Source organism: Polaromonas sp. LjRoot131 (assembly GCF_964252805.1).
GTDB lineage: Bacteria > Pseudomonadota > Gammaproteobacteria > Burkholderiales > Burkholderiaceae_C > Polaromonas.
In genome coordinates, this window is sequence record NZ_CAXUPF020000001.1 from 2,073,373 (window position 1) to 2,186,084 (window position 112,712).

Below are 112,712 nucleotides of genomic sequence, written 5' to 3' on the forward strand. Positions count from 1 at the left end.
TTGCTTGCGCCGCCACAGCACCGAGGGATGTTCGGGCAGCGACTCATCGGGCGCTACCCAGTCAAAACCGGCGAGCACGTCCATCGCCTGCGGCTTCTTCGCCGATGACAAGGCCTTGGCCTGCGCCTTCAGGCCACACAGCACAAAACGCACCGTGCCCAGCTTGCGCCCCACAAGATGGTCGGGCGGCTTGCGTGTCGCGCGCAGCGCCAGGTCGGCGTCGCGCCGGCTCAGGCTGGCGAGTTCGTTGCCGGTTCGCAGGTCCAGCTGCAGCAAGGGGTGCTGCGCCAGCAGCGGCTTGAGCGAGGGCAGCACCAGGCCGCGCAGCACGGCATCGGTGGTCGTGAGGCGCACCCGGCCCGCCACACCTTCATGCGGCCGCTGCGCGCTGGCGCGCGCGGCTTCCAGCTCGGCCTCTATGCGCTCGGCGTGCTGCACCAGGCCCAGCATGGGCTCGGTCGGCAGGTAGCCGAGGCGGGAGCGCTCAAACAGGCGCTGGCCCAGGCTTTTCTCGATGCGCTGCACCGAGCGGAACACCGTGGAAGCATCGGCCCCCAACCGCCGCGCGGCTTCGGCCAGCGTGGCGCCGCGCACCAGCGCCAGCAGGGTCTGCAGGTCGTAGGCGCTGAGCGCGTATTGCGGTTTTGCAATGAATGCTTTCATGATCGCCAATTTACATTGCTTTTTTGCAATCGTAAAGTGGCGGCTCCTTTCACTCCAGCCCTTGACCGGGCATTGCCATCATGACGACTTTCGCCTCCCAAAACCCCACCGCCGGCCATGGCGCCGCGCTGCTGCGCATTGCGCTGGGCACCATGTGGATCACCCACGCGCTGCTGAAAATTTTCGTCTTCACGCTGCCCGGTACGGCGCAGTTCTTCGAGTCGGTCGGCCTGCCCGGCTTCATGGCCTACGCAGTGGTGGCGGCCGAATTGGCCGGCGGCGCCGCCCTGCTGCTGGGCTTTTACGGCCGCCAGGCCTCGCTGCTGCTGGCGCCTGTGCTGGCGGTGGTCGTCTGGGTGCACTGGCCCAACGGCTGGGTGTTCACCAGCCCCAAGGGCGGCTGGGAATACCCGCTCTTCCTGCTGGTCGCCTCGCTGGCCCAGTGGCTGCTCGGCGACGGCGCCTGGGCGGCACGCCGCAGCCAGTGGCTGGTGCTCCGTTGAACAAACAAGGGAGCAAGCCATGAAACTGACCCTCATCAGCCACACGCTGTGCCCTTACGTCCAGCGCGCGGCCATCGTGCTCGCCGAAAAAGGCGTGGCCTTTGAGCGCCGCGACGTGGACCTCGCGGACAAACCGGACTGGTTCAAGGCCGTGTCGCCCCTGGGCAAGACACCGGTGCTGCTGGCGGGCGACGACGCGATTTTTGAGTCTGCCGTGATCTGCGAATACCTGGACGACACGCTGCTGCCGCGCCTGCACCCAGGCGACGCCCTCCAGCGTGCACGGCACCGGGCGTGGATGGAGTTCGGCTCCAGTGTGCTGAACACCATAGGCGCTTTTTACAACGCATCCGATGCCGCCGCGCTGCAAAGCCGCCGCGAAGAGTTGGCCGGCAAGTTCGCCCAACTGGAGGCGGTGCTGCCAGTGCAGGGGCCGTATTTTTCGGGTGAAGCCTTCAGCATCGTCGACGCGGTCTTCGGTCCGGTGTTCCGCTATTTCGATGTCTTCGAAGCACTCGGTGAATGCGGCTTTTTTGAAGCGACGCCCAAAGTGCTGGCCTGGCGCGCAGCACTGGCGCAGCGGCCTTCCGTGCGGCAAGCCGTGCGCGACGACTATGCGGCCGAGCTCACGCGCTTTCTGCAGCGGCGCGGCTCTGAGCTCTCGCGGCGCATGGACGGCATCACCGCCACGGCCTAAGCCTGGCGGAAATTCGCCAGGATCTTGAGCAGGTTGCGCGTGGCGCCGTCCAGCGCTTCCGGCGGCCGGTGCACCATGGCCGTGTGGCGCACCAGCGCGGGCTTGAGCGGCAGCAACTGCACGTCATGCCGCACGTGGGACTCCTCCTGCGACTCCTCCCGGGGCAGCACGGCGGCGCCGTAGCCGGCCGCGACCAGGCTCTTGATGGCCTCGGAGTAGTTGAGCTCGATGCGCGCGCGCGGCGTGAAACCCGCATCGGCGAACCAGGCCATGGTCATGCGGTACATATGGGTCGGCGTCTCGTTGAAGATCAGCGGCTTGCCGGCCAGCCAGGCCGGCGTGGCGTGCTTGGGCGCCTTCCAGCGTTTGGGCACAAAAGCCATCATCGGGTCACTGCGCCAGTGCGTGATCACCATGCCGCGCTGCGCGGGCGGCGGCGTGGCGACCAGGCCCACGTCCAGCGTGCCCTGCAGCAGGCGCTCAAGGGTGTCGGCCGACCCCAGGATGCTGACCTCGACGTCGATGTCGGGATGGGCCAACTCCATGGCCTTGAGCACCTGCGGCAAAAAATACACCAGCACGCCGGTGGTGCTGCCCAGGCGCACGCGGCCGGCGCGGCCCTCAACGTGGCGCTTGACCGCGTCGACCGCATCGTCGGCGTCGCGCAGCAGGCGGCGCGCCCGCTCGACCAGCACGGCGCCCGCCGGCGTGGGCTCGACCTTGCGGCCGCCGCGCACCACCAGCGGCGTGCCGAGGCGGCTTTCCAGTTCGCTCACGTGCAGGCTGACGGTGGGCTGCGCCAGGTGCAGGCCCTGCGCCGCGGCCGAGAAAGTGCCCAGGTCGGTGATGGCCACTAGGGTGCGCAGCTGGTCCAGGTTCAATTCACGCATGGAAGATGCTTCATAAGGTGTCTCATCAGGAATGCTGATAGTTTTGATCAGAAAACTCAACTTCCACAATACCAGAATAAATTGCACCATGGGCGCCTGGCTTCACTCACACCGTCATCAGTCCACAAGGAGCACCCCATGCCTTCCGCCGCCATTCCCACCGTCACACCGGTCTTCAGCCTCAGCGCCGGGCTGCACCGCCTTGCGGGCCTGGCGGCGGCGCTGTGCAGGTTCGGCGGCACCTGGTTCAGGCCTTCGTACGGCGATGCATCGGGTGAGCCGCCGCCCACCCGCCTGCAGCGGGACGAGCTGATGGCCATGAGCAGCCATGAGCTGAGCGACCTGGGCATAGGCCGCAGCGAGATTCCGGCCCTGTTCGGCGAGCCCTCGTCCTGGCAATCCAGCCGCTATTGAGGGCCGGGCACCAAGCCCTGGCTTGCTGCGAGAATCGGGGCCATGGCCGCCCTCCAAACCTCCAGCAGCTCCCGGCTCGGCGACGCCATCGTCCGGCTGCCCAGGCGCAGCTTGCTGCTGGCCGGCGCCGCGCTGACCGGATGGGGCGCCGCCCCAGGCCCGGCGCAGGCCCTGCCCGTCAAAGCATTGGTGTTCCCGCGCGACCGCGGCGCGCATCCCGCGTTTCGCACCGAGTGGTGGTACATCACGGGCCAGGCCAGCGCCGAAGCAGGCAAACGCGTGTTCGGCTTCCAGCTGACCTTCTTCCGTTCGCGCGTGGACGCCACTCAGGGCATGGCTTCGAAATTCGCCGCCAAACAACTGGTCTTCGCCCATGCCGCCCTGACCGACGTGCAGGGCAAAAAACTCTGGCACGACCAGCGCATCGCGCGCGACGGTTTTGGCGTGGCTGCCGCGGCTGAAAGCGACATGGACCTCACGCTGCGCGACTGGTCGCTCAAAGCCGAAGGCAGCAAATACCTCGCCGAACTTCCGTCCACCGACTTCGGGCTCAAGCTCGCGTTTGAAGAAACGCAGGAGGTGCTGCTGCAAGGCAAGCAAGGCCTGTCGCGCAAAGGCCCCGAAGAAAAGCAGGCCAGCTATTACTACAGCCAGCCCCAGATCGCGGCACGCGGTAGCCTGCGGCTCAAGGGGCAGAGCTTTGCCGTGAGCGGCAAGGCCTGGCTGGACCACGAATGGAGCGAGGAAATCCTGCACCCCGACGCGGCAGGCTGGGACTGGATAGGCATGAACCTCACCGACGGCAGCGCCCTCACCGCCTTCCGGCTGCGCGGCAAGGACGGCGGCACGCTGTGGGACGGCGGCTCCTTCCGTTCACCCAAGGGCGGGCTCTACACCTTCAGCCGCGGCGAAGTGATCTTCAAACCGGTGCGCCACTGGAAAAGCCCCCTGACGCAAACCAGCTACCCGGTGGAATGGATAGTGCGCACCCCCGCTGACTTTTATACCGTGCGCGCCGTCATCGACAACCAGGAACTCGACAGCCGCCAGTCCACAGGCGCGATCTACTGGGAAGGGTTAAGCGAGTTGATCGACAGCAATGGCAAGGTGGTCGGTATGGGCTATCTGGAAATGACGGGGTATGCGCAGCCGTTGCGGATGTGAGTCTTCCTTCTTTCTACATATTCAACAGGAGAAAGTCCATGCGATGGGTGGCCATCTTTGACGACAAGCCTTCCATGCTCGCGGTTCGCCAGGAGCGTGAACCGCTGCATCTGGCTTACCTACGCGCGCACGAAAGCGAGATTCTGATCGCGGGCGGTTTGCGTGAAGCGCCCGGTGGGGGTTTTGTTGGTGGGCTTTGGGTGCTGGAGGTTGAATCTCGGAAACGTGCTGTTGAGCTGGTGGAGAACGATCCTTACTTTGTGGCTGAGCATCGGGATTATCGGTTGCTGACTTGGGGGAAGGCGTTGGCTGATAAGCAGGTTGTTCTTTGACGGCTTGCACCGAGGGCTCTGCTTAGTCGATTGGTGGTGTTCTCTGCTGAGGGTGGCTGGCCGGGGTCGCCCGGCGGCGACTCACTTTTCTTTGCTTCGCCAAAGAAAAGTAAGCAAAAGAAAGGCGACCCGCAGTCTGGGCCCCTACGCTTCGCTACGGGCAACCTGCGGTGCTCGACTACGGCGGGGTCTCGCTAAACTCGCTGCGCTGCGCTTCGCTCAAACAACGCGATCCCTGATCCGCCTACGTCTGCGCTCCTCGGCCCAGCCAGGACGGGGCAATCGGGAACGGGAGCGGGGACAAACACCAAAGAACAAACCAAGACCACAAGGACTCGCCATGGCGAGTCCTTGTTTCTTCTGTATTGGTATTCCTTCCCCACCCCTTGTGGATGCGCCGAGGAGCGCAGGTTCAGGCGGATAAGGGATCGCGTTGTCTGAGCCGAAGGCGAGTTTAGCGAGACCCCGCCTGAACCGAGCACCGCAGGTTGCCCGCAGCGCAGCGGAGGGACGCAGCAACCAGGGTCGCCTTTTCTTTTGCTTACTTTTGGTGTTTGCGTAACTTCGCTTCGCGAAGTGAGCAAACCCCGCGCGCGTAGCGCGCCTTTTGGCGAACAAAAGAAAACCCGCTTTGCGGGTTTCGCTAAAAGTGAGTAGCCGCCGGGCTACCCCCGGCCAGCAAGCCTCAGCAAAGGACACACCATAAGAACAAGCCTAGACCCACAGAGTGACTACACTGACACCTCCCCCACAGCCCCACCCCAATCCCAAAAATGGAATTCTTAACTTTGGTGACCTGCGTCGCCATAGCCATCTACATCCTCAAACTGTCGGAAGAACGCCGCCGCATCGCCCTGCTGGGCAGCCACCTCGGCCAGTACCAGATTGAAAAACTGATGGAGACCCTGACCGACGGCTATCTGCGGGCGCTGGGCGAGAAGGAACCGGAACGGCGCGAGCAAGTCTGGAACCAGCTGGCCAGCTCGGAACTGAAGCTGTGCGAACAGTTCACCCGTTTTGCCGCGGGCTTTTCAAAAGTCGACGAGGTGGATGCGCGCGCAAGCAAACTGCCGATTGCCGTTCCCTTCGTTGCCAAACTCTTTCCAGGCTTGACATTCGACATGCGAAAAGCACTGGCGATTCACGCCCAGGGCATCCTGCAGACTGCGGAAAACAGCGCCCAGCGCACGCCCAAGGACAAGGCCTTCACAATGTCGGCCGAGCTGTTTCTGATGCAGCACAGCTGCCACTGGTTCTGCAAATCGAAAGCCGTGGCCTCGGCGCGCATGCTGGTGCGGCACAAGACCTCGCAGGAGCAACTGGTGGCGTCGGTATCGCCTGAGACGCGCGCGGCCTACCTGGCCTTGACGGGTCGGTAACGCCTGCGTCCCAGGCAGCGGATCTTTCCAGCCGCCGGGCTGTCGCCCGCGCTACAGCCAACCGCCATCGCCGGTCCTATATTTCCAGCCATGACGGAACCCACAATCCTGAACACCCTGCAGGCAGTGAACCAGACCGCCTCCTTCAACCGCTGGGCCGGTTTTGAGGTCGTGCGCGCAGCGGCCGGCGAGGCCGAGATCCGCATGGCCTGGCGGGAGGACGACATGGGCCAGTACGCCGGCTACCTGCACGCGGGCCTGATAGGCGCCATGCTGGACACGGCCTGCGGTTATGCCGCAGCTACTGTGGCCGGGCGTGTGCTAGCTTCGCATTTTTCAGTGAATTGCCTGGCGCCGGCCGTGGGCCGCGGCTTTGTGGCGCGGGGGCGTGTAGTGAAGGCCGGTCGCAAGCAGGTGTTCGCGGGTGCGGAGCTGCTTGCCGAGCAGGACGGTGGCGAGTTGGTGCTGGTGGCTACCGGCAATGCGATCCTGGTGCCAGTGGATACGCCGGTCGCGGCCAAGGCTTAGGGCTCTCGCCGCCCTAGTGCGCTCCCGCAGCCGCATCCGCCCCACCCGCCCCCGCATGCGTAGGCCGCGTCAAAAACACCAGCGGGATCAGCAGCAGGAAGATCAGCGCCGACACATAGAACACGTCGTTGGCCGCGAGCATGTAAGCCTGCTGGTCGGCCAGGCGGTTGATGGTGCCCAGGGCCTGGTCGGGCGTGAGGCCGGCGCCGGCCAGGCCGGCCAGGGCGCTGTTGGTGGCGGTGCTGCCCTGGTTCACGTATTCGCTGATCTGCGCATGGTGCATGGCGGCACGGTCCTGCCAGATGGTGGTGGCGATGGAGGTGCCGAAGGAGCCGGCCGTGATGCGCACGAAGTTCGACAAACCCGAAGCGGCCGGGATCTTCTCGGGCGAGATGCCCGACAGCGTGATGGTGACCAGCGGGATGAAGAAGAAGGCCATGGCCACGCCCTGGATGATGGTCGGGATCATGATGGTCTGGAAGTCGGCCTGGGTGTTGAAGTGGGAGCGCATCCACAGCACCAGCGCGAACACCATGAAGGCAAAGGCGGCGAAGCGGCGCGGGTCGACCTTGGAAATGTTCTTGCCGACCACGGGCGACAGCAGCAAGGCGAAGGCCCCCACCGGCGCCAGCACCATGCCGGCCTGCGTGGCGGTGTAGCCCATGTACTGCTGCAGCCACAGGGGCAGCAGCACTACGTTGCCGAAGAAGAGGCCGTAGCCCACCGACAGCGCGAGCGCGCCGGCCCAGAAGTTGCGCTTCTTGAACAGGGTCAGGTCCACCACCGGGTGCTCTTCGGTGAGCTCCCAGATCACAAAGGCGGCCAGGCCGACGACCGCGATGATGCCTAGCGCAATGACCTCGCCGGAATGGAACCAGTCCAACTCCTGGCCTTTATCGAGCATGATCTGCAGCGAGCCGACCCACACCACCAGCAGCGCCAGCCCCACGGAATCGATGGGCAGCTTTTTGGTGGGACTTTCACGTTTTCGGAAGATGCTCCAGGTGATGAAGGCCGCGCCGAAGCCGACGGGGATGTTGATGTAAAAAATCCAGGGCCAGGAGATGTTGTCGGTGATCCAGCCGCCCAGCAGCGGCCCCATGACCGGCGCGATCAGCGTCGTCATGGACCATAGCGCCATGGCCAGCCCCGCGAGCGCCTTGGGGTAACTCGACAGCAGCAGCGCCTGCGACAAGGGGATCATGGGCCCGGCGACCAGGCCCTGCAGCACGCGCAAGAAAATCAGCGTGGTCATGTTGGGCGCCAGGCCGCACAGCCAGGAGGTGAGCACGAACAGCAGGACGCTGGCCGTGAACAGGCGCACCTGGCCGAAGCGCTGCGACAGCCAGCCGGTGAGCGGAACGGCGATCGCGTTGGCCACACCGAAGCTGGTGATGACCCAGGTGCCCTGGTTGGGGCTCACACCCAGGTCACCGGCGATGGCGGGCAGCGACACGTTGGCGATGGACGTGTCGAGCACGTTCATGAAGGTCGCGGCCGACAGGGCCAGCGTCCCCCACAGGCGCGCGGAGCCCGTCAGCGGCGGGGGTGGGACATAAGCGGAAGCAGGTGCGGAAGCCATGAAAGCCTTGCGAATAAGGGGCTGGTGGAAACCGCGGTGGGGGTTTGCCGCGGTTGCGCGTGCTGGGGCGGTGGTGGCTTAGCGCGCCGGACGGTTACCGGCCAGGGACAGCGTGTGGCTGAACGCCAGGGTCTGCGCTTCTGCGCCGGCCTGGGCGGGCGAAACCGCCCCTCCCGCCGGAAGTACTGGCTTCACCTTGGCGGCCTTGGCCGACTTCACCGCGGCCTTGCCGGTGTTGGCGGCGATCACGCGCTGCACGTCCCGGTCGGCGGCATCGTCCTGCGTGCCGTAGCTCTGGGTGTGCGCCACGGCGGCATCGCGCGGCGCGTCGGCCAGCGTCTTGCCATCCTTGTTGCTCACGTCGACTTCGGCGTCCATGGACAGGCCCACACGCAGCGGGTTTTCGGCGAGCTGTTTGGCGTCCAGCGCGATGCGCACGGGCACACGCTGCACCACCTTGATCCAGTTGCCGGTGGCGTTCTGCGCGGGCAGCAGCGAGAACGCCGCGCCGGTGCCTACACCCAGGCCGGCGACCGTGCCCTTGTATTCGACCTTCTTGCCATAGAGATCGGCCACCAGGGTGACGGGCTGGCCGATGCGGATGTTGCGCAGCTGCACTTCCTTGAAATTGGCGTCGACCCAGACCTGCTTGAGCGGGATGATGGACATCATGGGCGTGCCGGCGGCCACGCGCTGGCCGAGCTGCACGGTGCGCTTGGCGACGTAGCCGTCCACCGGCGCGAGCAGGCCCGCGCGCTGCGTGGCGAGGAAAGCTTCACGAACCCGGGCGGCAGCCACCTGCACGCTGGGGTGCTGCTCGATGCTGGTGCCTTCGGTCAGCGCCTGGTTGCTGGCGAGCTGCTCGCGCGCGGCGACCACGCCGGCCTGCGCGGCGGCCAGCGCGCTTTTGGCGGTGTCCAGCTGCGTGCGGGCGTGGTTGAGTTCTTCCTTGGACACGGCGCCGTTGCCGGTGAGCGATTGGCGGCGGTTGAGGTCGTCATTGGCGCGCGCGATGTCGCTTTGGGCCTTGGTCACATCGGCGTCGCGCAGCGCGATCTGCGCGGCCAGCGTGCCGTTGTTGGCGTAGAGCGTGCGCGCCTGGCGCACGGCCTGGGCCAGCGCGGCTTCGGCCTGCTCGAGCGCGACCTTGGCGTCGGCCGGGTCGAGTTGCACCAGTGCCTGGCCGGCTTTCACGAAATCGGTGTCGTCGGCCATGATGGCCATGACGGTGCCGCTGATCTGCGGCGTGATCTGGATCACATTGCCCTGCACATAGGCGTTGTCGGTGGACTCGTAATGGCTGGCGACCAAATATTCATAAGCGCCCCAGCCCAAGCTGGCAAGCACCACGACGGCGGCCAGCGCGGTCAGCGCCTTTTTGCGCTTGGGGTTGCCTGCGGGTGCCGGCACCGGTGCGGCGGCAGGTGTGGGCGTCGGGGAAGCGGATGGCGCTGGGGAATTGGAGGATTCAGGAGTGTTCATGATGCGTGTTATGGGTTGGGTTAACTTTTGATCGCGTATTGATCGCCTGTGATCGCTTTGATGCCTGTTGATCGCTGGTCTTGTTCAGAAAGCCGCATGGGCCTGGCGCCCCGCAGGCACGGCCTGGCCGGGGGTGTAACCGCCACCCAGCGCGCGTATCAGCGCCACCTGCGTGTCCAGCGCACGGGCCGACAGGTCCACCGCCTGCCGGCGCTGGGCCAGCACGCTGGTTTCCGCCGTGAGCACGTTGAGGTAGTTGCCCAGGCCGGCCTTGTAGCGCTGCACGGCGATTTCGTAGGCGCTTTCGGCGGCGTCCTGGGCGGCGCGCTGCTCGGTCTGCTGGCGGGTGATCGCCTGTGAAGACGCCACCTGGTCGGCGACGTCGCGCACCGCGTCGATCACGGCGGCGTTATAGCTTTCCACCGCGGCGTCGAGGTCGGCGGTCTTGCCGCGCAGGTTGGCACGCAGTCGGCCCGCGTCAAAAATCGGCAGGCGCAGCGCCGGGCCCACGCCCCACTGCCGGCTGCCCGAGTCCATCAGGTTGCCCAGGCCTATGCTGGAGAAACCGGCGAAGGCGACGAGGTTGATGTTGGGATAGAACTGGGTCTTGGCGTTGGCCACGTCCCTGGTCGAGGCCTCGACGCGCCAGCGCGCGGCGGCGACGTCGGCGCGGCGGCCCAACAGGTCGGCCGGCAGGGTAGCGGCGACGGCAACGTTTTTGATCGCGGCTTGCGCGGGTGGATTCAGCGCGGCGGCGGCCTCGGGCTGGCCGACCAGCGCGCCCAGCGCGTTGCGCGTGAGGGCCATCTGCTCCAGCACGGTTTCAAGCTGCAGGCGCGCTTCGGGCAGGCCGCCCTCGCTCTGGCGCAGTTCAAGGCGGGTGTCCAGGCCGGCGTTGACGCGGTCCTGCACCAGCTTCAAGGTTTCCTCGCGCTGGGCCAGCGTGCGGCGCGCCACATTGGCTTGTTCATTGAGGCGCACCAGCTGGAAATATGTGCGGGCGACATTGCTGGCCAGCAGCACGCGCGCGGCCTGGGCGTCGGCTTCGGCGGCGTTGGCGCTGCCCAGCGCGGCATCGAGCGCCGCGCGGTTTTTGCCGAAGAAATCAAGCTCCCAGCTGGCGTTGAGCTGTGCCGTGCCGCTTTCGCGGATGGAGCCGGCCAGCGGCGGCGGCACCGCGCCATTGGCGGTGTAGCGCTGGCGGGTCAGGTCAAGCTGGCCGGTGAGCTGCGGCAAGGTGGCGGCATCGGCCACTTCAATGACGGCTTGCGCGCGCGCCAGGCGGGCCTGGGCGAGCTTGAGGCTGGGGCTGGTCTGCAGGGCTTGCGCGACCAGGGTGTTGAGCTGCTCGTCGCCGAAGTCGCGCCACCACTCAGCGGCCAGCGGTGCCTGCGCCGAGGCCTGCCCACCGGCATCGGCTTTCAGGCCCAGCGACGGCGCGTCGCGCAGGCTGGACTGCGGCGCGATGCCGGACATATCGGCGCAGCCGGTGAGGCCGGTCGCCATCAGGCCCACGGCGACCACGCTGGCAGCGGCCACCAGGGCCATACGGAAGGAGGCGCGCCAGACCGGCAGGGTTTCGCCGGCATTCTGCTGCGCAGTGCCGGAAATGACGGAGTTGGCGGAGGTATTGGAATCCATGGGAAAGGAACAGGTGTTATTTGTCATGTTGTTCATTCGCTGCTTGGAGGGTGTGCGCGGTTTCGAGAATGCGGCGCAGATAGGCTTTGAGGTTTTGCCACTCTTCCACCGAAAATCCGGCCAGGTGGGCGTTCTGCACGCGGCTCAGCACGGCGGGGATTTCCTTGGCGGCGTCGCGACCTTCGGGGGTCAATTCGATGTTCACCACGCGCCTGTCGTCGACGGAGCGGATGCGGCGGCAAAAGCCCTTGGCTTCGAGCCGGTCCAGCAAGCGAGTCATGGAGCCGGCGTCGAGCTGGCATTCACGCGCGAGTTCGGCCACGGTGGAGGCTTTACGGAGGTAGAGCTTGAGCATGGGCACCCACTGGGCGTTCGTCAGGCCCTGGGGTTCGAGTTCGCGCGCGACTTGCTGGGAAACGCTGTTGATGATCTGGCGCATCAGGTAGCCGGTGCTTTGGCCGGCGTCGTAATCAGCCGCGCAATAGAAATCGGCCGGTAAACCGCAAAGTGCGGGACCGGGGGATTCCGGGCGGGTGGGTTTGGAAGTCATGGGCTCGAATAATACATGCCTAGGCAATTAATGTCAAGGCTGTGTTTGTTTCGGCAATTTATCGCCCTAATTTTGACTAAACTCCTCCCATGCCTACTCTCCCCTCCTCCATGAGCCCCAAAGGCTCCCCGCGTTCGCTCTCCGGCCTTTTGCCCTTTCTGCGGCCCTACCGGGGCCACATCCTGCTGGCAGCCGTCTTCCTGGTGCTGGCCGCGGTAGCGACGCTGGTGTTTCCGCTGGCCCTGCGCAGCCTGATCGACGGCGGACTCAGCGCGGCCGACAAGGGCCAGCAACTGATGGCCTTGCGCACGCACTTCTTCGAGCTGTTTGCTGTGGCCGCCGCGCTGGGGCTTTTTTCGGCGGGCCGCTTCTATATGGTGAGCTGGCTGGGCGAGCGCGTGACGGCCGACCTGCGCAACGCGGTGTATGCCCACGTGGTGCGGCAAAGCCCGGAATTCTTCGAGACCACGCAGACCGGCGAGGTGCTGTCGCGCCTGACCGGCGACACGACGCTGGTGCAGACCGTCGTCGGCTCGTCACTGAGCATGGGCCTGCGCAATGCCGTGATGGGCATAGGCGCGCTGGGCATGCTGGTCTACACCAACCCCTATTTGATGGTGCAGGTGCTGGGCGTGCTGGTGCTGATCGTCGCGCCTTCGGTGTGGTTCGGCCGGCGCGTGCGCAAGCTGTCACGCGCCAGCCAGGACCGCGTGGCCGACTCCAGCGCCATCGCCGCCGAGGTGCTCAATGCGATTCCGGTGGTGCAAAGCTATACCGCCGAAGCACGCGAGTCGGCGCGGTTCGACCAGTCGACCACCAATGCCTTCAACACCGCCGTGCGGCGCGCGCGGGCGCGCTCGGTGCTGGTGGCCTTCATCATCATCGCCACCTCGGCGGCGCTGCTGTGGGGCCTGTACCAGGGCACGCAGGCCGTGATGCGCGGCGACATCTCGGCCGGCCACCTGGGCCAGACCGTGGTCTACGTGATCATCCTGGCGAGCGCCGCGGCGGTGCTGGGCGAGGTCTACGGCGACCTGCTGCGCGCGGCGGGCGCCACGGAACGCCTGATGGAGCTGCTGGCTTCGCGCTCACCCGTCACCTCGCCGCCCAACCCTGTGCCGGCGCGGCTGACGCAAGCGGGCAGCGCCATCCAGTTTGAGGCCGTGAACTTTCACTATCCGTCGCGCCCGGCGCAGGCCGCGCTCAGCGATTTCAGCCTGAGCGTGGCGCCCGGCGAAACCGTGGCCATCGTCGGGCCCAGCGGCGCGGGCAAGAGCACGGTGTTCCAGCTGCTGCTGCGTTTTTACGACCCGGCTTCGGGCCGCATCGCACTCGACGGCGTGCGCACCGCCGACATGTCGCTGCAGGACCTGCGCGACCGCATCGGCATCGTGCCGCAGGACGCGGTGATCTTCTCCACCAGCGCGCTCGAGAACATCCGCTACGGCAAACCCGGCGCCAGCGACGAGGAAACCCGCGCCGCCGCCCAGGCCGCGTTCGCGCACGAGTTCATCAGCGCCTTGCCCGAGGGCTACGACACCTTCCTGGGCGAACGCGGCGTGCGGCTGTCGGGCGGTCAGCGCCAGCGCATCGCGATCGCGCGGGCCATGCTGAAGAACGCGCCGCTGCTGCTGCTCGACGAAGCCACCAGCGCGCTGGATGCCGAAAGCGAGCGCATGGTGCAGGCGGCGCTGGAGTCGGCCATGAAGGGCCGCACGACGCTGGTCATCGCCCATCGCCTGGCCACAGTGCAGCAGGCCGACCGCATCCTGGTGCTGGACCACGGCCGGCTGGTGGAGCAAGGCACGCACACCGAGCTGGTGAACCGCGGCGGCGTGTACGCACGGCTGGCGGCCCTGCAGTTCACGGTGTGATGCACCCGTCGATCCGGCCGCCTAGGCCTTGCTGCCAGGCTCAAGGCCGGCGATATGCATTATTTGCATAGATAGTGGTGCACAATGCCTTGGACTATTCGGGAACAGGCTTTTAAGCTCCGTGCATTGACTTTTCCTCTCAAGAAATCCCACAAGGAGTTTTTTCAATGTCACACCCCGCCACCTCCTCCGGCTCCACCCCCGCCGGCTCCCATCCCCTCCCCTCCTACCTCCAGGCCGACAACCTCGGCCCCTGGGGCAACTACCTGCAGCAGGTCGACCGCGTCATCCCGCACCTGGGCAGCCTGGCGCGCTGGGCCGAGACGCTCAAGCGCCCCAAGCGCGTGCTGATCGTCGACGTGCCCATCCACATGGATGACGGCACCGTGGCCCACTTCGAGGGCTACCGCGTGCAGCACAACGTCTCGCGCGGCCCAGGCAAGGGCGGCGTGCGCTTTCACCAGGACGTCACGCTGTCGGAAGTGATGGCCCTGTCGGCCTGGATGTCCGTCAAGAACGCGGCGGTGAACGTGCCTTACGGCGGCGCCAAGGGCGGCATACGCGTCGACCCCAAGAAGCTCTCGCGCGGCGAACTCGAGCGCATGACGCGCCGCTACACCAGTGAGATCGGCATCATCATCGGCCCCAACAAGGACATCCCGGCGCCCGACGTCAACACCAACGACCAGATCATGGCGTGGATGATGGACACCTATTCGATGAACACCGGCTCCACCTCGACCGGCGTGGTCACCGGCAAGCCGGTCGACCTGGGCGGCTCGCTGGGCCGCCGTGAAGCCACCGGCCGCGGCGTGTACACCGTGGGCGTTGAAGCGGCCAAACACATCGGCCTGGACATCGCGAGCTCGCGCATCGCGGTGCAGGGCTTCGGCAACGTGGGCGGCGTGGCGGGCAAGCTGTTTGCCGAAACCGGCGCGCGCGTGGTGGCGGTGCAGGACCACGGCGGCACGATTTACCGCGAGGCCGGCCTGGACGTGCCGGCCCTGCTCAGGCATGTGGAAGCCAACGGCAGCGTGGCCGGTTTTGCAGAAGCTGAAGTCATCGCCAACGACGCGTTCTGGGACGTCGAGTGCGACATCCTGATCCCCGCCGCGCTCGAGCAGCAGATCACCGCGGCCAATGCCGGACGCATCAAGGCGCGCATGATCATCGAAGGCGCGAACGGCCCGACCACGCCGGCCGCCGACGACATCCTGCACGACCGCAATATCCTGGTGCTGCCGGACGTGATCGCCAACGCCGGCGGCGTGACCGTCAGCTACTTTGAATGGGTGCAGGATTTCTCCAGCTTCTTCTGGGACGAGGAAGAAATCAACAAGCGCCTGGTCAAGATCATGAAGGACGCCTTCGCCGGCGTCTGGCACGTGGCGCAAGACCAGAAGGTCAGCCTGCGCACCGCGACCTTCATCGTGGCCTGCAAGCGCATCCTGCACACGCGCGAACTGCGCGGCCTCTACCCCTGATGGCCGACGCGCCCGACGGCCCTGGCGGGCGGCCTGCGATGGCCGCTTTTCGCGTGCCTGCGGCCGCGCTGTTTCTGGGCGCGCTGGTGGCGGCCCTGGCGGCGCTGCTGGGGCCTTTGCTCGACGGCCCGGCCATCGCGCGCTGGACCGTGCAAAGTTATGAAGAAGAAAACCTGCGGGCCGCCTTCGCGCTGGTCGGCATCCGCCACCTGCCGATGTTCCTGCTCGCGGTGGCCGCCGGCAATGCCGTCTACAGGCTGCTCAAAAGCACTTCGCCCGCCATGGTGGCGGTCAGCGCCCTGCCCTGGCTGCTCTACGTGGTCGTGACCGGCACGATGGAATCCATGGCCGTCGATGAAAGCCCGTTCAGCTGGATGAGCTACGAGCCGGCCTATTTCATCTGGCCGCATTTCGTTGCCATCCCCCTGGGCCTGTATGCGGCCAGCCGCATGGTGCGACGGCGCAGCGCAATGTCCGCGCCCGGCTGAGCGGCTACTGCAGCGTTTCCTTGAGCGCCGCCGGCAGCGGCAAGGGCATCACGTCAATGCCCTCCTCCAGCAACTCGGCGGCTTCGCGCACGCTGGTCTGGCCGCGAATGCTGCGCGCTTCCTGCTCGCCGTAGTGCATGCGGCGCGCTTCGTCGGCAAAACGCGTTCCCACATCCTCGGTATTGGCCAGCACATGGCGCACAGCCTGCAGGAATGCCGCCTGCTGCGCGTGGCTTGCGCCGGTGGACGTTCCGGCGACAGCCGTCATGTTGCGTGCCGCGGTGCTTTCATCCGCATCCACGGCTGCCGAAGATGACGGGAGATGTTTGCCGGATGCATCGGGCTCTTGCCGCCCGCTCAGGTTGAGCCGCGGCGCACTCGGGAGTTTTTGCACGCTTTTGTCGGCGCACATCGGGCATTCGACCAGGCCGCGCGACAGCTGGGCCTGGAAATCGTCTTCGGACGCAAACCAGCCTTCAAACGAATGCTGGTGCGAACATTGGAGATTCAGGACTTTCATGGGCGGATTATCGCCGCGTAAGCGCTAAACAGCAGCTTGCCAATCCAATGCCCACGCGCCCGACAGCACGTTCTGCAGCCACAGCGCGCCTGTCAAGGTTTTTGCATCTGTCACCCGGCCGTTGGCGCACCAGGCCAGCAGCTCGGCGGGCGTGGCGGTGAAGACGTCGAGAAATTCGCCGGCATCGAGCTTGCGCGGGCCGGGTACCAGCCCGCGCGCGAACCAGATGTCGATGAATTCGGTGGAATAGGAAATCACGGGGTGCAGCACACCGGCCCGGGCCCACTCACGCGCGGTGTAGCCGGTTTCCTCGAGCAGTTCGCGCTGCGCGCAGGCCAGCGAGTCTTCGCCGGGGTCGAGCTTGCCGGCGGGGAACTCGACCATGACGGCCCGCACAGGGTAGCGGTATTGGCGCTCCAGCACCAGGCGGCCGTCGTCGCCCTGGGCCACGATCATCACGGCGCCCGGATGGATGATGTATTCACGCGTCGCCTGGCTGCCGTCGGGGAGGCCGACGGTGTCGCGCATGGCATGCAGGAAGTGGCCCTTCAAAATCTCCGTGGAGGCCAACCGGGTCTCGACCAGATGCGCATCATCAACCGGCTTGCCGGCGTTCTCAGGGTCCGGCGTGGTTTTCATGGGCGGTGCTTGAAGAGGTAGCGCCAGGTGAAACCGGGAAACGCGAAGGTGATGAAGAGCGCACCGGTGATGGCGTAGAACTCCCAACCCTGCGGTGCGATCTGGCCGGTACGCTGCTCGAGGTACAAGCCCAGGCCGCCGACGAGAAGGTACCAGACCACCATTTCGCCCAGGCGGATGCCGAGGTTCTTGGGCTGATTCAGGGCGTAGACCGCGAACAGGCGGTTGCTGACAAACGGCAGGTTGGCCGCCAGCAGGGCCAGCAGCACGACCAGCCAGACCGAGGCCGTCTGCGTCATGAACCCAGGGACTTGACGATGCTGCTGATGGACTGCGAGCACAGCGTCATCAGGCCGCCGGGCAGCATGCCCAGGACCAGGATGAGCGCGCCGTTGATGGCCAGCACCACCTTGGCGTCCGTCGGGCCGGAGACCAGTTGTGCGTTGTGGGCCAGCGGCGCGTCGAAGTACATGACCTTGACCACGCGCAGGTAGTAAAACGCGCCGACCAGCGACATGAGCACCGCAAACACGGCCAATGCGATGTAGCTGCCCTGCTGCGATGAAATCAAGGCCTGCAGGACGGACAGCTTGGCATAAAAGCCCACCAGCGGCGGCAGGCCGGCCAGCGAGAACATGCTGATGGCCATGACACCCGCGTACAGGGGGCTGCGCTGGTTCAGGCCGGCCAGGTCGACGATGTCTTCTGACTCGTGGCCGGCACGCGCCAGCAGCATGATGATGCCGAAGGCACCCAGGGTGGTCAGCACATAGGTCAGCGCGTAGAACATCGCCGCGCTGTAGGCGGACTCGGTGTTGAGCTGGTTGCCGTTGACCACGCCGGCCAGCAGGCCGAGCAGCAGAAAGCCCATCTGGGAGATGGTGGAGAACGCCAGCATGCGCTTGAGGTTGGACTGGGCGATGGCGGCCAGGTTGCCGACCAGCAGCGAACCTATCGCCATCAGGGCCAGCATCTGCTGCCAGTCGATCGCCAGCGGCAGCAGGCCTTCGACCAGCAGGCGGATGCAAATCGCGAAGGCCGCGAGCTGCGGCGCGCCGCCGATCAGCAGGGTCACCGCGGTGGGCGCGCCCTGGTAAACGTCGGGCAGCCACATGTGGAAAGGCACGGCCCCGAGCTTGAAAGCCAGGCCGGCCACGATGAAGACCAGGCCGAAAATCAGCACCTGGTGTTTGACCTGGCGGCTCGCGATGGCGTTGAACACCTCGTTGAGGTCCAGGGAGCCGGTCGCGCCGTACAGCATCGACAGGCCGTAAAGCAGGAAGCCGGAAGCCAGCGCGCCCAGCACGAAATATTTCATGGCTGCTTCGGTGGCGACGGCGTTGTCGCGGCGCAGGGCCACCAGCGCATAGCTGGACAGCGTCAGCAACTCCAGGCCCATGTAGATCACCAGGAAGTTGTGGCCCGAGATCATCACGAACATGCCCAGCAACGCGAACAGGCTGAGCGTGAAAAATTCGCCGCCGCGCAGCATCTCGCGGTCAGCGGCATAAGGCCTGCCGTAGACCAGCGTGATCATCACGGTGATACAGGCAAAACACTTGAGCCAGCCGCCCATGGGATCGCTGACGATCATGTTGCCGAAACCGTAGAAAGTCTGCCCGCCCACCGCATAGGCGGCTTCCATGGCGGCCACCGCGGCCAGCGTCAGCAGGGTGAGCACATAGGTCAGCGTGCGCTGGGGCGTCTTGACGCCCAGGTCCACCAGCGCGATCACGCAGGCCATGGTCAGGAGGACGAGTTCGGGGTAAACCGCGATCCAGGAGAGTTTGTCTATCATCTGAATTCTTTGTAGTTTCAGTTCAGCTTGGACGTTGCCACGTGCTTGAGCAGGTCCGCCACTGAAGTGTTCATCACGTCCGTGAAGGGCTTGGGATAGATGCCCATGTACAGCACGGCAATGGCCAGCAGGGCCAGCATCAGGAACTCGCGGCTGTTGATGTCGGTGAGCGCCTTGACGTCTTCATTGGCCACGGGGCCGAGGTAGACGCGCTTGAACATCCACAGGGTGTAGGCCGCGCCGAAAATCAGCGCCGTCGCCGCCGCGCCGCCCATCCAGAAGTTGGCCTTGACGGCGCCCAGGATCACCATCCATTCGCCGACGAAGCCGGCAGTGCCCGGCAGGCCGCAATTGGCCATGGCGAACAGCAGCGCGAAGGCCGCGAACTTGGGCATGGTGTTGACCACACCGCCGTAGCTGGCGATCTCGCGCGAGTGGACGCGGTCATACAGCACGCCTATGCACAGGAACATCGCGCCCGACACAAAACCGTGGGCAATCATCTGCACGATGCCGCCGGAGACGCCGAGGTCGTTGAAGATGAAAAAGCCCAGCGTGACAAAACCCATGTGGGCGACCGAAGAATAAGCCACCAGCTTTTTCATGTCCTGCTGCACCAGGGCCACCAGGCCAACGTAGATGACGGCGATCAGCGACAGCGCGATCATCAGCCAGGCCCACTCGTGGGCGGCGTCCGGGGCGATGGGCATGGAGAAACGCAGGAAACCGTAGGCGCCCAGTTTCAGCATGATGGCCGCCAGCACGGCGGAGCCGCCCGTGGGCGCCTCAACGTGCACGTCGGGCAGCCAGGTGTGGACCGGCCACATCGGCACCTTGACGGCGAAGGCCGCGAAGAAGGCGAAGAACAGCAGCGTCTGTATCGTGCCGCCCAGCGGCAGCTTGTGCCAGGTCAGGATGTCGAAGCTGCCGCCCGACTTGTTGTACAGGAAGATCAGCGCCACCAGCATCAGCAGCGAGCCGAGCAAGGTGTAGAGGAAGAACTTGAAGGCCGCGTAGATCTTGTTGGGACCGCCCCAGATGCCGATGATGAGGTACATCGGGATCAGCGTGGCTTCGAAGAACACGTAGAACAGGATGCCGTCCAGTGCCGAGAACACGCCGATCATGAGCCCGCTCAGGATCAGGAAAGAGGCCATGTACTGGTTCACGCGCGTCGTGATGGCTTCCCAGCTGGCGATGATGACCACCACGTTGATGAAGGCCGTCAGCAGCACGAACCACAGCGAGATGCCGTCGACACCCACGTGGTAATAGACGTTGAAGCGCTGGATCCAGCCAGCCCTTTCGACAAACTGCATGGCCGAGGTGCCCAGTTCGAAACGGCTGTACAGCGGCAGCGTAACCAGGAAACTGACGACCGCGCCGATCAGCGCGATCCAGCGAACGCTGCGCGCCTGCTCGTCACGGCCCAGCGCCAGCAGAACCACACCGAAAACAATCGGTGTCCAGATCGCAAGACTCAACAAACCCATTCTTGTTCTTCCTTGATTTTGTTGAACTGATCAGCGATTGAGCCAGACGAAGTACGTCATCAACACAAACACGCCAATGATCATGCCGAAGGCATAGTGGTAGATGTAGCCGGACTGCAGCCGGCGGACCATGCCGGAAACCCAGCCGATCACCTTCCAGGAACCGTTGACCAGCGCGCCGTCGATCAACTTCTGGTCGCCGCCCTTCCAGAGCGCGGTGCCGAGGGCGCGCGTGCCGCGGGCCAGTACGTTTTCATTGAACCAGTCGAAGTAGTACTTGTTCTCGAGCAGCGTGAAGATGGGCATGAACATGCGCTTGATCGCGGCCGGCAAGGCGGGGTTGATCATGTACATATACCAGGCCGCCACCGCGCCTCCGAGGGCCAGCCAGAACGGCGGCGTCATCAGCCCATGCAAGGCCATCTGGGCCGGGCCGTGGAACAGTTGCTTGAGCTCTTCCATGGCGGGATGCTTTTCAAGGTTCACGAAGATCGCGCCCTTGAAGAACTCGCCGTACAGCATGGGCTCGATCGTCATGAAGCCGATGACCACGGAAGGAATCGCCAGCAGGATCAGCGGCACTGTCACCACCCAGGGGGATTCGTGCGGATCGTGGTGTTCGCCATGGTGGCCGTGGTCGTCGTGGCCGTGGTGGTGCGCATCGGGGTTCTGGTCATAGCGCTCCTTGCCATGGAACACCAGGAAATACAGGCGGAAGGAATAAAAGGCCGTCACGAAGACGCCCGCCAGCACCGCGAAGTACGCGAAGCCGGCGCCCGCCAGGTGGCTTTCATGCACGGCTTCAATGATGCTGTCCTTGGAGTAGAAACCCGCGAACAGGGGTGTGCCGATCAGGGCCAGCGTACCCAGCAGCGAGGTGATCCAGGTGATGGGCATGTACTTGCGCACGCCGCCCATCCAGCGGATGTCCTGGTTGTGGTGCATGCCGATGATGACCGAGCCCGCGGCCAGGAACAGCAGCGCCTTGAAGAAAGCGTGCGTCATCAGGTGAAACACCGCGACGGAATAGGCCGAAGCGCCCAGCGCCACCGTCATGTAGCCCAGTTGCGAAAGCGTGGAATACGCGACCACGCGCTTGATGTCGTTCTGAATGATGCCTAGAAAGCCCATGAACAAGGCCGTGATGGCACCTATCACCATGATGAAGCTGAGCGCGGTGTCGCTGAGTTCAAACAGCGGCGACATGCGCGCCACCATGAAGATGCCGGCCGTCACCATGGTTGCCGCGTGGATCAGCGCCGAGATCGGGGTCGGGCCTTCCATGGAGTCCGGCAGCCAGACGTGCAGCGGAAACTGCGCCGACTTGCCCATCGCGCCAATGAAGAGGCAGATGCAGATCACGGTCACCAGCATCCAGCCGGTGCCGGGAAACTTGATGCTCGAAAGTTCACCGGCCTTGGCAAAGGCCTCACCGTAATTGAGCGTGCCGGCGTAGGCGGCGATCAGGCCGATGCCGAGGATGAAACCGAAGTCGCCCACACGGTTGACCAGGAAGGCCTTCATGTTCGCGAAGATGGCGGTCGGCTTGTTGAACCAGAAACCGATCAGCAGATAGGACACCAGGCCCACGGCCTCCCAGCCGAAGAACAGCTGCAGCATGTTGTTGCTCATCACCAGCATCAGCATGGAGAAGGTGAACAGCGAGATGTAGGCGAAGAAGCGGTTGTAGCCCTCGTCTTCTTCCATATAGCCTATGGTGTAGATGTGCACCATGAGCGACACAAAAGTCACCACGCACATCATCATGGCGGTAAGGCCGTCGACCAGGAAGCCGATTTCCATCTTCAGGCCGCCGACGTTCATCCAGGTGTAGAGCGTCTCGTTGAAACGCGCGCCGTCGATGGCCACGCTCTTGAGCGTCATCGCCGAGATGATGAAGGCCACCAGCACGCCGAGGATGGTCAGGGTGTGCGACAGGCGGCGGCCTATCCAGTTGCCGCCGAAGGAGGTGCCGAGGATGCCGGCCGCCAGGGCGCCGGCCAGCGGCGCCAAGGGAACGGCCAGCAGGGCCGATGCTGAGAGGGTTTGGCTCATTTTATTTTTAGCCCTGGAGCGTATTGAGTTCGTCTACGTTGATGCTGGACTTGTTGCGGAACAGCAGCACCAGGATGGCCAGGCCTATGGCCGATTCGGCCGCGGCGACGGTCAGGATGAAGAACACGAACACCTGGCCGGCCATGTCGTTCAGGTAATAAGAGAAGGCCACAAAATTCATGTTGACCGCCAGCAGCATGAGCTCGATGGCCATCAGCAGCACGATCAGGTTTTTGCGATTCAGGAAGATGCCGATGACCGACAGCGCGAACAGCATCGCGCCCAGCGAAAGAAAATGTCCCAGGGTGAGCGTCATGCCTTCTTCTCCTCGGCGGCTGCGGGGGCCGCGGCAACCACCGGTGCGGCCACGACGGATTTCATCTTGACCAGGCTCACGCGGTCCGAGCGCTTGACCCGGATCTGCTCTGAAGGGTTCTGGTACTTGGAGTCTTTGCGCGCGCGCAGCGTCAGCGCGATGGCGGCAATGATGGCCACCAGCAGGATCACCGCGGCGACTTCCAGTGGGTAGAGGTATTCGGAGTAAAGCAGCTTGCCGAGCTCCTTGGTGTTGGAGACCTGCGCGCCTATCTGCCCCGCTGCCGTCGCCACCTTGGGCGGCTCACGGAAGCCGCCCATCAGCACATAGGACATTTCCAGAGCGATGATGGCGCCGACGGAGCCGGCCAGCGGGAAATGTTTCCAGAAGCCCTTGCGGACACTGTCGATGTTGATGTCCAGCATCATCACGACGAACAGGAAGAGCACCATCACGGCACCCACATAAACCAGCACCAGCGTGATGGCCAGGAACTCGGCCTTGAGCAGAATCCAGACGGCGGACGCCTGGAAAAACGCCAGCACGAGGTAAAGCGCCGCATGCACCGGGTTGCGCGCGGTAATCACCTTGAATGCCGCAAACAGCAGCACCGCGGCGAAAACATAAAAAAGACCTGTTTTAGCGTCCATGTTGTTGTGGATTCTTTCTTGAGCCAGCGGCCTGGGGTTCAGCGGTATTTGGCATCAGCCGCGCGGTTGGCGGCGATTTCGGATTCATACCGGTCGCCCACGGCCAGCAGCATCTCTTTGGTGAAATACAGGTCACCACGCTTTTCGCCGTGGTATTCAAAGATGTGGGTCTCGACGATGGAGTCGACCGGGCAGCTTTCTTCGCAGAAACCGCAGAAGATGCATTTGGTCAGGTCGATGTCGTAGCGCGAGGTGCGGCGGCTGCCGTCTTCACGCACGTCGGATTCGATGGTGATGGCCATCGCCGGGCACACCGCTTCACAAAGCTTGCAGGCGATGCAGCGCTCTTCGCCGTTTTCATAACGGCGCAGCGCATGCAGGCCGCGAAACCGCGGGCTCAGCGGGGTTTTCTCTTCGGGAAACTGGACCGTGATCTTGCGGCTGAACATGTATTTGCCGGTCAGGGCCATGCCCTTGAACAGCTCGGTGAGCATGAAGCTCGACGCAAAGTCTTTGATGGAGGCTACGGCGGACATAAGTCAGATTCCTGCAGAAATAAGGCGTGCACAAAGGCTCTTCAAGCCAGCAGGGGCCGCGGAACCGGCTTTGCCGGGCCGCAGGCGCAGCGGCCCCCCCGGGGGGCAGAGAGCTACACGAAGTGAGCGAACGTGGGGGCTCATGCTATTTCCAGATGTTGTACGGCGTCTGCATCCAGGCCCCGACGACCACCAGCCAGACCAGGGTCACGGGAATGAAAATCTTCCAGCCCAGGCGCATGATCTGGTCGTAACGAAAACGCGGGAAGGTGGCGCGCACCCACAGGAACATGGTGACCACGACAAAGGTCTTGGCGCCCAGCCAGATCCAGCCCGGGATGAAGCTCAGGGCTTCGACGGGAGGCAGCCAGCCGCCCAGGAACAGCAGCACGGCCAGGATGGCGACCAGCCACATGTTGGCGTATTCGGCGAGGAAGAACATCGCGAAGGCCATGCCCGAGTACTCGACCATGTGGCCGGCCACGATTTCGGACTCGCCTTCAACGACGTCGAACGGGTGGCGGTTGGTTTCGGCCAGGCCGGAGATGAAGTACACGACAAAGATCGGCAGCAGCGGCAGCCAGTTCCAGGACAGGAAAGTCCAGCCGTGGCTTGCAAGCATGCCCTTGCCCTGCCCCATCACGATGTCGGTCATGTTGAGGCTGCCGGACACCATGAGCACCACCACCAGGCAGAAGCCCATGGCGATTTCATAGCTGACCATTTGCGCCGAGGCGCGCATGGCGCCGAGGAAGGCGTATTTGGAGTTGGAAGCCCAGCCCGCGATGATCACGCCATAGACCTCCAGCGAGGTGATGGCCATCAGGAACAGCAGACCGGCATTGATGTTGGCCAGCGCGATTTCGGGCCCGAAGGGAATCACGGCCCAGGCGGCCAGGGCCGGCATGATGGTCATGATGGGGCCGAGCACGAACAGGCCTTTGCTGGCCGCCGTGGGGATGATGATTTCCTTGGTCAGCAGCTTGAGCGCATCGGCGATCGGCTGCAGCAAGCCGAATGGCCCGACGCGGTTGGGGCCGAGGCGGATCTGGGTGAAGCCGATGGCCTTGCGTTCCCACAAGGTCAGGTAGGCCACCAGGCCCATCAGCGGCAGCAGGACACAGACGATCTTGATGAGCGTCCACAGCACGGGCCATACCGTGGCCGGCCAGATGCCGCCCATCAACCCCTGGCCGAAGGTGAAGATTCCATCAATCATGCGGCCACTCCTTCGAGCTTCGCTTCGAGTCCGGCGGCCTGGCGGGCATCCGCCGTCAGCTGCAGCGATGTGGCGCGCCTGACCAGTCCGTCGAGCTGGTAAATGCTGGCCACGGCAGGCGCCTGGGCGGGAGCTGCCGACAGGTCGATGGCGGCCTGGGTGCCGTTGCCGAGCTTGTCCGCGGGAAGCTGCGCCGCATCGGCACCGGCGACCTGCTTGAGCACGTCCTGCGAGGATTCAAAATCAAAACCGGGCAAGTCCAGCAGGTTGGCGAGCACACGCAGCACCTTCCAGGCCGGACGGGTATCGCCCAGCGGTTTGACGACGGCATGGAAACCCTGCATGCGGCCTTCGGCGTTCACGAAGGTGCCGGGGGTTTCGGTGAAAGGCGCGATCGGCAGCAGCACGTCGCTAAAGCCCATGTTGGCCTTGAAGGGGCTCAGCGTCACAACCATTTGCGCGGCGTTGAGCGTGGACTTGGCCCTGGCGCCGGCAGCCGAGTCAAACTCGGGTTCGTTGTTGAGCAGGATCACGGCCTTGAGCTGGCCGTCCAGCATCTGGCCTGCGTTGAGGCCCTTGCCTGCCGGCAAGGCACCGGCCAGCTGGGCACCCACGGTGTTGGCGGCTTCCGTGAGGTAACCCACGGTGGCACCGGTCTGCGCGGCGATCCAGTTGGCAAGCGCCAGCAGGCTGGAAGCCTTGGCGTGGTGCGCCGCGGCATTGCCCAGCAGGATGGCTTTGCGCTCGCCGCCCAGCAGGGACTTGGCGATGGCCTTGGCGGCATCGGTGGCATTGCCGGCCGCGGGCGCGGCGACGCCCTTGTCGGCAGCAATCGCGGCGGCCACGTCGGCCAGGGCCTGGGCCCAGGCCTCAGGCGCTGCCAGCAGCGTGTTGGCGACGGGCATGGCCCAGGCCTCGGCGCTGGCCAGCTCAGCCGTGGAATTGATGGTGCTCAGCGCCCCGCCCTTGCGGACGGCCTGGCGAATGCGCTGCGCGAACAGCGGATGGTCCTTGCGCAGGTTGGAGCCAACCACCAGCACGCGCTGCAGCTGCGACAGCGAGGCGATCGAGGTGCCCAGCCAGCGGATGGCCGACGGCGTTGAGAATTCAGCGTTGCGCAGACGGTAATCGATGTTCTCGCTGCCCAGGCCGCGCATCAGGGAGGCGGCCAGGTAGAGTTCTTCGAGCGTGCTGTGCGGGCTGGCCAGCGTGCCCATGCTGCCGGCGCCGTGGTCGGCCTTGATCTGCTTGAGGCCGTTGGCCACGTATTCGAGCGCGGTCTGCCAGTCGACGGCTTTCCATTCGCCGCCCTGCTTGAGCATGGGGCTGGTCAGGCGCTCGTCACCGTTGAGGGCTTCATACGAGAAGCGGTCGCGGTCGGCGATCCAGCATTCGTTGACGTCTTCGTTCTCGAGCGGCACCACGCGCATGACCTTGTTGCTTTTGACCTGGACGATCAGGTTGGCGCCGGTCGAATCGTGCGGGCTGACCGATTTGCGGCGCGAGAGCTCCCAGGTGCGGGCGCTGTAGCGGAAAGGCTTGCTGGTCAGCGCGCCGACCGGGCAGATGTCGATCATGTTGCCGGACAGCTCGGAGTCCACCGACATGCCGACGAAGGTTTCGATTTCGGCGTGCTCGCCGCGGTGCGACATGCCGAGCTCCATCACGCCGGCCACTTCCTGGCCGAAGCGCACGCAGCGCGTGCAATGGATGCAGCGGCTCATCTCCTGCATGGAGATCAGCGGGCCGACGTCCTTGTGGAAAACCACGCGCTTTTCTTCTTCGTAGCGCGATTCGCTGCCGCCGTAGCCGACAGCCAGGTCCTGCAGCTGGCACTCGCCGCCCTGGTCGCAGATCGGGCAGTCCAGCGGGTGATTGATCAGCAGAAACTCCATCACGCCCTTCTGGGCCTTGATGGCTTTGTCGTTCTTGGTGCGCACGATCATGCCCTGGGTGACGGGCGTGGCGCAGGCCGGCATGGGCTTGGGCGCCTTCTCCACGTCGACCAGGCACATGCGGCAGTTGGCGGCAATGCTGAGCTTCTTGTGATAGCAGAAGTGCGGAATGTAGGTGCCGGCCTTTTCGGCCGCATGCATCACCGTGCTGCCTTCGAGCACTTCCACCTTCTGGCCGTCGAGTTCTATTTCAACCATATTTTTTTCTTTCCGGGACTCAGGCTTGCGCGGCGGCCGAAGCCTGGGAGGCGGGAACCTGATGGGCTGGCGTCTTGATCATGGCTTCAAACTCGTGGCGGAAATGCTTGATCATGGCGCGCACCGGCATGGCCGCGGCATCGCCGAGCGCGCAGATGGTGCGGCCCTGGATGTTGTCGGCCACCGAGTTGAGCAGGTCCATGTCGGTCTGCTTGCCATGGCCGTTGTGGATGCGGTCCACGACGCGCCAGAGCCAGCCCGTGCCTTCGCGGCAGGGCGTGCATTGGCCACAGGATTCGTGCATGTAGAAATAGGACAGGCGCTTGAGCGACTCGACCATGCAACGGCTGTCGTCCATGACGATCACCGCGCCCGAACCCAGCATGGAGCCGGCCTTGGCGATGGAGTCGTAGTCCATGGTGCATTCCATCATGATGGAAGCCGGCAGCACGGGCGCCGAGGAGCCGCCGGGGATCACAGCCTTGAGCGTGCGGCCCTTGCGCACGCCGCCGGCGAGTTCGAGCAGTTTGGAGAACGGCGTGCCCATGGGCACTTCGTAGTTGCCGGGCAACTCGACGTCGCCCGAGACCGAATAAATCTTGGTGCCGCCGTTGTTGGGCTTGCCGCATTCGAGGTAGGCCTGGCCGCCGTTGCGGATGATCCAGGGCACGGCCGCGAAAGTCTCGGTGTTGTTGATGGTGGTGGGCTTGCCGTAGAGGCCGAAGCTGGCCGGGAACGGCGGCTTGAAACGCGGCTGGCCTTTCTTGCCTTCGAGCGATTCGAGCAGCGCGGTTTCTTCGCCGCAGATGTAGGCGCCGAAGCCGTGCGAGGCATGGAGCTGGAAGCTGAAGCCGCTGCCGAAAATGTTGTTACCCAGCAGGCCGGCGGCGCGCGCTTCTTCCAGTGCTTCTTCAAAACGCTGGTAGGTCGCGAAGATTTCGCCGTGGATGTAGTTGTAGCCCACACTGATGCCCATGGCGTAGGCGGCGATCGCCATACCCTCGATCACGCTGTGCGGGTTGTACTGCATGATGTCGCGGTCTTTGCAGGTGCCCGGCTCGCCCTCGTCCGAGTTGCAGACCAGGTATTTCTGGCCCGGGAACTGGCGCGGCATGAAGCTCCACTTGAGCCCGGTCGGGAAACCCGCGCCGCCGCGGCCGCGCAGGCTGCCGGCCTTGACTTCGGCAATCACCTGGTCGGGTGTCATGCCCTCGCCGCCGTCCTGCTTGAGAATCTTGCGCAGCGCCTGGTAGCCGCCGCGGGCTTCATAGTCCTTGAGGCGCCAGTTGCTGCCGTCGAGGTCGGCCAGGATTTGCGGGTTGATGTGCCGGCCGTGGAAGCAGGTCTGCACGCCGGTGGCCGAGAACTGGGACAGCACGCTCTGCGCGGCTGCGCTGTTGGGAGTCAGGGGTGCGAGCGTCATGGTTGCTTTGCCTCGGCGGATTGAAGGCCTTCGATGAGCTGGTCCAGCTTCTCGTTGCTCATGAAGCTGCACATGGTGAGGTCGTTGACGAGCATCACCGGGGAATCCGCGCAAGCACCCAGGCATTCGGACTGCTGCAGCGTGAAAAGGCCGTCGGCGCTGGTCTCGCCCATCGCGATGCCGAGCTTGTGCTCCAGGTGCTTGAGCGCCTTGGCGCCGTCTCGCAACTGGCAAGGCAGGTTGGTGCAGACATTGAGTTTGTACTTGCCAACGGGGCGCTGGTTGTACATGTTGTAGAAGGTGGTCACCTCGTGCACGGCGATCGGCGCCATGCCGAGGTATTCGGCCACGACTTTTTCGCTCTCGGCGCTGACGTAGCCGTGCTCTTCCTGCAGGATGGTCAGGCAGGCCATAACGGCCGACTGCTTCTGGTCCGCGGGGTATTTGGCGACTTCGCGGTCGAAGCGCGCTCTGGTTTGTTCAGAAATCATGGGGGAAGCCATCCGGTTTAGCGATCAATCTCACCGAACACAATATCCATGGTGCCGATCACGGCGACGGCGTCGGCGATCATGTGGCCGCGCGACATTTCGTCCATGGCCGCGAGGTGCGGGAAACCCGGCGGACGGATCTTCAGGCGATAGGGCTTGTTGGCGCCGTCGCTGACGATGTAGATGCCGAACTCGCCCTTGGGGTGCTCGACCGCCGCATAGGCTTCGCCTTCGGGCACGTGGAAGCCTTCGGTGAAGAGCTTGAAGTGGTGGATCAGCTCTTCCATGTTGGACTTCATGGATTCGCGGTCCGGCGCGGCGACCTTGTGGTTGCTGGTGATCACGGGGCCGGGGTTCACGCGCAGCCAGTCGACGCACTGCTTGATGATGCGGTTGGACTGGCGCATTTCTTCGACGCGGACCAGGTAGCGGTCGTAGCAGTCGCCGGTCTTGCCGACCGGGATGTCGAAGTCCATCTTGTCGTAGACGTCGTAGGGCTGCTGCTTGCGCAGGTCCCAGGCGAAACCCGAACCGCGAAGCATGGGCCCGGTGAAGCCGAGGTTGAGCGCACGCTCGGGCGAGACGACGCCGACACCGACGGTGCGCTGCTTCCAGATGCGGTTGTCGGTCAGCAGGGTCTCGTATTCGTCGACGTAACCGGGGAACTTGTTGGTGAAGTCCTCGATGAAGTCGAGCAGCGAGCCCTGGCGGTTTTCGTTGAGCGCGGCAATGGCCTTGGCGTTCTTGACTTTGCTGACGCGGTACTGCGGCATGCTGTCGGGCAGGTCGCGGTAGACACCGCCCGGACGAAAGTAGGCCGCGTGCATGCGCGCACCGGAGACGGCCTCGTACATGTCGAACAGCGCCTCGCGCTCGCGGAAGCAGTAAATCAGGATGTTCATCGCGCCGCAGTCGAAACCGTGCGCGCCCAGCCACAGCAGGTGGTTCAGCAGGCGCGTGATTTCGGCGTACATCACGCGGATGTATTGCGCGCGCACCGGCACATCGACGCCCAGCAGCTTTTCGATGGCCAGGCAGTAAGCCTGCTCGTTGGACATCATGGAGACGTAATCCAGCCGGTCCATGTAGGGCAGCGACTGGATGTAGGTCTTGCTTTCGGCGAGCTTTTCGGTGGCGCGGTGCAGCAGGCCGATGTGCGGATCGGCGCGCTGGATCACTTCGCCATCAAGCTCGAGCACCAGGCGCAGCACACCGTGCGCCGCGGGATGCTGCGGTCCAAAGTTGAGCGTGTAGTTTTTGATTTCAGCCATGTGGGTATCTCTTGCCGGCCCTGCTTACTGCAGGCCGCCGTAGTTGTCTTCGCGAATCACACGGGGAGTGATTTCACGCGGCTCGATAGTGACCGGCTGGTAAATCACGCGCTTCTGCTCGGGGTCGTAACGCATCTCGACGTGGCCCGAGGTCGGGAAGTCCTTGCGGAAAGGATGGCCGATGAAACCGTAGTCGGTCAGGATGCGGCGCAGGTCGTTGTGGCCTTCGAAGATGATGCCGTAGAGGTCGAAGGCTTCGCGTTCGAACCAGTTGGCCGAGTTCCAGATGCCGTTGAGCGAATCCACCACAGGGAAATCGTCGTCGGGGCAGAACACCTTGAGGCGCACGCGCTGGTTGAGGCTGACCGACAGCAGGTGCGACACCACGCAGTAGCGCAGGCCGTCGTACTGGCCGTCACGGTATTCGGAATAGTCAACGCCGCAGAGGTCGATGAGTTGCTCGAAGCGGCAGCCGGGCGCATCGCGCAGCGTGGTGGCGGCCGCGAGGTAGTCGGCGGCAGAGACCGTCAGGGTGATTTCACCCAGCGCAGTCTTCAGGCTTTTGACCTTGTCGCCAAGGACGGCATGAATCGTTTCGGCGAGTTGCTCCATGGACACGGGAGAAGAGGACATGCCTTATGCCCTCGCAATCGTGTTGGTGCGGCGGATTTTCTGCTGCAGCTGGATGATGCCGTACATCAGCGCTTCGGCTGTGGGCGGGCAGCCTGGCACGTAGACGTCCACCGGCACGATGCGGTCGCAGCCGCGAACCACGGAGTAGCTGTAGTGGTAGTAGCCGCCGCCGTTGGCGCAGGAGCCCATGGACAGCACCCAGCGCGGCTCGGACATCTGGTCGTAGACCTTGCGCAGGGCCGGGCCCATCTTGTTGCACAGCGTGCCGGCCACGATCATCAGGTCGGACTGGCGCGGGCTGGGACGGAACAACATGCCGAAGCGGTCGAGGTCATAGCGCGCCGCACCCGCATGCATCATTTCGACGGCGCAGCAAGCCAGGCCGAATGTCATGGGCCAGAGCGAACCCGTCTTGGCCCAGTTCACCACCGAGTCGTAACTCGTGGTCATGAAGCCTTCGTTAAAAACACCTTCAAGTGACATACCCGTACCTTTGTGGCGAGATCCGCCTAGAGAACCCTCGGGATTCTTATCTTCTTATTCCCAGTCCAGCGCACCTTTTTTCCACTCGTAGACAAAGCCCACGACCAGAATGCCCAGGAAAATCATGACCGACCAGAAACCGACGGGGCCGATTTCCTTGAGAGCCACGGCCCAGGGAAAGAGGAAGGCGATTTCGAGGTCAAACAGAATGAAGAGGATGGCGACCAGGTAGTAGCGCACATCGAATTTCATGCGGGCATCTTCGAAAGCTTCGAAGCCGCATTCGTAAGGAGAATTTTTTTCGCTGTCGGGACGCACGGGGCCCAACAACCGCCCCAGGACCTGGGGCACCACGCCGACACCCACACCGACCAGAATAAACAGGAGAACAGGAAGGTATTGATCGAGGTTCATCGTGGATTCAACTTCTGAAAAGCCACCTGCGCGGTTTGTTTCAGCTTGCCGTTTAAGGCGACAGCATCGCCGGAGCGCTGCTGCCGATGCTTGTTCTGGTGCGGACGGCGAGACTCGAACTCGCACACCTTTCGGCACTACCCCCTCAAGATAGCGTGTCTACCAATTTCACCACGTCCGCGGTATTTAACTGACTGGATGGCATGAGGAAACCTTGCGGTTTTGGGCTTTCCAGGCAGTCATAGAGTTTACCCTGAAATACCGCCTCTCCCGACGGGAGGCGGCAGCAAAAACACGTTATTTCGTCGGGATTTGCGCGGCGCCCGATGCGGCGGGCGCGGGCGGCACGGGAACCGCGGCGCTGCCGCTCGCGGGTGCCGTGGTCGCGGGAATTTGGGCCGCGCCGGAAGCCGCGCCGGCAGGCGCTGGCGCGCTCACCGCAGTGCCTTCCAGGACGCTGGAACCGCTGCGCGGCAGCGCGCTGCCGCCGAAGTAAGCAAGCAGCAAGGTGCATGCAAAAAACAGCGCCGCGAGGACACCGGTGGTGCGCGACAGGAAGTTGGCGCTGCCGCTGGCACCGAACAGGCTGCCCGAGCCGCCGCTGCCGAACGCCGCACCCATGTCGGCGCCCTTGCCGTGCTGCACCAGGATCAGGCCAATCATGCCGAGCGCCGACAGCATTTGCACGGCGAGGACAATGGTCAATACTACGTTCATATCTACTCCTAAATTAATAGCGTTCTGCGCTCGTTACTGGCGGGCTGCAGCAATAATGGTCAAAAAATCGGGGGCTTTGAGCGAGGCGCCGCCAATCAGGCCGCCGTCGATGTCGGGCTGGGCCAGCAGCGTTGCCGCATTGGCAGCATTCATGCTGCCGCCGTACAGGATTTTCACACGCGCGAACTGGTCCGTGGCGGCCTTCAGTTGGGCGCGCAGCACCGCGTGCACAGCCTGGGCCTCTTCGGGCGACGCCGTCTTGCCGGTGCCTATGGCCCACACGGGTTCGTAGGCCACGACGATTTCACTGATGCAATGGCCGTTGCTGTGGATCACCGCGGCCAGCTGGCGCTTGACGACCTCTTCGGTGTGACCGGCTTCGCGCTCGGCCAGCGTCTCGCCCACGCAGACGATGGGCGTGATGCCCGATGCCAGCGCGGCTTTGGCCTTGTCTGCCACCAGCGCATCGCTTTCACCGTGGTACTGGCGGCGTTCCGAATGGCCGACGATGGCAAAGCGGCAGCCGAAATCCTTGAGCATGGCGGCGCTCACCTCACCCGTGTAAGCACCCGAGGCTTGCGCCGAGACATCCTGCGCGCCCAGTTCGATGGACGCGAGGCCGGCTTGCGCGGAGTGCATGGCCTGCACCTGCGCCAGATAAGGCGCGGGAACGCAGACCGCCACTTCGCACGCGGCGGGCGCCGCGGCCAGGCCTTGCGACAACGCGTCCAGCAAGGCCGCGTTGGCCGCCAGGCTGCCGTTCATCTTCCAGTTTCCCGCAATGAGTTTTTTCATCTTTGGCTTACCAGGTCAAGACAATTTTGCCGATATGTGAATTCGACTCCATCAGCGCATGGGCTTTGGCCGCATCGGCCGCCGCAAACGTGCTGTGGATGACGGGCTTGATCCGGCCCGCCGAAAGCAGGGGCCAGACTTTTTCCTTCAGCGCTTTTGCAATCGCCGCCTTGAACTCGATGGAACGCGGACGCAGGGTCGAACCAGTGATGGTCAGGCGCTTGCGCAGCACCAGGCCGGCATTGACTTCAGCCTTGACGCCGCCTTGCACCGCGATGATGACGAGCCGGCCGTCTTCGGCCAGGCACTCGACTTCACGCGCCACGTAGCTGCCGGCCACCATGTCCAGGATGACGTTGACGCCCTGCCCCTGGGTCAGCTTTTTCACCTCTTCGGCGAAGTCGCTGGCCTTGTAGTTGATGGCGTGGTCAGCCCCCAGGGCGATGCAGGCCGCGCACTTGTCGTCGCTGCCGGCCGTGACCAGCACCGTGGCGCCCATGGCCTTGGCGATCTGGATGGCGGTGACGCCGATGCCGCTCGAGCCGCCCTGGATCAGCAGGGTTTCACCCGGCTGCAGGTGGGCGCGCTCGAACACATTGCTCCAGACCGTGAAGAAGGTCTCGGGCAGCGAAGCCGCCTCGATGTCGCTGAGGCCCTCAGGCACCGGCAGACATTGGCCAACCGGCGCGACGCACAGCTCGGCATAACCCCCACCGAACACCAACGCGCAAACGCGGTCGCCAGGCTTGAAGCCGGCGGCAGCCATGGCCTTGGCATCGCCAGAGACGATCACGCCAGCAACTTCCAGCCCCGGAATATCGGACGCACCCGGCGGCACGGGATAGTGGCCGGTGCGTTGCAAGACGTCGGGGCGGTTCACGCCGCTGGCGCTCACGCGGATCACCACCTCGCCCGGCCCATCGATGGGCGCCGGGCGCTCGCCCAGACGCAACACCTCGGGCGCACCGTAGGAGGTAATTTCAACAGCTTTCATGGGGTATGCAGTTCATTTACGCCACCGGCGCCCGATGCACGGGCACCGACGGCTGCAAAATCCGTCGCAAGAAGGATCAGCCGCGGTCCTGGTCCTGGGCCGGACGGTCCAGCAAGGCCTTCATCGACAGCTTGACGCGGCCTTTTTCGTCGGTCTCGAGAACCTTGACCTTGACGATCTGGCCTTCGCTCAGGTAGTCGGTGACCTTCTCGACGCGCTCGTGGGCGATCTGGCTGATGTGCAGCAGGCCGTCCTTGCCGGGCAGCAGGTTGATCAGGGCGCCGAAGTCCAGGATCTTGGTGACCGGGCCTTCGTAGACCTTGCCGATTTCGACTTCAGCGGTGATCTCGGCGATGCGGCGCTTGGCCTCGTCGGCCTTGGCGCTGTCGTTCGAGGCGATGGTGATGGTGCCGTCTTCCTCGATGTTGATCTGCGTGCCGGTTTCTTCGGTCAGCGCGCGGATGACGGCGCCGCCCTTGCCGATCACGTCGCGGATCTTCTCGGGGTTGATCTTCATGACGTAAAGGCGCGGTGCGAAGTCGGAGACTTCAGCCTTGGCCTCGCCCATGGCTTCCTGCATCTTGCCCAGGATGTGCATGCGGGCTTCCTTGGCCTGGGCCAGCGCGACCTGCATGATTTCCTTGGTGATGCCCTGGATCTTGATGTCCATCTGCAGCGCGGTGATACCGAAGGTGGTACCGGCAACCTTGAAGTCCATGTCGCCCAGGTGATCTTCGTCGCCCAGGATGTCGGTCAGCACGGCGAAGCGGTTGTCTTCCTTGATCAGGCCCATGGCGATGCCGGCCACGTGGGCCTTCATCGGCACGCCGGCGTCCATCAGCGACAGGCAGCCGCCGCAGACCGAAGCCATCGACGAGGAGCCGTTGGACTCGGTGATTTCAGACACCACGCGCATGGTGTACGGGAATTCTTCCTTCGTGGGCAGCACGGCGATCAGCGCGCGCTTGGCCAGGCGGCCGTGGCCGATTTCGCGGCGCTTCGGGCTGCCGACACGGCCGGTTTCGCCGGTGGCGAACGGAGGCATGTTGTAGTGCAGCATGAAGCGGTCTTCGTAATCGCCGGACAGCGCGTCGATTCGCTGCGCATCGCGCTCGGTGCCCAGCGTGGTCACGACCAGCGCCTGGGTTTCGCCGCGCGTGAACAGGGCCGAGCCGTGGGTGCGGGGCAGCACGCTGTTGCGGATTTCGATGGCGCGCACGGTGCGCGTGTCGCGGCCGTCGATGCGGGGCTCGCCGGCCAGGATCTGGCTGCGCACGATCTTGGCTTCGATGTCGAACAGCATGCCTTCAACGGCCACGCCGTCGAACTCGACGCCGTCGGCCTTGAGCGCGGCCATGACGTCGGAGGTCACCACGCGGCAGGCTTGCGTACGGGCTTGCTTGGCGCGGATCTGGTAAGCGGCTTGCAGCTTGGCGCCAGCGAGTTCGTTGACCTTGGCGATCAACGGTTCGTTCTTGGCGGGGGCTTTCCAGTCCCAGACCGGCTTGCCGGCGTCGCGCACGAGTTCATGGATCGCGTTGATGGCGATGTTGCCCTGCTCATGGCCGAACACCACGGCGCCGAGCATGATTTCTTCGGACAGCTGCTGGGCTTCGGACTCGACCATCAGCACGGCGGCTTCGGTGCCGGCCACGACGAGGTCCATCTTCGAATCCTTGAGCTGGGTTTTGCCGGGGTTCAGCACGTACTGGCCGTCGATGTAGGCCACGCGCGCTGCGCCGATGGGGCCGTTGAACGGGATGCCGGAGATCGACAGGGCGGCGCTGGAGGCGATCAGTGCGGGGATGTCGCCCTCGACTTCAGGGTTCAGCGACAGCACGTGGATCACGACCTGCACTTCGTTGAAGAAGCCTTCGGGGAACAGCGGGCGGATCGGGCGGTCGATCAGGCGGGAGGTCAGCGTTTCGAATTCGCTGGGGCGGCCTTCGCGCTTGAAGAAGCTGCCGGGAATGCGGCCGGCGGCGTAGGTTTTTTCGAGGTAGTCGACCGTCAGGGGGAAGAAGTCCTGGCCGGGCTTGGCATCGGTCTTGGCGACCACGGTGGCCAGCACCACAGTGCCGTCCATGTCAACGACGACGGCGCCGCTGGACTGGCGGGCGATCTCGCCGGTTTCCATCGTGACCTTGTGCTGGCCCCACTGGAAGGACTTGGTGACTTTGTTGAAAATGCTCATGTTCTTATCTCCACTAAATTCACACGCTTGAGGCAGCGCGGGAGGCCCGGAGCGGCGGCTGGCTGAACACGATGCCATTCCACAAAATGCCTGGGATCAGTGGTCTGACCGGGGCTTTTCTTGTGGAATGACACAGCGCGTGCTCGTTTTGCCTTGCTCCGAAGTAAAAAGCGCCTGAGCTAGTGAACTAACTCAGGCGCTTTCAAATCGTTTTTACCGATTACTTGCGCAGGCCAAGCTTGGCGATCAGCGCGGTGTAACGGTCGGCGTCTTTGGACTTCAGGTAGTCCAGCAGCTTGCGGCGGCGGCTCACCATGCGCAGCAGGCCGCGGCGGCCGTGGTGGTCTTTGGCGTTGGCCTTGAAATGGGGGGTCAGTTCGTTGATGCGGCCGGTCAGCAGCGCCACTTGAACTTCAGGGCTGCCGGTGTCGCCGGCGGCACGTGCGTTGGCCTGAACGATTTCGGCCTTGATTGATTTTGCAATCATGTTTTCTCTTTCTTGCACCGAGGTGCGCTTGCGAGCGAAGCAGCGTTCCCGACATGGGAGTGAATAAACCGCTTTCGTCGTGTTCCGGCATGAAAAAAGCCAAAAATGGCCTCAAACTGCGCAGAGCCTTGGATTATAGCCGGAGAACCTGTTCATGGTCTAAACGGGGCCGCGCAAGCACCTTCTCGGGATGGGATGCAAGGCGCGGTGCGACGCCCATAGCCTAGCTATGGGCTAGCGCCGCAACGCCGCAGACCGCCCGAGAAGGCGCTTGCCCTCCGGGTTGGGGTGACGCAAACGCGGTCGCGTTTGCATCCCCGTTGGGGCAGCCGCACGACGCCCAGTCGGCTGGCTGGGCGGTCGGGCGATTGAGCCACCCAGGCCCTTGCATGGGCATGAGCCCAAGCGGCGTTCCCGGTCGGCCCACTCATCCCGATTGCACCCCAACGCGGCCCCGTTTAGATCATGAACAGGTTCTGAGCCAACCCTTGAGCCGTTGTACCCCCTGCCCCAGCCTGGCGACGTCCTGGCTGGCGAAACACCAGCGCAGCCAGCCCTGGGCGTCCGGCCCCGGGTTGACCATAAAGGCATTGCCGGGCGCCAGGCCCAGGCCGGCCTCCACGACCAGGCGTTTGGCGGTCTCCAGCGAGTTGCCGAAACGGGCCTGGTCTTCCAGCCGGAAAAAGGCGTACATGCCGCCTTTGGCCGGCGCCAGCTGCACGCCCGGCACCGCCTGCAGCAACGGCACCAGGGTGTCGCGGCAGGTTTTGAGGTGGGCCACCACGCGCGGCGTGATGTCGACCGTGCGCTCAATAGCCACCTGCCCGGCCCGCTGCACGAACACCGGCGCGCAGGAGGTGTTGAACTCCACCAGCTTGCCCATGTGCGGCGTCATGGCGGCCGGCATCACCAGCCAGCCCAGGCGCCAGCCGGTCATCAGAAAGCTCTTGGAAAAGCTGTGAACCACCACCAGGCGGTCTTCAGGCGCCGCAATATCCAGGAAACTGGGGGCGCAGCCATTCGGGGTGGGCTCGTAATACAGCCGCTCATACACCTCGTCGGCCAGTATCCAGGTTCCGGTTTTCCGGCAGTGCGCCAGGATGGCCTCCTGCTCGGCGCGCGCCAGGGTCCAGCCGGTGGGATTGTTGGGCGCGTTGACGATCAGGAGCTTGGTTTTCGGCGTGATGGCCGCCAGCAACTCGGCCAAATCAAGCCGCCATTCACCCGCCACCGGCCTGAGGCTGACGCATTGGACCCGCGCGCCCATGATGGCCGGCTGGGCCGTCAGGTTGGGCCAGACCGGCGTCACGGCCACGACCTCGTCGCCCGCATCGACCAGCGCCTGGACGGCCAGCATCAAGGCATTGACACCGCCCGAGGTCACCGCGATGCGTTCAGCCGTGATCGGCGCGGCGCCGGGGCAGCGCAGGCCCGTGGCGTAACCCGCAATCGCCTCGCGCAACTCGGGCAGGCCCAGGTTGTGGGCATAAAAAGTCTCGCCCTGCTGCAGCGAAGCGGCCGCCGCGTCGCGGATAAAAGCCGGCGTGACCTCGTCGCTCTCGCCAAACCAGAACTTGAGCACATCGCTGCGCCCCATGCCCGCATTGGCGACCTGGCGGATCATGGACTCTTCAAGGTTTAAAACAGCCTGTCTCATGGAAATGTTCGATCTGCCTGCCGGCATCAGTCAATAAAAAGGGAAACAAAAGCTCAGGGCCGGACCATCTTGCAGCTGCTGGGCTGCTCGGCCCGCTCGGGCGAAATCGTCTTGATGACACGAAAGCCGTAACCCGAGCCTTCCACGTCGAACTTCACGCCCGGCGAGCCCTGCTTGCCCATCAGCGCCACCAGCAGCGGCTGCTGGAACTGGTGGTCCAGCGCACGCATCACGCCCTGATGGCCCGCGAAAGTGACGGTGCCACGCTCCAGCTGCGCCGCCACCGCACCGGCCTCGGCGCTGCCGGCCTTGTCCAGGCTTTGGGCCAGGGCCTCGACCATCAGTTGCATGCGCATGTGCACATAGTCGTCCTGCGGCTTGGGGAAACGCTGGCGGAAGGACTGGTAAAAGGCCTCGGACTGCGCACCAGGCTCATTGGGAAACCAGTCGGCCACGGCCACCACCTTGCCCACACCGGCATCGCCCAGCGCGCCCGGCACACCCAGCGCATTGCCGTAGAAGGTGTAGAACTTGCCCTCGTAGCCCACTTCCTTGGCGGCCTTGATCAGCAAGGTCAGGTCGTTGCCCCAGTTGCCCGTGAGCACCGCCTGCGCGCCGCTGGCCTTGATCTTCGCGGCATAGGGGATGAAGTCCTTGACGCGGCCCAGCGCATGCAGCTCGTCGCCCACGATCTGCACGTCGGGGCGCTGCGCGCCCAGCTGCTTGCGCGCCTCGCGCAGCACCGCCTGGCCGAAACTGTAGTCCTGGCCTATCAGGTAAATGCTTTTGAGCGCCTTGTCGTCCTTGAGCACGTCCATCAGCGCGGCCATGCGCATGTCGGCGTGCGCGTCAAAGCGGAAATGCCAGTAGCTGCATTTTTCGTTCGTCAGGATCGGGTCGACTGCCGAATAGTTCAGGAACAGCACGCGCTTTTTTGGCTCGCGCTCGTTGTGTTTGTTGATGGCGTCGATCAGCACCGCCGCGATGGCCGACGAATTGCCCTGCGCGATGATGGTCACGCCGTCGTCGATGGCTGAACGCAAGGCCGCCAGCGCCTCTTCGTTCTGGCCCTTGTTGTCGTAGCGCTCGACCACCAGGTTGCGCGGCCCGCCGGCCAGTTTGACACCGCCGCGCGCGTTGACGCGCTCCGTCGCCCAGACCAGGTTGCGGAACACTGCTTCGCCGGTGTTGGCGAAGGCGCCCGACAGGCTTTCGATGAGCGCGATGCGTACAGGCGGCTGGCCAGCGGTTTGCGCGCCGGCCCCCACGCAGGCGCAGAGACATAGGGCCGTGAACAGGCGTTTCAAGTGTTTGTGCATAAAAAAATAGCTCCCTGTTTTCGCTTGATTTCGCTTGAATAAAACGGCAGCACACCTAACTGGGGTGCATGCGGCAATCACGGTGAACGCCGCGCAGTGTAAGGGGAAAACGCCCCTTGTTAACCCATCAAGGAATCGTCATGTTTTACTCTCTCGCCAACCGCCCCGCTCGCGCCTTTCATCGTCACTATGCGCCTGTCGTGAGCAACGGCGCGCTCGAAAAATTCCTCAACGACACCTTCAGCTCGCTCGCCGACACCGGCGCCGCCAAAGCTGCCAGCGTGGAAGATCTTGAGAAAGCCTACAGCCTGCAGCTCGACGTTCCCGGCCTGGCCCGCGAACAGCTGGACATCGGCATCGAAGGCGACGTGGTCCGCGTGTCCAGCAAGGAAGATGCACCCCGCAAGGTCAAGGCCGCATGGCGCTTTCCGCTGGAAATCGACACCGCCAACAGTTCGGCCAAACTCGAGAACGGTGTGCTGACCCTGACGCTGGGCAAAAAAGTCCCCGTCAGCAACGTGGCGCACCTGAACATTCAGTAATCGGGAGCGTCCCAAACGCAGGCGACCGGCTCAGGCCGGCTCTGCCTGCAATTCCGCCAGGTTCCAGCGCGGCTTCACGTCAAAGGTGTAGCTGCGCTTTAGCGCTTCAAGCCCGGCTTGCAGGCGCATGCCGGCAGCCAGGGCAATCATGGCGCCGTTGTCGGTGCACAAATGCAGCTCGGGGTAATGCACGCGGATGCCGCGCTGCTTGCACACCGCATTGAGCTGGCTGCGCAGCAAGGCATTGGCGCCCACACCACCGGCCACGACCAAGCGCTTGAGCCCGGTTTGCGCCATGGCGGCCAGTGATTTTTTGACCAGCACTTCCACGATCGCAGCCTGCGTGGCTGCCGCCAGATCCGCCTTGCGGCTTTCCAGGTCCGGCCCCAGCTTTTTGGCCTGCGTCAGCACCGCGGTCTTGAGTCCGGCAAAGGAAAAATCCAGGTCGCCGCTGTGCAGCAGGGGCCGCGGCAGCTTGAAGGCCGCGCCATCGCCGCCCTCGGCCAGTTTCGACAGGTGCGGTCCGCCGGGATAAGGCAGGCCCATCAGCTTGGCCGACTTGTCAAAAGCCTCGCCGGCCGCGTCGTCAATCGTTTCACCGAGCAATTCGTAGCTGCCCACGCGGTCCACCCGCATCAGCTGGGTGTGGCCTCCCGACACCAGCAAGGCCACAAAAGGAAACTCCGGCGGATCAGCGCTCAGGAAAGGCGATAGCAAGTGCCCCTCCAGGTGGTGCACGCCCATGGCCGGTTTGCCCAAGGCCGCCGCCAGCGAACAGGCTACGCCAGCGCCCACCAGGAGTGCTCCGGCCAGACCGGGCCCGCGCGTGTAAGCCACCACGTCGACCTGCGCCAGGCTGATGCCCGCCTCGGCCATCACCTGGTGCGTCAAAGGCAAAACACGTCGGATATGGTCCCGGCTCGCCAGCTCAGGCACCACACCGCCATAAGCCTGGTGCATGTCGATCTGGCTGAACAAGGCGTGCGACAGCAGGCGCGGCACAGCGCTGCCGCTGGCATCCACCAGCGCCACACCGGTTTCATCACAACTCGATTCGATTCCAAGAACTACCATTGTTCAAGTGTAAGGTTTGGAGAGAACTCCCCACGCCAGCAGGGCCGCGGAGCCGGCAAGGGCACGGTTCTTGCACACATTTCTCTATGACACCGTCCCAATCCCTGCGCCTTGTCATCATCGCCCCGGACCTGCTGGAGTCCGTGTCCGATGACGCCCATGCGCGGGAGCTGGCCGAGCGCTCGCGCCAACTGCGCATCGGCCTGCTGGAAAACGGTTACAACATCGTCGCGGTGCTCCCGGCCGACACCTTCCTGGACGAGCGCCTCGCGCAGCTGCAGCCCGACATGATCATCGTGGACGCCGAAAGCGAAGCCCGCGACTCGCTGGAGCACGTGGTGATGGCGACACGGGACGCCCGCCGGCCCATCGTGCTGTTCACCAACGACAACGACACCAGCCACGTCAAGGACGCTGTCGCCGCCGGCGTGTCGGCCTATGTGGTGGCCGGCTTGTCCCCGGACCGCATCCGCCCCATCCTGGACGTGGCCATGGCGCGCTTTGAGCATGAGCAGGGCCTGCGCAAGGAACTGGCGCACGCCAAAACCGAGTTGCATGAGCGCAAGGTCATAGACCGGGCCAAGGGCATGCTGATGCAGCGCCAGGGCCTTTCGGAACAGGCCGCCTATGAAAAGCTGCGCAAGGCCGCCATGGACAAGGGCCTGCGGCTGGGCGACGTGGCCCAGCGCATGCTGGACGCCCTGGACCTGCTCGGCTGATCCGACCGCCGGTGCCCCGGCCACCCTCAATTGGTGCAGCGCACAAATCAGGTGCAGGCACCGCTTCCGCGCTGTGGTGCTTCATGCGCGCGAAGTTCTTTCGGACAGCCTGCGCCTGCAAGCGCAAAGAAGGAATCTCTCAACATCTCCCCTCTCAAGAACAACTCTTTTGGCAACGTTCACCAACCCTGGCACAGCTTTTGCAATGCCCTAGGCACTGGTCAATGATGGCCATCCGGCACAGCACTTCAACGGCGAAGTGTGTGGTGCCCCAAGGAACAAAGGCGTTCGCACCCTGCATCACGTTCAACGTGGCTGCCCGGGTCGAGCGCCTTTTTTGTTTTTGTCTTTTGCTTTTTTTACCTGGAGCCGACACATGACTGAACTGCTGAAATCTTCGCTGACACGCCGCACCGTGCTGCAGGCCGCGGCCGTGGGCGCCGTGGGCATCAACCCCGCCCTGCGCGCCGCCGTGTATGCCCAAGGCTCCGACGCGCCGGAAAAGAAAGAAGTCAAGATCGGCTTCATCCCCCTGACCGATTGCGCCTCGGTGGTGATGGCCTCGGTGCTGGGCATAGACCAGAAATACGGCGTCAAGATCATCCCGACCAAGGAAGCCAGTTGGGCCGGCGTGCGCGACAAGCTGGTCAACGGCGAACTGGACTTTGCCCACGTGCTCTACGGCCTGGTCTACGGCGTGCACATGGGCACGGCCGGCCCCAAAAAGGACATGGCCGTGCTGATGACGCTCAACAACAACGGCCAGGCCATCACGCTGTCCAAGAAGCTGGCCGACAAGGGCGCGGTCGACGGCGCGGGCCTGGCCAAGCTGATGGCCAGCGACAAGCGCGAATACACCTTCGCCCAGACCTTTCCCACCGGCACGCACGCCATGTGGCTTTACTACTGGCTGGCCGCCAACGGCATCAACCCGATGAAGGATGCCAAGGTCATCACCGTGCCGCCGCCGCAGATGGTGGCCAATATGCGCGTCGGCAACATGGACGGCTTCTGCGTGGGCGAGCCCTGGGGCCACCGCGCCATCATCGACGGCATCGGCGTGACCGCCGTGACCACCCAGGACGTGTGGAAGGACCACCCCGAAAAAGTGCTGGGCACCACCGCCGACTTCGTCAAGAAATACCCCAACACGGCGCGCGCCGTGACCGCCGCCATCATCGAGGCCGGCAAATGGATTGACGCCAGCCTCTCCAACAAGAACAAGATGGCCGAGACCGTGGCCGACAAGAGTTATGTCAACACCAGCGTCGACGCCATCAACCAGCGCATCCTGGGCCGCTACCAGAACGGCATGGGCAAGACCTGGGACGACCCCAACTACATGAAGTTCTACAACGACGGTGCGGTGAGCTTCCCTTACCTCTCCGACGGCATGTGGTTCCTCACGCAGCACAAGCGCTGGGGCCTGATCAAAGAGCATCCCGACTACCTGGGCATCGCCAAACAGATCAACCACATCGACGTCTACAAGCAGGCCGCCACCGCCGCCAAGGCCAGCGTTCCCAAGGAGATCATGCGCAGCAGCAAGCTGATGGACGGCACGGTGTGGGACGGCAAGGACCCGAAAAAGTACGCCGACAGCTTCAAGGTCCACGCCTAAGGCCCGCGCCCCGCCACCCGCCCACCGAACCTTTCACCCCACGCAAAGAGGTCACGCCATGGTCAGTGCCGTATTCCACAGCCCGCTCGAGGCCGCGCCCGCGGCCCGCAGCGGCGACAAACCCCGCAGCCGGGATACCGGCGCTCCTCCATCGGCGCCTGCCCCCCACGACATGACAAATTCCACCACCCCTTCCACCGCAGTGCAGGCGGCCGCCGCCACCCCGCCGGCGCGCGCGCCCTGGGATGCCTCGTTTCTTTGGCTGGCCCTGCTGCCGCCCGTGCTGGGCCTGGGCCTGCTGGTGCTGGTGTGGGAGCTGGTCTTCATGGGCACGGGCGGCAGCATTCCTTCGCCCAAGGACACCTTCACGCAGGCGGTGCAGATCTTCAGCGACCCCTTCTACAGCAAGGGCCCCAACGACCAAGGCGTGGGCTGGAACGTGCTGTCCTCGCTCAAGCGCGTGGCCATGGGCTTCGGCATGGCGGCCGTCGTCGGCATCCCGGTCGGTTTCATGATCGGGCGCTTCAACTTTTTGAGCCGCATGTTCAACCCGCTGATCAGCCTCTTGCGCCCGGTCTCGCCGCTGGCCTGGCTACCGATAGGCCTGCTGGTGTTCAAGGGCGCCAACCCGGCCGCCATCTGGACCATCTTCATCTGCTCCATCTGGCCCATGATCATCAACACCGCCGTCGGCGTGCAGCGTGTTCCGCAGGACTACATGAACGTGGCGCGCGTGCTCAACCTCAGCGAATGGAAGATCGTCACCAAAATCCTCTTCCCCGCCGTGCTGCCCTACATGCTGACCGGCGTGCGCCTGGCCGTCGGCACCGCCTGGCTGGTGATCGTCGCGGCCGAGATGCTGACCGGCGGCGTCGGCATCGGCTTCTGGGTGTGGGACGAGTGGAACAACCTCAACGTCAAGAACATCATCATCGCGATCTTCGTGATCGGCATCGTCGGCCTGGTGCTGGAGTTCGCCCTGATCAAGCTGGCCACCGCCTTTACCTTCGAAGAAGTCAAGAACTGAAGAAGAGGAACCAAGCCATGACATCCTTCACCACCAAGTACATCGAGATCCAGGGCGTAGCACAGACCTTCAAGACAAAAAAAGGGCCGTTCCGCGCGCTGCAGAACATCAACCTGACGGTCGCCAAGGGCGAGTTCGTCGCGCTGATCGGCCACTCCGGTTGCGGCAAGTCCACGCTGCTCAACCTGATCGCCGGCCTGACGACGCCCACCGAGGGCAGCCTGCTGTGCGCCAACCGCGAAATTGCCGGGCCCGGGCCCGAGCGCGCCGTGGTGTTCCAGAACCACTCGCTGCTGCCCTGGCTGACCTGCTTTGAAAACGTCTACCTCGCCGTCGAGCGTGTTTTTTCGGCGACCGAGAACAAGGCCCAGCTCAAGGCCCGCACCGATGCGGCACTGGCCATGGTCGGGCTGACCGCGGCGGCGCAAAAGCGCCCCGGCGAAATATCGGGCGGCATGAAGCAGCGTGTCGGCATCGCGCGCGCGCTGTCCATGGAGCCCAAGGTGCTGCTGCTCGACGAGCCCTTTGGCGCCCTGGATGCGCTGACCCGCGCCAAGCTGCAGGACGAGCTGCTGCAGATCGTGGCGACCACGCAGAGCACGGTGGTCATGGTGACCCATGACGTCGACGAGGCGGTGCTGCTCTCGGACCGCATCGTGATGATGACCAACGGCCCCTCGGCCACGATTGGCGAGGTGCTGCAGGTGGAACTGCCGCGGCCCCGCTCGCGCGTAGCGCTGGCCGAGGACATCCGCTACCTGGGCTACCGCAAGGCCGTGATTGATTTCCTCTACACCCGCCAGGGCCACGTCGAAAAAGCGGCCTGACGAAGCCCACGGAAACCCGCGCCGCAAAAAGGCGCGGCGGCCGCCACAAAAAATCGCATAGGGAGGGTTTCCATGTCTGCTGTTTTGCCTGTTCGCGGCGCCGACAGAATTGTTGTCCCCCAGGGCGCGCCGGCCGGAGCGCGCGCGCCGTCGAAAAGCGGCCCGGGCCTGTTCGGCAAGTACCGCGAAATCATCATCGCGGTGGCGCTCTTCCTGTTGTTCGACCTCGGGGTGCTGGTCCTGAACTTCTACACCTCGTTCAAAATCGACCAGGACACCGTGGCCATCAATCTCTCGGGGCGCCAGCGCTACGTCTCGCAGCGCGTCGCGCGCACCCTGCTGGAGCTTGACGCCATGCGCATCTCGGGCGCAGCCTACAAGCCCGAAACCCTGGCGGAACTGCGCGCGGGCGCCAAGATCTTCCAGGTGTCGCACCAGGCGTTTCGCGAGGGCGGCACCATTCCCGGCGGTGACGGCAAACCGGTCTACCTGGAGCCCGTGGTGTCCAGCCGCGGCCGTGAACTTGAAGAGAAGGTAGACGTGCTCTGGAAGCCCTACTTCGCCCTGCTCCAGCCGCTGCTGGCCGGCGACAACTTCACGCAGCAGGAACTGGCCGCCGCGCTGGCCTACAGCCAGGCCCACAACATCCAGCTGCTCGGCGTGGCCAACGACTTCGTGACCGAAACGCAGCAGATAGGTGCATCGCGCGCGAGCGTGCTGCGCATGGTGCAGACCGGCGGCATCGTGCTGGCCCTGCTGAATTTCGCCTTCATCCTGTTCAAGTTCCTGCGCCGCCTGAAAACCTCCGACGCCGCGATCGAAGCGGCGACCGAGGAAACCCGTGAAATCCTCACAAGCGTGCGCGAAGGGCTGTTCCTGCTGACGCCGGGTCACCAGCTCGGCTCCCAGCTGTCCCGCTCAACCCACGCGCTGTTCGGCAAGACGTTGGTACCGGGGCAGAATTTCTTTGAGGTGCTGTCCACGCTGGTGTCCGCCAAAGCCCTCACCGATGCGCGCGACTATGTCGAGCTGCTGTTCTCCCCGCATGTGAAGGAGCAACTGGTCCAGGGCATCAACCCGCTCTCGGAAGTCGAGCTCACCGTCAGGAACCGGCTGGGCCAGGACACGGCCCGCTACCTGTCCTTTCACTTCAACCGGGTGCAGGACGGCGCGGCCGTGCGGCACCTGCTGGTCACCGTGCAGGACATCACGCAGAAGGTCGAACTGCAGGCCAGGCTGGCCGGCGAGCGCCAGCGCTCGCAAAAAGAGTTGTCCATGATGCTCAAGGCCTTCGAGACCGAGCCGGCCATGATGCGGGCCTTCGTCGAGCGCGCCGAAGCCTCGCTGCTGGAAGTCAACGACCTGCTGCGCAGTACCTCCTCGGCCGCCTCCGAAGCCCAGGTGCTCAAGGCCGTCGACGGCGCCTACCGCCGCATCCACGCTTTCAAAGGAGACGCCGCTTCCCTGGGCCTGGAAATCCTGGCCACGCTGGCGCACCAGTTCGAGACTGAGCTGCAAAAACTCAAGGACACCGGCGCCGCCACCGGCGATGCCCTGCTGGCCCTGCCGCTACCGCTGGAAGACCTGCTCTCCAAGGTCGGTGCCTTCAAGGCCCTGAGCCGCAAGCGCTCAGGCGACGGCGAGGCGTCCGGCGCAGGCGACTCGCCGCAGGGATTCAACACCGCGCTCGCGCAACTGGCGGCCGAGGTGGCCGCTGACTGCGGCAAACGCGTGAACACCGACCTGCGCATGGCCGGCGCGCCCGACATACCGCCGGCCAAAATGCACCTGGTGCGCGAGATCGCCATCCAGCTGCTGCGCAACGCCGTGGTGCACGGCGTGGAAAAACCCGCCGCGCGGCAGGCCGCCGGCAAGGCCGCCGAGGGCCAGGTCAGCGTGGCGCTGGGCCAGGACGAGGCCGGGCAGTGGCAGCTCACCGTTCGTGACGACGGCGCCGGCCTGAACGCCGACGGCGTGCGGCGCCGCCTGCTGGAACTGGGCTGGTACAACGCCGAGCAGCTGGAGAGCTTCAGCGACAGGCAGATCGTCGCCAACATCTTCAAGCCCGGGTTCTCCACCGCCGGCGGAACGTCCCGGCATGCCGGCCGCGGCGTCGGCCTGGACCTGGTGCAGGCCAACGTGCAGAGCCTGGGCGCGCGCCTGCTGCTGTCCAGCACGCCCGGCCAGCACACCGAATTCCGGGTCGTGTTTTCCTGAGACCGCCAACATGACCCACACCCCAAACCTGAAAGGAGGCTCACCATGCGACTGCTGATTGTTGACGACTCCAATATGATCCGCACCCGCATCTCGCGCGTGGTGCAAAACGGCGGCATCAAAGGCATCGTGCTCGCGGGCCTGGCCAAAAACGGCCACGAAGCCGTACGCCTGGCCCGGGCGACCCGGCCCGAGGTCGTCACCATGGACCTGACCATGCCCGAGATGGACGGCATTGAATGCATTTCCGCGCTGCTCAAGCTGGACCCGACGGTCAAGATCCTGGTGGTCAGCGCGCTCAGCGACAAATCAACGGCCATCCAGGCGCTCAAGCTGGGCGCCCGTGGTTTCGTGGCTAAACCATTCACCGATGAAGAGCTGCAGATGGCGTTGCTCGACATCGCCGACATGCGCTAAGGAAGAGGAAGACCACTGTGGCCACACTCAACGAAAACGACCTCAAGCTGTTTGTCGACTCGATCCGGCATTACCTCAAAGTCACGACCCGGCAGGAACCCCAAATCACCTCGGCCTACCTCGGCACGGGCGATATCGAAGGCTTTGAGTTCAACGGCATCGTGGCCTTTTCAGGCAGCCACAACGGCCATGTGATGGTGTCCATGCCGGGCAAGCTGGTGCGCGAAATTTTGCTGCTGCAGCATGAAACCGACCTCAGCGACGGCAACCTGCTGGACGCGGTGGGCGAGATCGCCAACACACTGGCCGGCAATGCGCGCAAGGCCCTGGGGTCCGAGCTGCAAATCTCGGTGCCGGTCAAGATGCAGGGCACGCAGGGCATGAAAGCCCGGGTCCGCACCCGCCCCTACGTCATCACGCTGCGCTGGAACCACTATTCCGCCATGGTGTGTGTCGACATGGACCGCAGGAACTGAATACCCGCGAGGCCTGCCAGGGCGGCCTTGGTGCACGCATTTTGTGCGGCGCACCAAAATAAACGGAACCAAGGCCAAAACCGCGCTTCAAGGGTGCGTTTTGCATGCCCCACGGTGGCACTCTTTTTGCACTGATTCTGTGAATTAACCATCTTCACAGAAAGAGCTTGCACCATGGCGGGGTTTCGTAATTTTCTCAAGGCCGGTCACGCGCCCACGTTGGGTGCGGCATTCTTTTACTTCGCCTTCTCATGTTGCATCTGGGTCATGAACGGGGCCATGGCGCCCTTTATTTCCGAGACCTACAACCTTTCGCCCACCCAGAAGGGCGTGATGCTCTCGGTGCCCATCTTCGCCGGCGCGCTGATGCGCTTTCCGCTGGGCGTGCTGGCCCAGTACATAGGCCGCAAGAACGCCACGCTGGTGGAAATGGGCCTGATCATGGTGGCCCTGCTGTTCGGCTACTTCGTGGTCGACTCCTACAGCAGCCTGCTGGCCATGGGCGTGCTACTCGGCATTGCCGGCGCCAGCTTCGGCGTCGCGCTCAGCCTCGGCTCCGGCTCCTTCCCGCCGCGCTACAAGGGCCTGGCCATGGGCCTGGTCGGCGCCGGCAACGTCGGCACCGCCGTCTCGGTGCTGGTCGCGCCCGCGCTGGCCCAGCGCTTCGGCTGGCAATCGGTCTACGGCATCGCCGCGGTGGCCATGCTGCTGCCGCTGATCGCCATGATCGTGTTTGCCAAGGAACCTGACGACGTCGACAGCCACGCCACGCTGCGCGAACACGTCGCCTGCCTGTTCGAAAAAGACGGCTGGGCCTTCAGCCTGATCTACGCGGTGAGCTTCGGCGGTTTCATCGGCCTGGCCACCTTCCTGCCCTCCTATTACTACGACCAGTTCGGCGTCAGCAAGGTGCAGGCGGGCCAGCTGTCCATGCTGGCGGCCTTCATGGGCGCCGCACTGCGAATCTTCGGCGGCTGGATTTCCGACCGCTGGGGCGGCGTCAACACCCTGAGCGTGGTGCTGCTCACCATCGCCGCCACCCTGGTCGCCTGCGGCCTGGCCGGCGGCTCGCTGGTCGCCACCACGCTGCTGGTGATGCTGTGTTTTGCGGCCCTGGGCGCGGGCAACGGTGCGCTGTTCCAGCTGGTGCCCCTGCGCTGGCCCCTGGCTACTGCGGTGGCTGGTTCGATGATTGGGGAGATTGGGGCACTCGGCGGCGGGCTGGTGCCCAATGCGATGGGGGTGTCCAAGCAATATGCGGGTACCTATATGTGGGGGTTCTTCTTTTTTGCTGCGTTGGCGTTGGGGATGTTGGTGATGCTTCGGGTTATGCAGATTCGGTGGACTCGGACTTGGGCTGAAAAGGGCGGTCGCGCGCGAAGCGCGTGATCAGCGTAGCTGACAAGCGCAACGCGCTTGACCGACCTTTCAGCGAAGGCTCACTTTGCGCAGCAAAGTTAAGCGAAGCGTGCCGTAGCTAAAAGGGTGGGCGTGCTCGCGGCGCGTGAAATCCACTTGTCAAAAATTTGTTCTTGCTCCGGCGGCGGGGTCTCCTCCTAGTCCTGCTGGCCGGGGGTAGCCCGGCAGCTACTCACTTTTCTTTTGCTTCGCCAAAAGAAAAGTAAGCAAAAGAAAAGGCGACCCTGGTTGCTGCGTCCCTTCGCTTCGCTACGGGCAACCTGCGGTGCTCGGTCCAGCCGGGGTCTCGCTAAACTCGCTTCGCTCAAACAACGCGATCCCTGATCCGTCTGGCCCTGCGCTCCTCGGCGCATCCACAAGGGGTGGGGAAGGAATACCAATACCTAAGAAACAAGGACTCGCCGTGGCGAGTCCTTGTTTGTCTTGGTTTGTTCTTTGGTGTTTGTCTTCTGTCCCCGATCCCGATTGCCCCGTCCTGGCTGGGCCGAGGAGCGCAGACGTAGGCGGATCAGGGATCGCGCTTGTCTGAGCCGAAGGCGAGTTTGCGCGAGACCCCGCCGTAGTCGAGCACCGCAGGTTGCCCGTAGCGAAGCGTAGGGACCCAGACTGCGGGTCGCCTTTTCTTTGGTGACTTTCTTTTGGCGAAGCAAAAGAAAGTTACTTGCTGCCGGGCAACCCCCGGCCAACCGCCCTCAGAAGAGCGCGCGCCGCCGGAGCAAGACCGGCCCCTTAGCGAGGCAAGAACAACAACCAATAAATCAACAACAAATTCACCACAACACTAACCGCCAACAACAACTTCCACAACATCACCGGATCGCGCTCAATCAAGGGCGTCCCCTGCGGCGCAGTCAGCGGCCGCGAAGCACCCCGCTCCAGCGCCAGCAGCAGCTCCTCGGCGGTTTCGAAGCGCCGGCGCTTGTCGCGCGCCACGGCCTTGAGCACCACGTGGTCCAGCCAGATCGGTACTTCGGGGTTGATGCGGCTGGGCGCGACGGGGTCGCGGTAGTAGCGGCCGGCCTGGTAGGGCAGCACCTCGCCATAGGGCAGGCGCGCGGTCAGCAGCTGGTACAGGGTGACGCCGAGCGCGAACAAATCGCTTTGCGCGTCTGGCAGTTCCTCGGGCCCGTCGGCGGCGGCGGCGCTGAAGCCCCATTGCTCGGGGTTGATGAAGCTGGGCGTGCCCGCGTGCAGCTTGCGCATGGCTTCGGGTTCGCGGCCGCTGAGCGCCACACCCAGGTCCAGCAGGCGCAGCACGCCGTCTTCGCCCTGGTGCAGGTTGGCGGGCTTGATGTCGCGGTGGATCACGCACTGGCGGTGCAGCCGGCCCAGTGCGCGCGCCGCCTGGGTGGCCACGCCCAGCACCTGCTCGACGCTGAATTTGTGGCGGCGGTCCAGCTGCTGCTGGAGGGTTTCGCCGCTGTGCCAGTCATACAGCAGGTAAAACGCGCTGCGCTCCTGGCCGTTCGGCAGGCGCTCATGGAGGTTGACCAGGTGCGCCGCCGCCCTGCCCGACTGCATGCGCAGGGCCAGCCAGGCTTCGTGGGCCAGCATGGCGCGCTCTTCTTCGTCGTGCGAGCGGGCGGGGTTCAGCGTCTTGAGGGCATACAGAACCCGCGTGACGGGGTCGCGCACCTGGTAGAGCACGTTGATGCCGTTGTCGGCCACCGGGGCCGTCACGGCCAGGCCGTCGATCACGTCGCCCACCTTCAGGCGCAGCGGTATGGGCAGCGTCTGCGCGATGCGGGTGACGTCCTGCAGGGTGGCATCCAGCAGGCCGCGCACGCGCACCAGCACGGCCGTCACGTTGTCGTCGCTGCCGGCGGCCAGGGCGGCGTCCACCAGGCCCTGGCTGGCCACCTGGGCGCCGCCGGCCTCCTGGAGGCCGGCGAAATCCTTCAGCCGCGCGTCGCGCAGCACGCCGTGCACGCCGTCGGTGACGAGGACAAACACATCGCCCACCTGCAGGTCGCCCTGCATGTAGTCGACCACCACATGGTCTTCGGCACCCACCGAGCGCAGCAACTGGTGCCTGAAATCGGGATGGTTGACCGCGTGGTCATGCGTGAGCTGCTGCAGCGTGCCGCCGCGCAGCAGATAGGCCCGCGAGTCGCCCACGTGCGCCAGGGTGTAGGACTGCCCGCGCAGCACCAGCGCCGTGAGGGTTGTCAGGCCCACGGCCGGCTGGCGCCGTCGGTTGATGCCGGCCAGCCAGGCATTCTGCGCGCCGATGATGCGATCCAGGGACACCGTGGTGTCCCAGGTCTCGGGCGTGCCGTAGTAGTCGCGGACCAGGCTGGTGACGGTGGTTTGCGCCGCCTCCCGGCCCATGCCGCCGGTGCTCACGCCGTCGGCGATCGCGACGATGGAGCCCATGCCCTCATGGCCGGGCTCGGGCAGCATGGCGGCGCAAAAATCCTCGTTGCTGCTTTTGCGGCCTGCGAGGGTTGCGAAGCCAATGTCCAGATCAAATGCCATGCACCAATGTAAGCAAGTTCAATGCCCGACATTGGTGCATTGCAACAATGCACTGTTCCGGGGGCCTAACCCACCAGCATCTGCATGCTGCGCTCGTACTGCACCGAAAGCTGCTCGAAGACGTCCAGCAACTCCTCGCTGGCGGTGGCCAGCCCTTCAAGGCGCTTGGCATCTTTGCCCTTGGCGATGCTTGCAGCGCCTGCGCACATCTGCGTCCAGCCTGCAGCCGCCTTGTCGAGCGACGCACGGATCTCTTTGCTGGTCAGCGGGATGTCGTTGAGGTACTGCAGCGCCTTCTCGAATGCCGCCTGCGACTCGGCCATGCCCGCCTCACTGCGCTGCGAGAGGGCCGCACCGCCCAAGGCCTGGAGCAGCGCGTATTTCGCGAAACGCTGGCTCAGCATGCGCTGGCGCCCGGCCAGGTTGAGCATTTGCAGCGGCGGCATGGCGCCCGCGTTTTCCAGGCTGCCGGTCATGCGTTCGGCTTCCTGCAGCAGCAGTTCGGCCAGCTCATCCAGATGCGCCATCTCGCCGGCGGCCGGGCTCTCCTGCAAGGCAGGCTTGAGGCGGGTCCAGGTCACCGTGACCTGCCCAAGCAAGTCGCCAAAAGTGGGCTGCGACAGGCTTTTGCCGAGGGCGGCGATGTTGGCGTCGATACGCTGCACCGACTCCTTCAGCAACTCGGTCACGCGCTCGGTCTGCACCCCTGCCAGCCGCAGCAGGGCCAGCTTGACCAGGCGTTGCGACAGCATGCGCAACTGGCCCGAGCGGTTGACGTCTTCGGCAAAGCGCGCCGAATGGATGATGTGCTGCGACACCTGGCCCAGGCGCTGGTTGGTGTGCATGGAGGCGGTGCGCAGGATCTGGAAGGCGTCGTCGTCGGACACCTGGCGGGCGCGCATCAGGATGCCCTTGGCGCGGTCCACCACCTTGCGCTCTTCCAGCCGGCTGGCGACATCCTTGATCTGCTCCTGCAGGGCCTGCTCGCGCTGGAAGCGCGCCTGGGCCAGGTGGATCAGCGGCCGCAGGCGCTGCGCGCCGTAGCCGTTGACCACATAGGCATGCACACCCACTTCCAGGGCGCGCGTGATCCTGGCGGCGTCGCTGTCGGTGGTGAACACGATCACCGGGCACGGGGCGGTGTCGCTCACCACCTGCAGCAGCCTGAACAGCTCCTCACCCGGCAGCGCATCGTGGCAAATCACCACATCGGGCGCCTGGCGCAACACCTCTTGCACCAGTTTGCTGCGCTCGCTGACGACCGCCAGGACCTGGATGCCGGCGGCTTCCAGGTCAGGCACCAGCGGATTGCCGCCGGCGGGGCCGTTGAGGTTTACCAATGCGGAAGTCATACAAATCAATAGGTTGAGAGGGAAAACAGGGTAAATCACCACGCAAGTCACGGGCCATGCGCCGGTTGCAGCCGGCGGCGCGCATCGCAGGCCAATGATATGGCACAAGTTTTGCATTAGCCATTGCGGGCGTAACGACGCGCCCGACCTTAGCGAATGCACTGCGGGTCCTGCGTACAACGACGTACGTGATGGTGTGCCTCATACCGGGTTTTATGCCCGGATCCCTGTTGACCGGGAGAGAGCATCATGAATTTCACCTTGTTTCCGACAAGCCGGACCGGCTTGCAAGCCCTGAAGACAGGCCGCGTGGACGCGTGCGTGCGCGACCTGCGCAGCACGGCCGTGGCATGACGTTTGCACCTGAATATTGAATCCACTGGAGTAGCCCCATGAAAAAATCAAAACTGGTGATGGTCGGAAACGGCATGGCCGGCGTGCGCACCCTGGAAGAATTGCTCAAGGTCGCCCCCGACCTGTATGACATCAGCGTCTTCGGCGCCGAACCCCATCCCAACTACAACCGCATCCTGCTGTCGCCCGTGCTGGCCGGCGAGCAGACGCTGGACGAGATCGTCCTGAACCCCTGGGACTGGTACAAGGACAACCACATCACGCTGCACGCCGGCAAAAAAGTGGTGGAAATCGACCGCGTCAAGCGCGTGGTGCGCGCCGAAGACGGCACCGAAGAGGAATACGACCGCCTGCTGATGTGCACCGGCTCCAACCCCTTCATCCTGCCGGTGCCGGGCAAGGATTTGCAGGGCGTGATCGCCTACCGCGACATCGCCGACACCAACGCGATGATCGATGCTGCGAAGAAATACAAGAAGGCGGTCGTCATCGGCGGCGGCCTGCTGGGCCTGGAAGCGGCTAACGGCCTGATGCTGCGCGGCATGGAAGTCACCGTGGTGCACGTGATGCCCTGGCTGATGGAGCGCCAGCTCGACGACGTGGCGGGCAAGCTGCTGCAGAAATCGCTGGAAGACCGCGGCCTCAAGTTCCTGATCGGCGCGCAGACCCAGGAGCTCACCGGCAACGACGAAGGCCGCGTGAAGTCCATCAAGTTCAAGGACGGCAGCGAAGTGGCCACCGACCTCGTGGTCATGGCCGTGGGCATACGCCCCAACACCCAGCTGGCCGAATCCATGCGCCTGCACTGCAACAAGGGCATCGTCGTCAACGACACCATGCAGACCGTCACCGACGCGCGTATCTATTCGGTCGGCGAATGCGCGGCGCACCGCGGCATCGCCTACGGCCTGGTCGCGCCGCTGTTTGAGCAGGCCAAGGTGGCAGCCAACCACCTGGCGCAGTTCGGCATAGGCCGCTATTCCGGCTCGCTGACCTCCACCAAGCTCAAGGTCACGGGCATTGACCTCTTCAGCGCCGGCGAGTTCATGGGCGGCGAGGGCGCCGAGGAAATCGTGATGAGCGACCCCTTCGGCGGCGTCTACAAAAAGCTGGTCATCAAGGACGACAAGCTGATCGGCGCCTGCCTCTACGGCGACACGGTGGACGGCAGCTATTACTTCAAGCTGCTGCGCGACGGCCGCAGCGTAAGCGACATCCGCGACAAGCTGATTTTCGGGGAATCCAACCTCGGCGACGCCGGCCACGAAGGCCAGAACAAGGCCGCGCTGATGGCCGATGACGCGGAAGTCTGCGGCTGCAACGGCGTCAACAAGGGCACTATCTGCAAGGCCATCAAGGAAAAGGGCCTGTTCACGCTCGATGAAGTGCGCAAGCACACCAAGGCCAGCGCCTCTTGCGGTTCCTGCACCGGCCTGGTCGAGCAGATCCTGATGTTCACGGCCGGCGGCGACTACTCGGCCACGCCCAAGCTCAAGGCCATGTGCGCCTGCACCGACCACGGCCACCAGGCGGTGCGCGACGCCATCCGCGCCAACAAGCTGCTCAGCATTTCGGACACCTTCAAATTCATGGAGTGGAAGACGCCCAACGGCTGCGCTACCTGCCGCCCGGCCGTCAACTACTACCTGATCAGCACCTGGCCCAAACAGGCCAAGGACGACCCACAAAGCCGCTTCATCAACGAACGCAGCCACGCCAACATCCAGAAGGACGGCACCTACAGCGTCATCCCGCGCATGTGGGGCGGCGAGACCACGGCCAGCGAACTGCGCCGCATCGCCGATGCGGTGGATAAATACAAGATCCCGACCGTCAAAGTCACCGGCGGCCAGCGTATCGATTTGCTGGGCGTGAAAAAGGAAGACCTGCAGAACGTCTGGAAAGACATCGGCATGCCCTCCGGCCATGCCTACGCCAAGGCCCTGCGCACGGTGAAGACCTGCGTGGGCAGCGAATGGTGCCGCATGGGCACGCAAGACAGCACGCAAATGGGCAAGGACCTGGAGCGCGCGATGTGGCGCATGTACGCGCCGCACAAAGTCAAGTTCGCCGTGAGCGGCTGCCCGCGCAACTGCGCCGAATCCGGCATCAAGGACGTCGGCATCATCGGCGTCGATTCGGGCTGGGAGATGTACATCGCCGGCAACGGCGGCATCAAGACGGAAGTCGCCCACTTCTTTACCAAGCTCAAGACCGCGGCGGAAGTCCTCGAATACACCGGCGCCTTCTGCGAGCTCTACCGCCAGGAAGGCTGGTACCTGGAGCGCACGGTGCACTACGTGAACCGCGTGGGTCTGGACTACGTGAAGAAAAAAATCCTGGAAGACCACGAAGGCCGCAAGGCGCTGTGGGAGCAACTCCAGTTTGCGCTCGACGGTGAACCGGATCCCTGGTTCGAACTGAAGGAAGCGTCGGTAGACGCACGCCAGTTTGAAAAACTCACACCCGCTTAACCGCTTGCTCGCCCAAAGCCCGAATTGAGAGATCACTATGTCTGAATGGAAAAAAATCTGCCTGGTCACCGACATCCCGGTGCTCGGCTCGCGCCGTGTTTCACGCGCGAAAGGTATCGACGTGGCCGTGTTCCGCAACGACCAGGACCAGGTGTTTGCCTTGCTGGACCGCTGCCCGCACAAGGGCGGCCCGCTGTCGCAGGGCATTGTGTTCGGCACCAGCGTGGCCTGCCCCCTGCACAACTGGACCATAGGCCTGGCCGACGGCTGCGCCAAAGCGCCCGACGAAGGCTGCACCCCCAGGTTCAGCTGCAAGGTGGAAACCGGCCAGGTCTTCCTGGACGCCGCCGAGCTGGCGACGCTGGCGCTGGATCTGCAGCCGCCCCGGGCCGGCCCGGGCGCCTCTGCGGGCGCCCTGGGCGACGAGAGCTTCAGCGTGCAGGCCCCACACACCGCGTGAGTTTGAAGGCGCCGCCAAACCTCCATGACTGATACTCGATCAACCTGTCCTTATTGCGGTGTCGGCTGTGGAGTGATTATTGAATCGCAAGGCGACCAGATCACGGGTGTCCGCGGCGACCCCGATCACCCGGCCAACTTCGGGCGCCTGTGCACCAAGGGCTCGACGCTGGCGCTGACCGCCTCGGCCGCCGTCACGCGGCAGACGCGTCTGCTGCAGCCCATGCGGCGCGAGCACCGGCATGAAGCGCCCAAGCCGGTGTCCTGGGACAGCGCGCTCGGTTTCGCCAGCGAAAGTTTTGCGCAGATCATCCGCGACCACGGGCCCGATGCCGTGGGCTTTTATATTTCGGGCCAGTTGCTGACCGAGGACTACTACGTCTTCAACAAGCTGGCCAAGGGCCTGATAGGCACCAACAACGTCGACACCAACTCGCGCCTGTGCATGAGCAGCGCGGTCGCCGGCTACAAGCAGACGCTGGGCGCCGACGCGCCGCCCGCGTGCTACGACGACGTGAACCATGCGCAGTGCATTTTTATCGTCGGCAGCAACACGGCCTACGCGCACCCCATCCTGTTCCGGCGCATCGAAGAAGCCAAGGCCGCCAACCCGGCGCTCAAGATCATTTTTTGCGACCCGCGCCGCACCGACACGGCCGAGATCGCCGACCTCTACCTGGGCATACAGCCCGGCACCGACGTGTCGCTTTTCAACGGCATGCTGCACATCATGCTGTGGGAGGGCTGGACCGACGCGGCCTATATCGCGGCGCACACCACGGGTTTTGACGCGCTCAAGGCCACGGTACGCGACTACACGCCCGACCTGGTGGCCGAGACCTGCGGCATCAAAAAAGAAGACCTGCTCGCCGCGGCCAGGATGTTCGCGACCTCGGCCGCCACGCTGAGCCTGTACTGCCAGGGCCTGAACCAGTCCAGCAGCGGCACCGCGAAGAACGCCGCGCTCATCAACCTGCACCTGGCCACCGGCCAGATCGGCAAGCCCGGCGCGGGGCCGTTTTCGCTGACCGGCCAGCCCAACGCCATGGGCGGGCGCGAAGTCGGCGGCCTGGCCAACCTGCTGAGCGCGCACCGTGACCTGGCCAATCCCGAACACCGCGCCGAAATCGCCGCCTTGTGGGGCGTGTCATCAGTGCCGGAAAAACCCGGCAAGACCGCCGTCGAAATGTTCCAGGCCGCCGCCGACGGCGAGATCAAGGCGCTGTGGATCGCCTGCACCAACCCGGCCCAGTCCATGCCCGACCAGGCCACGGTGCGCCGCGCGCTGGAGCGCGCCGAACTGGTGATCGTGCAGGAAGCCTTTGCCACCACGTCCAGTTGCGACTATGCCGACCTGCTGCTGCCCGCCACCACCTGGGGCGAAAAAACCGGCACGGTGACCAACAGCGAACGCCGCATCAGCCGGGTGCGGCCTGCCGTGGCCGCACCCGGCGACACGCGCCATGACTGGGCGATCGCAGTGGACTTCGCGCAGCGGCTTGAGAAGCTGTTGAAAGCGGGGAGCCCTCACCCTACCCTCTTTCCCTACTCCTTCCAGGACGAAGCGCTCGGCGTAGAAACCATCTGGAACGAACACCGCGAATCCACCCGCGGCCGCGACCTGGACATCACCGGCCTGAGTTACGCGCTGCTCGAGGAAGAGCCGCGCCAGTGGCCCTTCAAGCCGGGTGATACCGCGGGCAAGGCCAGGCTGTATGAAGACGGCGTTTTTCCCACCGCCGACGGCAAGGCGCGTTTTGCCAACACCGTCTACAAGCCGGTGGCCGAGCCGCGCGAATCACGTTATCCGTTTTCGCTGACCACCGGCCGGCTGCGCGACCAGTGGCACGGCATGAGCCGCACCGGCACGCTGGGCCGGCTGTTCGGCCACGTGGCCGAACCCGCTGTGCAGATGAATGCGCAGGACATGGCGCGCCGCCTGCTGAAAGACGGCGACCTGGTGTACGTGACCTCCAAGCGCGGCTCTATCGTGGTGCCGCTGCAGGCCTCGCCCGAAGTGGCGGTCAGCCAGGCTTTTATCGCCATGCATTGGGGCGAGGAATATTTGAGCGGCCAGTCCACCAGCGGTGTGCCGCTGGTCGGCGTGAATGCGCTGACCACCTCAGCCTATTGCCCGAGCTCCAAACAACCCGAACTCAAACACGCGGCGGTCAAGATCCTGAAGGCCGAGATGCCCTGGACATTGCTGGCCATGGCCTGGCTGCCGGAAGGCGACGTATTGACGGCGCGCGAACAACTCAAGCCCCTGATGGCGCAGTTTCCTTTTACCAGTTGTGTGCCGTTTTCGAACAACACACCCCTGGCCGATCGGGGCAGCGAACGCAGCGGCGTGCTGTTTCGCGCCGCAAGCCATGAGGCGCCACCCGACGACATGCTGGCGGCGCTGGAACGCATCTTTGGCCTGGATGCGCCGGACGTGCTGCGCTATGCCGATCGCAAGAAGGGCCAGCGCCGCACCATGCGGCTGGTGCGCAACGGAGGCGACGCCCACCTCGCAGGCTTTGTGCTGGCCGGCGACACCAGCGCCCAGGCCTGGATCAGGACCCTGCTGCAAGACGAACTGGCCGCGCAATCGTATGGGCGCCTGCTGCTGCTGCCCGGCGCCAAGCCGCCGGTGGCGGTGCAGTCGCGCGGCAAACCGGTATGCACCTGCTTTAACGTGAGCGACATGGCGATTGATGAGCACCTGGCCTTGCTCAGCCGTGGTGGCGGCGGTGGCGGCCACCTGGGCACCGATGAAGAAAGGCTGGCTTCACTGCAAGCCACGCTCAAATGCGGCACCAATTGCGGCTCCTGCGTCCCGGAGCTCAAACGCCGGGTGCGTTCGGCGCGCAACGACGCAGCGGCCCCGGCGCCGCGCACCGTGATCCCGATCCGGCAGCTTGTTTAAGCTCATAACAAGAAGTTATCTGCATTCGCGGACAATCACGCTTATGGGTATTAGCCAGTACATCAAGGAAATCGGGCGCGGCAAGGACGGCGCCCGCGCCCTGACGCGCGAACAGGCCACCGACCTGATGGGCCAGGTGCTGGACGGCACGGTGACCGACCTCGAAATCGGTGGCTTCTGCCTGGCCATGCGCATCAAGGGTGAAACACCCGAAGAAATGGCGGGCTTCCTCGACGCGCTGCACCAGCGCCTCGCGCATTTCCCCGCCGGCGACACCCCCACCGTGGTGCTGCCCAGCTACAACGGCGCACGCAAGCTGCCGGTGCTGACGCCCCTGCTGGCCTTGCTGCTGGCGCGCGAAGGCGTGCCGGTCCTGGTGCACGGCACCCCCACCGAATCGAGCCGGGTGTTTGCCTCGGAAGTGCTGCAGGCCCTGGATATCCATGCGCTGCAGGCTGTCCGCCCTATCGGAAAAGGCGAGGCCGTCTTCGCCCCCACCGAGTTGCTGCTGCCCTCCCTCAAGCGCCTGCTGGACGTGCGCCGCGCCGTGGGCCTGCGCAACCCGGCGCACAGCCTGGTCAAGATCATGAGCCCCTGCCTGGGCAAAAGCCTGGTGGTGAGCAGTTACACGCACCCGGAATACGCGGTATCCATGGCGCAGACCTTTGAGCTGACCGGCGCCAACGCGATGTTGTTGCGCGGCACCGAAGGCGAAGGCGTGGCCGATGCGCGCCGCATGCCGCAAATGGAAGCCTTCATCGGCGGAAAACGCTCGCTGCTGCAGGAAACCCAGGCCGGCACACTGGCTTCCCTGCCCGAGCTGCCCAAGACGGTGGACGCCGCCGCCACCGCGGCCTATATTCAATCGGTGCTGGCCGGCGACAAACCGGTGCCACCATCGATTGCCCGGCAGGTGGAACATATCTTGCAGCTGTTGCCTCAAATCAAATAAACCACCATGACCCACGGAAAAGTCACCCTTGTCGGCGCCGGCCCCGGCGACCCGGAGCTGCTGACGCTCAAGGCCCTGAAGGCCATCCAGCGCGCGACCGTGCTGCTGGTGGACGACCTCGTGAGCGACGAAATCGTGGCCTTCGCCGCCCCCGGCGCGCGCATCGTCTACGTGGGCAAACGCGGCGGCTGCAAGTCCACGCCCCAGGCCTTTATTGAAAAACTCATGCTGATGGCCGCGCGTGAAGGCGAGGACGTGGTGCGGCTCAAGGGCGGCGATCCCTTCATTTTCGGCCGCGGTGGCGAAGAGGTCGAACACCTGCGTGAGGCCGGCATAGCAGTGGACGTCGTCAACGGCATCACCTCGGGCCTGGCCGCCGTCACTTCGCTGGGCGTGCCGCTCACGCACCGCGAACACGCGCACGGCGTGGTCTTCGTCACCGGCCATGCCAAGCCCGGCGACAGCGGCACCGACTGGAAAGCCCTGGCCGCCACCGCGCACAGCGCGCGCCTCACGCTGGTGATTTACATGGGCGTCAGTGGTGCGGAGCGCATCCAGGACGAGCTGCTGTCGGGCCTGCCGGCAGCCACGCCGGTCGCCGTGATCCAGAGCGCCTCGTTGCCCACGCAACGCCACATCACCACCACGCTGGGCGAGTTGGCCAGTGCCATCCGCGAAGCCGGCATGGCCAGCCCCTCCGTCATCGTCGTGGGCGACGTGATCAGCGGCGTGGCACTGGCCGCCGCGCATCCCGACGCAGTCCGCGCGGCCTAAGAGCCTGTTTACGGTCTAAACGGAGCCGCGTTGGGGTGCAATCGGGATGAGTGGGCCGACCGGGCACGCCGCATGGGCTAATGCCCATGCAAGGGCCTGGGTGGCTCAATCGCCCGACCGCCCAGCCGGCCGGCTGGGCGTCGTGCAGCTGCCCCAATGGGGATGCAAACGCGACCGCGTTTGCGTCACCCCAACCCGGAGGGCAAGCGCGGCCCCGTTTAGACCGTAAACAGGCTCTAAAGCCCCGCGTCACACCGCTGTCACGGGTGGTGCCTAAGCTCCCGGTCTTTCGACTGGAGCTTTCATGTCTCATCGTTTTCTGGCCGGCGCGCTGCTGGTGCTCAGCATGGCCTCTGCCCAGGCGCAAAGTTTTTCATTCGGCCTGTGGGGCGACATGCCCTATCAAAAAGCGGGCGACGACCCAAAGATTCCCGCGCTGCTAAAAAGCATCAACAAGTCTGACATCGCCTTCTCAATTTACGACGGCGACATCAAGGACGGCAGTTCCAGATGTACCGACGACATCTATGCCGCAGCGCTCACTATGTTCGGCGAGCTGAACAAGCCCGTCATCTATGTGCCGGGCGACAACGAATGGACGGACTGCCACCGACTGAACAACGGCGGCTATGACGGCCTGGAGCGCCTGGCCTACTTGCGCAAAACCATGTTCCCCACGACCCGTAGCCTGGGCAAACGCAATCTGCCGCTGGTCCACCAAGCTCCGCTGGGCGAAAAATTCGTCGAAAACACCCGTTTTGCGCACAAGGGCATCGTGTTCGCGACGCTGAACGTGCCGGGCAGCAACAACAACAAAATCCTGGACGAAAAGGACTGCACGCAGAAAAGCGCGCGCACCGCGGCCCAGTGCGAAGCCTCGAATGCCGAATACCTGGAACGCGACGCGGCCAATGTGCGCTGGATGCAGGAGGCCTTCGCCGACGCCAAGGCCCGCAAGGCGCGTGGCCTTGTTTTGGTGATCCAGGCTGACCCTGGCTTTGACTTGCCGGAAACCGAAGACAAAGACGAAAGCCAGGCGCCGGGGGTCAGCGGCTACCGCAACTTCATCAGCAACGTCATCACCGAAACGGAACAGTTCGCAGGGCAAGTGCTACTGGTGCACGGCGATACGCATTTCTTCAAGGTCGACAAACCGCTCTACAGCCCCACGAAGCTGCTGTCCAATCTCACGCGCCTGCAGACCTTCGGCAGCCCGCTGATCCACTGGGTACGCGTCACCGTAGAGCCGAAAAACCCCAACGTCTTCACAATCCGTCCGGTCATCGTGAAACAGTAAAAATCCGCAAGCCGGCTCGCCTGGGGCGGGCCTGCCGGTTTGCGGCGTGCGCGGCTACACTCCCCAAGTCAAAAACAACAGAAGAGGGGAAAACCCAATGCTCGATAAACTCAACGAATTGACGGAAAGCCACGGCGAACTGCGCCGCGGCAAGGGCATCATGAGCGGCGTGATCGCGCTCAGCCTCGGCGTACTGTGCTTCCTGGGCGTGCTGGCCTTCCATTTCCCCGAATACCTGACCACGCCCGAGCTGCGCAAGAGCTACAACGTCGACGTGATCCGGATCGTGATGTTCACCTCGCTGGTGATCGCCGGCGGCATCTCGCTGGTCAACATCATCTTCAACCGCTCGCGCTGGCTGGCCGGCGCCGCCTTTTTGCTGGTGGTGTCCACCGCACTGCTGGGCGGCCACAAGGTGCCGGTCAACGACTTCGCCGACAACACGCCCTACATCGGCCTGGACTGGTTCATCCTGGACCTGCTGGGTTCCTCGCTGATCTTCATCTTCATTGAAAAGCTGTTCGCGCTGCGCAAGGACCAGCCGGTGTTTCGCGCCGAGTGGCAGACCGACCTCCACCATTTCATCGTCAACCACATGATCGTGGGCTTCGTGTTGCTGGCCACCAACCTGCTGGTGCACAAGTTCTTCGGCTGGGCCGCCAATGACGGCATTCGCGGCTGGGTGCAGGGCCTGCCTTTCTGGGGCGGCGTGCTGCTGATCGTGCTGGTGGCCGACCTGGTGCAGTACTGGACACATCGCGCCTACCACGAGGTGCCCGTGCTGTGGCGCCTGCACGCCGTGCACCACAGCGCCAAAAGCATGGACTGGCTGGCCGGTTCGCGCCAGCACATCCTGGAACTGCTGATCACCCGCACGCTGATCCTGGCGCCCATCTACGTGCTGGGCTTCTCCAAGGAAGTGATCGACGCCTACATCGTGATCGTCGGCTTCCAGGCGGTGTTCAACCATGCCAACGTCAGCGTGCGCCTGGGCCCGCTGCGCTACATCATCGTCACGCCCAACTTCCACCACTGGCACCACAGCCAGGACCAGGAAGCGCTGGACCGCAACTACTCGGCGCACTACGCCTTCATCGACTACCTGTTCGGCACGGCCGTCAAAAGCACCAAGCTCTGGCCGGAGCGCTACGGCGTGCTGGGCGACTATGTGCCCAACGGCTTTTTGAAGCAGCTCAAGTTTCCCTTTACCTGGAAGGGCTGAAGCGCCCTTGCCACCGGGCTCCCGGCGCAAGACGCCAGGGCCGCTAGAGCAGGTAGGGCCGTTCGGTGGTAAACAGCGCGCGTTTGGCGTAGTCGCGCCAGTTGGCCGGCGCGGCTTTGCCCATCACGACAGTGCCCATGACGTAAGCCTGCCCCTTGAGTCCCGGCCAGGCATATTGCATCGCCTCTTCGGCTTTTTTGACGTCACGCCCGTTTTCGAGCGCATCAATGAAGCGGAGCATGGCCGCGCCCTGCTCTGAAGGCAACTGCCTGACCACCTGAAGCAGGTCCTCCGTCTTGCGCTTGTGCCTGATCGCCAGGCCCACGGCGCTCCACAGCGATTCCTGGTCTATGCCTTCGGTCACAGGCAAAGCCAGGCTACGTTGGACCAGGTCGTCAGGCGCGCCGTCCGAAGCCGCCATGAAGCGCAGCATGCGGGAATAGCCCGGCCCCGCGCTCCCCATCGCCGAACGGGCAACATCGATATGGCCCCGCGCCAGTTCCGAATAAAAAAGGTCCTGGCCCTGCAGCTTGGCCCCATTGGGCTTGTCCAGCGCCAGGATCATGCGCAATTGCTCGGAGCGGGGCGCCAGGTCGTCAAGGCCGGCTTTCTCACCTGCCTGCAGCCGGCGCACGCGGGCGAGCTCCAGCGCAGTCCGGTCCGCCAGCGGCGCGAACTTCAGCGCCGCGCCAAATGCGCGCTCGGCGGCGGGCCACTGCCCGGTGGCCGCCAATGAAAAACCGGAAGCGTAACCAAACCAGGGGTTGGCAGGCGACTCCCTGTGCCCGGCGACAAACGCCGCATCGCGCGGGGGCCCGTCGGGCATACAGCGCACCACCAGGTATTTCAAGTCGGTATTGGCGGGATGGCGCGCGGCCAGCTGCCGGTCGCGGTCGCAAACGGCGTCCGGTTTGCCGGCCGCCGGCAAGTCCTGCTCGACGCGCAGCACCGCCATGTCCAGCGGGTCGGCCGCCAGGCGCTGGCGGAAAATCTCCGCCGCTTCGGGATACATCGACGCCAGGCCCAGCCAGTCGAGTACGCCCGGCGACCCCGCCGCGTCCCAGCGGGCATGCATCAGGATCACCGTCTTGCGCGCCTCTGGATCCGTCGTCAAGCCAAGGTTCTCGCGCGTCGACCGCGTCGGGGCGGACGACAGGACACTGCGGGTTCCGCCTTGGCCTTTGGTGGAGATCTGCTCCGGCGGTTTTTCAAGGATGGCATCCACCCGTGTCTGCAGCCACCGGGGCGCGCCCAGCGGCCGCTCGGGAATCTGCGCGGCGCTGCCGTAGGAGGCAGTCCATTCCAGCAGCGGCGATGCCGAAGCCACGTTGTAAACATATTCGGTGCCTATGGCATCCGCCTTCGCTTCGAAGGATTCGATGGTGGTCCCTTCCGCGGTTTTGGCCGAGATCGCCAGGGGCTGATCGGCCGGCACCGACCGCCGGCTCTTCTGCCCCGGCTGGAGATTCACCCTTTCGCCGCCCAGCTGTGCCACCACGGCACGATCCAGGCCGTTGAAAACGGTGACGGAAGCGTTGCCGAAGCTGCCGTCCAGGCCCATCAAGCCGACGATGATGCCGCCGGCCGCGGCAAAACGCACCGTTCCGGGAATCCAGCCATCCGCCGTCTGGAAGCGCGACCACCAGTCGAGTTTTTTCTGGCGCGGGCGCTCGTCACCGGACAGGAAGGTCCTGTAGTCCAGCGGTACCTGCGCCGCGGCGGGCGCCGCAGGCAGGGACTCGCCCCTGGCGGCCGCTTCCGCAAGCCGCGCCTCGGTGACAAGAAGCTGGTCCAGCGCGGCACGCCGCAAGCGGGAAAGCGCGCCCACCACCTGGCCGTTCCAGCCGTCGATCACATTGAGCCAGCTGGCCAGGTTATCGGGGCCCGGTGCATTCAAACCCCACTCGCCGAGCACCTTCGACCAGCCAGGCTGGCCCAGCAGCGCCAGTGTGCCGGCATCCGGCACCAGTTTTTCGCGGCTGTTGTTCACCTGGGACAGCAGCAGGTAAAGCTGCGCGGCACTGTCGAGGATCCGTGCCAGGCCCTTGTCGTTGACCTTGCGCCCGGCGGTCAGCATGGCAACGATGTTGGCCAGGCTGCCGTGCGCATCGACGATGTCGGCCTGGACATGCTCGCTGTAATGCAGCAGGGCCAGCAGGCCGGACCAGTAGGCGTCCCAGCCATTGCCCTGGGCCAGCGCCCATGCGCGGGCCTGCGAACGGCAAAGGCGGTCATGGGCGGCGAGCTCATCCTCGACCGCCGAGATTTCGCGCTCCACGGCTTGCAGGGCGCCCGGCAACTCCTTGCGCTGAAGCTGTTTGCCGCGGTGCTCCAGGCCGTTTGGCGCCGCTTGCGCCGCTCCTTCGATCACGGCGTTCAGCCTGGACTTTTCGCCGAGCAGGGTTTCGAGCTGTTTCAGCGCATCGGACAGGGACGCCGGATAAGGCGCTGTTGCCGCGGCATCCGGCCGGGCGTCAAACAGCGCTTCAACGCTGCCGTAGCGGCGCGTCAGCTGGCGCGACAGGTAAACGCCGCGGTACAGCGCTTTGTACGATTCGCGGCCGTAGGCCGCCTCCAGGGCCGCCAGGGATTGCTCTCGGGTGGCGACTGCGGGTTGCGGGGAAACATGGCTGCACAGGCTGGCGCTGACGGCCTGCCGCAAACCTTCGGCATCACGCAGCAGCGCCCAGGCAGGCCTGTCATCCAGAGGCACGCCGAGGTAAATCTTCTTGGCGTTGTCTTCGCGCTCATGGTTGAAGGGGTGGGTTGACCACATGCGCGACGGCGTCACCATTTCGCGCTTGAACACACGGTGTTCCGAAGGCTCTGCCGATGTGCGCGCCGGCGGCGCCGCAAACGCGGGATCATCGAGGATGCTTTCCAGCCGGCTGATGATGAGGCTCTGGATTTCAAACAGGTCGGCCGTGGCAAAACCACGCGCGAGCTCCTCATTGGCAAACGCCAGGGCACGGTCCCAGGCCTGGTCTGCGGCACGGCAGCGGTACAGCGCGTGGATCAGCGCATCGCTGCCGGCCAGGCACACCGACACACGGTCGGCCTGGAACTCCATCTCACGCGACAGCGCCCGATCGGCCAGAAGAACCAACCGGAAGAAGGTGTCCACCACGGACCGGATGGACCAGATCACGAGCGACAGCACCCAGCCCACCCAGGCAATGCGGACATCAAAGCGGGACAAGGCCCGCAGGAAGCTGTCCAGCCCGTCGCGTTTGGAGACGATGTGGCCGGCAATCTGCTGCGAGACATACACCCAGCGGCCGACGGCCATGCTGCGCTGGGCGAAGTGGCCAAACTCGTGCGCCAGTACCGCCTTGAGTTCAGACAGGCTCAAAACGTTGACCAGCGCTAGGCCGATTTCCAGGTTCTTTTTCGAGGGGAACAACAGGTTCAGCGGGGAAAGGTCGTAGAACACGGCGGCATTCACACGCGCGGAAACAAACACCTTGCGCGGCCGCGGGGCGCCGGCTTCGTCGGCCAGCCGGTACAGGAAGGCAAACAGCGCCGGCTGCTCCGCCGCCGTGATTTCCTTGAGGCCGCCGAGGTCTCCGCGGCGGATAAACACCAGCGCCTTGAGCATGAACACCGCGAGCAGCGCCGACGCCACGCCGGCCAGGAAGAGCCAGACGCCCTGCGTGGAGGAACCATAAACACCGGCATAGATGAGCTTGTAGCCCTTCCATGCAAACCAGCCCGACAAGGCCAGGTAGAAACCCACAAAGCCCAGCAAGGCCAGCATGGCGAGCCAGGCCTGCCGCTTGTAGGAAGGCGCAGCCTGGGTGAGGGACGCGGGAAAACTCGCCGGGCCCGGCGGGTAGATGTCTTGCATGGAATCCTCCTGGTGCCCTCGCAAGGCAAGGGTCTGGCTGTTATTTTCAAAAATTATAATAAGCGGCGATATATTGGCGTAACTCGATATGTTGCCGCGCCCATGCAAAACCCGGCAGCGGCGCCCTGCCCCAACAAAGCTGGCTTCATGCTTGTTGGCATCCATCATCCATCCACAGCGCTTCAGGGCTTGTTTTGACACATCAATTTGACGCCGTCGTGATAGGCGCGGGCGCCGCCGGCCTGTTTTGCGCGGCCCAGGCGGGCCAGCGCGGCCTCAAGGTTCTGCTGGTGGATCACAGCGAAAAAGTCGCCGAGAAAATCCGCATCTCGGGCGGCGGCCGCTGCAACTTCACCAACCGTGACGCCACGCCGGCGCAGTTCCTCAGCGAGAACCCGCACTTCTGCCGCTCGGCGCTGTCGCGCTACACGCCGCAGGATTTCATCGCCCTGCTGCAGCGCCACAACATCCCTTTCCACGAAAAGCACAAGGGCCAGCTGTTCTGCGACCGCTCGGCCGAAGACGTGATCAACATGCTGCTGGCCGAATGCGAGGCCGGAAATGTCACACGCTGGCAGCCCTGCGCCATCCAGGGCCTGAAGGGTCCGCGGGAGGCGGGCGGCAACTACGAGCTTCAAAGCGATCGCGGCCTGATCACGGCGCCGCAGGTGGTGATCGCCACCGGTGGCCTGTCGATTCCCAAGATAGGCGCCACCGATTTCGGCTATCGCATCGCCAAACAATTCGGCCTGCGCCTGGTGGAGCCGCGCGCCGCGCTGGTGCCGCTGACCTTTGACGGCGAAGCCTGGGCCCCCTATGCCCAGCTGGCCGGCCTGGCGCTGCCGGTGCTGATCGAAACCAGCCCGGCCGACGCGACGCCCAAACAGCGCAAAAAAGCCGTGGTCTTTTCGGAAGACCTGCTCTTCACCCACCGCGGCCTGAGCGGCCCGGCCGTGCTGCAGATTTCCAGCTTCTGGCGCGAAGGCCAGCCGATACGCATCAACCTGGCTCCCGGCGTGGACCTGCCCAAGCTGCTGCTGCGCGCCAAGGCCACCTCCAGAAAGCTGATCGCCAACGAACTCGCCAGCCTCGTGCCCAGCCGCCTGGCCGACGCCTGGGCCAGCACCGACCCGGCGCTGCAAAAACCCATCAGCGAAGCGACCGATAAAGCGCTGCTAGGTCTGGCCGAGCGCCTGTCGGACTGGCAACTGACGCCGAACGGCTCCGAGGGCTACCGCAAGGCCGAGGTGACCGTCGGCGGTGTCGACACGCGCGACCTGTCGTCGCAAACCCTGGAAGCCAAGCAGCCGGGGCTTTACTTCATCGGTGAAGTGGTGGATGTCACCGGCTGGCTGGGCGGCTACAACTTCCAGTGGGCCTGGGCCTCGGCGCACGCCTGCGCGCAAGCGCTGACACCGGCGCGCTAGGCCTGCGGGGCCAGTTGGGCCAGCTTCCACTCGCGCGGTGACTGGCCGCTTTGCGCCTTGAAGGCGCGCGACAGCGCCGCCTCGCTGCCATAACCAACCTCGGCGGCAATCAGCTTGAGCGGCCGGTCGCGGCGCAGTGCCTGCTGCGCCAGCCCCACCCGCCAGCGCTGCAAATACACGCCGGGCGTGCAGCCGACCGTATCGCGGAACTGGTTGGCGAACACACTGCGCGACATGCCCGCATGATCGGCGAGCGCCTCCAGGCTCCACTCTTGCCCGGGCCCCTGATGCATCGCGACAAGCGCGTGGCGCAGGCGCGGGTGCGAGAGTCCCGCCAACATGCCGGAGCGGGTTTCGCCGCTTTCCATCAGGTGCCGCAGCACCTGGATCAGCACCACATCAAAAAGCCGGTCCAGCAGCGCCTGCCGGCCACAGCGCTGTTCAAAAGCCTCTTCGAACAGCAGTTGCAGCACGCCGGCGGCGCCCTCGATCTGCGCCAGCGGCAGGCACACAAAGGACGGCAGCGCCGCTGCGATCGGGTTGGCCGCCCCGCCCTCAAAACGCAGGTGCGCACACACAAAGTCGGCGCCACGCCGGGCATCCGTGATGAAGCGGTGCGCCATCGGCCTTGGGTAAAGCAGCAGGCAGGGACCGCTGACACGCATCACCTCGGCGCCGCCATGGCTGATGCCGACCTCGCCGCTGCGCACGAGGTGGAGCTGGCCGGTGCCCTCCTCCTCGCCGAGTTCATTGACGCCGCAAAGTGCGCCCGAATGGAACACATTCGCGCTCACCGAGAAATGCCGTAGCAGGGCTTCAAGTCGGTCGCTCATAAATACTCCAAGTCAATTTTTTAGTATTATTAAACACTTATCGTATTTTACGAAGCGTAAAGTTCGTTCTGTCGATCCCGACTTGTTGCAACCCTCTCAAAGGAACACCATGAACGCACTCACCCGTCTCGCCGCCGCCGCCGCACTGGCCGCCACCGTCTCCGCCAGCCCCGCGATGGCCGCAGACGCCGCCGCGCCGCAACCCGCGGCGTCCGCCGCACGCAGCGCCAGCTACGTCACCACCCCGGACGGCGTGCAAATCTATTACAAGGACTGGGGCCCCAAGAATGGCCCCGTGGTGAGCTTCAGCCACGGCTGGCCGCTCAACTCGGACAGTTGGGAATCGCAGATGATCTTCCTGGCCTCAAAAGGCTACCGCGTCATCGCCCATGACCGGCGCGGCCACGGGCGCTCCAGCCAGCCCTGGGACGGCAACGACATGGACCACTACGCCGCCGACCTCGCAGCGGTGATCGACACGCTGGGCGTGAAAGACGTGACGCTGGTGGGTTTTTCGACCGGCGGCGGCGAGGTGGCGCGTTACATCGGCCGTTACGGCACGGCGAAGGTCAAAAAAGCCGTGCTGGTCAGCGCCGTGCCGCCCCTGATGCTGAAAACGGCGGCCAACCCGGGCGGCCTGCCGATCGAGGTCTTCGACGGCATTCGCCAGGGCGAACTGGCCAACCGTTCGCAGCTTTACCTGGACATCGCCTCGGGCCCGTTTTTCGGCTTCAACCGCCCCGGCGCCAAGGTTTCGCAGGGTTTGATCCAGTCGTTCTGGGTGCAGGGCATGCAGGCGGGCCACAAGAACACCTATGATTCGATCGCGGCTTTTTCGGCCACCGACTTCACCGGGGACCTCAAGCGCTTTAACGTGCCCACCCTGGTGATCCACGGCGACGACGACCAGATCGTGCCCATCGACGCCTCCGGCCGCGCCGCCGCGAAACTCGTGAAAAACGCCAGGCTGATCGTCTACCCCGGTGCACCGCACGGCCTGGCCGACACCCACAAGGAGCGGCTCAACCAGGATTTGCTGGCTTTCATCCGAGAGTAAACCCACCCCCGTCCAGGCTCACTGCGTGTAGCCTGTTCCCCCCTCAAGGGGGCGGCGCCTGCGGTCTGGCAGAGCCAGTCCCGCGGCCCCCACTGGTTGTGCCCCTCTTAAACCCAGCATGAGCCCCGGAACCGGCTTTGCCGGGCCGGAGGGCGGGCGGCCCCCTCGGGGGGGCAGGGAGTTACACGCAGTGAACGACCGTGGGGGTGGTATATAATCCAAGGCTTTGCTAGCAAACCCGTGCCTGGCCTGATCCTGATCAGATCGATAAAGGCGCACCTTTTGGATCAATTGAACAATGACCACCATCCGTGTAAAAGACAACGAGCCCTTCGACGTGGCTCTGCGCCGTTTCAAGCGCACCATTGAAAAACTGGGCCTGCTGACCGACCTGCGCGCCCGCGAGTTTTACGAAAAGCCAACGGCAGAGCGCAAGCGCAAGAAGGCAGCTGCCGTCAAGCGCAACTACAAGCGCATCCGCTCGATGCAGTTGCCCAAGAAGCTGTACTAATCCTTTAGTACCGCCTCACGGCAACAAAAAAGCCCGCACGAGGACGCTCTGCGGGCTTTTGTGCTTTTGGCGCCAGCCCCGCGCCATCCACTTCCCTATTTCGCCCCCAGGAGCCCCGAATGTCAGCCCTCAAAGACCAGATCACCGAAGACATGAAGACCGCCATGCGCGCCAAGGACAGCGAGCGCCTGGGCACCATACGCCTGCTGCTGGCCGCCCTCAAGCAAAAAGAGGTCGATGAGCGCGTGGTGCTGGACGACGCGGCCGTGATCGCCATCGTGGACAAGCTGATCAAGCAGCGCAAGGATTCGCTGGAAGCCTTCCAGAAGGCCGAGCGCAAGGACCTGGCCGACAAGGAAGCCGCCGAGCTGGTCGTGCTGCAGGCCTATTTGCCCGCACGCCTGAGCGCCGACGAGGTGGCCGCCGCCGTGAAAGCCATCGTGGCCGAGTTGGGCGCCAGCGGTCCCGGCGACATGGGCAAGGTCATGGGCGCGGTGAAAGCCAAACTGGCCGGCAAGGCCGACATGGGCCAGGTCTCGGCAGCGGTGAAGGCCGCGCTGGCAAGTTAAACCCCCACGGTCGCTCACTTCGTGTAGCTTCCTGCCCCCCGAGGGGGCCGCTGCGCCTGCGGCCCGGCAAAGCCGGTTCCGCGGCCCCTGCTTGGCTCAAAACGTCCCTCGTCAGGACCCGGCTACCTTCATGCGGTTGATGAGAATCGAGCCGACTGTCTTGGCGCCGTAGTTGTAGGCATCCGCGCCCACAGCCTCGATGCCCATGAGCATGTCCTTGAGGTTGCCGGCAATCGTGATTTCCTCGACCGGAAAGGCGATGCGGCCGTTTTCGACCCAGAAGCCCGAAGCGCCGCGCGAATAATCGCCGGTCACGTAGTTCACGCCCTGCCCCATGAGCTCGGTCACGAACAAGCCGCGGCCCAGCTTGCGCAGCATGGCGTCCAGGTCGTCGGCCGGGCGGGTCAGGCGGCTGGTCAGAATCAGGTTGTGCGAGCCGCCGGCATTGCCGGTGGTGCGCATGCCCAGCTTGCGGGCCGAGTAGGTGCTCAGGAAATAGCCCTCAACGCGGCCGCCGGCCACCACTTTGCGCGCCTGCGTCTTCACGCCTTCCTCGTCGAAGGGCGCGCTGCCCTTGCCTTTGCGCAGGTGCGGGTCTTCGTTGATGTCGATGTGTTTGGGGAAAGCCGGCTTGCCCAGGCTGTCGGCCAGGAAGGTGCTTTTGCGGTACAGCGCGCCGCCGCTCACGGCCTGCACAAAACCGCCCAGCAGGCCCGCAGCCAGCGGCGACTCGAACAGCACCGGGCACTGCGTGGTCGGGATCTTGCGGCTTTTCAGGCGCGCCAGCGCGCGCTCGGCGGCATATCGGCCCACGGCCTCGGGGCGCGCCAGGTCAGCCGCGTCGCGCATGGAGCTGTACCAGGCATCGCGCTGCATCTGGTCGCCCTTGCCGGCAATCGGCGCCACCGAGATGCTGTGGCGCGAACTGGCATAACCGCCGCGAAAGCCCTTGGTGTGGGCGCTGAAAAAATGGCTTTGCTGGGCCGACACGCCCGCGCCTTCGCTGTTGGTGATCAGGCGGCTGGTGCCCAGGGCGGCGGCTTCGCACTTCAGGGCCAGTTGCGCGGCCTGTTCGGAGTCTATGGACCAGGGGTGGAACAGGTCCAGCTCCCGATGCACGCGCGCGATGTCGCGGTCGTCGGGCAGGCCCGAGGTTTCGTCTTCCGCGGTGAAGCGCGCGATGTCATAGGCCGCTTTCACGGTCTGTTCGATGGCCGCCTTGGAGAAATCGCTGGTCGCGGCATTGCCGCGCTTTTTGCCGATGTAAACCGTGATGCCCAGCGACTTGTCGCGGTTGCGTTCCACGTTTTCGAGCTCGCCCTTGCGCACGCTGACCGACAGGCCGCAGCCTTCGGAAGCCTCGGCCGCGGCGTCCGTGGCGCCCAGTTTTTTGGCGTGGCCCAGCGCGGTGTCGACAAGGTCTTCGAAAAAATCGCGGTGGTAGCTGAAGCCGCTTTCGGGCTGCTGGGAGGGACGGGAAGCGGCGCGGTTTGCGGCGCCGGAACGAGAGGAAGCTTTTTGGGTCATATGGGTAGCTATGATACTGACTGCCATGAACAACAAGACTCCCAAGGCCATCAAGGGCTACTGGTCCAACGGACGCTTCGTCAAACCCGAGGAAATCGCGCTTGAAGAAGTCGGCCCGCCCAGCAAAACCCAACTCAAGGCCGAGGCCGATGAAAAACAAGCGCTCGGTGAAGCGCTGCTGACCCTGCGCGCCGACCTGATGGCGCGCCTGGACCTGCCCGACAAGCTGCGCGACGCCATCGCCGACGCCAAAAAGATCACCAATTTCGAGGGCAGGCGCCGCCAGATGCAGTTCATCGGCAAGCTGATGCGGCCGCTGGACCCGGAACCCATCCGCGAAGCGATCAACGAGCAACTCAACGGCTCGGCCGACCTGACGCTGGCGCTGCACCTGGCCGAGCAGTGGCGCGACAAGCTGATCGCCGACGACGCCGCGCTGGGCACCTGGCTCGAAGAACACCCCGGCACCGATTCGCAGCAGCTGCGCGCGCTGGTCCGCCAGGCCCGCAAGGACGCCAAGCCCGAAAAACCCGGCGAGGCGCCGCGCCACGGCAAGTCCTACCGCGAAATCTTCCAGCTGGTGCGGCAAACCCTGGCGAAAGGCCCGGACGAGGCTGAGGAACCCCAGGCATGAGCCAGGCTTTTGAGGCGGTCAAGATCGGCATTGTCTCGGTCAGCGACCGCGCCTCGGCCGGCGTCTACGTCGACAAAGGCCTGCCGGCGCTGAAAGACTGGCTTACGCGCGCACTGCGCAACCCCATCACCTTTGAAGAGCGCCTGATTCCCGACGAGCAGGCCGGCATCAGCGCTGCGCTGATCGCGCTGGTCGACGCCGGCTGCTCACTGGTGCTGACCACCGGCGGCACCGGCCCCGCGCCGCGCGACGTGACACCCGAAGCCACCCTGGCCGTCGCCCACAAGGAAATGCCCGGCTTCGGCGAACAGATGCGGCAGATCAGCCTCAAATTCGTGCCCACGGCCATCCTTTCGCGCCAGTGCGCGGTGATCCGCGACAAAAGCCTGATCCTCAACCTGCCCGGCCAGCCCAAGTCCATCCAGGAAACCCTCGAAGGCCTCAAAAACGAAGCCGGCGACTCGGTGGTGCCCGGCATTTTTGCCGCCGTGCCCTATTGCATAGACCTGATAGGCGGCCCCTACCTCGAAACCGACCCGGCTGTCTGCAAGGCCTTCCGGCCGAAATCGGCCATCCGCACACCGGCACCATGAAGCCGCCAGCGCCGTCTGCCATAGAGACGGCCGCCGGGCTGGCTGCCGGCACGCTGGACGCGACGAGCCTGCTCACAGAAAGCTTTGCACGCATAGACGCGGCTGAGCCCACGCTGCGCGCCTTTACCGCCCGCCTGGACCTGCCCACGGCGCTGGCCCAAATCCCCGCCCTCACAGGCCCGCTACGTGGCCTGCCCGTGGCCCTCAAGGACATCTTCGACACCCGCGATTTCCCCACGCGCTACGGCTCGGCGCTCTACCCGACGGAACCGGCGCGCGTCGACGCGGCCATGGTCGGCGTGATCCGCCGCGCGGGCGGGCTGCTGATCGGCAAATCCAGCACCACCGAATTCGCTTTTCTGAATCCCACGGCCACGCTGAACCCGAACGCGCCGGGGCGCACGCCGGGCGGCTCCTCTGCAGGTTCTGCGGCGGCGGTCGCGGCGGGCCTGGTGCCTTTTGCCATCGGCACGCAGACCGGTGGTTCGGTGATACGCCCGGCGTCTTACTGCGGCGTCACCGGCTTCAAACCCAGCTTCGGCCTGTTGCCCACGGCCGGGCTCAAATGTTTTTCCTGGTCGCTGGACACGGTTGGCCTGTTCGCCGCCAGCGTGCCCGAGGCCGCCTGGTTTGCCCAGGCGCTCAGCGGCCGTGCGCTGGCGCTCGATGCCGCGCCCCCAAAACCCTGGGTGGTCGGCGTTCCCGAGGCCTATCCCTGGGCCGAACTGTCCCCCAGCGCCCGGCAGGCCCTGGAAGCCGGCAGCCAGGCATTGAAGGCAGCCGGCGCCGACATGAGGCGCATCACCCTGCCCGGCTGGATCAAGGACGTGTTCGACGCGCAGGACATCATCCAGGGCTACGAGGTCTGGCGCAGCCTGGCCTGGGAAGTGGATCACCATTCCGACGCACTGTCGGACATCCTGCGCAACTACCTGCTGGCGGCGCGCAACATCACGCCGGCCGCCTACGAAGCCGCACAACGCACTGCATCAGAAGGCCGCAAAGCCTGCGCGGACTGGTTTGAGGGATTCGACGTGCTGATGACGCCCAGCGCGCCCGACGAAGCGCCCGCGGGCTATGGCAGCACCGGCGCGGCGATCTTCAACCGCGCCTGGACGCTGCTCGGTGTGCCCTGTGTGAACGTGGCCGGCGCCACGGGGGTGAACGGCTTTCCCATGGGCCTGCAAATCATTGGCGCGCCGCATGCCGACCGCGCCTGCCTGCAGGCCGCCGCTTTCCTGGAGCGCGCGCTGAACGTGGCTTGAAACCGGCGGCTATTTTCCGACCAGCTGGTTCAACTTCTCGGCCTCAAACGTCTCCGTCAGCGCTGCGTCCTTGGGCACGCAATCCTTGCTCATGGCCGTTTGTGGGCCCGAGAGTTTTTCAATCGCCTGCCACAGCAGGGCGATCTGGTGCTCCTGGGACGATGCGTTGTCGATCAGCCCCTTCATGGCCTGTCCGAGCGGGTCGTCGTCCAGGGTGATGCCGTAAGCGGAGAACTTGGGCGAGGTCGTGACGTCGGCACTTTCGCCCACTTTGGACGGGATGATGCGCGCCGGAATGCCCACCGCCGTGGCCCCGGCCGGCACGGGCTTGATCACCACCGCATTGCTGCCGATCTTGGCGCCGTCGCCGACCACAAAGCCGCCCAGCACCTTGGCGCCGGCGCTGACCACCACGTCGCGGCCCAGCGTCGGGTGCCGTTTGGCGCCCTTGTAGAGCGAAGTGCCGCCCAGCGTGACGCCCTGGTAAATCGTGCAGCCGTCGCCGATCTCGGCGGTTTCGCCGACCACCACGCCCATGGCATGGTCGAAAAACACCCGCTCGCCGATCTTGGCGCCGGGATGGATCTCAATGCCGGTCATCCAGCGCGACACATGCGAGATGAAGCGGCCCAGCCATTTGAAGCCGTGGTTCCAGCACCAGTGCGCGCGGCGATGCAGCACCAGGGCATGCAGCCCGGGGTAGCAGGTCAGCGCTTCCCAGGCCGTACGGGCGGCGGGATCGCGGTCGAGGATGCACTGGATGTCGGAGCGGAGTCGGGAAAACATAGGCGAAGTCTACTGAGGGCGCGGGATGGCTGCCGGAGCGGCGGTTTTGCCCCCGGCTTCGGAGGCCTTTTGCAGCATGGCCTTGGCCACGCCGCGCAGGATGTGGATTTCCTCGGGGCTGAGCTGGGCACGGTTGAACAGCTGGTTGAGTCGCGGCATCAGTTTTTTGGGCGAGGCCGGGTCCAGAAAGCCAATGCCGGCCAGCGCCTCTTCCCAGTGCTTCAGCATGCCGGCCACCGCCGCCGCGTCGGCCTGCGCGGGCTCGGCCGTTGCCGGCTGCACACTGAAGCCGCCCAGCGCCTGACGCCAGTCATAAGCGATCAATTGCACCGCCGCACCCAGGTTCAGCGAGCCGAACTTCGGGTCGGTCGGGATGCTGAGCGCCACATGGCAGCGGTAGACGTCCTCGTTCTGCATGCCGAAACGCTCTGAGCCGAACAAAAAGGCCACCGATTCGGGCGCGGCAGGCAGCGCTCCGGACGGCTCGCCCTGCCCCAGCAAACCCGCAAAGTGCTCGCGCGGCGCACGCGTGGGCGGGCCGAAGTCGCGCGGCGTCATGGCGGTGGCGCACAGGTGGGCCATGCCGTCCAGCGCCTCGTCCAGCGTGGCGACGATACGGGCGTTTTTGAGCACGTCGAGCGCGCCGCTGGCCCGCTGTATGGTTTCTTCGCGGTTCAGCACATTGGCCCAGCGCGGCGCGACCAGCACCAGGTCCTCAAAACCCATGGTCTTCATGGCGCGGGCGGTGGCGCCGACGTTGCCGGCGTGGCTGGTATTGATCAGGATGAATCGGGTACGCATGGGACGGGATTGTCCTATGCGGATGGCTTCAGGACCTGGACCAGCGCCCTGATCTTCGGCGACATCGCGCCTTTGCGCCAGATCAGGTCGGTTTGCGCGCAGTCGCTGCCGGGCGGCAAGGCGTGCACGCTCAGGCGCGCGCGCTCGGGAAAGGTCGCCAGCACGCTGAGCGGCACCAGCGAGATCCCCATGCCCACCACCACGCAGCCCAGCATCGCATGGTAAGAGGTGATTTCGATGGTCTGCACCGGCATGCTGTTTTTTCCGGCGTACCACTGCTCAAGCCGCGCCCGGTGCGGGCAGCCTTGCTCAAAGGCGACGATGCTGCGCGGCGGCTCGGCGCCCCCGGAGGTGATGGCGGCGTGGCCGGCCGCCGCCACGATCACCAGTTCCTCGCGATAAACCGGCTCGCGCTCGAACGGGCCGTCGACGATGGGCCCGGTCACCAGCGCGGCATCCACCGTGCCAGCCAGCACGGCCGCCGCCAGTTGCTGCGGGTTGCCGGTCTTGAGCGCCAGCTTCACTTCCGGGTACAGGCGCACAAAGTCGCTGAGCGGCCCGGGCAGGCGTACGGCCGAGGTGCTTTCCATGGCGCCCAGCACCAGGGCGCCGCGCGGGCTGCCGTCGCGCACCGCATCGCGCGCCTCATCGGCCAGGGCCAACAGGCGCTGGGCATAGTCCAGCAACACCTGCCCGGCCGGCGATAGATGCAGCCGCTTGCCTTCGCGGATAAACAGCGGCGTTCCCAGCTTTTCCTCGAGCTGGCGTATGCGCGTCGTGACGTTGGACTGCACCCGGTGCAGGCGCTCGGCCGCACGCGTCACGCCGCCGGCCTCCACCACGGCCCGAAAAATCACCAGGTCACTGAGATCCATAAATCTCTTTTAAAGATATTAATAATTTCTATTATTCATTTTTCAGAATGAAATGTCACGCGTATCGTCCAGCCCTCAGCACTTCAAAACACAAGGAACACCATGGCAAAGGCTTACTGGATCGTGCGCGTCTCGGTGCGCAACATTGACGAATACCCGCGTTACCTCACGGCCGCACGGCCCGCTTTCGAGAGGTTCGGGGCGAACTTCCTGGTGCGCGGCGGCGCTTACGAAAGCATGGAAGGCAGCTCCCGCGAGCGCAACGTCGTCGTGGAATTTGCCGACATGGCGACCGCGCGGGCCTGCTACGCCAGCCCCGAATACCAGGCAGCGCGGGCCATACGCCAGCAGCATGCCGACGCGGATTTCCTGATCGCGGAAGGCGCCTAGCCGCGGCTTGCGGGGCTGTCCGGACGCGGTATCGCCCCCCGGAGAGGGCCGTATCGCGGGTTTATGGGAAAATACCGCCATTGCCCGCCGCCCGCATCGCCGGCGCCGGTTTATCCCGTTCTTCCCTACAAGTTATGTCCAGCAACCTCCATCCCATGCTCAACGTGGCCATCAAGGCTGCGCGCGCTGCCGGCGCCATCATCAACCGCGCGGCGCTTGACGTCGAAGCCGTCCGCGTCTCGGTCAAGCAGACCAACGACTTCGTCACCGAGATCGACCAGGCCGCCGAGGCCGCGATCATCGAAACCCTGCTGACGGCCTACCCCGGCCACGGCATCCTGGCCGAAGAATCGGGCAGCGAGCATGGCGCCAAGGACTCCGACTTCGTCTGGATCATCGATCCGCTGGACGGCACCACCAATTTCATCCACGGCTTCCCGGTCTATTGCGTCAGCATCGCGCTGGCCGTCAAGGGCAAGGTCGAACAGGCTGTGGTCTACGACCCCACCCGCAACGACATTTTCTGCGCCACCAAAGGCCGCGGCGCCTACATGAACGACCGCCGCATCCGCGTGGCCAAGCGCACCCGCCTGCAGGAATGCCTGATTTCCACCGGCTTTCCCTATCGCCCCGGCGACAAGCTCAAGACCTACCTCAACATGCTGGGCGAAGTCATGAGCCAGTGCGCCGGCGTGCGCCGCCCCGGCGCCGCGGCGCTGGACCTGGCCTATGTGGCCGCCGGTTTCAGCGACGGCTTTTTTGAGTCCAACCTCAAGCCCTGGGACGTCGCAGCCGGCTCGCTGCTGGTGACCGAGGCCGGCGGCCTGATCGGCAACTTCACCGGCGAAGCCGACTTCATGGACCACGGCGAATGTGTGGCCGGCAACCCGCGCATCTACGGCCAGCTGGTCGGCACCCTGGGCAAGTACAGCAAGTTCGCCGGCGCCGGCGACAAGGCTGCCGTGCGCCAGGCTCTCAAGGACGCGCCCGCCGCGGAAGACAGTGCGGAAAACGGCGAAGACGCGGCGGCCCCCGCTCCCGCCCCGGTCGAAAAGCCGACGCTCAAGGCCAAGCGCATCAAGGCCGCGGACAGCGCGCCCAAGGCGCCGGACGCGCCTTTCTAAACAAAGCCCGCTTCGCGGGCTTTTTTCATGGCCGCGCGTTTCGGTAAAGGTAAAGTGTGCCCAGGCACACCATGAACCGGCCCGACCCTGCCCTTTCCCCCGCGCTGGCAACCCGCCTGCAGCGCCGGGCGCAAGGCTGGCTGCAAAAAAGCCTGCACGTGCTGCTAAGCCAGTACGTGGCCAACGGGCTGACGGTCTCGCTCGGCCTGGTGCTCATCATGCTGGCCATCTTCGAGGCCGCCGGCCTGGCCGCCGCCTCCACGGCCGCGGTGGGCGTGCTGATCACCAGCCTGCCCGACGTGCCCGCGCCGCGCCGGCGCAAGATCATGCAGATGCTGCCCGCGCCGCTGCTGGGCGCGCCGCTCTTCATGCTGGTGCAACTGGTGCGCCACGACGAGCTGTTGCTGGGCATCGTGGTCACGGCCGCCACCTTCCTGGCCGTGATGATGATGGCCTGGGGCAAGCGCGGCGGGCCGATCTGTTTTTCGCTGCTGTTTTCCACCCTGTTTTCCATGGCCGCGCCGCCGGTGGCTTCGCTGGGGCAAATCGCGCTGCACGGCGCCTGGTTCCTGGCCGGCGCCGGGCTGTACCTGCTGTGGGCGGTGTTCACCACCCACCTGCTGAACCAGCGCTTTCGCGCGCAGCTGCTGGCCGAATGCCTGCACAGCTTCGCGCAGATCCTGCGCACCCAGGCCCAGCGCTTCGGCCCGCAGCCCGACCATTCCGCGCTGTTGGCGCGCATGCTGCAGCAGCAGGCCGCGCTGGCCGACCACCTGCAGAACACGCGCGACGTGGTGCTGGAGTCACCCACCACGCCGGAGCGCCAGCGCCTGGCGGCCATGCTGCTGAGCCTGCTCGAGGCGCGCGACCACCAGCTCGCCTGCGACCTGGACCTGGATTTCCTGCTCGAGCACAGCGCCAGCGTGGCCGTGCTGCCCGCCCTGCAACTGGCGCTGGACAGCACCGCCGCGCGGCTGGAAGCGCTGGGCATGGACCTGCTGCTGGGCCGGCGCGGCGCGATGATCGCCGCCATCACCGACCTGCGACCGCAACTCGCCGGCGCACTACCGCCGCGCAGCAAACGCATAGACCCGCTGGCGCCCGACCCGCTGCGCATAGACACCACGGACCCGCTGGCTTTGCTGCACAACATGGCCGACCGCATAGGCCACATCAACGACGAGGCCGTGAAACTGGCGGCGCTGGCGCGCGGCGACATCCCGCCCGGGCTGTCGGCCGTGCGCACCCAGTGGCAGCTCTTCGTCAGCACCACCCACTGGTCCTGGAAGCCGCTGCTGGGGCAGTTGGGCTGGAGCGCGCCCATCCTGCGCTACGCGCTGCGCTGCGCGCTGGCCGTGGCGGCCGGCTACACGGTGTCGCTGCACCTGCCCTGGGTGGCGCATGAATACTGGATCCTGCTGACCATCGTGGTCGTGATGCGCGGCAACCTGGCGCAAACCGTGCAGCGCCGCAACGCCCGCGTCGCCGGCACGCTGCTGGGCTGCGTGCTGGTCATGGGGATGCTGGCCGCGCACCCGGGCGCCCGCGCCATCTTCGGCGTCATCGCGCTCAGCATGGGGCTGGCGCATGCCTTTGCGCTGCGGCGCTACCTTTTCACCTCGATCGCGGCCACCGTCGCCGGCCTGTTGCAGGCGCACCTGCTGCTGGCGGGCGTGCAGCCCGGTTTCGCCGTGGCCGAGCGCCTGGCCGACACCCTGCTGGGCGCGCTGATCGCCTGGCTGTTCAGCTATGTGCTGCCGGCTTGGGAGCGCAACCAGCTTCCGGCACTGGCCCGGCGCAGCGGACGCGCCCAGGCCAAACATGCGCAACTGGCGCTCGCGCTGCTGGACGAGGCCCGCGCGTCCGACCTGCCCTGGCGGCTGGCCCGGCGCGAGGCCTACGACAGCCTGTCCGACCTCACGCTGGCCGCCCAGCGCAGCCTGGCTGAGCCGCAAAAGGTGCGGCCGCCGCTGGAGCCGCTCGAGGCCCTGCAGGCGCGCAGCTACCAGTTGCTGGCCCAGCTCACGGCCGTCAAATCCCTGTTGCTGCTGCATCGCGCCCAACTCGACCTCGCGGTCGCCAGGCCGGCGCTGGCGCGGGCCGCCAAGCGCATCGAAGCCGAACTGTCGGACACCGGGGGCACGCCGCCCCCAGCCGGCCCGGCCATTGCCGGCCAGCCCTTCCAGCCCCGGCCCGACCCGCTGATGATCACCGACCTCACGCCCTGGCTTCTGCGCCGGCTGGAGCTGGCCTGCGCCATGGCACGGGAGCTGCGGCAAGCCCAGGCCCGCGTGCTGGCCGAACCCACCAAACCGGCCGGGCCGGCGCCCATCGATAATGCGGGATTGGCCCCGGCGCCCGCCGCTTCTTCCCACCCAACGCATGAGTGACAACCGCCCCGTGAGACCCGAACTAGCCAGTACCGCCAGCCCCGTGACGCCCATGAGCTCAGGCATGCCGCCGCTGGCCGCTCACACGCCCATGATGCAGCAGTACCTCGGCATCAAGGCCGAGTACCCCGACACGCTGGTGTTTTACCGCATGGGCGACTTTTATGAAGTCTTTTTCGCCGATGCCGAAAAAGCCGCGCGCCTGCTCGACATCACGCTGACGCGGCGCGGCCAGTCGGCCGGCGAACCGGTCGTCATGGCCGGCGTGCCCTTCCATGCGCTCGAAGGCTACCTCGCCAAGCTGATCAAGCTCGGCGAATCGGTGGCGATCTGCGAGCAGGTCGGCGACGTCGCCACCAGCAAGGGCCCGGTCGAGCGCAAAGTAGTGCGTGTGGTCACGCCCGGCACGCTGACCGACACCGAACTGCTCAACGACAAAAACGAATCCATCCTGCTGGCCGTGCACCAGGGCGCGCGCAACACCTGCGGCCTGGCCTGGCTCAGTGTGACGCAGGGCGAGATCCACCTGGCGCACTGCGCCAACGACGAACTCGAAGCCTGGCTGGCGCGCGTGGCGCCCAGCGAGCTGCTCTACAACATCGACGTGACGCCGGCCTTCGAGCAGCGCCTCAAAGCCCAGCGCTGCGCCTCCACCGCCCGACCGGCCTGGCAGTTCGACACCGCCCTGGGCGCGCGCCGCCTGCTGGACCAGCTCAAGGTCGCCTCGCTTGCCTCCTGGAACGCCGAGGCATTGAACGAAGCGCACGCCGCCGCCTCCGCGCTGCTCGGTTATGCCGAACACACCCAGGGCCGGGCGCTGTCGCACGTGCAAGGCCTGCAGGTGGTGCGATCCGGCGAACTGATCGAGCTGCCGCAAACCACGCGCCGCAACCTCGAACTCACGCAGACCTTGCGTGGCGAAGATTCGCCCACACTGTTTTCGCTGCTGGACACCTGCACCACCGGCATGGGCAGCCGCGCACTCAAAAGCTGGCTGCTCACACCGCGCCGCGACCGCGCCCAGGCGGCGGCGCGCCTCGATGCCATCACACATTTGCGCGGCGGCCCGCAGCAAACCCTGCGCGCCAAGCTCAAAGGCTGCAGCGATGTGGAGCGCATCACCGCCCGCATCGCGCTGCGCCAGGTGCGGCCGCGTGAATTGGTGGCGCTGAAAGACACGCTGCAAAAAGCCGAACTGGCCGCGCCCGCAGGCAGCGACTTCCCGGAACTGCTGACGCGCATCTTTGAAGACCTGCAGCCGCCCGCCGGCTGCGCCGCGCTGCTGGGCCGCTATGTGCTGGACGAGCCCGCCGCGCTGATCCGCGACGGCGGCGTCATCAACCACGGCTGCGACGCCGACCTCGACGAGCTGCGCGCCATCCAGACCAATTGCGACGGCTTCCTGCTGGACCTCGAAGTCCGCGAAAAAGCCCGCACCGGCATCGCCAACCTGCGTGTGCAGTTCAACAAGGTGCACGGTTTTTACATCGAGGTCACGCAGGGCCAGCTCGACAAGGTGCCCGACGACTACCGCCGCCGCCAGACCCTGAAAAACGCCGAGCGTTACATCACCCCCGAACTCAAGGCCTTTGAAGACAAGGCCCTGTCGGCGCAGGAACGCGCCCTGGCGCGCGAGAAGTGGCTGTACGAACAGCTGCTCGACCAGCTGCAGGACTACATTCCCGCGCTGAGCCGCCTGGCGCGCGCCCTGGCCTCGCTGGACGCGCTGTGCGCGCTGGCCGAGCGCTCGCTCACGCTGAACTGGGCGGCGCCGGTGTTCGTGCGCGAGCCCTGCATCGACATCGTCCAGGGCCGGCACCCGGTGGTGGAAGCCCGCCTGGCCGAAACCGGCGGCGGCTCCTTCATCGCAAACGACTCCGCCATGAGCGGCAAGCACCGCATGCAGGTCATCACCGGCCCCAACATGGGCGGTAAATCGACCTATATGCGCCAGGTGGCCCTCATCGTGCTGCTGGCCAGCGTGGGCTCCTATGTGCCGGCGGCCAGCTGCCGGCTCGGGCCCATAGACGCCATCCACACCCGCATAGGCGCGGCCGACGACGTGGCCAACGCGCAATCGACCTTCATGCTCGAGATGACCGAGGCCGCCCAAATCCTGCACGCCGCCACGCCGCACTCCCTGGTGCTGATGGACGAGATCGGCCGCGGCACCTCCACCTTCGACGGCCTGGCGCTGGCCGGCGGCATCGCCGCCTACCTGCACAACAAGACCCAGGCCTTCACGCTGTTCGCCACGCATTATTTCGAACTCACTGAATTCCCGGCCCAGCACCACGGCGCGATCAATGTGCACGTGAGCGCCGTCGAATCCGGCGCCGACATCGTGTTCCTGCACCACATCGAGCCCGGCCCCGCCAGCAAAAGCTACGGTATTGCCGTGGCCAAGCTGGCCGGCGTGCCCGCCGCCGTCGTCAACCACGCCCGCCATGCGCTCAATGCGCTCGAAGCCCACCAGACGGAAGCGCGCGCCCAGGTCGACCTGTTCGCCGCTCCGCCCGAATCGGCCGCGCCCGAGCAAAGCGCCGTCGACAAGGCATTGGGTACCATAGACCCCGATGCGCTGACGCCTCGCGAAGCGCTTGACGTCCTGTACCGCCTCAAAAAGATCTCCGTCTCCCCGTGACCCAGCGCAACCCGACCTCCCCCACGATCCCCACTTCCCCAAAGCAGCTCATGACTTATTGCGTCGCCGCCAAACTCAACGCCGGGCTGGTGTTTTTGTCAGACTCCCGCACCAACGCGGGCCTGGACCACATCAGCACCTTCCGCAAGATGATCGTCTACGAAAAGGCCGGCGACCGCTTCATGGTGCTGCTGTCGGCCGGCAACCTGTCGATCTCGCAATCGATCCGCGAGATCCTGCAGGTCGAGCAGCTCAAGGACCACGACGGCGGCGAGTCCATCACCATCTGGAACGCCAAAAGCATGTTCGATGCCGCCCGCGTGCTGGGCTCGGCGATTCGCCGCGTCTACGATCGCGACGCCGAGGCGCTCAAAAACGCCGACGTGGACTTCAACGTCTCGCTGGTCTTCGGCGGGCAAATACGCGGCGAGAACATGCGCCTGTTCCAGATGTACTCGGCCGGCAACTTCATCGAAGCCACCGACGAAACGCCCTACTTCCAGGTCGGCGAATCCAAGTACGGCAAGCCCGTTCTGGACCGCGTGCTGACCCCCGCCACGCCGCTGGCCGAGGCCGCCAAATGTGTGCTGGTCTCCATGGACTCGACCATGAAGTCCAACCTCTCGGTTGGCCTGCCGCTGGACCTGGTGGTCTACGAAGCCGATACCTACAAGAGCGACAAGATCGTCTGCATCGACAACGACAACCCCTACTACCGCATGATGCACAGCAGCTGGGGCCAGAAGCTGCGCGAGGTTTTTGACAGCATCGAAGACCCGGTCTGGGACGACGCGCACACCGACATCCCGCTGAAGATGCCCGCCACGCGCCACGAGCCGCTCAAGAAAATCAGCACGCCGGATGAAAAGCTGATCTAGGGTCTGTGAACGCTATGTTTGCAAGATGCGTTGCGAGTCAAAAAGGCCTTGAGCAAGGCGCAAAACGCAGGCGGGGTGAGCCCCGTCAAGGCTTTGCAACGCCGCGCAAGGCCTTTTTGATCGCAACCCGGAGGGAATGGGGTGAAAGCGGCGCCACTCCGCGTTGCACTCCTAGCCCAGACGCCCGGTCTGGGCGTCGTCGCGCGCCTTGATTGGCACCGTTTTCACCCCATTCGCATTTGCAAACATAGCGTTCACAGACCCTACCGTGCCCACTTCAACAAAACCGCTGGTCATCTTTTCCCACGGCAACAGTTTCCCGGGCGGTACTTACAGCGCGGTGCTCCAGAGCCTGAAAGCCCGCGGCTTCCAGGTCAAGGCCGTCGACAAATTCGGCCACGACCCGCGCTACCCCGTCACCAGCAACTGGCCGCACCTGGTCCAGCAGTTAGCCGACTTCACGGCCCGCGAAGTTGAAAAAAGCGGCCAGCCGGCTTTCCTGGTCGGCCATTCGCTGGGCGGTTTCCTGAGCTTGATGTGCGCCGCGCGCAACCCCGTGCTCGGCGGCCAGCCCGTCAAAGGCGTGGTGCTGGTCGACTCCCCCATCCTGGGCGGCTGGCGCGCCCGGGCCTTGAGCGTCGCCAAACGCGCGCAACTGGTCGGTGCCATCTCGCCCGGCGCCATCAGCCGCAAACGCAAAAACCAGTGGCTGGGCAAGGATGAAGTGTTCGAGCACTTCCGAAGCAAAAAAGCTTTTGCCGCCTGGGACGAACAGGTGCTGCGCGACTACATCGAGCACGGCACCTATGAAGGCACGGGCGATGACGAAGGCAAGCAGTTGCTCAGCTTTGACCGCGATGTCGAGACCGCGATCTACAACACGCTGCCTGACAACCTCGAGGGCCTGCTCAAGCGTCACCCCTTGAAATGCCCTGTTGCGTTTATCGGCGGGCGGCAGTCGGCTGAGATGAAGCAGGTTGGGATGGCAATGACTGAGAAGGTCACCAAGGGGCGGATCATGATGCTCGATGGGAGTCATCTGTTCCCGATGGAGAAACCTTTGATGACGGCGGCTGCCGTCGAAGCTGCTTTAAGAAATTTTCTTGATTAGCTTGTTCTTGTTCCAGGGGAGTGCTCTCTTCTAAGTTTTGCTGGCCGGGGGTTGCCCGGCGGCAAGTAACTTTCTTTTGCTTCGCCAAAAGAAAGTCACCAAAGAAAAGGCGACCCGCAGTCTGGGTCCCCTACGCTGCGCTACGGGGCAACCTGCGGTGCTCGAGCCAAGCGGGGTCCGGCTAAACTCGCCTTCGGCTCAGACAACGCCGGCCCTGATCCGCTTGTCTCTGCGCTCCTCGGCCCAGCCAGGACGGGGCAAGCGGGAACGGGGACAGAAGGCAAATACCAAAGAACAAACCAAGACAAACAAGGACTCGCCAAGGCGAGTCCTTGTTTCTTAGGTATTGGTATTCCTTCCCCACCCCTTGTGGATGCGCCGAGGAGCGGAGGTTCAGGCGGATCAGGGATCGCGTTGTCTGAGCGAAGCGCAGCGTAGCGAGTTTAGCGAGACCCCGCCTGAACCGAGCACCGCAGGTTGCCCGCAGCGAAGCGGAGGGACGCAGCAACCAGGGTCGCCTTTTCTTTTGCTTACTTTTCTTTTGGCGAAGCAAAAGAAAAGTAAGTTGCCGCCGGGCAACCCCCGGCCAGCAGCACTAAGCAAGGAGAACAGGAGAGCGCGCAAGACCGGCGCAAGACCCGGCAACTAAGCCACCATATACCCCCCATCCACCGGCAAAATCACCCCAGTCATAAACCCCGCCGCCGGCGTGCAAAGAAACATCGCCGCCTCGGCCACGTCCTTGGGCGTACCCCAACGGCCCATGGGCGTGCGCGCCAGGATGGGGCCGGCGCGCGCCGGGTCGTCCTGCAGGGCTTGTGTGAGCGGCGTGGCGATCCAGCCGGGGGCGATGGCGTTCACGCGTATGCCGTCGGGCGCGTAGGCGATCGCCAGCGACTTGGTGAGCTGGGCGACGCCGCCCTTGCTGGCCGCATAAGCGGGCACCAGGCCGCCGCCGAAGAAACTCAGCATGGAAGCCGTGTTGACGATGCAGCCGCGGCTGGCCTTGAGGCGTTCGCGCGTGGCGGTGCAGACGCGCATGGTGCCGCTCAGGTTGACGGCCACCACTTTTTCAAACACCTCGATGTCGTGCTCGGCGCCGCGCTGGATGATGCCGGCGCAGTTGAACACGATGTCCAGCGTGTCTATGCCGGCCAGCGCCGCGTCCAGGCTGGCCGCCGAGGTCACGTCGGCCTGGCGCACCTCAACGGCGGCATCGAGCGTGCCGTCGCCGCCGCCCAGTCCCAGGGCGGTGACATCGGCACCCAGCGCCGCGAGGTGGTTGGCGATCACCGCGCCTATGCCCTGGGTCGCGCCGGCGACCAGCGCGCATTTGCCTTTGAATAGTCCAGGCTGATAGGTCATGCGTAGTTCCTGAAAAAAATGATACGGCTGCAGTCAGCGGATAAATTGTTTTGTGTAATCGGCGCCCAGGCCGACGGCTTCGAAATGCTTGTTGCACATCTCGATCTTGGTGAACACGTCCTCGTAGCCCATGCCCTTGCCATAAGGGTCGGTGTAATACATGACACCGTTGACCTGGAAGTAGGTGATCATTTCCTCGACGTCTTCGGGCACATAAAGCGTATGGGTTTCACCGGGCGGCTCGAACACATAGCTGCCTTCGGTGGCCTCCCAGTCGTGCTCGAGGTAGCGCCAGCGGCCCTTGAGCACAAAGCCGTGCACCGCCTGCGGATGGCGATGGCGGCTCAGCACGCCGGACTTGCGCACGCGCAGCAGGTTCATCCAGTAGCCCTGGCTGGCATTGAGGCACAGCGGGCGAAACCAGACATTCTCGGCCTGCGGCACCCACAGCCGCTCGTCGGTCGGTATCGCGTGCTGCACCACGATTTCCGGCCGGGCATCCGGCGGGTTCGGGTACTGGTAGGGCATCAGGGGCGTCTGGTCTGGGCTATCGACGGGCATTGGATTTGTCCATACAGTGGATAAACGTCCATATTATCGAGATCAGCCCCTTGAGGGCGAAGCGGGCTACACCCAGTGAATCCGGACGGGATGTTTGTCAAATGGTTGGCTAAACTACGCCGGCGCCTGTCCACATACCGACCGCCACTCTCCGAGGAGGATCCCCATGGCCCTGCCCTTCATCGCCACCCTTGCCGTGACCTTTCTTGCCTGGGCCGTCGCGGCCGTGCTGTCCCAGAGCATGGGCGATGCGATGACGCTGAGTTCATCGGTCTGGCTGGCCACCGGGGTGACCTTCGGCGCGCTGCTCGCCGTCAAGCCGCCCAAACGCCCCGCGGTGCTGGCGGGCGCCGCACTGGCGGCCACCGCGCTGGCGCTGCTGGACGGCCTGACCGTGCTGCCGGCACTGGCCTTTGGCATCAACGAGGCACTGGCCGCCGGCCTGGGCGCCTGGGTGGCGCGCCTGCTGCGTGCCACCGGCCCCGAGGGTCGCATGGAGCCGGGCAAGGCCTATGCAGGCTTTCTCCTGGGCGCGCTGCTCACCTCCATGCTGGGCGCCAGCATAGGCGTGATGCTCTGGAGCTGGGCGCTGCCCCAGCCCATCGCGCTGCTGGTGGAATGGCGCGTCTGGACCTGCACGACCTTTGTCGGCATCCTGCTGATCGCGCCGCTGATCACCTCCTTCGCGGGCTTTCGGGTCAAGCGCTCCGGCGGCATGGCCACCAGCCAGTTCCTCGCGGGCGCCGGCACCTTTGTGCTGTTCTTCGTGGTGGCCGCGCTGATTTTCTCGAGCGACGTCTCCGACCGCTTCAGTGCCTCGCTGGGCCCCACACTCACCTACCTGCCGCTGCCTTTCATGGTGGTCACCGCCATCCTCTGGAAAGAGCGCGGCGCCACGCTGGCCACGCTGCTGGGCGCGCTGGCGCTGATCGCCTGGACCAACACCGGCGGCGGGCCTTTCGCCGAGGTTGAAGGGTTTCCCGGCGAGGCCGTGATCGAAGTCCAGGGTTATGTGGCGGTGATGGCGCTGCTGGTCGGCGTGGTCAATGCGCTGGGCGCCACCGCCGCGCAAGCCCTCGCGCTGGCGCAGGACTGGCGCACACGCTACCGCCAGGTGCTGGAATCGAACCGCACCGTGGTCGCCAACTTCGACGCGAAGACAGGCACCGCCCAGTGGGGCGAAGGCGCGAGCGAGCTGCTGCGCACCAACGCCGCCGCCTTGCTGACCGTGCAGGATTACATCGCCCACGCCGACCCGCAGGATCAGTCCGCGCTGCAGGCCGACTGGCGCGACCTGGCACAGGGCCAGCGCGAGCATGCCCTGTGGAAGAACAGCCTGCGCTGGAGCGACGGCCGCGTGGCCACCGTGAGCGCGCGTCTTTCGGGCGTGCGCGGCGCCGACGGCCAGGTCGAGCAGGTGGCCGTGCTGCTGGAAGTCGAGGCCTGACGTGGCAGCGGACACCGCCGTCGCCCCCACGACCCCGCCGGCCGCGGCCGGACCGGCCGTGGACAAAAGCACGCCCGCCGTCTTCCTGATCCACGGCCTGGGCGGCACGCAGTACGACCTGGGCTCCATGCACAAGCGGCTCAAGAACGCCGGCTTCGTGACCCACTCGCTGACCCTGCCCGGCCACGGCACCACGCCGGAAGACCTGGTCCACGTCACCGCCGAGCAATGGATGGAGGCCGTCACGGCCAAGTACCACGAGGTGGCCGCACAGCACGACAACTTCCACATCATGGGCATGTGCATGGGCGCGCTGCTGGCCACCGAGCTGGCCAAGCGCCAGAAACACACGCGCGGCAAGCTGATCGCGCTGGCGCCGCCCATCTATATCGACGGCTGGGCCACCGCCTGGTACACGCCGGCGCGCCACCTGATGTATTACCTGCCCGGCGTTCCGGCGCGCATGAAGGTGGAAGAAGAAGACCCTTTCGGCATCAAGAACGAGCAGCTGCGCGCCATCGTCAAGGCCAAGTTCGCGCGCGGCGAAAACTTCCACTACCGCTGGGTGCCGCTGGCCTGCGTGCGCCAGGTCGACCGCCTGCGCCGCTGGGTCATGACCGACCTAAAAAGCATGGCCAGCGAAACCCTGGTCATCCACGCGCGCGAAGACGAGCTCACCAGCCTGGCCTCGGCCAACTACCTGGTCGAGCAGATCGGCGGCGCGAAGGCGCGCATGGTGGTGCTGGAGAACAGCTACCACATGATCTGCGTCGACAACGACCGCGAACAGGTGGCGCGCAACGTGCTCGAATTCTTCGGCGCCAGCAGCGCCGCCTCGCTCGGCATGGCGGTGGACGACCCGAAGATGAGTACCGAAGCCCTGCAGGCGTTCGCGCAATCGCTGCGCGCGGCGCTGGAAGCCGGCGACTTCAGCGGCATCTTCGCCAAAGGCGCCTCGGACATGGCCTGGTTCCAGCCCGGCGCCAACCGCGCCAGCGGCATCTACCGCGGCAACAAGGGCCTGCAGGCCATGCTGCCCTGGTCCGGCGGTGTGAAGTTCACCGCCTTCGGCCAGCCGGTGTTCAACGCCGGCATCGCCGTGCTGCCGGCCACCCTCACGGCCGCGGGCCTGATGTCGCAAGGCGTGCTGGCTTTTGCCGTGCGTTCGGGCCGGCTGCTTGATGCGCGCTGGTTCCCCGACGACCTGGCGCTGGAAGATGCCCACTTCGGCGCGCCGGTGGCGCCCGCCGGCCCCAGCGAGGCCGAACGCGCCTTCGAGGCGGCCGGCATTGCCGTCAAGACGCTGGCCAAACCGCCCGGCAACGACGAGCTGCTGGCGCTCTACGCCTTCTACAAACAGGCGACGGTGGGCGACGCGACAGGCGATCGCCCCGGCATGATGGACGTGACCGGCCGCGCCAAATACGACGCCTGGGTTGAGCGCAAAGGCATGGCGCGCGAAGCGGCTATGACTGGCTACGCCGAGCTGGTTGAGAAGCTCAAGACAGGCGGATAAAACTCCTTACCTTGCAGCCGCAGGCTGAAGCTTCTTGCTCCTTCCCCCGCTGGGGGAAGGCGGGGATGGGGGCCAGCGGCAGACGAACTCTCGCGCTGTTTGCCATATCCGCGAAGCCCCCATCCCAACCTTTCCCCCAGCGGGGGAAGGAGTCAGACTAAAACCCCTTTGGCCTGTCCACCACCCGCTGCAGGCTCGCCGCGCCGGCACGCGCTGCCACGTCCGGTTGCCACACCACCTGGTCATCGACCGCATAGAGCCAGCACTTCGATTTCGCCCTCGCACACGCCTGGAAGGTCGTGGCCATCGCCTCGGGTTCGCCGGCGTTGAAATACCAGCCGCCTTTTTCCGTCACGGCGAAGGCCTTGGGCGATGGCAGGGTGCGAAAGTGGGCATAACGCGCCTTGCCGGCCTCGCTGAGCGGCACGGCGGCCATGTCGTCGGCCGCCGCGAAGCCCGAAGCCGGCGGCAGCACATAGTGGTGGCCCTTGAAGCGCTGCGCGTGCGACAGCAGCAGCGGCTGGCCCAACTGCGCCGAAAGAAATTCGAACATGCGCGCATGCGAGGCCTCGCGCGCCGCGGGGTTGCCGCCCACCATGGCCTTGCCGGTCTTGGTGTTGCCCAGGTTTTCCATCTGCCTGACCGGGCCTGTGCCGTCAAAGCCGTGGTAGCTGCCCGGGTAGACCACCAAATCCACGGCCGCGTTGGCCTTGTTCTTGCGCAGGCGCTCCTGCAGCGTGACGCACTCGCGCGCCAGCGTCCAGTCGTCGAGCTCGCCGATCATGATCAGCAGCGGCTTGTGGACTTCGTAGTTCCACATCTTGTTGCTCGCCAGGCAACCGGGGTAAAAAGCCACGGCGGCGCGCGGCTGCACCGCCTGCGCCTGCACGTATTTGTCCGTGGCGTCCACCGTGCTGAGCACGGTCTGCGCGCCATGCGACCAGCCCATGACCACGATGCGCGAGGCATCCACCGACGGCTGTTTCGCCAGCCAGGCGATGGCGGCGAACACGTCCTCGCGGCGGTCGGCTTCATGGATGCTGCGCAGCCTGTTCGGGGTCTCGCAAATCGACTTCTGGCCGCGAGGCGTGAAGCTGTCCAGCGGCAGGAAATGGATGCGCTCCGCGTTGAAATACCCCGCGTAGCGGAAGAAGCGCTCGCCGAAGTTGCCCTTGCCGTCCAGCGCGCCGCCGCAGCCGTGCAGGCCGATGATGGCGGGCCTGGGTTCGCCGTCGCCCGCATCAAACCAATAGGCGGGAATCTGCAGCTTGCCGTCAAGCGACGGGATGTTCACCGGGCCGGCCGCATGCGACAGCGCGCCCGCCAGCAGCAGCAAGCCCGCAAGAATCCTTGAAAGCCGGCGGGAGCGCATCGGTGAGGCGCTTTATTCCGCCCAGACCACCAGCCCGCTCCAGGCCGTGGCCAGCACCACGATGCCGAAGGCGATGCGGTACCAGGCAAAGGGCACAAAGCTGTTGGTCGAGATATAGCGCAGCAGCCAGCGCACGCACAGCCAGGCGCTCAGGAAAGAAAACACCAGGCCGACCGAGAACATCGGCAGGTCCGCCATGGACAGCAGTGCGCGTTCCTTGTAGAGGCTGTAGGCGCCCGCGCCTATCAGCGTGGGCATGGCCAGGAAGAAAGAAAAATCGGTGGCCGCCTTGCGCGACAGGCCCAGCAGCATGCCGCCGATGATGGTCGCACCGCTGCGGCTGGTGCCCGGGATCATCGCCAGGCACTGCACCAGGCCCACCTTGACCGCATCCATCACCGTCATGGCTTCCACCTCCTGGATGCGCGCCGCGGCGGGGTTGTTCTGCTGGCGCTTTTCGGCCCAGAGGATGATGAAGCCGCCGAGGATGAAGGTGCTGGCCACCACCACCGGTGTGAACAGATGGGCCTTGATGGCCTTGCCGAACAGCAGGCCCAGCACCACGGCCGGTACAAAAGCCACCAGCACATTGAGCACAAACTGTTGCGCCTGTTTCTCGGTCGGCAGCGCCACCACGGTCGCGCGTATCTTCTGCCAGTAGACCAGGATGACCGCGAAGATGGCGCCGGTCTGGATCGCGATGTCGAAAACCTTGGCCTTGTCGTCGTCAAAACCGAGCAGCGCGCCGGCCAGGATGAGATGGCCTGTCGAGGAGATCGGAAGGAATTCGGTCAGGCCCTCGACGATGCCCATGATGGCGGCTTTGATCAACAGTGCTATATCCACGCTGGCTCCAGAAATTGAGTGGGGATTATCGCCCCCACGCTCCCCCACTTCGTGTGGGTCGCTGCCCCCCGAGGGGGCCGCCCGCCTGCGGCCCGGCAAAGCCGGTTCCGCGGCTCATGCTGGGTTGAATATTCAGGGCCTATCCGGTGGGGATATTTCACCAGCGGGGGCGAGGGTCCGGCTTCGCCGGCCCCAGGCGCCGCCCCCTTGAGGGGGGAACGGGCTACACGCAGTGAGCCTGGACAGGGGTGGTTTTTTTCAGCACAATTTGTTACCGCATCGCCAGCCAGAGCCGCCATGCAACTCACACCGCTGATCGCCATCCACCTGTTTGCCGCCAGCACCGCCATCTTCATCGGGCCGGTCGCGCTGTGGGCGCGCAAGGGCCGCGTGCAGCGGCCCAAACTACACCGGGCTTTTGGTTATGCCTTCGTCACGATGATGCTGGTCACCGCCGCGACGGCGCTTTTCATCCGCGACTACGACTATCCCAATATCTCCGGCTACACGCCCATCCACTTGCTGGTGCCCTTCACGCTGTTCAGCCTGACGGGCGCGTTCTGGCATTTAAGCCGCGGCAACATCACGGGCCACCGTGGCGCCATGCAGGCCCTCTACATTGGCGCCTGCGTTGTCGCTGGCGTGTTCACGCTGATGCCCGACCGCTACCTCGGCAAGCTGCTGTGGACGCAGCTCGGCCTGCTTTAATGGGAGGACAAACAGGGAAGAAGGAACAGCGCGTGAACCGATATTTACTGAGCGGCCTGCTACTGCTGCTCGCCGCCGCCGGCGCGCAGGCCGGCATGGGTTTTACCGAACTGCCCGGCCTTCAGGACGACGGGCCGGTCAGTGTGTTTTATCCCTCCACCGGCGAGGATCGCCCTGTGCAGATGGGCTCCTATGCCCTCAAACTCGACAAGGACGGCCAGGCGCAGCGCGGCAACACGCGGCTGGTCGTCATCTCGCACGGTTCTGGCGGCTCACCCTGGACCTACACCGACCTCGCGCGCCGCCTGGTCGAAGACGGCTTTGTCGTCGCCTTTCCCCAGCACCGTGGCGACAACGCCAGGGACCCATCCTCCCCCGGCCCCGACAGCTGGAAGCAACGCCCCGCCGAGGTCTCGCGCGCCATCGACGCGGTCGCGCGCGAGCCGCGCTTCGCCCCCCTGCTGTCGCTCGACAAGGTCGGCCTGTACGGCATGTCGGCCGGCGGCCACACGGCGCTGACGCTGGCCGGCGGCCGCTGGTCGCCGGCCCTGCTCGCCCGGCATTGCGAGGCCCACATTGCCGAAGACTTCCAGGCCTGCGCCGGGCTGAGCACCCGCCTCACGGGCGGCATGCTGGACGGCCTGAAAAAAACCGTGGTGCTGGCGGTGCTACGCCAGAAGTTCAGCGACGCCACCTGGCAAAGCCATCACGACGCCCGCATCCAGGCCGTGGTCGCCGGCGTGCCGCTGGCGGCCGACTTCGACATGGCCTCGCTGGCCTCGCCGCCGGTGCCGCTGGCACTGGTCAGCGCGCGGCAGGACCGATGGCTGGTGCCGCGTTTTCACAGCGACGCGGTGCTCGCCGCCTGCAACAAGCGCTGCGAGCACCTGGCCGACCTGCCTGACGGCGGCCACGGCGCGCTGCTTTCGCCGTTGCCGCCCGCCGATGCCATGTCGGGCCTTGCCAAAGACCTGCTGCTGGACCCGCCCGGCTTCAACCGCGGCCAGCTTCCGGCGCTGGACCGCAAGATCAGCGGCTTTCTGCGCCGGCACTTGCTGCCCTGAGCCCGACCTCTGCTGAGGACTGCTGGCCGGGATCGCCCGGCATGCGACTCCCTTTTTTTGCTTCGCCAAAAAAAGGAAGCAAAAAAAGGCGACCCGCAGTCTGGGTCCCTACGCTTCGCTACGGGCAACCTGCGGTGCTCGACTACGGCGGGGTCTCGCGCAAACTCGCCTGCGGCTCAAACAAGCGCGATCCCTGATCCGCCTACGTCTGCGCTCCTCGGCCCAGCCAGGACGGGGCAATCGGGTACGGAAGCGGGAACAGAAGATAGAAATACAAAGAACAAACCAAGGCAAACAAGGACTCGCCACGGCGAGTCCTGGTGGTTTCCGATATCGAATTCTTGAATTTTTCATCCCCCAGACCTTTGGACGAAGGCGCCAATATGGTCCCGAAATACGCCATTTCGGTGCGTTTTAAGGGCTAAACGAACCAATTCGAACCATTAGTAAAACTAATCTACTCTCACATTCAAGCAAACTCCAGAAGAACTAGGCCAAACCCACTATCGCGACACGCCGGTGAAACATACATTCAGTTACATCCAATCAACCTGAGGTTTCACCATGACCCACACCGCCACTCGCCGCCCTACCCTGGCCGCCCTGACCGCCGCTGTTGTTGCAGGCACCGTCCTGCTCTCGGGTTGCGACAACCCGCCCGACACCATCAAGATCGGCGTGGCCCAGCCCCTGTCGGGCAACCTCGCCGCGCTGGGCCAGGACCTGCACAACGGCGTGAAGATGGCCGTGGACGAGCTCAACAAGGAAGGTTTCCAGATCAAGGGCAAGACCGTCAAGATCGAAATCATCGCCATGGACGACCGCTCCGACCCCAAGGCCGGCGTGGAAGTGGCCAAACAGCTGGTCGACGCCGGCGTGGTCGCCGTGATCGGCAACCTCAATTCCGGCGTCAGCATCCCGGCGGCGCCGGTCTATGCCGAAAAACACATTGCCCAGCTCGCCATTTCGACCAACCCCAAGTTCACCGAACTCGGCCTGGACACCACCTTCCGCCTGGTCGCCAACGACAACCTGCAGGCGCGTGCGATCGGCTCCTTTGCCGCGAACCAGCTCAATGCCAACAAGTTCGCCGTGGTCGACGACGGCACCACCTATGGCAAGGGCCTGGCCGCCGGCGCGTCTGCCGAGCTCAAGAAGGCCAGCAAGCAAGTGGTCGTCAGCTATTCGTCCGACGACAAGACCACCAAATTTGACGAACTGGCCGGCAAGATCAAGGACGGCGGCGTCGAGGTGATCGTGTCCACGCAAGGCGACTTCCAGATCCTCGCGCTGATCGAAGCCCTCAAAAAGATCGACTACAACCAGCAGATCAGCATCCTGGGCGGCGACACCATCAAGACCACCGACATGCTCAAGGGCAGCGACACCGTCAAGGGCCTGTACGCCACCTCGCCCATCCTGGACGCCAAAGAGTTCGTCAACGGCAAGGCCTTCCTGGCCAAGTACCAGGAAACCTTCAAGAGGGAACCGGCCTACGGCGGCCACTACACCTACGACGCCATGTACATCCTGGCCGGAGCCATGAAGCGCGCCAACTCCGTCAAGCCCGAAAAAATCACCGAAACCCTGCGCACCTTCGACGGCTACGCACCCATCACCGGCTCCATGAAGTGGGACAACGTGGGCGAGCAGCGCTACGGCGTGGTCGGTGTCTATGCCGTCCGTAAGGGTGTCTGGGACCTGCAACTGCGCTCCGACCGCTGGTAGGCTAAGCTCTCGGTCGCCATGGCCGAAGCTGTCCCCTCCCCCATCTCTCCCACCTCCGCCGCCACGCCCGCCCAGGTCCTCGAGTTCTGGCTGGGCGACGGCCTGGCCAAGGACTGGCCCACACAGGACCTCGGCAAACGCTGGTTCGGCGGCGGCGCCGAACTTGACGCCGACATCCGCGCGCGCTTCGGCGCCGCGGTGCAGGAAGCCGTCACCGGCGGCCTGCAGGACTGGGAGCAAAAGCCCCCCACCCGCCTGGCCCTGGTGATCCTGCTGGACCAGTTCACCCGCAACGTCTTTCGCGGCAAGCCCCAAGCCTTTGCCGGCGATGCGCGCGCCCAGCAGCTGGTGCTGCAAACCATCGCGTCCGGTGAAGACCTGGCCTTGCCCTGCGTCGGGCGGGTCTTTCTCTACATGCCGCTGATGCATGCCGAAAGCCTGGCCTTGCAGGACGAATGTGTGGCGCGTTTTACGCGCCTGCAAGCCGACGCGCCGGACTCGCTCAAACAGCGCCTGCAAGGCAACCTCGACTTCGCCCGGCAGCACCGGGACATCATCGCGCGCTTCGGCCGCTTCCCTTACCGCAACGCGGCCCTGGGCCGGGCCGATACCGCCGAAGAGCAAGACTTCCTGCTCAAAGGCCCGCGCTTCGGGCAATAAGAGCCCCCACGGTCGCGCACTTCGTGTCGCTCCCTGCCCCCCGAGGGGGCCGCCCGCCTGCGGTCTGGCAAAGCCAGTCCCGCGGCTCATGCTGGGTTTGAAGAGTTCTGTGGCTACGTTTGAATCCATCGCCCATCCCGCCGCGTATCAGCAGCAGGACGAGCCGCTCCCTGGCCGGTCCACAACCACCGAGGAGTTACACCATGTCCCGTCCCTTCACTTTCACCTTCGCGTCCCTGCTTGCCGCCACCCTGCTCTCAGCCTGCGGCAGCATGTCGCCCATGAAACCGATGTACTCGCAGGCCGGCCTGCCCGCCGCCGTCCAGGTGCCTGCCGGCAACAAGGTCGCCATGGAAACTGTGGGCGTGGGCGAGATCACCTACCAGTGCAGCGCCAAAAAAGACATGGCCGGCCAGTTTGAATGGGTCTTCGCCGGCCCCGACGCCAAACTCAATGACCGCGGCGGCAAGCAGGTCGGCAAGTACTACGGCCCGCCCGCCACCTGGGAAGCCATGGACGGCTCCAGACTGACCGCCACGCAAGTCGCCGTCGCCCCCAACGGCAGCGGCAACATCCCCACCCAGCTCGTCAAGGCCAACCCGGCCATGGGCAGCGGCGCCATGAGCGGCGTCACCTACATCCAGCGCGTGGACACCCGCGGCGGCGTCGCGCCCGCCATGCCCTGCGCCGCCGGCAATGCGGGCGCCAGGCAGGTCGTCCAGTACCAGGCCGACTACATCTTCTACAAGGCGATGTGAGGCCAGGGCCTCCAGCCCTGAATCGCCGCTTTCCCCTCCGAAGGTGAGCCACCGGCCCGAACGTCAGGCGGGACCGGTTTTCCGTCCCACAGGCTTGCCCTGTGGGCTTTTTTGCGGGCGCCTGCAGCGCCGTTTCAACCGGCTGTCAGGCGCTCCGGAAACGCGCTGTCAGCAAGCCTGCGCGGCGTCCTACAGTTGTTTCCCGCCCCCCGGGTTGTACTGGCGAACGACAACGACACAACAACCGGAGGATTTTCATGAAAAGCACGCACAACACCTTGTGGGCCTATAGCAAGAGCGCAGCCGTCACCGTGGCCATGGTCACCGGCACCGCCGCGCTCATGGTCGCATGCTCCGGCGTCGCGCCGCTGCCCAAGGAATACAGCCAGGACCGCCTCGACCCCACGGTCACGGTGCCGCCCGGCCATGTCGTCGCACTTGAAACCACCGCCAGCGGCCTGCTGTACTACGAGTGCCGCGCCAATGCCAACACCGCCGGCACCATAGGCTGGGTGCTGGTGCGGCCCGAAGCCGACTTGCTCGACCGCACCGGCAAGACCGTCGTGAAATATTCCGGCCCACCCGCCACCTGGACCCACATTGACGGCTCCAGTGTCGTCGGCACCCAGGTCGCCCTGGCTCCCCGCGTCGGCGCCACCAACCTGCCGCAGCAGTTGTCCACCGGTGCACCCGGCGCCGCCCCCGGCGTGCTGCAGAACGTCAGCTACATCCAGCGCGTCAAGACCAAGGGCGGCCAGGACCTCAGCAAATCCTGCACCCAGGCCGACATCGGCGACAAGCTGACGACGTCCTACCAGGCTGATTACATTTTCTGGAAACCCGCCTGAGGCGGTAGTACCGGCGCGCCCTCAAAAGCGCGCCACGCCATGGTTGTTCAGCAGCCATGGACGCAAAGCCCGCAGGCCCCGCCTGCGGGCTTTTTCTCTTTTTGCAGGGACCCGCCAGGGTCTGCCGACGTTTCCCCGCACCGGGTCCCTCCGGCCACCTACAGACGGCTGTTTGCGCTTGCGATTTACTGGTTGTGACATCATGACCCCACCGTCCGCAGCCCGTCCCCCCGCAATTGGAGCCCTTTGTGAATATCCAGACCCAAGCTTCTAGCGCCTTCCCCGGCCTGCTGCGATGCGCGCTGCTGCTGGTTGCCGCGGCTGCGCTAGGCGCCTGCGGCTTGCGCCAGCCCAACCTTCAGCAAGCCCAGCAAAGCCTTCCCGAATCCCTGCGCGTTCCCCCGGGCCACACAGTGGCGCTCGAAGCGCAGGGCCGGGGTGACCTGCTCTATGAATGCCAGGCCGTCAAACGCGCCCCCTATGAATACGCCTGGCTGCTGCTGTCCCCGGGCATCAGGCTCGCAGACGGTGCGGGCAATACGGTGACCTACTACCCCGACGCGCGTGCGCGCTGGGTGCACAGCGACGGCTCCAAAGTCAGCGCAAAGGAACTCGTCGAGGTGCCCGGCGATGGCCGAAGCCTGCCCCTGCTGCGCGCCTTGGCAAGTCCCTCAGACAGCCCGGGCATGCTCGCCAACATCAGCTACATCCAGGCCCGCCGTACCGTGGCCGGCGTAGTGGCCAACCCGCCCTGCACTTCTGCGACCCTGGGCATGCGCGTCTCCGTGCCCTACGAGGCCGACTACGTCTTCTGGCGGCCGGCCGCCTGAACTTTTCCAGCGCCCATAAAAAAGCCCGCAAGATGCGGGCTTTTTGTTGCCTCAGGCGGGCTTAACGCTGGTAATAAACCGGTGCGGCGCGGTAACCGGGGCCGTAACCGTAGCCAGGGCGAGGCCCCTGCACGTAGTAGCCACCATGGTGCCTGTGGCCGTGGCGCGGGCCGTAATACACAGGCTGCGGCACCACATACACCGGAGCCGGCCTCACGTACACGGGGCGCGGGTAGTAGACCGGTGCGGGCTGGTAATAAACGGGGGCGGGCTGGACATATACGGGTTGCTGGTACACCGGGTAGGCGTTGGTGACACCTACCGCCACACCCGGAGCAGCGATGCCCACGGAAAACGACACGTTGTCGCGGGCCTGGGCAGCACCTGCAAAGCCCAGCGAGGCCACGGCCAGCGTGGCGGCGGCGCCTGCCAGTGCGAGGGAGCGGGAACGGTTTGCTTTGATGGCTGTCTTCATATGGTTCTCCTTAACAGGGCAGGAAATGCCCATGTGCTTATTAAACGCAGGCAAGCTGTAATGGCATACCGCACGCCCCGTGAAGAGCGTAGCCAAACGTAACCCCCTAAAATCAGCCAATGACCTCTCCCGCCCCTGCCTCAGCCCCTGCCGACAAAGAAACCCACAAGCCCAGCAACTTCCTGCGCCAGATCATCGAAAAAGACCTGGCTGAAGGCACTTATGCCAGCCGCCGCTGGGGCGGCAGCCCTGGGGACGCCGCCCACCACGCCGCCGGCCAGCCCGACCCCGCCAAGGTGCGCCTGCGTTTTCCGCCCGAGCCCAATGGTTACTTGCATGTGGGCCACGCCAAAAGCATCTGCCTGAACTTCGGCCTCGCGCGCGACTACGGCGGCGTCTGCCACCTGCGCTTTGACGACACCAACCCTGAAAAAGAAGATACCGAATACGTCGACAGCATCATCGACGCCGTCAAATGGCTGGGTTACGACTGGGCACAGCTCGGCAATGGCAAAGGGGATGACAAGCCCTACCAGGCCAGCGACTACTTCGACTTCATGTACCGCGCCGCCGAGTACCTGATCGAAAGCGGCAACGCCTACGTCGACGAACAAAGCGCCGAAGAAATGCGCCACAACCGCGGCGACTTCGGCCACCCCGGCACCAACAGCCCCTTCCGCGGCCGCACACCCGCCGAGAACCTGGCGCGCTTTCGCGAGATGCGCGACGGCAAACTCGCCGACGGCGCCGCCGTGCTGCGCGCCAAGATCGACATGGCCTCGCCCAACATCAATATGCGCGACCCGGCCATCTACCGCATACGCCGCGCCCACCACCACAACACCGGCGACAAATGGTGCATCTACCCCATGTACACCTTCGCCCACCCGGTCGAAGACGCGCTGGAGCAGATCACCCACAGCATCTGCACCCTCGAGTTTGAAGACCAGCGCCCCTTTTACGACTGGCTGCTCGACCGCCTGGCCGAAGGCAAGCTCATCGCCACGCCGCACCCGCGCCAGTACGAGTTCGCCCGCCTCAACCTGAGCTACGTGCTCACCAGCAAGCGCAAGCTGGCCCAGCTTGTCAATGAAAAGCGCGTCAGCGGCTGGGACGACCCCCGCATGCCCACCATCGTCGGCCTGCGCCGCCGCGGCTACACGCCCGAAGCGCTGCAGCTGTTTGCCGAACGCATAGGCGTCACCAAAAGCGACAGCTGGATCGACTACAGCACCCTCGAAGGCGCACTGCGCGACACCCTGGACCCCATCGCCCCACGCGCCATGGCCGTGCTCGACCCCGTCAAGCTCGTGCTCACCAACTGGGATGAAGTCATGGGCACCGGAAAGCTCGACGACTGCAGCGCCCCCGTGCACCCGCATCACGAAGACATGGGCAAACGAAACTTCAAGATCGGCAAGGAAGTCTGGATTGAACGCACCGACTACGAAGAAACCCCGCCCAAAGGCTTCTTCCGCCTGTTCCCGCCCCACGTCAACGCCAGCAAGCAGGCGATTGCCGGCAGCAAGGTCCGCCTCAAATACGGCCACGTCATCGAATGCACAGGCGCCCTCAAAGACGCCGACGGCAAGGTCACCGAAGTCCACGCCACCCTGATCCCCGACACCAAGAGCGGCACGCCCGGCTCCGACGCCATCAAGGTCAAGGGTGTGATCACCTGGGTCGGCGTGAATGATGCCGTTGAAGCCGAAGTGCGCCTTTATGACCGTCTGTTCACTGTTGAACACCCCGGCACCGGTGACAAGGATTTTCTGGATGAACTGAATCCCAACAGCATCAAGACTGTGAGGGCTTATGTCGAACCTTCACTGACGAAGGTGCCTGCCGGTACACGCTTTCAGTTTGAGCGGCATGGGTACTTTGTCACAGATTTAAATGACCACAAACTAGGCAAAACCGTGTTCAATCGGGTCACTGGAATGAAGGACACATGGAGCAAATAGCGATAGCGGCAGATCGTCAGTTAAATTCGCCGCCCCCCTTTCTTAAATGGGCAGGCGGAAAGCGATGGCTTTCCTCAAAAGTTGTTCACGCAGTCGCGCCTGTCGCCGGTCGATACATTGAGCCGTTCCTTGGAAGTGGGGCAGTATTCTTCGCTCTTGAGCCCAAAAAAGCCATCCTTTCGGACACAAACGAAGAGCTGATAAGTTCATACGCCGCCGTACGAAATGATCCATATCAAGTGCTGAGCTTATTGAAAGAACATCAAAGGCTGCATTCAGTTGAGTATTACTACCAAATTAGAGCTTACAAACCCCGCAATGAATATCGAAAAGCAGCCCGCTTTATCTATCTCAATAGGACTTGCTGGAACGGACTCTATCGTGTGAATTTAAACGGGACCTTCAATGTTCCGATAGGCACAAAATCAACAGTGCTACTGCAAACCGACGATTGGGAAACAACGGCGGCTACGCTGAAATCTGCAACGCTTTTATGCCAGGACTTTGAAAAATCGATTGATGCAGCAAAAGCTGGAGACGTGGTTTTTGCCGATCCACCATATACCGTCAAACACAACCTCAACGGATTTATTAAATACAACAACGCCCTTTTTTCATGGGACGATCAAATCCGCTTGCGAGATGCACTGCGCAGAGCGAAGCAGCGTGGGGCGCGAGTTGTGGCCACCAATGCGTGTCATCAATCGGTCCGTGAACTGTACAGCGAAGGCTTTGACGTTATATCTCTATCACGGGCAAGCGTACTAGCCGGCGCCTCCATCCACAGAGGCAAGTACGAAGAACTATTTATAAGATGAGGCAATAAATGAACTCCATAAGGCAATGGCTATCACGCACGTGGCTCTTAGGAACACTTTGCAAGGTAGGTCGACCGGCATATGCCAGTGCATTTTATGAATTCATTTATTTATTTTTGTGGTCAGTACTTCCATTCGCACTGGGAGCACTTGTTCTGTACGTGGTATCAGACGCCTCCTCCAAGAATATTTTTCAACTCGGTGTGAGTACGTTCAAAAATGGTGAACTTCTAGTCTTCACCATTTCGATGTTGGCGCCGATTCTGTATCTCACATTGCACGATCCAGAACAGGCAGCACCGTTTCCTCACAAACTTCCAATCTCAACGGTGGTCGCTCTCGTAATAGTGACCTGCGCAGCTCTATTCGCTCTCCTAAAGGCTTCTGCAGTTAAAGACTCCTCGTTTGTTTTTGAACTCTCGGTATGGCTAACTGCATTAGCTTTGGCCTTCCGTTACCTTGCTCTTGTGTATCACCGATTTCGCATGCCACCCATTTCGGAGATTGAACTTCGTGCCGATCAAGAGAGTTACAAAGAAGACTTTCGAACCTTAGTTGAGGAAAACTTAAAGTCAGAAGAACGAAGCTTTGTGACCCAACTCCAGAATCACCTTGGAGAACAGGCATGAACTCTCGCATTGATGAAAGTGCAGTTGAATTCTCCGTAAATGCCATTTCGGTGACCCAACCGATTGGGGAATTCCTAATTGCATCCATGCCCGCGAAACGTCTCTGCGAGATAACATATTTCGACGTTCGCCGGATGCTTAAAGAGCGAGACATCGAAACGTATCTCGGGATCCAACGACCGTTGATTCAAAGCCGAGTAGATGAGCTGCAACGATATGTGAGGACGGTAGATGCCTGTTTTCCAACAGCAGTCATTCTTGCAATTAGCAGCACTTGCGCCGAGTTTGATCCGAATACAAATCGGCTAACTCTACGCAACAATCCCAACCCCGATGGCGATGTCGACCCAACTTACTACCGAAACATCGCAAAGGTCTTAGACGGTCAGCACCGAATTGCTGGTCTTTTAGACTACCCCGGAGATGACTTCGAGGTCAATGTAAGTATTTTCATTGATATCGATCTCGAGGACCAAGCTTATATTTTCTCCACGGTGAACTTAGCTCAAACCAAAGTTAATAAGAGTCTGGCCTATGACCTCTCTGAGTTGACAAAAGCTCATAGCCCTCAAAAGACTTGCCACAACATAGCCGTGGCACTAGATCAAATCGAGGCCAGCCCTCTATTCCACCGAATCAAACGCCTTGGCACGGCCACTCCCGGCAGAACGATGGAGTTGCTGACACAAGCAACATTTGTGGAGTCGCTAATGCCATTCATCTCAGGCACGCCAACAACCGACCGCGATGTATTAAAACGAGGTGGAAAACTAACCCCCCCAGGTCCGGGAGAGATTCAAAAACATCCGTTACGAACTCATTTTGTGGCGGGAGACGATCTCAAAATTGGGGATATCTTGTTCAGATACTTCTCAGCCGTAAAAGATAGATGGCCTGGAGCTTGGAATACAGATGAAAGAGGCGCAATTCTAAATAGAACCAACGGATTCAGAGCCTTAATGCGAGCATTAAAGCCAATTTCCAAACAGCTAGAGGCTCACAAAAGAATTCCAACTAAAGCCGAATTCGATTCATTGCTAAAAAAGGTCAGCATAGAAGACGGTGACTTCACAATTGAAAACTTCAAGCCGGGAACCAGCGGAGAAAGTCAACTATATAGTCGATTGATTGCGGATATGGGGCTTGAGAATCAGAGGCGTCTAATTTGAAATCTATTAATCAGTCACGTCTACTAAGAGAGCAGCTGACTGAACTAGCCATCAGCACATTCTTAAATGATGTGAACAAAAAAAGAAGATAAGGGGGACAAATGGCCTTTAATAAAGAGCAATCTTTAAATGAGTGGGTTGCAATGCTAGACGGCCTCTATGGCAGCTCGCAGAATTACGCCAAAACCCACTACGAAATTCATTCCCATCTCACTGAGGTCTGTGGAATATTCGCGAAGCACCAATTCAAGCGACACGATACGCAACAGGCAATCGATTTTCTGCCAAAGATGTTTGCATGGGCAGTTGGGCTATTAAAGAAAATCAATCCTGCTGGTGCAAATCTGGAAGAAATCATTCTACGAAAATTCCCCGGCGTTTGCCCATACTGTGCGAGTCGCCCCTGTGAATGCTGGCGCGGAGAAAAACCGCCACTCAATGCCGCCGAGGTATTGAGGCTTTTCAAACAGAACTCCCCCACAATCCGCAGGACAGTTGACGACTTTCAACTTTTATTTCGTGAGACCTACGAATCCTCTTGGAACGAAAAGGGTGATACAGATCCCATTACAAGGGTATATATCAGACTAAATGAAGAACTCGCAGAAGTTGCCGAGGCGGTCCGGTTTCACCATCTTTATCCAGAGAATTTTGAAAACGAACTTGCAGATTTTTTTGCTTGGTGGTTTGCACTAGTCTCATGCATGACGTCTTCTGGCGAAGGAAGAGTGCTCTTAGCAAGCGACGTTCTTTGGAAAGCATACCCAGGAACTTGTACACATTGCCAAATGCTGCCCTGCTACTGCAGACCGGGTCCTGTACGCGAGTTGATGTCTAAACCGCCACCGGGGCAGCTTCATAGATTTGACGCTTTGACAAACACCTTAAATCAAGGAGCCTATTTGGCTGACATCGAGGAGATCAGCAAGGGCGGAGCGGCAGCGCTACCAATAGCATGCGTGCGAGTTGACTTAGATGACTTCAAGAGTGTCAACGAGACGTACGGCCACAACGCCGGGGATCAAGCTCTGAAACACGTTGCCTCAATGCTACAAAGGAAGCTTCGTGAACGTGACCGACTGTACCGAGTCGGAGGAGATGAATTTGCAGTTTTGTTCTTCGATTATTCCGGAGAAGAGGCTACGGGTCTTATGGTTAGATCAATAGCTGCCCTGCATGCCACGCCCGTTCGTTGGGTAGATGCAAAGAAGCAGGTTTTCGAGTTTACGGTGACAGTGAGCGTGGGTGTTGCAGAAACATCGAGTTCGGAAAATTTGAATGAAGCCTTTGAGCTTGCAGACACTTCCGCATCTCAAAGCAAAAAAGCGGGGAAAGCTCGAGTCACCCGCTCAGCTCAATAGTTCTCTGCCCAAACATGGACAGGGAGGACCTCACCGGCGCGAAACTCAAGGGGGCGTCGTTTAACGCTAGTGTCGGAACAACGCTATGTTTACGCTGCGAGCTACCGCCACGGCAAGAGCGCCCGAGCTTACCGGCGAGTGTGCGGTCTAATTCCCCATGCCAAGCCCGAACTTAAGCCCCGCACCACCCCGCCTCATCCGCTTCAACAAACCCTATGGCGTGCTGAGCCAGTTCACGCCGGAAGGCCGCTGGCGCGGGCTCAAGGACTTCATTGCCCTGCCCGGCGTCTATGTGGCCGGGCGGCTGGATGCGGACAGTGAGGGCCTGCTGCTGCTGACCAGCGACGGCCCCTTGCAGGCGCGCATCAGCGACCCGCGTTTCAAAATGCTCAAAACCTATTGGGTGCAGGTGGAGGGTGAGCCGAGCGACTCGGCGATGGCCGCACTGCGCGGCGGCGTGTTGCTCAATGACGGCCCCACGCGGCCCGCGAATGCCGAGCGCATGGACGCCCCGCCCGGCCTGTGGGAGCGAGAGCCGCCGGTGCGGGTGCGCAAGGCCATCCCGACCTTCTGGATCGCGCTAGGCATACGTGAGGGCCGGAACCGCCAGGTGCGGCGCATGACGGCGGCCGTGGGCCACCCGACCTTGCGGCTGATCCGCTCGTCTATAGGCCCCTATGCGCTGGACGGCATGGCGCAGGGCGTGTGGCGTGAAACCGCAGAGCTGGCCGACGCCGGCTGAGCATTTCAGTGGATTCGACGGCCGGAGTGGCTGTTGGAAACAAACTGAAACAGCCCAGTTTTGGTGAATTGTTGCCCTCCCATTCGACGGCCAAACGCGTGGCCGCCCGTATGATCGGCCGGTTCAAATTCAAAACTCAAAAGGACGCTCCCCATGGCTGCTGCGCGCACGATACACGCCGACCTCTGGCGGGTTTTTTTGCTGACCCTGGCATCGCTCTTTCTCATTCCGGCGGTGACGCTGGTTTTCACGCACTACGCGCTGCAGTCTGAGGACAAGGACTTCATTCAGCGCGTCAGTTCCCAAATCAATGCCGCCACAGACCTGACACCTGCGCAGAAGGCGGACGAGATTGCGTTTTACGACACGCACAGGTTGTCGATGGCCTGCGCCGCCACCGGGCCCGAAGACAAGGTCTTTCACGACAAGGTGTGCAGCGCGTATTCCATGCACTGGTGGTTTCACTGGGCCGAGCGCACCGCCTTCTGGACCTTGATCCTGGGCGCAGCGATGCTGGTGGCGGCCGGCGTGCTGGGCGCACTGGCCTTTGTCAACCGCGGCCTGCGTTATGCGAGCTTTGTGGCGGGTTGGCGGCTCATGACCATTTCAAGCGCGGTTGAGGTCACCTTGCAAAGCGCCATGCTGGTGTGGCTGTCCTTCTGGCTCACGGCTTATTTCTGGCACAGCTACTACATCAAGCTGGTCGGCCTGGCCGGCATCATGGCGGCCCTGGCGGTTTTTTATGCCATCTACACGCTGTTCAAAAAACTGCCATCGGGCAACACCATTGAAGGCGAGTTGCTGTCAGAGGCCGACGCCCCGCGCCTGTGGGACCGCATTCGCCAACTGGCGGGACGCGTCAAGACATCCCCACCGGACCAGATCATTGCGGGCATCGACAACAACTTCTTCGTAACCGAAGCACCCTGCACGGTGGCCGGGCAGACCCTGACGGGCCGCACGCTGTTTGTGAGCATTCCGCTGCTGCGGGTGCTGGACACCGCCGAGGCCGATGCCGTGCTGGCGCACGAGCTGGCCCACCTGGGTGGCGGCGACACACGCAGCAGCGCGGCGCTGGGCCCCAAGCTCAACCAGTTTGACCTCTACACCTGGCAAATGCGCAGCGGCGGCTTGACCATCGTGGCGCACTACCTGCTGCGCCTTTACCGCATGGTGTTTGAATTTGCGCTGGCACGCGACAGCCGTGAGCGCGAATACACCGCCGACCGCGTGGCCGCCAAGCTGACGGCGCCGCAGTCCATCGTGCAATCGCTCATCAAGATCTCGGCGTATTCCAGCTACCGCAACACGGTAGAAAACAAGCTGTTTGAGCAGGAGCAACAACACACCGGCGCGCTGGGCATTGCCGGCTTTGTGGCTGAGGGCCTGCACCCTTATGCCCGTTCGGGTGAGTTTGTGACGGCCATGAAAACCGCCGCCGTGCCGCACCCCTACGACACACACCCGCCGCTGGTGGAACGCATGCGCAATGTGAACCACAAGGTGGCTGAAGACAGCTACGGCGCCATTGTGACCACCGTGCCTCAAACCACCTGGGCCGATGAAATATCGACCGCCGCCGCCATCGAGCAGCGGCTGTGGACAGACTACGAGCAGCGTTTTGCCGCCGCGCATGAGCAAAGCCTGGCCTACCGCTATGAGCCGGCCAACGAAGAAGAGCGCGCCATCGTGCTGCGTTACTTTCCGCCGGTGTCGTTTGACCTGGGCAATGACAAACGCATTGACATTAGCTATGAAGGCCTGCATGCCACGGCAGACGACGGCGTGCCGGTGTCATGGGACGAGGTCAAGGACATGACCTTCAACACCAGCAGTTTTGGCAACACGCTCCTCATCACCCACTTTGACAAGGGTGTGATTGGCGCACGCACCAGCAAGATCAAACTCAAGGGCCTTGCCAAGCAGGAGGAGCACTTCAAGGCGGTGCTGGGCAGCTACTGGCAACGTCACCAGATCATGCGGGCGCAGCAAAAAGCCCGTGCCGCTGAAACCGAAACGGCCTGAACTGGCGGACATGCGGGATAACGGTCACTCCTCGTGATGCAGGCAGGCTTGCGGTTTAATCACACCATGCCAAGCCCGAACTTCAGCCCCGCGGCAGACCGCAACAAACAAGCCATCTTCGACGTCCTGCGCAAGGTCTTGCCCGGGCAAGGCAGCGCGCTCGAAATCGCCTCCGGCACAGGCCAGCACGTTGCCTGGTTTGCCGCGGGCCTGCCGCAATGGAGCTGGCAACCCACCGACGCGATGCCGGACGCGCTGGGTTCGATCTCGGCCTGGGTGGCCGAGCAGGGCTTGGCCAATGTGCGCCCTCCCCGGGTGCTTGACGTCATGGCGCCTGAATGGCTGTCGGGCACCGAAAAATTCGACCTGGTTTACTGCGCCAATATGCTGCACATCTCGCCCTGGGCGACCTGCGCCGCGCTGATGCAAGGCAGCGCGCGCCACCTGGCGGCCGGCGGTGTGCTGGTGACCTACGGGCCCTACCTGGAAGATGATGTGCCGACCTCGGAAGGCAACCTGTCGTTTGACCAAAGCCTGCGCGCACAAGACCCGGCCTGGGGAATCCGCCGCAGGGAAGAGGTAGAGCAGGAAGCCGCACAGGCCGGCTTGCGCTTGAAAACGCGGCATGCGATGCCGGCGAACAACCTGTTGCTGGTGTGGGGCCGGCCTTAGGCGCGCAGGATTTTCTCCATCGCCTTGCCTTTGGCCAGCTCATCAATGAGCTTGTCCAGGTAGCGTATTTTTTGCATCAGCGGGTCTTCGACCTCTTCCACACGGACACCGCAGACCACGCCCTTGATCAGCGAGGCATTCGGGTGCATGGCAGGGGCCTGGGCAAAAAAAGTTTCGAAGTCATTCTGCTGCTTTATTTGCCGATCCAGTCCCTTTTGGTCATAGCCCGTCAGCCAGCAAATGATCTGGTCGACTTCTTCTTTGCTGCGGCCTTTGCGTTCGGCTTTTTGAACCAGCATCGGGTAGACCTTGGCAAACGCCATCGAGAAAATCTTGTGTGCAGCCATTGTTGTTTCTCCTGTGGGTGGCCTAGGCCTCCAGCGACGCTTTCAAACGGCCGAGCGCCTGGTCCCACTGCTGGGCAATCAGGTCCAGCGAGCGGCGGGCTTCGTCGAGTTGCTGCGGGTCAAACTGCCACAGCCGCTCGCGCCCCACCTTGACGTGGTGCACCAGGCCGGCGTCGGCCAGCACATGCAGATGTTTGGTCACGGCCTGGCGGCTGATGTCGGTGGTGGTGGTCAGCTGGGAAATCGAGACCGCGCCGCCCACGCAGAGCACCGCCACCAGGCGCAGGCGGGTTTCGTCACCCAGGGCGGCGAACACGCCTGCGGGGCCGGGCTGCGGCGAGGTGGGTGTTTCAGCGGGTTTACTGCGTGGTGACATATTTCCGGATATTTTCCATCTGCCCTTCCCAGCCGCCGGTGTTCATGCGGATCGCGTCTGCACGGCGGGCCACGGGGATTTTGTCAAAGCCTGATTCGACCACAGTCAGCAAAGTACCCTTGCCCGTGTCTTTGAGGGTGAACTCCACGAGTGTGGTGGGTTCTTTGGAATAGTCGACGGCCGGATCGACCGCATAGGGGTGCCAGCGGTAGGAGAACAATGTTTCGGGTTCTATGCGCTCGATGAGCACGTCGAACAGCACGTGCTCGTAGCCCGGGATGGTGATGTGGCCCTGCACCTGCTGGCCGGCGGTGAAAAGTTTGCCCTTGAGCGCCACGCCGAACCAGCCGCCGAAGGCTTCTGCGTTGGTGAGCGCCTTCCAGACTTTGGAAGGCGCGGCGTTGATGAGGACGCTGCGTTCGATACGGTCGGTGGATGGTGAAGTCATATGCAATCTCCTGGTTGCATTTATTCTGCATCTGAAAAACCAATTACGCAACACGTTGGTTGCGTAATTTTGAAAACCAAGGGCCCAAATTGCAAGCAATTGCAGCCGCCGCTCCCGAACGCGTATGCGCGGCGCGCATGGACGCCGTGGCGCGAACTGGCTGTTCGCCTACACAGGCCGG

Annotated in this window: 103 protein-coding genes and 1 tRNA gene (1 of these 104 running past the window's edge); 56 read left to right on the plus strand and 48 right to left on the minus strand. The window is 64.2% G+C overall.

From position 1 onward, the window contains the following. Window positions 1-663, minus strand: partial view of a LysR family transcriptional regulator gene (locus tag ACSQ27_RS09770; RefSeq protein ID WP_436155247.1) — the 5' portion only. 249 nt of this gene lie to the left of the window's left edge; 663 of the gene's 912 nt are visible here — the first part of the coding sequence; it begins with the start codon at window positions 661-663; its stop codon lies off the left edge, out of view. Between the two features lie 80 nt (window positions 664-743). Between ACSQ27_RS09770 and ACSQ27_RS09775 the strand changes: the two genes are divergently transcribed. Both ACSQ27_RS09775 and ACSQ27_RS09780 read left to right on the plus strand, forming a co-directional pair. Further along, entirely contained in the window at window positions 744-1,166 is a 423-nt protein-coding gene (locus ACSQ27_RS09775; protein ID WP_436155248.1) for a DoxX family protein, read from the plus strand. 19 nt (window positions 1,167-1,185) lie between these two features. Beyond that, window positions 1,186-1,863: a glutathione S-transferase family protein gene (locus ACSQ27_RS09780; protein ID WP_436155249.1), complete on the plus strand. Its 678-nt coding sequence runs from the start codon at window positions 1,186-1,188 to the stop codon at window positions 1,861-1,863. Here the strand turns inward: ACSQ27_RS09780 and ACSQ27_RS09785 are convergent. Then, window positions 1,860-2,753, minus strand: coding sequence for a LysR family transcriptional regulator (locus ACSQ27_RS09785; protein WP_436155250.1), 894 nt, complete (start codon window positions 2,751-2,753; stop codon window positions 1,860-1,862). The two genes, ACSQ27_RS09780 and ACSQ27_RS09785, sit on opposite strands and share 4 nt — an antisense overlap. Window positions 2,754-2,891: 138 nt before the next feature. Between ACSQ27_RS09785 and ACSQ27_RS09790 the strand changes: the two genes are divergently transcribed. The 5 genes from ACSQ27_RS09790 to ACSQ27_RS09810 all read left to right on the plus strand — a co-directional run bounded on the left by ACSQ27_RS09790 (window position 2,892) and on the right by ACSQ27_RS09810 (window position 6,570). Then, window positions 2,892-3,167: a DUF1127 domain-containing protein gene (locus ACSQ27_RS09790; RefSeq protein ID WP_436155251.1), complete on the plus strand. Its 276-nt coding sequence runs from the start codon at window positions 2,892-2,894 to the stop codon at window positions 3,165-3,167. Window positions 3,168-3,209: 42 nt separating this feature from the next. Beyond that, a complete protein-coding gene (locus ACSQ27_RS09795) occupies window positions 3,210-4,331 on the plus strand; it encodes a lipocalin-like domain-containing protein (RefSeq protein WP_436155252.1) in 1,122 nt (373 codons plus the stop codon). 38 nt (window positions 4,332-4,369) lie between these two features. Next, window positions 4,370-4,663 (plus strand): YciI family protein, encoded by a 294-nt coding sequence (locus ACSQ27_RS09800; RefSeq protein ID WP_436155253.1) that lies wholly within the window; start codon window positions 4,370-4,372, stop codon window positions 4,661-4,663. A gap of 773 nt (window positions 4,664-5,436) precedes the next feature. Further along, window positions 5,437-6,042: a hypothetical protein gene (locus ACSQ27_RS09805; RefSeq protein ID WP_436155254.1), complete on the plus strand. Its 606-nt coding sequence runs from the start codon at window positions 5,437-5,439 to the stop codon at window positions 6,040-6,042. Window positions 6,043-6,132: 90 nt separating this feature from the next. Continuing rightward, window positions 6,133-6,570, plus strand: a complete 438-nt coding sequence (locus ACSQ27_RS09810) for a PaaI family thioesterase (RefSeq protein WP_436155255.1) — start codon at window positions 6,133-6,135, stop codon at window positions 6,568-6,570. A 13-nt stretch (window positions 6,571-6,583) separates the two neighbouring features. Here the strand turns inward: ACSQ27_RS09810 and ACSQ27_RS09815 are convergent, their stop codons facing one another. The 4 genes from ACSQ27_RS09815 to ACSQ27_RS09830 all read right to left on the minus strand — a co-directional run bounded on the left by ACSQ27_RS09815 (window position 6,584) and on the right by ACSQ27_RS09830 (window position 11,825). Continuing rightward, window positions 6,584-8,152, minus strand: coding sequence for a DHA2 family efflux MFS transporter permease subunit (locus ACSQ27_RS09815; protein ID WP_436155256.1), 1,569 nt, complete (start codon window positions 8,150-8,152; stop codon window positions 6,584-6,586). Window positions 8,153-8,230: 78 nt separating this feature from the next. Then, entirely contained in the window at window positions 8,231-9,634 is a 1,404-nt protein-coding gene (locus ACSQ27_RS09820) for an HlyD family efflux transporter periplasmic adaptor subunit (protein WP_436155257.1), read from the minus strand. Between the two features lie 84 nt (window positions 9,635-9,718). Then, a complete protein-coding gene (locus ACSQ27_RS09825) occupies window positions 9,719-11,182 on the minus strand; it encodes an efflux transporter outer membrane subunit (protein ID WP_436155431.1) in 1,464 nt (487 codons plus the stop codon). A gap of 109 nt (window positions 11,183-11,291) precedes the next feature. Next, on the minus strand, window positions 11,292-11,825 hold the full coding sequence (locus ACSQ27_RS09830) for a MarR family winged helix-turn-helix transcriptional regulator (RefSeq protein WP_436155258.1): 534 nt from the start codon (window positions 11,823-11,825) through the stop codon (window positions 11,292-11,294). A gap of 89 nt (window positions 11,826-11,914) precedes the next feature. Here ACSQ27_RS09830 and ACSQ27_RS09835 point away from each other — a divergent pair, with 89 nt between their 5' ends. The 3 genes from ACSQ27_RS09835 to ACSQ27_RS09845 all read left to right on the plus strand — a co-directional run bounded on the left by ACSQ27_RS09835 (window position 11,915) and on the right by ACSQ27_RS09845 (window position 15,671). After that, window positions 11,915-13,699 (plus strand): ABC transporter transmembrane domain-containing protein, encoded by a 1,785-nt coding sequence (locus ACSQ27_RS09835; RefSeq protein ID WP_436155259.1) that lies wholly within the window; start codon window positions 11,915-11,917, stop codon window positions 13,697-13,699. 167 nt (window positions 13,700-13,866) lie between these two features. Next, a complete protein-coding gene (locus ACSQ27_RS09840) occupies window positions 13,867-15,183 on the plus strand; it encodes a Glu/Leu/Phe/Val family dehydrogenase (RefSeq protein WP_436155260.1) in 1,317 nt (438 codons plus the stop codon). Further along, window positions 15,183-15,671 carry a hypothetical protein gene (locus tag ACSQ27_RS09845; RefSeq protein WP_436155261.1) on the plus strand — a complete coding sequence of 163 codons (489 nt, stop codon included), beginning with the start codon at window positions 15,183-15,185 and terminating at the stop codon, window positions 15,669-15,671. Before ACSQ27_RS09840 ends, ACSQ27_RS09845 begins: the two co-directional genes overlap by 1 nt. 4 nt (window positions 15,672-15,675) lie before the next feature. On the opposite strand, the gene ACSQ27_RS09850 is transcribed toward ACSQ27_RS09845, so the two are convergent. From ACSQ27_RS09850 to ACSQ27_RS09970, 25 genes are all read right to left on the minus strand, one after another. Then, complete coding sequence (locus ACSQ27_RS09850) at window positions 15,676-16,191, minus strand: DUF1178 family protein (protein WP_436155262.1); 516 nt, start codon at window positions 16,189-16,191, stop codon at window positions 15,676-15,678. A 24-nt stretch (window positions 16,192-16,215) separates the two neighbouring features. Beyond that, window positions 16,216-16,830: an NUDIX domain-containing protein gene (locus ACSQ27_RS09855; protein WP_436155263.1), complete on the minus strand. Its 615-nt coding sequence runs from the start codon at window positions 16,828-16,830 to the stop codon at window positions 16,216-16,218. Beyond that, the gene (locus tag ACSQ27_RS09860) at window positions 16,827-17,129 is read right to left on the minus strand and encodes a DUF2818 family protein (RefSeq protein ID WP_436155264.1); all 303 of its coding nucleotides are present in this window, start codon (window positions 17,127-17,129) and stop codon (window positions 16,827-16,829) included. The genes ACSQ27_RS09855 and ACSQ27_RS09860 overlap by 4 nt, the downstream gene beginning before the upstream one ends. Further along, on the minus strand, window positions 17,126-18,628 hold the full coding sequence (nuoN, locus tag ACSQ27_RS09865) for an NADH-quinone oxidoreductase subunit NuoN (RefSeq protein ID WP_436155265.1): 1,503 nt from the start codon (window positions 18,626-18,628) through the stop codon (window positions 17,126-17,128). Before nuoN ends, ACSQ27_RS09860 begins: the two co-directional genes overlap by 4 nt. Window positions 18,629-18,645: 17 nt before the next feature. Continuing rightward, complete coding sequence (locus tag ACSQ27_RS09870; protein ID WP_436155266.1) at window positions 18,646-20,121, minus strand: NADH-quinone oxidoreductase subunit M; 1,476 nt, start codon at window positions 20,119-20,121, stop codon at window positions 18,646-18,648. A gap of 30 nt (window positions 20,122-20,151) precedes the next feature. After that, window positions 20,152-22,176, minus strand: a complete 2,025-nt coding sequence (gene nuoL / locus ACSQ27_RS09875; protein WP_436155267.1) for an NADH-quinone oxidoreductase subunit L — start codon at window positions 22,174-22,176, stop codon at window positions 20,152-20,154. 7 nt (window positions 22,177-22,183) lie between these two features. Beyond that, window positions 22,184-22,492 (minus strand): NADH-quinone oxidoreductase subunit NuoK, encoded by a 309-nt coding sequence (nuoK, locus tag ACSQ27_RS09880; protein ID WP_007864437.1) that lies wholly within the window; start codon window positions 22,490-22,492, stop codon window positions 22,184-22,186. Then, window positions 22,489-23,142, minus strand: a complete 654-nt coding sequence (locus ACSQ27_RS09885) for an NADH-quinone oxidoreductase subunit J (protein WP_436155268.1) — start codon at window positions 23,140-23,142, stop codon at window positions 22,489-22,491. The genes nuoK and ACSQ27_RS09885 overlap by 4 nt, the downstream gene beginning before the upstream one ends. Window positions 23,143-23,180: 38 nt before the next feature. Further along, window positions 23,181-23,678 carry an NADH-quinone oxidoreductase subunit NuoI gene (gene nuoI, locus ACSQ27_RS09890; protein ID WP_436155269.1) on the minus strand — a complete coding sequence of 166 codons (498 nt, stop codon included), beginning with the start codon at window positions 23,676-23,678 and terminating at the stop codon, window positions 23,181-23,183. Window positions 23,679-23,823: 145 nt separating this feature from the next. Next, window positions 23,824-24,897: an NADH-quinone oxidoreductase subunit NuoH gene (gene nuoH, locus ACSQ27_RS09895; protein ID WP_436155270.1), complete on the minus strand. Its 1,074-nt coding sequence runs from the start codon at window positions 24,895-24,897 to the stop codon at window positions 23,824-23,826. Then, window positions 24,894-27,050 (minus strand): NADH-quinone oxidoreductase subunit NuoG, encoded by a 2,157-nt coding sequence (gene nuoG, locus ACSQ27_RS09900; protein WP_436155271.1) that lies wholly within the window; start codon window positions 27,048-27,050, stop codon window positions 24,894-24,896. Before nuoG ends, nuoH begins: the two co-directional genes overlap by 4 nt. Window positions 27,051-27,069: 19 nt before the next feature. Further along, on the minus strand, window positions 27,070-28,473 hold the full coding sequence (gene nuoF, locus ACSQ27_RS09905) for an NADH-quinone oxidoreductase subunit NuoF (protein WP_436155272.1): 1,404 nt from the start codon (window positions 28,471-28,473) through the stop codon (window positions 27,070-27,072). Then, window positions 28,470-28,964: an NADH-quinone oxidoreductase subunit NuoE gene (gene nuoE / locus ACSQ27_RS09910; protein ID WP_436155273.1), complete on the minus strand. Its 495-nt coding sequence runs from the start codon at window positions 28,962-28,964 to the stop codon at window positions 28,470-28,472. The genes nuoF and nuoE overlap by 4 nt, the downstream gene beginning before the upstream one ends. A gap of 17 nt (window positions 28,965-28,981) precedes the next feature. Continuing rightward, window positions 28,982-30,235: an NADH-quinone oxidoreductase subunit D gene (locus tag ACSQ27_RS09915; RefSeq protein ID WP_436155274.1), complete on the minus strand. Its 1,254-nt coding sequence runs from the start codon at window positions 30,233-30,235 to the stop codon at window positions 28,982-28,984. A gap of 24 nt (window positions 30,236-30,259) precedes the next feature. Next, on the minus strand, window positions 30,260-30,868 hold the full coding sequence (locus ACSQ27_RS09920) for an NADH-quinone oxidoreductase subunit C (RefSeq protein ID WP_436155275.1): 609 nt from the start codon (window positions 30,866-30,868) through the stop codon (window positions 30,260-30,262). A gap of 3 nt (window positions 30,869-30,871) precedes the next feature. Continuing rightward, window positions 30,872-31,351: a NuoB/complex I 20 kDa subunit family protein gene (locus ACSQ27_RS09925; RefSeq protein ID WP_007864469.1), complete on the minus strand. Its 480-nt coding sequence runs from the start codon at window positions 31,349-31,351 to the stop codon at window positions 30,872-30,874. A 54-nt stretch (window positions 31,352-31,405) separates the two neighbouring features. Next, on the minus strand, window positions 31,406-31,765 hold the full coding sequence (locus tag ACSQ27_RS09930) for an NADH-quinone oxidoreductase subunit A (protein WP_007864471.1): 360 nt from the start codon (window positions 31,763-31,765) through the stop codon (window positions 31,406-31,408). A gap of 96 nt (window positions 31,766-31,861) precedes the next feature. Continuing rightward, window positions 31,862-31,946, minus strand: a tRNA-Leu gene (locus tag ACSQ27_RS09935). A gap of 116 nt (window positions 31,947-32,062) precedes the next feature. Next, window positions 32,063-32,482 (minus strand): preprotein translocase subunit SecG, encoded by a 420-nt coding sequence (gene secG, locus ACSQ27_RS09940; protein ID WP_436155276.1) that lies wholly within the window; start codon window positions 32,480-32,482, stop codon window positions 32,063-32,065. A 33-nt stretch (window positions 32,483-32,515) separates the two neighbouring features. Next, window positions 32,516-33,277 (minus strand): triose-phosphate isomerase, encoded by a 762-nt coding sequence (tpiA, locus tag ACSQ27_RS09945; protein ID WP_436155277.1) that lies wholly within the window; start codon window positions 33,275-33,277, stop codon window positions 32,516-32,518. A 7-nt stretch (window positions 33,278-33,284) separates the two neighbouring features. Next, window positions 33,285-34,271: an NAD(P)H-quinone oxidoreductase gene (locus tag ACSQ27_RS09950; RefSeq protein ID WP_436155278.1), complete on the minus strand. Its 987-nt coding sequence runs from the start codon at window positions 34,269-34,271 to the stop codon at window positions 33,285-33,287. A gap of 76 nt (window positions 34,272-34,347) precedes the next feature. After that, window positions 34,348-36,465, minus strand: a complete 2,118-nt coding sequence (gene pnp, locus ACSQ27_RS09955; RefSeq protein WP_436155279.1) for a polyribonucleotide nucleotidyltransferase — start codon at window positions 36,463-36,465, stop codon at window positions 34,348-34,350. A 220-nt stretch (window positions 36,466-36,685) separates the two neighbouring features. Next, window positions 36,686-36,952: a 30S ribosomal protein S15 gene (gene rpsO / locus ACSQ27_RS09960; RefSeq protein WP_436155280.1), complete on the minus strand. Its 267-nt coding sequence runs from the start codon at window positions 36,950-36,952 to the stop codon at window positions 36,686-36,688. Between the two features lie 463 nt (window positions 36,953-37,415). Beyond that, entirely contained in the window at window positions 37,416-38,609 is a 1,194-nt protein-coding gene (locus tag ACSQ27_RS09965) for a pyridoxal phosphate-dependent aminotransferase (RefSeq protein WP_436155281.1), read from the minus strand. Window positions 38,610-38,662: 53 nt separating this feature from the next. Further along, entirely contained in the window at window positions 38,663-39,928 is a 1,266-nt protein-coding gene (locus ACSQ27_RS09970; RefSeq protein ID WP_436155282.1) for a branched-chain amino acid ABC transporter substrate-binding protein, read from the minus strand. A gap of 140 nt (window positions 39,929-40,068) precedes the next feature. Between ACSQ27_RS09970 and ACSQ27_RS09975 the strand changes: the two genes are divergently transcribed. After that, window positions 40,069-40,470, plus strand: coding sequence for an Hsp20/alpha crystallin family protein (locus tag ACSQ27_RS09975; protein WP_436155283.1), 402 nt, complete (start codon window positions 40,069-40,071; stop codon window positions 40,468-40,470). 30 nt (window positions 40,471-40,500) lie between these two features. On the opposite strand, the gene tsaD is transcribed toward ACSQ27_RS09975, so the two are convergent. Continuing rightward, on the minus strand, window positions 40,501-41,544 hold the full coding sequence (tsaD, locus tag ACSQ27_RS09980; RefSeq protein ID WP_436155284.1) for a tRNA (adenosine(37)-N6)-threonylcarbamoyltransferase complex transferase subunit TsaD: 1,044 nt from the start codon (window positions 41,542-41,544) through the stop codon (window positions 40,501-40,503). Between the two features lie 86 nt (window positions 41,545-41,630). Here tsaD and ACSQ27_RS09985 point away from each other — a divergent pair, with 86 nt between their 5' ends. From ACSQ27_RS09985 to ACSQ27_RS10020, 8 genes are all read left to right on the plus strand, one after another. Continuing rightward, window positions 41,631-42,263, plus strand: a complete 633-nt coding sequence (locus ACSQ27_RS09985) for an ANTAR domain-containing response regulator (RefSeq protein ID WP_436155285.1) — start codon at window positions 41,631-41,633, stop codon at window positions 42,261-42,263. Window positions 42,264-42,639: 376 nt separating this feature from the next. Further along, complete coding sequence (locus ACSQ27_RS09990) at window positions 42,640-43,884, plus strand: ABC transporter substrate-binding protein (RefSeq protein ID WP_436155286.1); 1,245 nt, start codon at window positions 42,640-42,642, stop codon at window positions 43,882-43,884. Window positions 43,885-43,942: 58 nt separating this feature from the next. Next, complete coding sequence (gene ntrB / locus ACSQ27_RS09995) at window positions 43,943-44,911, plus strand: nitrate ABC transporter permease (protein ID WP_436155287.1); 969 nt, start codon at window positions 43,943-43,945, stop codon at window positions 44,909-44,911. 17 nt (window positions 44,912-44,928) lie between these two features. Further along, complete coding sequence (locus tag ACSQ27_RS10000) at window positions 44,929-45,738, plus strand: ABC transporter ATP-binding protein (protein ID WP_436155288.1); 810 nt, start codon at window positions 44,929-44,931, stop codon at window positions 45,736-45,738. Between the two features lie 72 nt (window positions 45,739-45,810). Beyond that, window positions 45,811-47,955, plus strand: coding sequence for an ATP-binding protein (locus ACSQ27_RS10005; RefSeq protein WP_436155289.1), 2,145 nt, complete (start codon window positions 45,811-45,813; stop codon window positions 47,953-47,955). A 45-nt stretch (window positions 47,956-48,000) separates the two neighbouring features. After that, window positions 48,001-48,372, plus strand: a complete 372-nt coding sequence (locus ACSQ27_RS10010; protein ID WP_436155290.1) for a response regulator transcription factor — start codon at window positions 48,001-48,003, stop codon at window positions 48,370-48,372. A 17-nt stretch (window positions 48,373-48,389) separates the two neighbouring features. After that, window positions 48,390-48,848, plus strand: a complete 459-nt coding sequence (locus ACSQ27_RS10015; protein WP_436155291.1) for a chemotaxis protein CheX — start codon at window positions 48,390-48,392, stop codon at window positions 48,846-48,848. Between the two features lie 174 nt (window positions 48,849-49,022). Beyond that, the gene (locus ACSQ27_RS10020) at window positions 49,023-50,237 is read left to right on the plus strand and encodes an MFS transporter (RefSeq protein WP_436155292.1); all 1,215 of its coding nucleotides are present in this window, start codon (window positions 49,023-49,025) and stop codon (window positions 50,235-50,237) included. Window positions 50,238-50,996: 759 nt separating this feature from the next. On the opposite strand, the gene ACSQ27_RS10025 is transcribed toward ACSQ27_RS10020, so the two are convergent. Both ACSQ27_RS10025 and ACSQ27_RS10030 read right to left on the minus strand, forming a co-directional pair. Continuing rightward, window positions 50,997-52,745: a protein kinase domain-containing protein gene (locus ACSQ27_RS10025; protein ID WP_436155293.1), complete on the minus strand. Its 1,749-nt coding sequence runs from the start codon at window positions 52,743-52,745 to the stop codon at window positions 50,997-50,999. Window positions 52,746-52,810: 65 nt separating this feature from the next. Beyond that, on the minus strand, window positions 52,811-54,097 hold the full coding sequence (locus tag ACSQ27_RS10030) for a type IV pili methyl-accepting chemotaxis transducer N-terminal domain-containing protein (protein WP_436155294.1): 1,287 nt from the start codon (window positions 54,095-54,097) through the stop codon (window positions 52,811-52,813). Window positions 54,098-54,489: 392 nt separating this feature from the next. Between ACSQ27_RS10030 and nirB the strand changes: the two genes are divergently transcribed. From nirB to ACSQ27_RS10065, 7 genes are all read left to right on the plus strand, one after another. Further along, a complete protein-coding gene (nirB, locus tag ACSQ27_RS10035; protein WP_436155295.1) occupies window positions 54,490-56,925 on the plus strand; it encodes a nitrite reductase large subunit NirB in 2,436 nt (811 codons plus the stop codon). Window positions 56,926-56,962: 37 nt separating this feature from the next. Next, a complete protein-coding gene (gene nirD, locus ACSQ27_RS10040; RefSeq protein ID WP_436155296.1) occupies window positions 56,963-57,385 on the plus strand; it encodes a nitrite reductase small subunit NirD in 423 nt (140 codons plus the stop codon). Window positions 57,386-57,409: 24 nt separating this feature from the next. After that, a complete protein-coding gene (locus tag ACSQ27_RS10045; RefSeq protein ID WP_436155297.1) occupies window positions 57,410-60,295 on the plus strand; it encodes a nitrate reductase in 2,886 nt (961 codons plus the stop codon). 43 nt (window positions 60,296-60,338) lie between these two features. Then, on the plus strand, window positions 60,339-61,247 hold the full coding sequence (gene ybiB / locus ACSQ27_RS10050) for a DNA-binding protein YbiB (protein WP_436155298.1): 909 nt from the start codon (window positions 60,339-60,341) through the stop codon (window positions 61,245-61,247). A 6-nt stretch (window positions 61,248-61,253) separates the two neighbouring features. Further along, window positions 61,254-62,021: a uroporphyrinogen-III C-methyltransferase gene (cobA, locus tag ACSQ27_RS10055; RefSeq protein WP_436155299.1), complete on the plus strand. Its 768-nt coding sequence runs from the start codon at window positions 61,254-61,256 to the stop codon at window positions 62,019-62,021. A 304-nt stretch (window positions 62,022-62,325) separates the two neighbouring features. Beyond that, a complete protein-coding gene (locus tag ACSQ27_RS10060) occupies window positions 62,326-63,318 on the plus strand; it encodes a hypothetical protein (protein WP_436155300.1) in 993 nt (330 codons plus the stop codon). Between the two features lie 97 nt (window positions 63,319-63,415). After that, window positions 63,416-64,540 carry a sterol desaturase family protein gene (locus ACSQ27_RS10065; RefSeq protein ID WP_436155301.1) on the plus strand — a complete coding sequence of 375 codons (1,125 nt, stop codon included), beginning with the start codon at window positions 63,416-63,418 and terminating at the stop codon, window positions 64,538-64,540. Between the two features lie 43 nt (window positions 64,541-64,583). Here the strand turns inward: ACSQ27_RS10065 and ACSQ27_RS10070 are convergent, their stop codons facing one another. Continuing rightward, window positions 64,584-68,387, minus strand: a complete 3,804-nt coding sequence (locus ACSQ27_RS10070) for a M48 family metallopeptidase (RefSeq protein ID WP_436155302.1) — start codon at window positions 68,385-68,387, stop codon at window positions 64,584-64,586. Between the two features lie 194 nt (window positions 68,388-68,581). Here ACSQ27_RS10070 and ACSQ27_RS10075 point away from each other — a divergent pair, with 194 nt between their 5' ends. After that, complete coding sequence (locus ACSQ27_RS10075) at window positions 68,582-69,814, plus strand: NAD(P)/FAD-dependent oxidoreductase (RefSeq protein WP_436155303.1); 1,233 nt, start codon at window positions 68,582-68,584, stop codon at window positions 69,812-69,814. Here the strand turns inward: ACSQ27_RS10075 and ACSQ27_RS10080 are convergent. Further along, a complete protein-coding gene (locus ACSQ27_RS10080) occupies window positions 69,811-70,647 on the minus strand; it encodes a cupin domain-containing protein (RefSeq protein WP_436155304.1) in 837 nt (278 codons plus the stop codon). The genes ACSQ27_RS10075 and ACSQ27_RS10080 overlap by 4 nt on opposite strands. 109 nt (window positions 70,648-70,756) lie before the next feature. On the opposite strand from ACSQ27_RS10080, the gene ACSQ27_RS10085 reads away from it, so the two are divergent. The 3 genes from ACSQ27_RS10085 to ACSQ27_RS10095 all read left to right on the plus strand — a co-directional run bounded on the left by ACSQ27_RS10085 (window position 70,757) and on the right by ACSQ27_RS10095 (window position 72,784). Continuing rightward, window positions 70,757-71,704, plus strand: a complete 948-nt coding sequence (locus ACSQ27_RS10085) for an alpha/beta fold hydrolase (RefSeq protein WP_436155305.1) — start codon at window positions 70,757-70,759, stop codon at window positions 71,702-71,704. Between the two features lie 298 nt (window positions 71,705-72,002). Then, window positions 72,003-72,215, plus strand: coding sequence for a 30S ribosomal protein S21 (gene rpsU, locus ACSQ27_RS10090; RefSeq protein ID WP_007872347.1), 213 nt, complete (start codon window positions 72,003-72,005; stop codon window positions 72,213-72,215). Window positions 72,216-72,334: 119 nt separating this feature from the next. Next, window positions 72,335-72,784, plus strand: coding sequence for a GatB/YqeY domain-containing protein (locus ACSQ27_RS10095; RefSeq protein ID WP_436155306.1), 450 nt, complete (start codon window positions 72,335-72,337; stop codon window positions 72,782-72,784). 111 nt (window positions 72,785-72,895) lie between these two features. Here the strand turns inward: ACSQ27_RS10095 and pmbA are convergent, their stop codons facing one another. Beyond that, window positions 72,896-74,311 carry a metalloprotease PmbA gene (gene pmbA, locus ACSQ27_RS10100; protein ID WP_436155307.1) on the minus strand — a complete coding sequence of 472 codons (1,416 nt, stop codon included), beginning with the start codon at window positions 74,309-74,311 and terminating at the stop codon, window positions 72,896-72,898. A gap of 25 nt (window positions 74,312-74,336) precedes the next feature. Between pmbA and yjgA the strand changes: the two genes are divergently transcribed. From yjgA to ACSQ27_RS10115, 3 genes are read left to right on the plus strand one after another with little or no spacing between them, the layout of a single operon-like run. After that, on the plus strand, window positions 74,337-74,945 hold the full coding sequence (gene yjgA, locus ACSQ27_RS10105) for a ribosome biogenesis factor YjgA (protein WP_436155308.1): 609 nt from the start codon (window positions 74,337-74,339) through the stop codon (window positions 74,943-74,945). Further along, window positions 74,942-75,538 carry a molybdopterin adenylyltransferase gene (gene mog / locus ACSQ27_RS10110; RefSeq protein WP_436155309.1) on the plus strand — a complete coding sequence of 199 codons (597 nt, stop codon included), beginning with the start codon at window positions 74,942-74,944 and terminating at the stop codon, window positions 75,536-75,538. The genes yjgA and mog overlap by 4 nt, the downstream gene beginning before the upstream one ends. Then, on the plus strand, window positions 75,535-76,803 hold the full coding sequence (locus tag ACSQ27_RS10115; RefSeq protein ID WP_436155310.1) for an amidase: 1,269 nt from the start codon (window positions 75,535-75,537) through the stop codon (window positions 76,801-76,803). The genes mog and ACSQ27_RS10115 overlap by 4 nt, the downstream gene beginning before the upstream one ends. A gap of 9 nt (window positions 76,804-76,812) precedes the next feature. Here ACSQ27_RS10115 and cysE read toward each other — a convergent pair whose 3' ends face one another. From cysE to ACSQ27_RS10130, 3 genes are read right to left on the minus strand one after another with little or no spacing between them, the layout of a single operon-like run. After that, window positions 76,813-77,589 carry a serine O-acetyltransferase gene (gene cysE / locus ACSQ27_RS10120; protein ID WP_436155311.1) on the minus strand — a complete coding sequence of 259 codons (777 nt, stop codon included), beginning with the start codon at window positions 77,587-77,589 and terminating at the stop codon, window positions 76,813-76,815. Between the two features lie 9 nt (window positions 77,590-77,598). Beyond that, window positions 77,599-78,390, minus strand: coding sequence for an RNA methyltransferase (locus ACSQ27_RS10125; RefSeq protein ID WP_436155312.1), 792 nt, complete (start codon window positions 78,388-78,390; stop codon window positions 77,599-77,601). Window positions 78,391-78,404: 14 nt separating this feature from the next. Further along, on the minus strand, window positions 78,405-79,265 hold the full coding sequence (locus ACSQ27_RS10130; RefSeq protein ID WP_436155313.1) for a LysR family transcriptional regulator: 861 nt from the start codon (window positions 79,263-79,265) through the stop codon (window positions 78,405-78,407). 102 nt (window positions 79,266-79,367) lie between these two features. On the opposite strand from ACSQ27_RS10130, the gene ACSQ27_RS10135 reads away from it, so the two are divergent. The 6 genes from ACSQ27_RS10135 (at window position 79,368) to ACSQ27_RS10160 (ending at window position 87,802) form a co-directional block, all read left to right on the plus strand. Next, the gene (locus ACSQ27_RS10135) at window positions 79,368-79,655 is read left to right on the plus strand and encodes a DUF1330 domain-containing protein (protein ID WP_436155314.1); all 288 of its coding nucleotides are present in this window, start codon (window positions 79,368-79,370) and stop codon (window positions 79,653-79,655) included. 134 nt (window positions 79,656-79,789) lie between these two features. Further along, a complete protein-coding gene (locus ACSQ27_RS10140) occupies window positions 79,790-80,779 on the plus strand; it encodes an inositol monophosphatase family protein (protein ID WP_436155315.1) in 990 nt (329 codons plus the stop codon). A gap of 71 nt (window positions 80,780-80,850) precedes the next feature. After that, window positions 80,851-83,169, plus strand: a complete 2,319-nt coding sequence (locus ACSQ27_RS10145; RefSeq protein WP_436155316.1) for an FUSC family protein — start codon at window positions 80,851-80,853, stop codon at window positions 83,167-83,169. Between the two features lie 52 nt (window positions 83,170-83,221). Beyond that, on the plus strand, window positions 83,222-85,813 hold the full coding sequence (gene mutS / locus ACSQ27_RS10150) for a DNA mismatch repair protein MutS (protein WP_436155432.1): 2,592 nt from the start codon (window positions 83,222-83,224) through the stop codon (window positions 85,811-85,813). A gap of 50 nt (window positions 85,814-85,863) precedes the next feature. Next, window positions 85,864-86,691: a peptidase gene (locus ACSQ27_RS10155; RefSeq protein ID WP_436155317.1), complete on the plus strand. Its 828-nt coding sequence runs from the start codon at window positions 85,864-85,866 to the stop codon at window positions 86,689-86,691. Window positions 86,692-86,959: 268 nt separating this feature from the next. Then, the gene (locus ACSQ27_RS10160; RefSeq protein WP_436155318.1) at window positions 86,960-87,802 is read left to right on the plus strand and encodes an alpha/beta hydrolase; all 843 of its coding nucleotides are present in this window, start codon (window positions 86,960-86,962) and stop codon (window positions 87,800-87,802) included. A gap of 645 nt (window positions 87,803-88,447) precedes the next feature. Here ACSQ27_RS10160 and ACSQ27_RS10165 read toward each other — a convergent pair. After that, window positions 88,448-89,167, minus strand: coding sequence for an SDR family NAD(P)-dependent oxidoreductase (locus ACSQ27_RS10165; protein ID WP_436155319.1), 720 nt, complete (start codon window positions 89,165-89,167; stop codon window positions 88,448-88,450). Between the two features lie 33 nt (window positions 89,168-89,200). After that, the gene (locus tag ACSQ27_RS10170) at window positions 89,201-89,728 is read right to left on the minus strand and encodes a 2,4'-dihydroxyacetophenone dioxygenase family protein (RefSeq protein WP_436155320.1); all 528 of its coding nucleotides are present in this window, start codon (window positions 89,726-89,728) and stop codon (window positions 89,201-89,203) included. Between the two features lie 166 nt (window positions 89,729-89,894). Between ACSQ27_RS10170 and ACSQ27_RS10175 the strand changes: the two genes are divergently transcribed. Beyond that, window positions 89,895-91,175, plus strand: coding sequence for an MASE1 domain-containing protein (locus tag ACSQ27_RS10175; protein ID WP_436155321.1), 1,281 nt, complete (start codon window positions 89,895-89,897; stop codon window positions 91,173-91,175). A gap of 1 nt (window position 91,176) precedes the next feature. After that, entirely contained in the window at window positions 91,177-92,691 is a 1,515-nt protein-coding gene (locus ACSQ27_RS10180) for an acyl-CoA-binding protein (RefSeq protein WP_436155322.1), read from the plus strand. Window positions 92,692-92,848: 157 nt separating this feature from the next. Here the strand turns inward: ACSQ27_RS10180 and ACSQ27_RS10185 are convergent, their stop codons facing one another. Then, window positions 92,849-94,027 (minus strand): dienelactone hydrolase family protein, encoded by a 1,179-nt coding sequence (locus ACSQ27_RS10185; RefSeq protein ID WP_436155323.1) that lies wholly within the window; start codon window positions 94,025-94,027, stop codon window positions 92,849-92,851. Window positions 94,028-94,075: 48 nt separating this feature from the next. Next, on the minus strand, window positions 94,076-94,909 hold the full coding sequence (locus ACSQ27_RS10190; protein WP_436155324.1) for an undecaprenyl-diphosphate phosphatase: 834 nt from the start codon (window positions 94,907-94,909) through the stop codon (window positions 94,076-94,078). A 297-nt stretch (window positions 94,910-95,206) separates the two neighbouring features. Between ACSQ27_RS10190 and ACSQ27_RS10195 the strand changes: the two genes are divergently transcribed. The 7 genes from ACSQ27_RS10195 (at window position 95,207) to ACSQ27_RS10225 (ending at window position 101,505) form a co-directional block, all read left to right on the plus strand. Continuing rightward, on the plus strand, window positions 95,207-95,617 hold the full coding sequence (locus ACSQ27_RS10195; RefSeq protein ID WP_436155325.1) for a DUF2306 domain-containing protein: 411 nt from the start codon (window positions 95,207-95,209) through the stop codon (window positions 95,615-95,617). 32 nt (window positions 95,618-95,649) lie between these two features. Beyond that, window positions 95,650-96,681: an alpha/beta hydrolase family protein gene (locus ACSQ27_RS10200; protein WP_436155326.1), complete on the plus strand. Its 1,032-nt coding sequence runs from the start codon at window positions 95,650-95,652 to the stop codon at window positions 96,679-96,681. 564 nt (window positions 96,682-97,245) lie between these two features. After that, on the plus strand, window positions 97,246-98,409 hold the full coding sequence (locus tag ACSQ27_RS10205; RefSeq protein WP_436155327.1) for a branched-chain amino acid ABC transporter substrate-binding protein: 1,164 nt from the start codon (window positions 97,246-97,248) through the stop codon (window positions 98,407-98,409). A gap of 18 nt (window positions 98,410-98,427) precedes the next feature. Next, window positions 98,428-99,069 (plus strand): DUF924 family protein, encoded by a 642-nt coding sequence (locus ACSQ27_RS10210; RefSeq protein WP_436155328.1) that lies wholly within the window; start codon window positions 98,428-98,430, stop codon window positions 99,067-99,069. Between the two features lie 203 nt (window positions 99,070-99,272). After that, complete coding sequence (locus ACSQ27_RS10215; RefSeq protein ID WP_436155329.1) at window positions 99,273-99,827, plus strand: DUF3455 domain-containing protein; 555 nt, start codon at window positions 99,273-99,275, stop codon at window positions 99,825-99,827. Window positions 99,828-100,084: 257 nt separating this feature from the next. Then, window positions 100,085-100,675, plus strand: a complete 591-nt coding sequence (locus tag ACSQ27_RS10220; RefSeq protein ID WP_436155330.1) for a DUF3455 domain-containing protein — start codon at window positions 100,085-100,087, stop codon at window positions 100,673-100,675. A 248-nt stretch (window positions 100,676-100,923) separates the two neighbouring features. Next, window positions 100,924-101,505 carry a DUF3455 domain-containing protein gene (locus tag ACSQ27_RS10225; protein WP_436155331.1) on the plus strand — a complete coding sequence of 194 codons (582 nt, stop codon included), beginning with the start codon at window positions 100,924-100,926 and terminating at the stop codon, window positions 101,503-101,505. Window positions 101,506-101,566: 61 nt separating this feature from the next. On the opposite strand, the gene ACSQ27_RS10230 is transcribed toward ACSQ27_RS10225, so the two are convergent. Beyond that, on the minus strand, window positions 101,567-101,980 hold the full coding sequence (locus ACSQ27_RS10230) for a hypothetical protein (RefSeq protein ID WP_436155332.1): 414 nt from the start codon (window positions 101,978-101,980) through the stop codon (window positions 101,567-101,569). A 119-nt stretch (window positions 101,981-102,099) separates the two neighbouring features. On the opposite strand from ACSQ27_RS10230, the gene ACSQ27_RS10235 reads away from it, so the two are divergent. The 8 genes from ACSQ27_RS10235 to ACSQ27_RS10270 all read left to right on the plus strand — a co-directional run bounded on the left by ACSQ27_RS10235 (window position 102,100) and on the right by ACSQ27_RS10270 (window position 111,360). Then, window positions 102,100-103,944, plus strand: coding sequence for a glutamine--tRNA ligase/YqeY domain fusion protein (locus tag ACSQ27_RS10235; protein ID WP_436155333.1), 1,845 nt, complete (start codon window positions 102,100-102,102; stop codon window positions 103,942-103,944). Beyond that, a complete protein-coding gene (locus tag ACSQ27_RS10240; RefSeq protein ID WP_436155334.1) occupies window positions 103,932-104,762 on the plus strand; it encodes a DNA adenine methylase in 831 nt (276 codons plus the stop codon). Before ACSQ27_RS10235 ends, ACSQ27_RS10240 begins: the two co-directional genes overlap by 13 nt. 8 nt (window positions 104,763-104,770) lie before the next feature. Beyond that, complete coding sequence (locus ACSQ27_RS10245; protein WP_436155335.1) at window positions 104,771-105,391, plus strand: hypothetical protein; 621 nt, start codon at window positions 104,771-104,773, stop codon at window positions 105,389-105,391. Further along, entirely contained in the window at window positions 105,388-106,560 is a 1,173-nt protein-coding gene (locus tag ACSQ27_RS10250; protein WP_436155336.1) for a DGQHR domain-containing protein, read from the plus strand. Before ACSQ27_RS10245 ends, ACSQ27_RS10250 begins: the two co-directional genes overlap by 4 nt. Window positions 106,561-106,661: 101 nt before the next feature. Further along, a complete protein-coding gene (locus ACSQ27_RS10255; RefSeq protein ID WP_436155337.1) occupies window positions 106,662-107,921 on the plus strand; it encodes a diguanylate cyclase in 1,260 nt (419 codons plus the stop codon). 157 nt (window positions 107,922-108,078) lie between these two features. Then, a complete protein-coding gene (locus ACSQ27_RS10260; protein WP_436155338.1) occupies window positions 108,079-108,663 on the plus strand; it encodes a pseudouridine synthase in 585 nt (194 codons plus the stop codon). Window positions 108,664-108,816: 153 nt separating this feature from the next. Then, entirely contained in the window at window positions 108,817-110,688 is a 1,872-nt protein-coding gene (locus tag ACSQ27_RS10265; protein ID WP_436155339.1) for a M48 family metallopeptidase, read from the plus strand. Between the two features lie 66 nt (window positions 110,689-110,754). Next, window positions 110,755-111,360 carry a DUF938 domain-containing protein gene (locus tag ACSQ27_RS10270; RefSeq protein ID WP_436155340.1) on the plus strand — a complete coding sequence of 202 codons (606 nt, stop codon included), beginning with the start codon at window positions 110,755-110,757 and terminating at the stop codon, window positions 111,358-111,360. Here ACSQ27_RS10270 and ACSQ27_RS10275 read toward each other — a convergent pair. Genes ACSQ27_RS10275 through ACSQ27_RS10285 form a run of 3 tightly spaced genes read right to left on the minus strand, consistent with a single transcriptional unit; the run spans window position 111,357 to window position 112,531 of the window. Further along, entirely contained in the window at window positions 111,357-111,707 is a 351-nt protein-coding gene (locus tag ACSQ27_RS10275) for a DUF2200 domain-containing protein (protein ID WP_436155341.1), read from the minus strand. The genes ACSQ27_RS10270 and ACSQ27_RS10275 overlap by 4 nt on opposite strands. 22 nt (window positions 111,708-111,729) lie before the next feature. Continuing rightward, window positions 111,730-112,083 carry an ArsR/SmtB family transcription factor gene (locus tag ACSQ27_RS10280; RefSeq protein WP_436155342.1) on the minus strand — a complete coding sequence of 118 codons (354 nt, stop codon included), beginning with the start codon at window positions 112,081-112,083 and terminating at the stop codon, window positions 111,730-111,732. Continuing rightward, window positions 112,067-112,531: an SRPBCC family protein gene (locus ACSQ27_RS10285; RefSeq protein WP_436155343.1), complete on the minus strand. Its 465-nt coding sequence runs from the start codon at window positions 112,529-112,531 to the stop codon at window positions 112,067-112,069. The genes ACSQ27_RS10280 and ACSQ27_RS10285 overlap by 17 nt, the downstream gene beginning before the upstream one ends. Window positions 112,532-112,712: the final 181 nt, after the last annotated feature.

Excerpts from the sequence above, each read along its gene's own strand:
- ACSQ27_RS10065 (WP_436155301.1), top strand. The coding sequence starts at position 63,416 with ATGCTCGATAAACTCAACGAATTGACGGAAAGCCACGGCGAACTGCGC.
- ACSQ27_RS10215 (WP_436155329.1), top strand. The coding sequence starts at position 99,273 with ATGTCCCGTCCCTTCACTTTCACCTTCGCGTCCCTGCTTGCCGCCACC.
- cysE (WP_436155311.1), bottom strand. The coding sequence starts at position 77,589 with ATGTTTTCCCGACTCCGCTCCGACATCCAGTGCATCCTCGACCGCGAT.
- rpsU (WP_007872347.1), top strand. The coding sequence starts at position 72,003 with ATGACCACCATCCGTGTAAAAGACAACGAGCCCTTCGACGTGGCTCTG.
- ACSQ27_RS10085 (WP_436155305.1), top strand. The coding sequence starts at position 70,757 with ATGAACGCACTCACCCGTCTCGCCGCCGCCGCCGCACTGGCCGCCACC.
- ACSQ27_RS10070 (WP_436155302.1), bottom strand. The coding sequence starts at position 68,387 with ATGCAAGACATCTACCCGCCGGGCCCGGCGAGTTTTCCCGCGTCCCTC.
- ACSQ27_RS09790 (WP_436155251.1), top strand. The coding sequence starts at position 2,892 with ATGCCTTCCGCCGCCATTCCCACCGTCACACCGGTCTTCAGCCTCAGC.
- ACSQ27_RS10260 (WP_436155338.1), top strand. The coding sequence starts at position 108,079 with ATGCCAAGCCCGAACTTAAGCCCCGCACCACCCCGCCTCATCCGCTTC.
- ACSQ27_RS09780 (WP_436155249.1), top strand. The coding sequence starts at position 1,186 with ATGAAACTGACCCTCATCAGCCACACGCTGTGCCCTTACGTCCAGCGC.
- ACSQ27_RS09985 (WP_436155285.1), top strand. The coding sequence starts at position 41,631 with ATGACACCGTCCCAATCCCTGCGCCTTGTCATCATCGCCCCGGACCTG.
- ACSQ27_RS10195 (WP_436155325.1), top strand. The coding sequence starts at position 95,207 with ATGCAACTCACACCGCTGATCGCCATCCACCTGTTTGCCGCCAGCACC.
- ACSQ27_RS10245 (WP_436155335.1), top strand. The coding sequence starts at position 104,771 with ATGAACTCCATAAGGCAATGGCTATCACGCACGTGGCTCTTAGGAACA.
- ACSQ27_RS10165 (WP_436155319.1), bottom strand. The coding sequence starts at position 89,167 with ATGACCTATCAGCCTGGACTATTCAAAGGCAAATGCGCGCTGGTCGCC.
- nuoG (WP_436155271.1), bottom strand. The coding sequence starts at position 27,050 with ATGGTTGAAATAGAACTCGACGGCCAGAAGGTGGAAGTGCTCGAAGGC.
- nuoL (WP_436155267.1), bottom strand. The coding sequence starts at position 22,176 with ATGAGCCAAACCCTCTCAGCATCGGCCCTGCTGGCCGTTCCCTTGGCG.
- ACSQ27_RS09970 (WP_436155282.1), bottom strand. The coding sequence starts at position 39,928 with ATGCACAAACACTTGAAACGCCTGTTCACGGCCCTATGTCTCTGCGCC.
- ntrB (WP_436155287.1), top strand. The coding sequence starts at position 43,943 with ATGGTCAGTGCCGTATTCCACAGCCCGCTCGAGGCCGCGCCCGCGGCC.
- ACSQ27_RS10135 (WP_436155314.1), top strand. The coding sequence starts at position 79,368 with ATGGCAAAGGCTTACTGGATCGTGCGCGTCTCGGTGCGCAACATTGAC.
- ACSQ27_RS09950 (WP_436155278.1), bottom strand. The coding sequence starts at position 34,271 with ATGAAAGCTGTTGAAATTACCTCCTACGGTGCGCCCGAGGTGTTGCGT.
- yjgA (WP_436155308.1), top strand. The coding sequence starts at position 74,337 with ATGAACAACAAGACTCCCAAGGCCATCAAGGGCTACTGGTCCAACGGA.
- ACSQ27_RS09870 (WP_436155266.1), bottom strand. The coding sequence starts at position 20,121 with ATGGGTTTGTTGAGTCTTGCGATCTGGACACCGATTGTTTTCGGTGTG.
- ACSQ27_RS10140 (WP_436155315.1), top strand. The coding sequence starts at position 79,790 with ATGTCCAGCAACCTCCATCCCATGCTCAACGTGGCCATCAAGGCTGCG.
- nuoE (WP_436155273.1), bottom strand. The coding sequence starts at position 28,964 with ATGATTTCTGAACAAACCAGAGCGCGCTTCGACCGCGAAGTCGCCAAA.
- ACSQ27_RS09805 (WP_436155254.1), top strand. The coding sequence starts at position 5,437 with ATGGAATTCTTAACTTTGGTGACCTGCGTCGCCATAGCCATCTACATC.
- ACSQ27_RS09965 (WP_436155281.1), bottom strand. The coding sequence starts at position 38,609 with ATGAGACAGGCTGTTTTAAACCTTGAAGAGTCCATGATCCGCCAGGTC.
- ACSQ27_RS10240 (WP_436155334.1), top strand. The coding sequence starts at position 103,932 with ATGGAGCAAATAGCGATAGCGGCAGATCGTCAGTTAAATTCGCCGCCC.
- ACSQ27_RS10235 (WP_436155333.1), top strand. The coding sequence starts at position 102,100 with ATGACCTCTCCCGCCCCTGCCTCAGCCCCTGCCGACAAAGAAACCCAC.
- ACSQ27_RS09825 (WP_436155431.1), bottom strand. The coding sequence starts at position 11,182 with ATGGCCCTGGTGGCCGCTGCCAGCGTGGTCGCCGTGGGCCTGATGGCG.
- ACSQ27_RS10010 (WP_436155290.1), top strand. The coding sequence starts at position 48,001 with ATGCGACTGCTGATTGTTGACGACTCCAATATGATCCGCACCCGCATC.
- ACSQ27_RS10115 (WP_436155310.1), top strand. The coding sequence starts at position 75,535 with ATGAAGCCGCCAGCGCCGTCTGCCATAGAGACGGCCGCCGGGCTGGCT.
- ACSQ27_RS10170 (WP_436155320.1), bottom strand. The coding sequence starts at position 89,728 with ATGCCCGTCGATAGCCCAGACCAGACGCCCCTGATGCCCTACCAGTAC.
- ACSQ27_RS09990 (WP_436155286.1), top strand. The coding sequence starts at position 42,640 with ATGACTGAACTGCTGAAATCTTCGCTGACACGCCGCACCGTGCTGCAG.
- ACSQ27_RS10270 (WP_436155340.1), top strand. The coding sequence starts at position 110,755 with ATGCCAAGCCCGAACTTCAGCCCCGCGGCAGACCGCAACAAACAAGCC.
- nuoF (WP_436155272.1), bottom strand. The coding sequence starts at position 28,473 with ATGACGCTCGCACCCCTGACTCCCAACAGCGCAGCCGCGCAGAGCGTG.
- ACSQ27_RS09860 (WP_436155264.1), bottom strand. The coding sequence starts at position 17,129 with ATGACGCAGACGGCCTCGGTCTGGCTGGTCGTGCTGCTGGCCCTGCTG.
- ACSQ27_RS10025 (WP_436155293.1), bottom strand. The coding sequence starts at position 52,745 with ATGGCATTTGATCTGGACATTGGCTTCGCAACCCTCGCAGGCCGCAAA.
- ACSQ27_RS09850 (WP_436155262.1), bottom strand. The coding sequence starts at position 16,191 with ATGAAAGTCCTGAATCTCCAATGTTCGCACCAGCATTCGTTTGAAGGC.
- ACSQ27_RS09920 (WP_436155275.1), bottom strand. The coding sequence starts at position 30,868 with ATGTCCTCTTCTCCCGTGTCCATGGAGCAACTCGCCGAAACGATTCAT.
- ACSQ27_RS09835 (WP_436155259.1), top strand. The coding sequence starts at position 11,915 with ATGCCTACTCTCCCCTCCTCCATGAGCCCCAAAGGCTCCCCGCGTTCG.
- ACSQ27_RS10095 (WP_436155306.1), top strand. The coding sequence starts at position 72,335 with ATGTCAGCCCTCAAAGACCAGATCACCGAAGACATGAAGACCGCCATG.
- ACSQ27_RS09885 (WP_436155268.1), bottom strand. The coding sequence starts at position 23,142 with ATGGACGCTAAAACAGGTCTTTTTTATGTTTTCGCCGCGGTGCTGCTG.
- mutS (WP_436155432.1), top strand. The coding sequence starts at position 83,222 with ATGAGCTCAGGCATGCCGCCGCTGGCCGCTCACACGCCCATGATGCAG.
- ybiB (WP_436155298.1), top strand. The coding sequence starts at position 60,339 with ATGGGTATTAGCCAGTACATCAAGGAAATCGGGCGCGGCAAGGACGGC.
- ACSQ27_RS10220 (WP_436155330.1), top strand. The coding sequence starts at position 100,085 with ATGAAAAGCACGCACAACACCTTGTGGGCCTATAGCAAGAGCGCAGCC.
- ACSQ27_RS09855 (WP_436155263.1), bottom strand. The coding sequence starts at position 16,830 with ATGAAAACCACGCCGGACCCTGAGAACGCCGGCAAGCCGGTTGATGAT.
- ACSQ27_RS09915 (WP_436155274.1), bottom strand. The coding sequence starts at position 30,235 with ATGGCTGAAATCAAAAACTACACGCTCAACTTTGGACCGCAGCATCCC.
- nuoN (WP_436155265.1), bottom strand. The coding sequence starts at position 18,628 with ATGATAGACAAACTCTCCTGGATCGCGGTTTACCCCGAACTCGTCCTC.
- ACSQ27_RS09800 (WP_436155253.1), top strand. The coding sequence starts at position 4,370 with ATGCGATGGGTGGCCATCTTTGACGACAAGCCTTCCATGCTCGCGGTT.
- tsaD (WP_436155284.1), bottom strand. The coding sequence starts at position 41,544 with ATGGTAGTTCTTGGAATCGAATCGAGTTGTGATGAAACCGGTGTGGCG.
- ACSQ27_RS10005 (WP_436155289.1), top strand. The coding sequence starts at position 45,811 with ATGTCTGCTGTTTTGCCTGTTCGCGGCGCCGACAGAATTGTTGTCCCC.
- nuoK (WP_007864437.1), bottom strand. The coding sequence starts at position 22,492 with ATGACGCTCACCCTGGGACATTTTCTTTCGCTGGGCGCGATGCTGTTC.
- cobA (WP_436155299.1), top strand. The coding sequence starts at position 61,254 with ATGACCCACGGAAAAGTCACCCTTGTCGGCGCCGGCCCCGGCGACCCG.
- pnp (WP_436155279.1), bottom strand. The coding sequence starts at position 36,465 with ATGAGCATTTTCAACAAAGTCACCAAGTCCTTCCAGTGGGGCCAGCAC.
- ACSQ27_RS09810 (WP_436155255.1), top strand. The coding sequence starts at position 6,133 with ATGACGGAACCCACAATCCTGAACACCCTGCAGGCAGTGAACCAGACC.
- ACSQ27_RS10080 (WP_436155304.1), bottom strand. The coding sequence starts at position 70,647 with ATGAGCGACCGACTTGAAGCCCTGCTACGGCATTTCTCGGTGAGCGCG.
- rpsO (WP_436155280.1), bottom strand. The coding sequence starts at position 36,952 with ATGATTGCAAAATCAATCAAGGCCGAAATCGTTCAGGCCAACGCACGT.
- ACSQ27_RS10230 (WP_436155332.1), bottom strand. The coding sequence starts at position 101,980 with ATGAAGACAGCCATCAAAGCAAACCGTTCCCGCTCCCTCGCACTGGCA.
- ACSQ27_RS09795 (WP_436155252.1), top strand. The coding sequence starts at position 3,210 with ATGGCCGCCCTCCAAACCTCCAGCAGCTCCCGGCTCGGCGACGCCATC.
- ACSQ27_RS10155 (WP_436155317.1), top strand. The coding sequence starts at position 85,864 with ATGACTTATTGCGTCGCCGCCAAACTCAACGCCGGGCTGGTGTTTTTG.
- ACSQ27_RS09975 (WP_436155283.1), top strand. The coding sequence starts at position 40,069 with ATGTTTTACTCTCTCGCCAACCGCCCCGCTCGCGCCTTTCATCGTCAC.
- tpiA (WP_436155277.1), bottom strand. The coding sequence starts at position 33,277 with ATGAAAAAACTCATTGCGGGAAACTGGAAGATGAACGGCAGCCTGGCG.
- ACSQ27_RS09840 (WP_436155260.1), top strand. The coding sequence starts at position 13,867 with ATGTCACACCCCGCCACCTCCTCCGGCTCCACCCCCGCCGGCTCCCAT.
- ACSQ27_RS10280 (WP_436155342.1), bottom strand. The coding sequence starts at position 112,083 with ATGTCACCACGCAGTAAACCCGCTGAAACACCCACCTCGCCGCAGCCC.
- ACSQ27_RS09925 (WP_007864469.1), bottom strand. The coding sequence starts at position 31,351 with ATGTCACTTGAAGGTGTTTTTAACGAAGGCTTCATGACCACGAGTTAC.
- ACSQ27_RS10255 (WP_436155337.1), top strand. The coding sequence starts at position 106,662 with ATGGCCTTTAATAAAGAGCAATCTTTAAATGAGTGGGTTGCAATGCTA.
- pmbA (WP_436155307.1), bottom strand. The coding sequence starts at position 74,311 with ATGACCCAAAAAGCTTCCTCTCGTTCCGGCGCCGCAAACCGCGCCGCT.
- ACSQ27_RS10000 (WP_436155288.1), top strand. The coding sequence starts at position 44,929 with ATGACATCCTTCACCACCAAGTACATCGAGATCCAGGGCGTAGCACAG.
- ACSQ27_RS09830 (WP_436155258.1), bottom strand. The coding sequence starts at position 11,825 with ATGACTTCCAAACCCACCCGCCCGGAATCCCCCGGTCCCGCACTTTGC.
- ACSQ27_RS10060 (WP_436155300.1), top strand. The coding sequence starts at position 62,326 with ATGTCTCATCGTTTTCTGGCCGGCGCGCTGCTGGTGCTCAGCATGGCC.
- ACSQ27_RS10285 (WP_436155343.1), bottom strand. The coding sequence starts at position 112,531 with ATGACTTCACCATCCACCGACCGTATCGAACGCAGCGTCCTCATCAAC.
- ACSQ27_RS09775 (WP_436155248.1), top strand. The coding sequence starts at position 744 with ATGACGACTTTCGCCTCCCAAAACCCCACCGCCGGCCATGGCGCCGCG.
- ACSQ27_RS09815 (WP_436155256.1), bottom strand. The coding sequence starts at position 8,152 with ATGGCTTCCGCACCTGCTTCCGCTTATGTCCCACCCCCGCCGCTGACG.
- nuoI (WP_436155269.1), bottom strand. The coding sequence starts at position 23,678 with ATGTCCGCCGTAGCCTCCATCAAAGACTTTGCGTCGAGCTTCATGCTC.
- ACSQ27_RS10265 (WP_436155339.1), top strand. The coding sequence starts at position 108,817 with ATGGCTGCTGCGCGCACGATACACGCCGACCTCTGGCGGGTTTTTTTG.
- nirB (WP_436155295.1), top strand. The coding sequence starts at position 54,490 with ATGAAAAAATCAAAACTGGTGATGGTCGGAAACGGCATGGCCGGCGTG.
- ACSQ27_RS09785 (WP_436155250.1), bottom strand. The coding sequence starts at position 2,753 with ATGCGTGAATTGAACCTGGACCAGCTGCGCACCCTAGTGGCCATCACC.
- ACSQ27_RS10045 (WP_436155297.1), top strand. The coding sequence starts at position 57,410 with ATGACTGATACTCGATCAACCTGTCCTTATTGCGGTGTCGGCTGTGGA.
- ACSQ27_RS10145 (WP_436155316.1), top strand. The coding sequence starts at position 80,851 with ATGAACCGGCCCGACCCTGCCCTTTCCCCCGCGCTGGCAACCCGCCTG.
- ACSQ27_RS10250 (WP_436155336.1), top strand. The coding sequence starts at position 105,388 with ATGAACTCTCGCATTGATGAAAGTGCAGTTGAATTCTCCGTAAATGCC.
- ACSQ27_RS10130 (WP_436155313.1), bottom strand. The coding sequence starts at position 79,265 with ATGGATCTCAGTGACCTGGTGATTTTTCGGGCCGTGGTGGAGGCCGGC.
- ACSQ27_RS10275 (WP_436155341.1), bottom strand. The coding sequence starts at position 111,707 with ATGGCTGCACACAAGATTTTCTCGATGGCGTTTGCCAAGGTCTACCCG.
- ACSQ27_RS09845 (WP_436155261.1), top strand. The coding sequence starts at position 15,183 with ATGGCCGACGCGCCCGACGGCCCTGGCGGGCGGCCTGCGATGGCCGCT.
- ACSQ27_RS09930 (WP_007864471.1), bottom strand. The coding sequence starts at position 31,765 with ATGAACCTCGATCAATACCTTCCTGTTCTCCTGTTTATTCTGGTCGGT.
- nirD (WP_436155296.1), top strand. The coding sequence starts at position 56,963 with ATGTCTGAATGGAAAAAAATCTGCCTGGTCACCGACATCCCGGTGCTC.
- ACSQ27_RS10020 (WP_436155292.1), top strand. The coding sequence starts at position 49,023 with ATGGCGGGGTTTCGTAATTTTCTCAAGGCCGGTCACGCGCCCACGTTG.
- ACSQ27_RS10205 (WP_436155327.1), top strand. The coding sequence starts at position 97,246 with ATGACCCACACCGCCACTCGCCGCCCTACCCTGGCCGCCCTGACCGCC.
- ACSQ27_RS10210 (WP_436155328.1), top strand. The coding sequence starts at position 98,428 with ATGGCCGAAGCTGTCCCCTCCCCCATCTCTCCCACCTCCGCCGCCACG.
- ACSQ27_RS10030 (WP_436155294.1), bottom strand. The coding sequence starts at position 54,097 with ATGACTTCCGCATTGGTAAACCTCAACGGCCCCGCCGGCGGCAATCCG.
- secG (WP_436155276.1), bottom strand. The coding sequence starts at position 32,482 with ATGAACGTAGTATTGACCATTGTCCTCGCCGTGCAAATGCTGTCGGCG.
- ACSQ27_RS10125 (WP_436155312.1), bottom strand. The coding sequence starts at position 78,390 with ATGCGTACCCGATTCATCCTGATCAATACCAGCCACGCCGGCAACGTC.
- mog (WP_436155309.1), top strand. The coding sequence starts at position 74,942 with ATGAGCCAGGCTTTTGAGGCGGTCAAGATCGGCATTGTCTCGGTCAGC.
- nuoH (WP_436155270.1), bottom strand. The coding sequence starts at position 24,897 with ATGATTGATGGAATCTTCACCTTCGGCCAGGGGTTGATGGGCGGCATC.
- ACSQ27_RS09820 (WP_436155257.1), bottom strand. The coding sequence starts at position 9,634 with ATGAACACTCCTGAATCCTCCAATTCCCCAGCGCCATCCGCTTCCCCG.
- ACSQ27_RS10175 (WP_436155321.1), top strand. The coding sequence starts at position 89,895 with ATGGCCCTGCCCTTCATCGCCACCCTTGCCGTGACCTTTCTTGCCTGG.